Origin of the sequence: Modestobacter sp. VKM Ac-2983 (genome assembly GCF_026967885.1) — a bacterium.
Classification (GTDB): Bacteria; Actinomycetota; Actinomycetes; order Mycobacteriales; family Geodermatophilaceae; genus Modestobacter.
On the sequence record NZ_JAPVBK010000002.1, the window covers coordinates 741,195 to 852,562 of the forward strand.

Consider the following 111,368-nt stretch of genomic DNA (forward strand, 5'->3'; position numbering starts at 1 on the left):
CGTGTTCCTCACCGGCATGCACGTGCAGCGGGCCGGGGTGGAGGAGCTCACCGACCGGGCGCACCAGGCCGGTGCCCTGGTCGCGCTGGGCGGTCCGTCCGTCTCCGCCTGCCCGGAGCTCTACCCCGGCCCCGACCTGCTGCACGTCGGCGAGCTGGGTGACGCCACCGCGGCGCTGATCGCCCGGCTGGCGGACGACGTGAGCCGCCCGGCCGCCCAGGAGGCCTACCGGACCGTGGAGCGGCTGGAGCTGGCGGACTGCCCGCCACCGGCCTACCACCTCATCGACCTGGACGACTACCTGCTCGCCAGCGTGCAGTTCTCCAGTGGCTGCCCGTTCCGGTGCGAGTTCTGTGACATCCCGGCGCTGTACGGCCGCCGGCCACGGATGAAGACGGTCGGGCAGGTCACCGCGGAGCTCGACGCGATGCTCGCCGTGGGCGACCCGGGCACGGTGTACTTCGTCGACGACAACTTCATCGCCGACCCGCACGCCGCCCTCTCGTTGTTGCACGGGCTGGTGGACTGGCAGCGCAGGCGCGGCTACCCCTTGTCGTTCGCCTGCGAGGCGACGATGAACCTGGCCCAGCGCACCGACGTGCTCGAGCTGATGCGCGAGGCGTCCTTCGTCCAGGTCTTCGTGGGCGTGGAGTCACCGAGCACCTCGGCGCTGCAGCTGATCAAGAAGCAGCAGAACCTGCGCCGGCCCGTGCTGGACGCGATCGGCACCATCAACGACCACGGGTTGGAGGTGGTCGCCGGGATCATCCTGGGCCTGGACACCGACGACGCGGCGACCGTCCCCGACCTGCTGGCCTTCGTCGCGGCATCGCACGTGCCGATGCTGACGATCAACCTGCTGCACGCGCTGCCCCGCACCGCACTGTGGGACCGGCTGGTGGCCGAGGGGCGGCTGCTCGACGACCCGGGCGACCGGGAGTCCAACGTCGACTTCCTCCGGCCCTACGACGAGGTGGTGGCCGGCTGGCGGGACGTGGTCCTCGAGGTGTTCACCCCGGACGCCCTCTACGCCCGGTTCGCCCACCAGCTGGAGCGGACCTACCCGAACCGGCGGCCTCGCCCGCAGCGCCCGGTCACCCGGGCCGACCTGCGCCGCGGGCTGTCGGTGCTGACCCGGATCGGCTGGCACGTCGGCGTCCGCAGCGACTACCGCCGGGCCTTCTGGCGGATGGCGTTGCCGTTGCTGCGGCAGGGGAGAGTGGAGAAGGTCGTCCACTTCGCCACGGTCACCCACCACCTGGTGACCTTCGCCCGCGAGGTGGCCGCGGGCACGGCGGACAAGTGCTTCTACAACCCGGCTGGTGCACGTCCGCTCACCGGTGGTCTGCCGGTCGTGCCCGGCTGAGAGCGCTCAGGTCCCCCCGGCGCCGAGGGCGATGGTCAACTGCAGCACCGTCTGCGGGTCCTCGAGCCGGTCGCCGTACAGGTCGCGCAGCTGACCCATCCGGTACCGCACGGTCTGCGGGTGCACGAACAGCTCGGCGGCGACCTGCTCGCGCCGGCCGTGGTGCAGCAGCCAGGAGCGCAGGGTCTCCGCCAGCTTCTCCCGGGTGGCTGGGGTGAGCCCGTCCAGCGGTGCCAGCGCCGCGGCCCGCAGGTCGGCCAGGGCGTCCTCGTCGGCCCGCAGCACCAGCTCCGGCAGCCGCTGCTCGGTGTCCAGCGGCGCCGGCCCGGTGGCGCGCAGGCCGAGCCGCAGGGCGCGCAGCGCGCGGGCGTAGGAGCCGGCGACCGCGGACCAGGGCCGGGCCGGGCCGACCACCGCCGTCCGCCCCTCGAGAGCGCGCAGCAGGGCGGTCCGGGCGCCGTCGCCGGCGTCGGGCACCAGCAGCACGCTGAGCTCCAGGGCCGGGTCCAGGCCCGGCGGGTCGTCGTCCAGCTGGAGGGTGCGGGGGTCCAGCAGCGCGACGGCGCCGCGCGCCCGCACCTCCGGCAGCAGCACGGCCGTCAGCGTCCGCGGTGGCAGCCAGCCGGCCCGCTCCGCGGCCGGCGTGAGGTCGTGCATCGGTCGCCCGGCCAGCAGCAGGGCGCCCAGTCGCTCGCGGTGGTGCCGACGGACCCGGCCGGTGGTCTCCAGCTCGTCGGTGTGCCCGGCCACGCTGGCCGCCGACAGCTGGTCGATGTAGGCGAACACCAGCTCGGCGAAGCGGGCCAGCGACCCGACCGAGAGGCCGGCGCCCACCGCGGTGTCGCTCATGTGCCGCCAGGACACCCGGGCGCCGACCCGGTAGGCGGCCAGCAGGGCGTCCATCGACCGTCCGCTGCGCGCCTCGCCCCGGCCCAGTGAGTACGCGCCCTCCAGGGCCGGGCCGATCGGCCGGCTCGCATCGGCGCCCCCGGCGGTGGTGGCCAGCTCGAGGAAGCCGCCCAGGGCGAGCTGCACGGCGTTGGAGATGGCCCGGCCCATCTCCCCGGAGAACGCACCGGCGTAGCTGGGCACCTCGACCACGATGCTGGCCACGGTCTGCTCGGCGACAGCGGGGAGCTGAGCCCGCATCGCCGTGACCACCGGCGGCGGGAAGGTGACCTGGTCGCTCATCGTCCACACCTCCTCTTTGTTCGTGGAGAACAGAACCTACCGCCCGATTCACGTCATGAGCACAGTTCTTCGCCCCCCGTGCGGGTAAGACTCAGTGCATGACCGCCACCGTTCCGCGTCCGTCGCCGGTTCGCCCCGTGCTGACCACGCTGCGCGACCGGGTGCTCAAGGTGGCCGAGCTGGTCACCACCCCGCTGCTGCCCGCGGACTACCTGGACCTGGTCGACCCGCTGCGTTCCGGCGCCGCGCTGCGCGGCCGGATCGAGGCGGTGCACCGCGAGACCCGCGACGCCGCCAGCATCGTGATCCGCCCCGGCCGCGACTGGCTCCCGCACACCCCGGGCCAGTACGTCCGGATCGGCATCGACATCGACGGGGTGCGCCTGTGGCGCGCGTACTCGATCACCTCGGTGCTCGGCCGCGCCGACGGCCGGTTCACCGTCACCGTCAAGGCCATCCCGGACGGCAAGGTCAGCAACCACCTGGTGCACCGCGTCCAACCCGGCACCGTCGTACAGCTGGACCAGGCGACCGGTGACTTCGTGCTCCCGGAGCAGCGGCCGGCCAAGGCGCTGTTCGTGACGGCGGGCTCGGGCATCACGCCGGTCATGGGCATCCTGCGCAACCTGGGCGAGGACGCCGGGTGCGACGTGGTCCTGGTCCACTCCGCGCCCACCGTCGAGGACGTCATCTTCGGTGCCGAGCTCCGCGAGCTGGCGGCGGCCGGCCGGATCCGGCTGGTCGAGCACCACACCCAGGACGCCGGGCTGCTGGACGCCCCGGCGATCGCCGACCTGGTGCCCGACCTGGCCGAGCGGGCCACCTGGGCCTGCGGCCCGGTCGGGCTGCTCGAGGCGCTGGAAGAGCACTGGGCGGACCAGGGCATCGCCGACCGGCTCTACACCGAGCGCTTCCGGCCTCGGGTGCTGGTCACCGGCGAGGGCGGCACCGTCACCTTCGCGAAGTCCGAGCGCACGCTCGAGGTCGACGGCGCGACCCCGATCCTGGACGCCGCCGAGGAGGCCGGGCTGCTCATGCCCAGCGGCTGCCGGATGGGCATCTGCTACGGCTGCGTGCTGCCGCTCCGCGAGGGCGCCGTCCGTGACCTGCGCAACGGGGAGCTGACCACCGCCGCCCCCGGTGACGGCGTCCTGATCCAGACCTGCGTCAGCGCCGCCGCTGACGCCTGCGACATCGACCACTGAACCCGCCGCCCGAGCAGAGGAGCAGCACATGACCGTCCTGCAGAAGAAGCCCGACAACCCGATCGCCCACCTCTCCGAGGCCGACATCGAGGCCATCGGTCGCGAGCTCGACGCCATCCGGCAGACCGTGGTGGACAGCCGGGGTGAGGACGACGCCGCCTACATCCGCCGGGTCATCGACGTGCAGCGCAAGATGGAGCTGGCCAGCCGGGCCGTCCTGCTGTTCTCCAAGTTCCCGCCGGCCTGGGTGCTGGGCACCGCCGGGCTCTCGGTCGCCAAGATCCTGGAGAACATGGAGATCGGGCACAACATCCTGCACGGCCAGTGGGACTGGATGCGCGACCCGAAGATCCACTCCACGACCTGGGAGTGGGACATGGCCAGCCCGTCCGAGCAGTGGAAGCACTCGCACAACGTGCTGCACCACACCTACACGAACGTGATCGGCAAGGACAACGACCTCGGCTACGGCATCATGCGCGTCGACGAGGACCAGAAGTGGGTGCCGCTGTACCTGTTCCAGCCGGTGTGGAACTTCGTCAACGCCTGCTTCTTCGAGTACGGGATCGCCGCCTACGACCTGGAGCTGGGCAAGAACCTGGCCACCAAGGAGCGGCGCGCCGACCCGGGCTTCCGGGCCCGCGGCAAGCAGGTGCTGAAGAAGATCGGCAAGCAGATGACCAAGGACTACGTCGTCCACCCGGCTCTGTCGGGTCCGTCGTTCCTGCCCACCCTGGCGGCCAACTTCACCGCCAACGTGGTGCGCAACGTGTGGTCGCACTCGGTGATCATGTGCGGGCACTTCCCGGAGGGCGTGGAGACCTTCGAGAAGAAGTCGATCGACGGGGAGACCCGCGGTGAGTGGTACCTGCGGCAGATGCTCGGCTCGGCCAACATCTCCGGCAGCAAGGCCATGCACATCATGACCGGGAACCTGTCCCACCAGGTCGAGCACCACCTGTTCCCGGACCTGCCGAGCAACCGGTACGCCGAGATCGCCCCGCAGATCCGCGACCTCTTCGCCCGCTACGGGCTGCGCTACCACTCCGCCTCGCTGCCGCGGCAGGTCGGGTCGGCGTGGCACAAGGTCATCCGGCTCTCGCTGCCCAACGGCTGGCTGGCCCAGACCACCCCGGCCAACGCCCCGGCCCAGGTCGTCAAGCTCTACAAGATGACCACCGGTGGCCCGAAGGTGCGCCGGGCGCTGCAGGCCGCCGCCTGACCCACCGTCGCGCAGCACGACGGAGCCCGCCAGGCAGACAGCCTGGCGGGCTCCGTGCTGTCCCCGCGGCTCAGCCGGGGGCGACCTGCGGCTTGACGGCGAGCACCGGCCGGTCGGCGGTCAGCAGGATCCGCTGGGCGGTGCTGCCCATCAGCAGCTTGCCGACGGGGGAGCGGCGGCGCAGCCCGATCACGATCAGCGAGGCGTCGGCCTCCTCGGCGATGCGGAGCACCGAGTCGGCCAGGTCCCCGGTGTGCGGGGTCTGTCGCAGCGCCAGCGCGACGCCCTCGCCCTGGGCGCGGGCGGTCAGCGTCGCGACCAACTCCGGCGGCGCGACGTCGGCGCTGACCGGCGCACCGCCGCGGGGGCTGTTGAGCACCAGCAGGTCCTCGCCCCGGCGGCGGGCCTCGGCCAGGCCGGCGGCGAAGGCCGCCTCGCCCTCGGGGGTGGGGAGGAAACCGACGAGGACGGTCACACGAGCTCCTTGGTTGTGGTGGGGTCGCCCAGGCAGTCTGGCCGGCGGGTCAGCGCGTCAATGACCACCGGCAACAGTGCCACGCGGGATGACGGCCGGCAGCGCGCCGGGACATCCGCCCATGCCCGTCCGTGACTCATCCGTCCCTGATCGATACCGTCGCGGCATGGACTTCACCCTGGAGCAGCTGCGCGGGTTCGTCGCGGTCGCCGACGAGCTGCACTTCGGGCGGGCCGCTGCCCGGCTCGGGATGACCCAGCCGCCGCTCAGCCGGCAGGTCCAGAAGCTGGAGCGGGCCGTCGGGGCGCGACTGCTGGAGCGGGACAACCGCCGGGTCGAGCTCACCGCCGCCGGCCAGGTGTTCCTCGGTGAGGCCCGCCGGCTGCTGAGCCTGGCCGACGGGGCTCCGGAGCTGGCCCGTCGCGTGTCCGCCGGCTCGAGCGGGCTGCTGCGCATCGGTTTCACCGCCGCCTCCACCTACGGCCTGCTGGGCCGGCTGCTCAACGACCTGGCCCGCGAGCTCCCCGACGTGGACGTCGACCTGTCCGAGCTGGTCACCCGCGAGCAGGTTGCCGGGTTGCGCGCCGGGGAGCTGGACCTCGGCCTGGCCCGCCCGACCGCCGACCAGTCGGCCTTCGGCTCGCGGCTGCTGCACCGGGAGGCGCTGTGCGTCGCCGCGCCGCTGGGCTCGCCGTTGCTGGGGCTCGGCCGGCCGGTCGAGCCCGACGACCTGGCCGGCGAGCCGGTGGTCATGCACTCACCGACCCGGGCGCGGTACTTCTACGACCTGGTGGTGGGGGCTGTCCCGACCGCCTCGGAGAACACCGTGCACACGGTCGGCCAGGTGCTCACCATGCTCTGGCTGGTGGCCGCCGGCCGGGGCATCGCGTTCGTACCGGAGTCAGCCGCTCGGCTGCCCATCGACGGCGTCGGCCTCGTCCGGCTCCGCACGCCGGTGCCCGAGCCGGTGGAGCTGCACCTGCTGTGGTCCCGGGAGGCGACGAACCCGGCGCTGTGGACGGCGCTGGAGGCACTGAACGGGTGATGCCCTGACGGCATCGTCCGATGCTGAAGCGATCTTGGACAGGCATCGCCGGTCTCCTTAGCGTGGACGTGCACCACCGCCCCGGTGTCGACCTGGACCGGAGCGCGGACCCGCCGGACCCAAGGACGCACCCCGTGACGCTCATGCCCCCGGACGCCCTCGCCGCGACGCTGAGGGCCGGCCTCCTCTCCTTCCCGGTCACCCACTTCGACGCCGACCTGCAGTTCGACGAGCCGCGCTACCGCGAGCACCTGGCCTGGCAGTCGAGCTTCGACGTCGCCGGCCTCTTCGCCGCCGGTGGCACCGGGGAGGGCTTCTCGCTCACCCCCGCCGAGATCGACCGGGTGGTCCGGGTCGCCGTCGACGAGGTGGCCGACCGGGTGCCGGTGGTCGCCCCGGCGACCGGCGGCACCGCCGTCTCGATCGCCCAGGCCCAGGCCGCCCAGGCCGCCGGCGCCTCGGGGCTGCTGTTGTTCCCGCCCTACCTCACCGAGGCCAGCCAGGCCGGGCTCGTCGAGCACGTCAGCGCCGTCTGCCGCGCCACCGACCTCGGCGTCATCGTCTACAGCCGGGCCAACGCCGTCCTCACCGACAGCACGGTCGCCGAGCTCGCCGACCGCAACGCCAACCTGATCGGGCTGAAGGACGGCGTCGGCGACATCGAGCAGATGACCCGCACCTACGCCAAGGTCGGCGAGCGGCTCCTCTACGTGGGCGGCCTGCCCACCGCCGAGACGTTCGCGCTGCCGCTGCTGCAGCTGGGTGTCAGCACGTACTCCTCGGCGCTGTACAACTTCCTGCCGGAGTTCGCGCTGCGCTTCTACGCCGCCGTCCGGGCGCAGGACCGCACCGCCGTCTACGCGATGCTGTCGGACTTCGTGCTGCCCTACCTGGACATCCGCGACCGGTCCCGCGGGTACGCCGTCTCCATCGTCAAGGCCGGCCTGACCGCCGTCGGGCGGGACGGCGGGCGGGTACGCCCGCCGCTGACCGACCTGACCGAGGCCGAGCTCGCCGAGCTGACCACCCTGGTGCAGAAGGTCGCCTGACCGGCCCGCCCGACCACCCTCCGCGCACCCGTACCGAAGAGGAGCACCCGATGACCGACGTCGTCAGCATCGACCCGCGCACCGGACAGCCGGCCGAGGTCGTGGCCCAGGAGACGAGCCCGGCCGAGGTGGCCCGGCTCTGCGAGGCGGCGCTGGTCGCTGCGCCCGCGCTGGAGGGGCTCGGCCGCGCCGGCCGGGCCACGCTGCTGCGCGCGCTCGCCGACGCACTCGAGTCCCGGCGGGAGGACGTCGTGACCGTCGCCGACCGGGAGACCGGGCTGGGCACCGGCCGGCTGAACGGAGAGCTGACCCGCACCTGCTACCAGCTGCGGCTCTTCGCCGAGGTGCTGGAGGAGGGCAGCTACCTCGAGGCGACGATCGACCACGCCGGCGACACCCCGATGGGCCCGCGGCCGGACCTGCGCCGGATGCTGCTGCCGATCGGGCCGGTCGCCGTCTTCGGCGCGAGCAACTTCCCGCTGGCCTTCTCCGTCCCCGGCGGGGACACCGCCTCCGCCCTGGCGGCCGGGTGCCCGGCCGTGGTCAAGGCGCACGGCTCCCACCCGGCCACCTCCCAGCTGGTCTTCGACGTGCTCGTCGCCGCCGCCCGGGAGGCCGGCGCGCCGGAGGGGACCCTCGGACTGGTGCACGGCCTGCAGGCAGGTGCGGCGCTGGTCGCCCATCCGGCGATCCGCGCCGTCGGCTTCACCGGCTCCGTCACCGGTGGCCGGGCACTGCTGCAGATCATCGAGCAGCGCGCCGACCCGATCCCGTTCTTCGGCGAGCTGAGCAGCCTGAACCCGGTCGTGGTCACGCCGCAGGCCGCCGCCGAGCGCGGCGCCCAGCTGGGCGGTGAGCTGGTCGGCTCGTTCACCCTGGGCGCCGGCCAGTTCTGCACCAAGCCCGGCCTGGTGCTGGTGCCCGCCGGCCCCGAGGGTGACGGCGTCGTCGACGCGATGGCCGAGGCGGTGCGCGGCAGCACCGCTCAGGTGCTGCTCAACGAGGGCATCGCCGCGTCGTTCGCGACGCTCTCCGGTGGTCTCGCCGAGGCGCCCGGGGTCACCGCCGTCGCCCGCGGCACCGAGGGCGAGGGGGCCGGCTTCACGGCGGCGCCGCTGCTGCTGACCACCTCGGCGGCGCAGCTGCCCGAGCAGGTGACCGAGGAGGTCTTCGGCCCGGTCACCGTGGTCGCGCGGTACGACGGGGAGTCGGAGCTGTTCACCGCGCTGACCCGGATGCCGTCCTCGCTGACCGCCACGGTGCTGCGCGGTGCGGGGGAGACCGAGCTGCCCTTGGCGGTCTCCCAGCAGCTCCGCACCCGGGCCGGCCGGCTTGTCTACGACGCCTACCCGACCGGGGTCGCCGTCTCCTGGGCCCAGCACCACGGCGGGCCGTGGCCGTCGACCAACTCCCAGCACACCTCGGTCGGCACGTCGGCGATCCGACGGTTCCTGCGCCCGGTCACCTGGCAGGGTGCGCCGGCCGAGGTGCTGCCCGCTGAGCTGACCGAGGACGTCGCCGGCATCCCGCGCCGGGTGGACGGCGTCCTGCAGCTGCCGGCGTGAGCGCGCGCGTCGCCCTGGTCAGCTCCGAGCGCGGGCTGCGGGTCGACCCGGACCTGCCGATCGCGGCCCTGGCGCTGCGGTCGGCCGGGCTGGCCGTCGACCTGGTCCGCTGGGACGACGGGGCCGTGGACTGGGCCGGCTACGACCTGGCCGTCGTCCGCTCGTGCTGGGACTACGCCTGGCGGCGGGCGGAGTTCCTGGCCTGGGCCGCCGCCGTCCCGCGGCTGCGCAACCCGGCCCCGGTGCTGGCCTGGAACACCGACAAGGCGCACCTGCGTGACCTCGTCGCCGCCGGGCTGCCCGTCGTCCCGACCGTCTGGGACCCGACCGACGCCGCCGCGCTGCCGGACGCGGGGGAGTGGGTGGTGAAGCCGTCGATCTCGGCCGGCTCCCGGGACACCGCCCGGTGGACGGAACCGGCGGCGGTGCTCGGGCACGTCGCCGAGCTGACCGCCCTCGGCCGGATGGCGATGGTCCAGCCCTACCTGGCCAGCGTGGACGACGCCGGGGAGACCGCGATGCTGTTCCTCGGCGGGCGCTTCTCCCACGCCGTGCGCAAGGGCCCGCTGCTGCAGCGCGGCGAGGGGGTGCGCCAGGACCGCGACAGCCGCGGCGACCTGCGCGCGGTCGAGCCGACGCCGGACCAGTGTGCGGTCGCCCAGGCGGTGTTCGACGCGGTGCCGGCGCTCGTGCCCGGCGCCGCGCCGCCGCTGTACGCCCGGATCGACCTGGTCGCCGACGCGGCCGGCCGGCCGGTGGTGCTCGAGCTGGAGCTGACCGAGCCCAGCCTCTTCCTCCCGCAGGCCCCGGACGGCGCCGTCGCCCAGCTGGTCACCGCGGTGCAGGAGGCGCTGGGCAGCTGAGCCGGTTGGGCCGGCCGCGTCCTGGACACCGGAGCGGGGGTGACGACGCGGCTGCGGTTCGACGGCTGGATCCTCGCCGGCCGGCACCACCTCCGGCACCCGGCTGGTCCTGGGGTACTGGTCGTCCTCGCCGCTGGGGGCGTTCTCCGACGTCATGGTGCAACGGCCGGACGGGCACCGGGTGCTGCTCGCCCCGACCGCGGCGGTGGCCGGGTTCGTCGGGTCGACCTACACCTTCGACGAGGTGCAGCTGGCCGACGTCGCGGTGACCCGCCCGGACGATGCGACGTGGGCGGTGCAGGCCGGCCCGCTGGCGCTGTCGGTGCGCGTCGGCCGCCGTCCCGCGCTGGGCTGGGCGCTGCGCGCCGTGCCGGCGCCGCTGGCCCGCCACCCCGGGTGGGTGGGGCTGCTGGACCGGCCGGCCCGGTGCGGCCGCCGGTCACCTTCGGGTTCGGCTCGGTGCCGCCGAGGCCGTCGGTGGTGCGGGTGACGACGACGGTGCAGGTGCCCTGACCAGGCCCCCAGCCGTCCGGTCCCGGGGGAGCGGGACCGGACGGCGGGTGGTCAGCGGCGGCCGCCGCGCGCGGTGATCGACGCCAGGGCCGGGTCGACCTGCAGGTCCTCGTCCACCCGGATGACCACGTGCTCGTTGTCGTCGGGCACGCCGGCGGTGCGCCCGGCCGAGCCCGGGTAGTTGTTGTCGTTGCCGACGATGATGTGGTGGTCGTCGAGCACGGCGATCTGCTCGATGGTCACGAACGGGAACGTGGCGAACCCGCCGGCCGTGCCGGCCACGCCCTGCGGGTCGGGCATGGCCATCAGGTTCGCCAGCAGCCGCTTGTCGGCGTAGCCGTCCCGGTCCTTGTCGCGGGTGTCGATCAGGTAGACCGCCTTGAGCTGCGAGGCCGGGCCCTGCGCGTTGTCCCGCTCCAGGATGAGGAAGCGGTTCTGGTCCAGCGCGACCATGTCGCCGAGGGCGTCGCCCGCGACCTCGAACCGCACCTTGGCCTTCAGACCGGTGAACACGCCGCGCCGGGTGTCGAAGCCGTAGATCCGGCGGGTGGCCGGGTCGTCGCCGGCGACGGCCCCTTCGAGCATCGGGTAGAGGGTGTGGCCGTCGACGCCGAGGGCCATGCCCTCGAAGCCCTTGCTGCCGCCCAGCGTCGGGGCCGCGCCGCCCAGGTCCCACGCCTCCGGGGCGCGGACGCCGTCGGGCTGCACCGGTGCCGACAGCACCCGGCCCTGCGCGTCGACGTGCACCAGGCTGGGGCCGAACTCCTCACCGATCCAGAAGGTGCCGTCGGGCATCCGCTGGAACGACTCCGGGTCGAGGTCCGCACCGGTGAGCCGGCGGTCGCTGCGGGTCAGCGGGAACGGCAGCTTCCGGTCCGGGTCGGAGAGGCTGAACCCGCCCTCGAGGACCGTCGTCTGCTGGGTGGTGGTGTCGATGTGCACGCGGATGACGCGCAGCAGGAAGTCGCCGCTGTTGGCCTTGGTGCCGTAGCCGTTGTCCTCCAGGACCAGCCAGTCGTCGCCGTCCTCCAGCAGCCCGGAGAAGCCCTGGATCGGCTGGGCGGCGAACGGCGGGGTGACGCCGTTGGCCGGGTTGGCCAGCGCACCGGAGGGGACCTGCTCACCGAAGGTGGCCGACGGCAGGACCGAGCGGCCGACCAGCTCGGCCTGCTGGGTGCCGTTGCCCTGGGGCACGGTGGGGGCAGGGCCGGCGAGAGCCGGTACGGCGACGGCGGCGAGCAGGCCGGCGGCGGTGACGGTCACGGCGGCACGGCGGGATGGACGGCGCACGGGTGGCTCTCCCTGGGTCGGGCGGCGGAGCGGGGCCCGCTGACCGTGCCGTGGCGAGACGGACGGCACCCGGCGTCCCTGTGGCCGTTCTGTGAGGGCCGCGTGAACGGCTCAGCTGCCGACGACCACGGCCCACTCCCGCACGGTCCAGCCGGTCACCAGGCCCTGCACCACGTACGGGTCGGCGGCGACGAAGCGCTCCACCACCTCCCGCGGCGCGGTCCAGACCAGCAGTGCCCGGTCGTAGGGGTCGGGCAGTGCCCCGGCGAGCAGCACCTCACCGCGCTCGTGGGCGGCGCGGACCAGGCCGAGGTGGTCCTCGCGCAGCGCCGCGCGGCGCTCCAGGTAGTCGTCGGCCAGGGCGTACTCGAGCACCAGGTACATGCCGGCACCCTCACACACCGGTGCGGCCGGCGGCGGTTGCCGGCGCCACAGGCGGGGCACCACGGGCGGACGAGCCGCCCGGAGGAGGCAGCATGCGCGCGATGACGTACCGAGGCCCGTACAAGCTGCGGGTCGAGGAGAAGGACCGGCCCCGGGTCGAGCACCCCAACGACGCGATCGTCCGGGTGACGCTGGCCGCGATCTGCGGCTCTGACCTGCACCTCTACCACGGGCTGATGCCGGACACCCGGATCGGGCACACCTTCGGCCACGAGTTCATCGGGGTCGTCGACGAGGTGGGCCCGTCGGTCCAGCACCTGCAGGTCGGCGACCGGGTGATGGTGCCGTTCAACATCTTCTGCGGCTCCTGCTGGTTCTGCGCCCGCGGCCTGTACTCGAACTGCCACAACGTCAACCCCAACGCCACGGCGGTCGGCGGCATCTACGGCTACTCGCACACCACCGGCGGCTACGACGGCGGGCAGGCCGAGTACGTGCGGGTGCCCTTCGCCGACGTCGGGCCGGTGAGGATCCCCGACTGGATGCACGACGAGGACGCCGTGCTGCTCACCGACGCCGCCGCGACCGGCTACTTCGGCGCGCAGCTGGGCGAGATCACCGAGGGCGACACGGTCGTCGTCCTGGGCGCCGGCCCGGTCGGGCTGATCGCCGCGCAGTCCTCCTGGCTGATGGGCGCCGGGCGGGTGATCGTCGTCGACCACCTCGCCGAGCGGTTGGCGAAGGCCCGGGAGATGGCGTACGCGGAGACCCTCGACTACGACGAGCACGACGACGTGGTGGTGGAGCTGAAGAAGCAGACCGACTTCCTGGGCGCCGACGTCGTCATCGAGGCGGTCGGTGCGGAGGCCGACGGGAACTTCGCCCAGCAGCTCACCGGGCCGAAGCTGAAGCTGCAGGGCGGGTCGCCGACCGCGCTGAACTGGGCGATCGACGCCGCGCGCAAGGGCGGCACGGTCTCGGTGGTGGGCGCCTACGGCCCGGTGCCCAACGCGGTGAAGTTCGGCGACGCGATGAACAAGGGCCTCACCCTGCGGATGAACCAGACGCCGGTGAAGCGGCAGTGGCCGCGGATGTTCGAGCACGTCCGCAACGGTCACCTGACCCCGCGGCAGATGGTCACCCACCGGTTCCCGCTGGAGGACATCGCCGAGGCCTACCACGTCTTCTCCGCCAAGCTCGACGGCTGCATCAAGCCGCTCGTCGTGCCGGGCGCGAACTGAGGGAGGGACCACATGACCGAGCCCGACGTCCCCAGCGCCTACGTCCGCGACAAGCGCACCGCACCGCCGAGCCGGGAGGAGCTGCGGGCCCGGATCCCCGGGTGGGGAGCCGATCTCGACCCCGCCGACCGGCCGTCCCACCCGAAGTTGCAGTACCCGGCCGACACGGGTGCGCACTGGCACTTCCCCGACCGGCAGCCCGGGTCCGCGGGGCGGGAACGCTCGATCGAGCACGCCTTCGTCACCCCGGTGTTCGGCACCGCGCAGCCGCTGCACGGCCTGTCCGGGGCGATCCGGCGGCTGGCCTACGACCGGTTCGGCGAGGGGCGGCTGGCGCACTGGCTGCTGCTCATCGCCGGTGACCGGGTCGACGCCTGGGAGAGCCACCTGCGCTCCCTGGTCGCCGGCCACCCGGACCAGCCGGTCACCGAGACGGGGGTGCGCACCGAGCGGACGCACGGTGGCCTGCGCTCGCGGACCGGCCGCTCGGACCGGCGTCACCACGTGCTCGACCCGGTGCTGGTGGCCGGTCCCTGGGTCGCCGGCGCCGGGGCCGGCGCGTTCGCCGTGCGCCGGCTCGCGCGGCTGCTGCGCCGCTGATCAGCGGGCCGGCCGGGCCCTTCAGCGATCGGTTGCGACAGTGCAACCACCCTGTGAGGGTGGGGTCCGGAGCTGCCTGGGCCGCCCCTCGGGGTGGAGCACGGGCAGGACGCGCTGAGCAGTGGCGCGCGGACGTCGTCCGAGCCCGACCGTGGCGTCGGCACCCCACCCGGGGGCCGGTTGCCGCCGATCGGCCAGGACCGGACGACGAGCACCGCAGAGAGCTGACTCGATCGGGAGACGTGGCATGCAGATCGACCGCATCGCAGAACCGTGGGGCACCCGGACGCCGTACGGACCGGGGGAGGACTGGCCCACCCGGGTCGACACCCACCTGACCGACGGGGTGGCCGCCGAGGACGTGGACCGCTGGGTCCAGTCGGCGACGATCCTGCACTCCAACGGCGACGGCCTGGACATCGCGGTCAAGGACGGCGAGATCGTCGGCGTCCGGGGCCGCGCCGAGGACCGGGTCAACCACGGCCGGCTCGGGCCCAAGGACCTCTTCGGCTGGCAGGCGAACAAGTCGCCGGACCGGTTGACGAAGCCGCTGATCCGGCGCAACGGGAAGTTGGTGGAGACCGACTGGGACACCGCGATGAACGCGGTCGCCGGCCGGGCGAAGGAGCTGCTGGCCGAGCAGGGCCCCAGCGCGATCAGCTTCTACACCACCGGGCAGCTGTTCCTGGAGGAGTACTACACCCTCGGGCTGATCGCCCACGGCGGCATCGGCACCAACCACGTCGACGGCAACACCCGGCTGTGCACGGCGACCGCGGCCGCGGCGCTCAAGGAGTCCTTCGGCTGCGACGGGCAGCCCGGTTCCTACACCGACATCGACCACGCCGACGTGGTCGCCCTCTTCGGGCACAACATGGCCGAGACGCAGACCGTGCTGTGGACCAGGGTCCTGGACCGCCTGGCCGGCCCGAACCCGCCGCAGGTGATCTGCGTCGATCCCCGGGAGACCCCGGTCGCCCGGGCGGCGACGGTGCACCTGGCCCCGCGCCCGGGCACCAACGTGATGCTGATGAACGCCCTGCTGCACGAGGTGATCGCCAACGGCTGGGTCGACGAGGAGTACGTGCAGGCGCACGCCGTCGGGTTCGCCGAGCTGCAGAAGCGGGTGGCCGACTACCCGCCGGAGCTCGCCGCGCAGATCTGTGACGTCCCGGTCGAGCAGATCCGGGAGGCGGCCCGCATCGTCGGCACCGCCGAGCGGCTGATGTCCAGCGTCCTGCAGGGCTTCTACCAGTCGCACCAGGCCACCGCGGCCGCCGTCCAGGTCAACAACCTGCACATCATCCGCGGCATGCTCGGCAAGCCCGGCTGCGGGCTGCTGCAGATGAACGGCCAGCCCACCGCGCAGAACACCCGCGAGTGCGGCGCCGACGGCGACCTGCCGGCCTTCCGGAACTGGTCCAACGAGGAGCACGTGAAGGACCTCGCGAAGGTCTGGAACCTCGACCCGATGCAGATCCCGCACTACTCGCCGCCCACCCACGCGATGGAGATGTTCCGGTACGCCGAGGAGGGCTCCATCCGGTTCATGTGGGTTCAGGCCACCAACCCGGCGGTCTCCCTCCCCGAGCTGAGCCGGATCCGAGAGGTCCTCGCCCAGGAGCGCCTCTTCCTCGTGGTGCAGGACATCTTCCTGTCCGAGACGGCGCAGCTCGCCGACGTCGTGCTGCCGGCGGCCACCTGGGGGGAGAAGACCGGCACGTTCACCAACGTCGACCGCACCGTCCACATCTCGGACAAGGCGGTCGAGCCCCCGGGTGAGGCCCGACCCGACCTGGACATCTTCATCGACTTCGCCCACCGGATGGGGCTGGAGGACAAGGACGGGGCCCCGCTGGTCAAGTGGTCGACTCCCGAGGAGGCCTTCGAGGGCTGGAAGGAGTGCACCCGCGGGCGGCCCTGCGACTACACCGGCCTGAGCTACGAGAAGCTGCGCGGGGGCAGCGGCATCCAGTGGCCGTGCAACGACGAGCACCCGGACGGCACCGAGCACATCTACGTCGACGGTGAGTTCTGGTCCGACCCGGAGTACTGCGAGAGCTACGGCCGGGACCTGGTCACGGGGGCACCGGTGTCGCCGGTCGAGTACAAGGCGTTGAACCCCTCCGGCAAGGCGGTGCTGAAGGCGGCGGAGTACCTGCCGCCGCACGAGATCGTGAGCCAGGACTTCCCCTTCCAGCTGATCACCGGCCGCACGCTCTACCACTTCCACACCCGGACGAAGACCGCCCGGGCGCCGCAGCTGCAGAAGGCAGCACCGGAGGTGTGGGTGGAGCTGTCGGCCAGTGACGCCGCCGACCGCGGCTTCACCGAGGGCGACCTGCTGGAGATCACCACTCCCCGGGGCCGGGTGCAGGCCCGGTTGCGGATCAGCGGGATCCGTCCTGGCGTGGCCTTCCTGCCGTTCCACTACGGGTACTGGGACGAGCCGTCGGGCCACGAACCGGACGGGAGGCGGGGCCGGGCGGCCAACGAACTGACCCTCACCGACTGGGACCCGGCGTCCAAGCAGCCGATCTTCAAGACCGCCGCCGCCCGGGTGCAGCGCCTGGAGAAGAGCACCGGGCAGCCGTCGGCCGCGCCCACCACCACCGCGTCCCGGCCGGTCGCTGGGGACGTCCCGCCGACGGTGGGCGGTCCTGCCGCCTCGGCCACCGAAGAGCTCACGACCGTTTCCGGAGGCACGCGATGAAGCTCGGACTGGCCATCGAGGAACTGCACCGTTCGGAGAACCACCTGGCGCGGGCGCTGCTGGCCGCATCGGACCGGCACAAGACCGACCACGAGGTCTTCTACGTCGCACGCGACATCGCCCGGTGGTCGCAGGACCACGTGCAGGCGCTCGCCGCGATCGGCGCCGACTACGGGGTCGAACTCGACGCGGAACCCGAGGACGACCCGAGCATGCTGGCCAGCCTGCGGCAGAAGGCGGCCGAGGCCGTGGGGCGCCGGCCCGAGCCGGGGATGCTCATGCTCGCCGACCTGCGGCACATCCACCGCGAGGCGGCCGGCGTCTCGTTGGACTGGGAGCTGCTCGCCCAGGCTGCCCAGGGAGCCAAGCAGAAGGAGCTCCTGGAGCTCGCCGAGCGCTGTCACCCGGAGACCCTTCGGCAGATGCGCTGGGCGAACGGCAAGTTGAAGGCTTCCTCGACCCAGGTGCTGGTGAGCTGATGGCGCAGGGAGGTCCAGCGGCTCGGGTCGTCCTCCGTCCCCTGGCCACGCCCCTGCCGCTGGGCTTCCTGGCGTTGGCGCTGGCCACGACGGTGTTCAGCGCCGCCCAACTCGGCTGGGTCGCACCGGACCAAGCCAGGATCGCGGCGATCACCGCCCTGGCGGCGACCGTCCCGTTGCAGTTCCTGGCCGCGGTGTTCGGGTTCCTCACCCGGGACCCGGTCGCGGCGACCGGGATGGGGATCCTCAGCGGCACCTGGGCGGTGGCCGGGGTCACCACGCTCACCCTCCCGCCAGGCGGGACCAGCCCCGGGCTCGGTGTGCTGCTGGTGGTCGCCGGCATCGCGATGACGGTGCCGGCTGCGGCGGCGATCAGCAGCAAGGTGATGCCCGCGCTGGTGATGGTCGTCGCGGGCACCCGGTTCGTCACGACGGGGGTCTACGAGATGACCGCCTCCGCGGGCTGGAAGGCGGTGGCCGGCTGGGTCGGGATCGCGCTGGCCGTGGTCGCCTTCTACACCGCGCTGGCCCTGGAGCTCGAGGGCGCGCAGGAGGACACGGTGCTGCCGGTCGGGCGGCGAGGCCCGGGCCGGGCCGCGATGGACGGCGAGGGACCGCTCGAGCCGGACTCCCTGGCGGAGGAGGCCGGCGTCCGGCCGCAGCTGTGACGCCGCTGTGCGGTCAGGACGTCGGCGAGGCGGAGGCGGTCAGCAGCTGCTCGTAGTCGGCGGCCGAGAGGGGCTGCGACGTCAGCTCGCCCGAGGGCAGTGGTGCCTCCACCGGCTGCCCGGCCCGGGTGAGCAGCACCGCCTCGACCTCCGGGAGGCTGGTGGCGGTCAGCACGATCTGGGCGACCGCGCGGCGGCTCTCCTGACCCGCCGGTGCCTCGGCGGCCCCGCCCAGGTCGATGGTCACCGTCCCGTCGGACAGCTCGTCCACCGCCAGTGACGTCTCCGGCCGCAGCGCGGTGGACAGCCGGTCGGTCAGCTCGCCGGCCGTCGGGCCGGTCGCCAGGTCGTCGAGCAGCTGGTCGAGCTGGTCGATCAGCGCATCGGAGCGCAGCGAGCGGCCGCGGGGGACGAGGGCGCCGTCCTCGGCCACCAGGTAGACGCGCGGCTCGTCCAGGCGTGCGGCGGCGGAGGGGGCCCCGGTGGCGGTCGGGCTGGGGGACCCGAGGTCGTAGGGCACCTGGGAGGTGGGGATCGGCTCGGGTGCCCCGCCGGTCGGGACGCCGCAGCCGGCGAGCGCAGCGGACAGCACCAGCCCCCCGGTCCAGCGCCTCGCGCGCAGCGCGCTCACCGCGGTGCGCCGGGGAGGGAGAGGGTGAAGCGCGCCCCGCCGAACGGGCTCTCGGAGCACCAGGCGCCGCCGCCGTGCCCGGTCGCGGTCTCCTCCACGATCGCCAGCCCCAGGCCGGCACCGGGCAGCGACCCGCGGGCGGCCCGCGGGCCCCGGGCGAACCGCTCGAAGACCCGCTCCCGCTCGACGAGGGGGACGCCGGGACCGGCGTCGTCGACCATCACGACCACCGAGCCGTCCCGGCGCTCCACCCGGACCGCCGCGGCCCCGGTCGCGTGCCGGTCGGCGTTGTCGAGCAGGTTGGTCACCGCCCGCTCCAGCCGGTTCTTGTCGCCCTGCACGACCGTCTCCTCGTCGGGATCGGCGGAGAGCAGCACCTCCGGGCCGCTCCGGTGCGCCAGGACCTCGCGGACCAGCGCGGCCAGCGAGACGGGCTCGCCCACCGCCGTCACGGGATCGCCGTCCACCCGGGCCAGCTCCAGCAGGTCGTCGAGCATCCGGCGGAACCGGCCGAGCTCCCCCTGGATGAGCGCCAGCGCCTGCTGGCCGCGGGGCGAGAGCTCCTCACGGCGGGCGCCCAGCACCTCGACACTGGTGACCAGGCTGGTCAGCGGGCTGCGCAGCTCGTGGCTGACGTCGCCGACGAACCGGGTGTCCCGCTCGATCCGGGAGGCGAGCGCGTCGACCATGCTGTTGAAGCTCGCGACGATCGCCAGCAGGTCGGGGTCCTCGGTGGGCGGCAGCCGGATGTCCAGCTCGCCGCCGGCGATCCGGGTCGCGGCCCCGGCCACCTGCTCCAGCGGCTGGACGACGCGCCGGCTCGCCCAGGCCCCGAACAGCGCGCCGGCGAGGGTGGCGGTCAGCGCACCGGCGCCGAGCACCGCGGCCAGCGTGCGCAGCGCCGTCTGCAGCTCGACCAGCGGGGCGACCTCGTAGAACTCGACGCCCGCCGCGGCGACCGGGATGCCGATCACCAGGTGCGGGCCGGTCGGGCTGCTGACCCGGGCGGTGCCGGCCTGGCCGGAGGCCACCAGCTCCTGCAGCGCGCCCGGGACGTCGCGGGCGCCGACGTCCAACCGGGAGGAGTACCAGGCGCCGTCACTGCGCACCACGACGTCCGCGCCACCGGAGGGCACCAGGTCGTCGAGTTCGTCGCCGACCTCGCTGCCCGCCGTGGAGAGCCGGCTGGCCAGGACGTTCGCGTCGGTGAACGCCTGCCGGGTGGCGGCGCTCTCCCGCTGGTCCAGCAGGTAGCTCCGGGCAAGCCCGAAGGTGGTGGTCACCAGGACGGCGGAGACGAGCAGCGCGCCGACGGCGAAGGCGAGCACGATGCGCGCCCGCAGCCGTCTCGGCGCGAGCGCCAGCCTCACTGCGGGTCCAGCCGGTAACCCAGGCCCCGCACGGTCACCACCAGCGTCGGGGCGCCCGGGTCCCGCTCGACCTTGGTGCGCAGCCGGCGCACGTGCACGTCCACGAGCCGCTCGTCGCCGAAGAAGCCGTGCTCCCAGACGCGCTCCAGCAGCGCCTGCCGGCTGAGCACGCGACCGGGGGAGGCGGCGAGCTCGCACAGCAACCGGAACTCCGTGAGGGTCAGGTGCAGCTGGTCGGTGCCGCGGTGCACGGTGCCCCGGTCGGGTCGGAGCACCAGCGGCGCCGCCGGGTCGCCGTCGAGGACGAGTTCCTGCGGTCGCTCGTCGGCGCCGGAGCTCGCGCCGATCCGGCGACGCAGGGCGCGCAGCCGGGCGGTGATCTCCTTGACCTGGAACGGCTTGGTGACGTAGTCGTCGGCGCCGGCCTCGAGCGCGGCGACGATGTCGTGGGTGTCGGCCCGGGCGCTGACCACGACGATCGGCAGGTCGTTGGCGCGGCGGACCTCCCGGATGACGGCGTAGCCGTCCATGGCACCCAGCATCAGGTCGACGATCATCAGGTCGGGCGCGGCGATCGCCACCTGCCGGCAGGCGTCCTCACCGCTTGCGGCCTCGGCGACCTCGTAGCCCTCGTCCTCGAGGGCCCAGCGCAGGGGCATGCGGATGTGGTCGTCGTCCTCGACCAGCAGCAGACGCGGCGACACGCGACCCATGCTGCCATCGCCCCGCTGCGCCCTCCGCGCCGGTCGTCCAGCCGTCACAGGATCGCAAACCAACCAGCGAGGTATCGCAAGGTGCGGCACCCATCCTCGGAGGGGTCCACCCGACCACGCAGAGCCGCGGGGAGCACTGCCGATGACCGTCACCGCCGTCCACCGTCCACCGACGGGCACGGAGGCCGCCCGGGCCGCCCCCGTGACATCGGCGGTCCCGGCCCGGCCCGGCCGGGACGGGCAGGTGGTCGTGCACCTGTCCGACGAGCTGCTCGCGGACGGGCTGGCGGACCTGCGCTGGCTGCTGCACGACGCCCTGCTGTCCGGCGCGCGCCGGCTGGTGGTGGACCTCAGCGACGTCCGGCAGCTCTCCAGCACCGCGGTGGCCAGCTTCCTGTGGGCACACCGCACCTGCCGGGCCCGCGGCGGCGCCGTCGTCCTGCGCGGGGTGAACCGGCGCACCGAGGACCTCTTGCACCGCACCGGTCTGTGGCGGGTCATGCAGCTGGAGGACCCGGCTCACCCGACGGAGGGCTGACCGGCCCGCCGCAGCGCCGCGACACCGGCCGGTGGGCGACACTCCCGGCATGTCGAATCCCGACTCCCACCGCGGAGGGCTGCTGAGCCGGCTGGTCGGCATGGTCCGGGGCTCCCTGTGGCCCATCCCGGCGCTGGGCGTGGTGCTGGCCGTCGCCCTCGGCGTCCTGCTGCCGGAGCTGGACCAGGACTGGGCCACCCGCGAGCACCCGCTGACCTTCGCCTTCGGCGGCGGGGCGTCCGCGGCGCGCGACCTGCTGGCCGCGATCGCCGGCTCGCTGATCTCCGTCACGGGCGTGACCTTCTCGCTCACCGTCGTCGCGCTGCAGCTGAGCAGCAGCCAGTTCACGCCCCGGCTGCTCCAGACCTTCTCCACCGACCGCACGGTGCAGCTGACCCTGGCCCAGCTCGTGCTCACCTTCGTCTACGCGCTCACCGTGCTGCGGACGGTGCGCACCGAGAGCGCCACCGAGGACGAGAGCGCCTTCGTGCCGCGGCTGTCCATCACGGTGGCCTACCTGCTGGCGCTGGGCAGCGTGCTGGCGCTCGTCCTCTTCCTGGGCCACCTCTCCCGGCTGCTGCGGGTGGAGACGATGTTGCGCGACGTGCACGACGAGGCCACCCAGACGGTCGCGCGGGAGCTCGACGAGCCGGACGGTGAGGCCCGCGACACGGTGGGGCACCACGCCGCCGGGCCGCCGGTGCCGCTGGTGGCCCGGTCCAGCGGCTTCCTCGTCGGGGTGGACGAACGGGCGGCCGTCGCCGCCGCGCGCGAGGCCGGCGTGATCGTCACCCTGGCCGTGCGGATCGGTGACTCCGTCGTCGAGGGGACGCCGGTGGCGCACGCCCGGTCGCTCGCGCCCGGCGGCAGCCCGGACACCGAGACGCTGGAGGAGGCGCTGGACTCGAGCTTCCAGCTGCACTACGAGCGGACGCCCGACCGGGACCTCGCCTACGGGCTGCGCAAGGTCGTGGACATCTGCGTCCGCGCGCTGTCCCCGGGCACCAACGACCCGACGACGGCGGTGCACGCCCTCTCGCACGCCTCCGCGATGCTCGGGCGGTTCGCCGAGCGCCCCGTGGAACCCCGCACCTGCCAGGACGAGGAGCAGCGGGTCCGGCTGGTCGTGCCGCCGTGGGAGCTGCCGGAACTCCTGCAGCTGACGATCGAGGAGCCCCTGCAGTTCGCCGAGGGGCAGCCCACCGTGCTCCGCCGGCTGGCGGGGTTGCTGCGGGAGTTCGCCTGGCGCGCCCAGGGCCGCTCCGTCGACGACCTGGTGTGCCGCTACGTCGACGCGGTCGCCGATCAGGCGCTGGCCTCCACCGGGATCACCGAGTCCGAGACCCGGGCCTGGCGGCAGAAGGTCCGCCAGGCGCTGGCCGGGAGCTGGCCGGCCGAGGTCGGCTGATCGCCCGCCGACGCCGGTGCGTTTCCCGCCGGAGCGCGTTGGCTACCGGGAGCGGGATCAACCGGACGCAGCTGGTGCGTTCCTGCTGACCCGGTGCCAGGAGGGGAGCGGGCGAGCGGGCGAGCGGAACAGAGGAGAGCGCGTCGATGTGGTTTGACTCGTGGGCGGACCTGGGCCGGATCCTGGCGGTGGGGGCGGCGGCCTACGTCACCGTCGTCGTCGTGCTCCGGTTCTCCGGGAAGCGGACGCTCGCCAAGCTGAACGCCTACGACCTGGTCGTCACGGTGGCGCTCGGCTCGACTCTGGCCACGATCCTGATGAGCTCGGACGTCTCCTGGGCCGAGGGGGCGGTGGCACTGGTCCTGCTGGCCGGGCTCCAGGCGCTGGTCGCCTGGGTGTCGGCGCACCGGTCCGGGGCGCGCAACGTCGTGACGTCGCGGCCGACGCTGCTGTTCCGGGAGGGACAGCCGCTGCCGCAGGCCCTGAGAGAGCAGCGGATGACCCTCGGCGAGATCCGGCAGGCCGTGCGCGCCACCGGCTCCGGTGACCTGGCCGACATCGCCGCCGTGGTGCTGGAGAGCGACGGCACGCTCAGCGTCATCCCGCGCAGCAAGGTCGGGAACTGGTCAGCGTTCGAGGGCGTGGCCGGGGCGGAGCACGGGACCGCTGGCGACTGGGCGACCTGACCGCCGCGGCCGGCTGGGCGCCGCCGTCTTTGCGATCCTGTGACGCTTCGCGAACACGCAGGCGGGGCTCTATCGCCTGCCGGCCTGGTCACACAGGGTGTGCGCATGGTCTCCGTCTGGATCCAGTCCTTGCACAACCTCCACTGCCCCGAGTGCGACACCCGGCTGATCGAGCGCGCCGGCCGGTTCGAGGTGCCCGGACGCCCGCGCCCGGTGCTCGTCGGCGAGGTCGGCACGCTCTGCTGTCGGGGCGGGCACCCCCTGCCCAGCCGGCAGGACCTCTACGAACACCGCGAGCAGCGCGGCCACGCCCGGACGGCTGCCGTCCGGGAGGTCGCGCCCCCCACGTCCACCGACGTCCAGCTGGTGGCCGCCGGTGCGCCGCTGGCCGACGCGTGAGCCGGGGATGACCCTCTCGATCGCACCGCCGGGCGGGACCGCCACGGAGACCCCGCCCGGCGGTTCGCGGCGGGTCAGCTCAGGGAGCTGATCAGCTCGCGGCAGGCCTGCTCGCACCGCCGGCAGGCCTCCGCGCAGACCCGGCAGTGCTCGTGCATCTCGGCGTGCCCGCTGCACTCGTCCCCGCACGCCTTGCAGGCGGCCGCGCAGGCCTCGAGAACGGTCCGGACCACATCGGCGTCGGGCTGGGTGCGCCGCGACAGGACCCGCCCGGTGGTCTCGCAGACGTCGGCGCAGTCCAGGTTCTTCCGGATGCAGGCCCGCAGGTCGGCCACCATCTCCTCGGCCAGACAGGCGTCGGCGCACGCGGTGCAGGCCTGCGCGCACTCCAGGCACGCCTCGATGCAGGCGATCAGCTTCTCCCGGTCGATGCCCCCGAGGTCCTGCGGGTGGGTCTCCAGCATCTGGGCGGCCTTGCTCATCGGGACTCCTGCCGGTCGTCGGGGCAGCCGGGTGCCGCCCCTCGTCCTCCACGTCCTACCCGTCCGGCCGTCAGGGGCACGCGCGTCATGGAGTCGTCATCTCGGTGCGGGGCGGGACCTTGGTCCTGCACCGGTCACCGGACCGGCCGCCTAGATTCGCTGCATGTGGCGTGCGTCGGAGCGCGCCGGCACCGACGACCCAGCCGCGTCGCCAGAACGGCGGAGAGCACGAGGTGATGCGTGACCACGGACGCTGCGTCCGGCCCCATCCGGGTGTTCCTGCTCGACGACCACGAGATCGTCCGGCGCGGTGTCGCCGACGTGCTGGAGACCGACCCGGGCATCACGGTCGTCGGTGAGGCGAAGAACGCCGCCGAGGCGCTGGCCCGGGTGCCGGCGCTGCGACCGGACGTCGCCGTCCTGGACGTGCGGCTGCCCGACGGTGACGGTGTCTCGGTCTGCCGGGAACTGCGGTCCCGGCTGCCGGACCTGAAGGCCGTGATGCTGACCAGCTACAGCGACGACGAGGCGCTGTTCGAGGCCATCATGGCCGGGGCCTCGGGCTACCTGCTGAAGCAGATCCTGGGTCAGGACCTGGTCAGCGCCGTGCGCACGGTGGCCGGCGGTGGGTCGCTGCTCGACCCTGCCGCGGCGGCCGCGGTCATGCAGCGGATGCGCCGGGCCGCCGAGCCCAGCGGCCCGCTGGCCAAGCTGAGCGACCAGGAGCGCACGGTGCTGGAGCTGATCGGGGAGGGGCTGACCAACCGGCAGATCGGCGAGCGGATGTTCCTGGCCGAGAAGACGATCAAGAACTACGTGTCCCACCTGCTGGCCAAGCTGGGGCTGGAGCGGCGGACCCAGGCCGCGATCCTGGCCACCGAGCTCCGCCGCCCGGGCAGAGCGGCGTCCCACGGCTGACCCGAGGGTGCGCCCGGTGTCGTGACGGTCAGGGCAGCGGGGCGTGCCAGCGGAGGAGCGTGCCGCCCTCGGGCAGCGGCTGGACCACCGACTCCCCGCCCCGCCGCCGGGCCCGTTCGGCCAGGTTGCGCAGGCCGCTGCAGGCCACGGTCGGGTCGATGCCGCGGCCGTCGTCCCGGATCTCGACGACGACGGCGTCGGCGACGTCCAGGGTGACCGTGACGTGCCGGGCGCCGGCGTGCCGGGCGGCGTTGCTCACCCCTTCGCGGACGACCGCGGCCACGTCGACGGCCAGGTCGACGGTCACCAGGCTGTCGACCGCGCCGGACATCCGCACGGTGGACTCCAGGTGCTCGCCGGCGGTCTCGGTGACGATGTCCAGCACCTGCCGGCGCAGGCTCTCGGAGTGGTCGGCGCCGTCGGTGGTGTGCAGGTCGAAGATCGTGGTGCGGATGTCGCGGACGGTCTCGTCGAGCTGGTGGACCACCTGGCGCAGCCGTTGCCCGACCGCGTCGTCCTGCACGCGGGTGGCCGCGGCCTGCAGGCTGAGGCCGGCGGCGAACAGCCGCTGGATGACGTGGTCGTGCAGGTCGCGGGCGATCCGGTCGCGGTCCTCGTACACGTCCAGCCGCCGGGCGACCTGTTGACGGGCCGCCATGTCGAGGGCGAGCGCCACCTGGTCGGCGAACTCGCCGATCAACGGCCCGATGGTGGGGTCGAAGCCGGGGCGGCCGCCGCGGCGGGCGGCGATCACCACCGCGGCCTGGGCGTCGGTGCTCGGCAACGGCACACCGATCACGGGGCCCCAGGGGGCGGCGTCGGGACCGTCGAGCGGGACGCCGGCCAGGTCGACGGGGGTGAGCGTGCGCGGGCCGGCGGCCGGCTGCCGGGTGGGCGCCTCCCCGAGGTGCACGCGGCGCCCGATGACGTCGGTGAGCCCCCCGCCGGACTGCGCCCGCACCTCGTAGCTGCCGTCGACCGGGTCGGGGCCGGACATCAGCCAGGCGCCGTCGGCCGCGGTCAGGTCGGCGACCCGGTCGACGACCAGCTGCAGCGCCTGCTCCGGCGCCAGCCCACTCAGCAGCGTGGAGCGGATGTCGGCGACCGCGGTGAGCCAGCGCCGGCGGACCTCGCCCTCTGCGTAGAGCCGGGCGTTGTCGATCGCGATGCCGGCGGCTCCGGCGAGGGCCACCAGCACCGCCTGGTCCTCGTGGGTGAAGTGGCCGCCGCCGTGCTTCTCGGTCATGTAGAGGTTGCCGAACACCGTGCCGCGGACCAGCACGGGCACGCCGAGGAAGGTGCGCATCGGGGGGTGCCCGGGTGGGAAGCCGACCGAGGACGGGTGGTCGCCGAGGTCGACGATGCGCAGTGCGTGCGGGTCGGTGATCAGCTGGCCCAGCACGCCCTTCCCCTCGGGCAGGTGGCCCATCCGGGCGCGCGTCTCCTCGTCGATGCCGACGGTGATGAACTGGCCCAGACCGCCCTCCGGGCGCAGCACGCCGAGGGCGCCGTACTCGGCGTCGACCAGCCGGGCGGCCGCCTCGACGATCTGGCGGAGCGTGGTGTCGAGGTCCAGGCCGGCCGAGACGCTGAGGAAGGCGTCCAGGAGGTCCTGCACGCGAGCCTGGGTGCGGGCCACCGTGGACAGCCGGTCCTGCACCTCCTCGAGCAGTTCGGTGAGCCGCATCGCCGCCAGCGGGGAGGTGGCGTCGGTGCCGCGCGGTGCGCCGGGGGACCGCGGTGTCGTTCCGTGCTCGCTCATCCTCCTCAGCTTGGCAGCCCCGCCCCGGCCGAGGACAGGCCCGGCGTGCCCGCCGTCGTCGCCGGGCGGCGCCCGATCCACCGGCCGCGCACCAGCCGGACCTGGACCCCGACGTAGCAGTGCGCGCCCGAGGGGACCCACGGGCCGATCCCGAGCCCGTCGAGGCGGCGGACCTCGGCCGGGTCCGTGATCAGCCGGGACGGGCCCACCACGGTGACGTTCCAGCCGGTGCGCGCGCCGACGTCGACCTCGTCGACCTCGAACGCCACCACGGCGCCCCGACTCGCCGCGGCGACGGCGCTGCCCTGGTGGGTGGGGACGTAGATCTCCCGGTCGCCCCGGGTGAAGGTGACCGGCTGGACGGCGGGCAGCGCACCCTCGGTGAAGGCGATCCTGCCGATCGGCGCCGTGTCCAGCAGGCGCAGGCACTCGGCCTCGTCCAGGGCCTGCACGTCGCGGTCGTCGTCCAGGGTGTCCACCGGGCCTCCTCGGGGTCCGTGCTGAGGCCGGTCTGCGGGCCTGCCGTCCTCGCCCATCGTCCGGCGTCCAGCCGATCGCCGCCGGTGTCCTTGGTCCTCTCCTGGCCGCCGTCGGGCCCTCCGCCGGCCGCCGGCGGGCCCGCCGCACGGCGATGCTTGTGATCGGCACCACAAGGTGGCTAGCCTGTGGCGGACTTCGAACAGAGCGCTCGATCATCGAGCTGCGGTCAAAGGAGACCTCATGGGACGAAGGACCGCGACGACGCGTGCCGCCGCAGTGCTTGCGGCGATGACCCTCGGCTTGGCGGCCTGCGCCGAGTCCGAGGAGGGCGGTGGTGGTGGTGGCGGCGCCAGCGCCGACGAGACGGGCCCGATCAAGATCGGTGCGGTCCTCGACATCACCGGCGCCGGCGCGTCCCTCGGGGTGCCCGAGCGCCAGGCCCTCGAGCTGCTCGCCGGGCAGCTGGAGGAGGAGGGCGGCATCGACGGCCGCGAGGTCGAGCTGATCATCGAGGACAACCAGTCCACCGAGGACGGCGCCGCCAAGGCGATGAACAAGCTGGTCAACGAGGACGAGGTCGACATCGTCCTCGGCGCCAGCCGCACCGGCCCCAGCCTGGCGATGCGGCCGATCGCGGAGTCCACCGAGACGCCGATGATCTCGCTGGCCGCGAACCAGGCGATCGTCGACGGCTCGGAGTGGGTCTTCAAGACCGCCCAGAACGACCGGGTCGTCATCGAGCGCATGATCGACTACATGGCCGAGCAGGGCTGGAGCACCATCGGCCTGGCCCGGGACGCCTCCGGCTTCGGCGAGGGCGTGCAGGAGATGTTCGACGAGATCGGGGCGGAGCAGGGCATCTCCGTCGTCGCGACGGAGAAGTTCGCCCCGGACGCGACCGACTTCACCGCGCAGATGGTGAACCTGCGCGACGCCGGCGCCGACGTCAACGTGATCTGGGGGATCCCGCCGGCCGCCGGTCTGGCGCAGCGGGCCTACGACCAGCTGGGCATCGAGACCCCGGTCATGCAGAGCCACGGCATCGGCAACCAGGTCTTCCTGGACACCGCCGGGGAGGCTGCCGAGGGCATGGTGGCACCGCTGGGCCGTCTCGTCGTCGCCGAGCAGCTGCCCGAGGACGACCCGCAGAAGGAGATCATCACCTCCTTCATCGAGGACTACACCGCCGAGTACGGGGCCGGGCCCTCCACGTTCTCCGGGCACGCCTACGACGGCTGGCAGCTGGCCATCGACGCCCTACGTGAGGAGGGCACCGACCCGCAGGCCATCCGCGACCACCTGGAGAGCATCACCGACTTCACCGGCATCAGCGGGGTCTTCACGATGACCCCGGAGGACCACGCGGGGCTGTCGAAGGAGGCCCTCGCGCTGGTCACCGTGGAGAACGGTCAGTGGCAGCTGGTCCCGGACCAGGGCGACTGACGCCCGCCGTGAACGTCGTCGCCAGGTACTGCAGGGGGCTGTTGCCCCCGGTCCCGCCGGCGGACGCATGCGAGGTGGGTCGGTGACCGACCTGCTGCAGCTGCTGTTCGCCGGGCTCAGCCAGGGTGCGGTCTACGCACTCGTCGCCATCGGCTTCGTGGCGATCTTCACCGTCAGCGGGGTCATCAACCTGGCCCAGGGCGAGTTCGCCGCCCTGGCCGGGCTGGTGGCCATCTCCGCGGTGGGCAGCGGGCTCCCGCTGCTCGCCGCGGTGGTCCTCGCCGTGCTCTCGGTCGCCCTGGTGGCCGTGATCATGGAGCGGCTGGTCATCTTCCCGGTCAAGCGGATGACGACCCTGGTGTCGCTGATCCTCACCCTGGGCGTCTCGACCGGGCTCAAGGCCCTGATGCTGCTGGTCTACGGCCCGAACGCGGAGGGGCTGACGCCGCTGACCCCCGGTGGGTTCTCCCTCGGCGGGGTGAGCATCCGCTACCAGGAGCTGTGGATCCTGCTGATCGCCGGGGTGGTCTCGCTGGCGGTCTACTGGTTCTACGAGCGGACCGTGGCCGGCAAGTCGCTGCGCGCCTGCGCCGAGCAGCCGGTGGCTGCCCGGCTCGTCGGCATCTCGCTGACCAAGGCCTCGCTGCTCAGCTTCCTGATCGCCGGGACCGTCGGCGCGATCGCCGGCGTGCTGGCCAGCCCGATCTACTTCACGTCCTGGGAGTCCGGGCTCACCATCGGGCTCAAGGGCTTCGTCGCCGCCACCCTGGGCGGGCTGATCTCGGTGCGGGGCGCCGTGCTCGGCGGGCTCCTGCTGGGCGTGCTCGAGACGCTCACCGCCGGCTACATCAGCACCGGCCTGCGGGACGCTGTGGCCTTCCTGCTCCTCATCATCGTGCTCGTCGCCCGGCCCGCCGGGATCTTCGGGCGTACCGCGGAAGCGAGGGTCTGACCCGTGACCCGTCGACTGCCCCGCATCGGGGCCCACCGTCGCCGCAGCCGGCGCGGCGACGTCATCGGCATCGCCGTCGTCGCGCTGCTCATGCTGGCGCTCCCGCTGGTCGCCTCCTCCAGCGTCATCAACGTCGGGGTCTACGCGCTCATCTACGCCCTGGCCGCGCTCGGGCTCTCGCTTCTCATGGGGCTGGCCGGCCAGGTCAGCCTCGGGCAGGCCGGGTTCTTCGCGATCGGGGCCTACACCCAGGCGGTGCTGGTCACCCGGTACGAGTGGAGCGGGCTGCCGGCGTCGGTGCTGGCGGTGGCGGTGACGATGACGGCGGCGCTGCTGGTCGGGCTCCCGCTGCTGCGGCTGCGTGGCCACTACCTCGCCCTGGCCACCCTCGGCTTCGGGATCATCGTCACCGTGCTGGCCACCGAGTCCGACTTCCTGGGCGCCACCTCGGGCATCTTCGGCATCACCAAGCCGGAGTTGAACAACCGCACGTACAACTCACCGACCGAGTACTACCTGCTGCTGGTCCCGGTCGTGCTGCTCGGGCTGTGGCTGGCCCGCAACATCGTTGAGAGCCGGATCGGCCGCGCGCTCGGCGCCGTCAACGACTCCGAGGTCGCCGCCGAGTCCCTCGGCGTGGACACCTTCCGGCTGCGGGTGCAGGTCTTCGTGCTGTCGGCCGCCTACGCCAGCGTCGCCGGGACGGCGTTCGCCCACTGGCTCGGGGTGATCAACCCGAACGCGGCCAACTTCCCGCTGTCGGTGAAGTTCCTGCTGATGGCGGTGCTCGGCGGGGTGGGCAGCGTCTACGGCGCGGTCGTCGGGGCCTTCGCCGTCGAGGGGCTGGACGACGGGCTGCGCCGGCTGATCCCGGAGCTGCTGCCCGGCGCGGTCGGTGAGGTGCAGCTGATCGGCTTCGGCATCCTGCTGACCACGATCATGATCTTCCTGCCCGGTGGTCTGCACCAGCTGTGGACCGGGGCCCGACGACGGATGGCCGGCAGTGCGCCCGAGCCCGGCGACGCCGAGGAGGAGATCCACCTGGAGCCCGTGGCCGACGACGTCCCGCTGCTCGCGCGGGAGGGCCGGCCGGCCCCGGGCACGCCGTTGCTGGAGGTGCGCGGGCTGACCAAGCGCTTCGGTGGCGTCACCGCCGTCGACGACTTCGACCTGACGGTGGCGGCCGGGGAGATCGTGGCGCTGATCGGGCCCAACGGCGCCGGCAAGACCACCGCCTTCAACATGATCAGCGGCGCGGTCACCCCGACCGCGGGCGAGGTCACCATGGCCGGCACCCGGGTGGAGGGGCGCAAGCCGCACGTGTTCGCCCGGGCCGGCGCCACCCGCACGTTCCAGAACCTGCAGATCTTCGCCTCGGCGACGGTGCTGGGGAACGTGATGGTCGGCCGCCACCTGCGCAGCCGCTCCGGGATGCTCGGGGCCGCGCTGGTGCTGCCGGCCCGGCGCGAGGAGCGCGCCGTCGAGGAGTCCGCGCGCGAGTTGCTGGACCTCCTCGGGCTCGGGGAGGACGCCGACCGGCTCGCGGTCGACCTGCCCTTCGGCCGGCAGCGGCTGGTCGAGATCGCCCGGGCCCTGGCCCTGGACCCCGACCTGCTGCTGCTGGACGAGCCGATGGCCGGCCTCTCCGGGACCGAGCGGCGCGAGCTGGCCCGATTGCTGCGCCGGCTCCGGGCCGGCGGCATGGCGATCGTCCTGGTCGAGCACGACGTCGAGGCGGTGCTCGCCCTCGCCGACCGGGTCGCCGTGCTGGAGGACGGCGTCCGGATCGCGCTGGGCACACCGGACGAGGTGCGGCACGACCCGGCGGTGCTGGCGGCCTACCTGGGCGTCGAGCCGGAGGACGAGGCCGCGACCGCGGGCGCCGAGGCGGGCACCCCGTGAGCCGGCCGGTCACGGACGGACCGGCCCGCCCGGTCCCCGAGGAGGGACGGTCATGAGCCTGGAGGTCCGGGGACTGCACGCCGGGTACGGCCGGCTGGCCGTGCTGCACGGCATCGACCTGACCGCGGGGGAGGGCGAGCTGGTCGCCGTCATCGGCGCGAACGGTGCGGGCAAGTCGACGCTGCTGCGGGCGCTGTCCGGGCTGCTGCCGGTCACCTCCGGGACGGTGCACCTGGCCGGTACCGACGTCACCGGGTACGGGCCGGAGAAGCTGGCCCGCACCGGGCTGGCGCACGTGCCGGAGAACCGGCTGGTGTTCCCGTCGCTGAGCGTCGCCGACAACCTGGTGCTGGGTGGCTACACCCGGCGGCGGGGGCCGGCGGCCGCCCGGAAGGAGGCCCGCGACCGGGCGATGGCGCTGTTCCCGCGGCTGGAGCCGCGACTGGAGCAGGCGGCCGGCACGCTGTCCGGCGGCGAGCAGCAGATGCTGGCGATCGCCCGCGGGCTGATGGCCCAGCCGCGGGTGCTCGTGCTGGACGAGCCCAGCGTCGGGCTGGCACCGCGGCTGGTGGGGGAGATCTTCGCCGCCCTCGGCCAGCTGCGTGACGACGGGCTGACCCTGGTGGTCGTGGAGCAGAACGCCCGGGCCGCCTTCGCCGTCGCCGACCGGGTCTCGGTGATGGACCGCGGACGGGTCGTGCTGGAGGGCGACCCGGCCGCGCTGTCGACCGACCCGCGGGTGGCCGGCGGCTTCCTCGGCGGCGGCTTCGCCGCGGACGCCGATGCAACGACCGAGGCAGCACCTGCCACCGGCGCGACGCGGGCGGCCGACCGGCGGTGACCCCGGCGGAGATGGTGGCGCTGCTGCGCGTCCAGCGGCCGGAGCTGGACGGCGACCGGCGTCGGCTGGCCCGCTGCCACACGATCGCGGACCTGCGGACGACGGCTCGCCGCCGACTGCCGCGCGCGGTCTTCGACTACGTCGACGGCGCCGCCGAGGACGAGGTCACGATGCGCCGCAACCGGACCGCCTTCGACGAGTGGGAGCTGGTCCCCTCGGTGCTCTGCGACGTCGGGGAGGTCGAGCTCGGCACCGAGGTGCTCGGTGCCCGCTCGGCCCTGCCGCTGGTGCTGGGCCCGACCGGGTTCACCCGGATGGTCCACCCGGACGGCGAGCTGGCGGTGGCCCGGGCAGCCGCGGCCCGCGGCATCCCCTACACCGCCGCCACCATGGGCACGACGTCGCTGGAGGACATCGCCGAAGAGGGCATCGCCGACGAGGGGACCGCCGCCGCGGGCAGCGCGCCGCAGTGGTTCCAGCTCTACGTCTGGCGGGACCGCGGGCTGTGCAAGGAGCTGATCAGCCGGGCCCGGGGGGCGGGGTACCGCGCGCTGGTGCTGACCGTGGACACCCCGGTGCCCGGCGCGCGGGAGCGCGACCTGCGCAACGGGCTGACCATCCCGCCGGAGCTCGGGCTGCGCACGCTCGCCGACGGCGCGCGGCGGCCGCACTGGTGGTGGGGGCTGCTGCGCTCGGAGGCGGTCACCTTCGCCAACGTGCGGCACGTGGCCGGCGGGCCGCAGGCGGTGATGGAGTTCGTGGGCCGGCAGTTCGACCCGACCGTGACCTGGGACGACATCGGCTGGATGGTCGAGGCGTGGGGCGGGCCGTTCGTGGTCAAGGGCGTGCTGACCGCCGCCGACGCCCGGCGGGCCGCGGACGCCGGGGTGGACGCCGTCGTGGTGTCCAACCACGGGGGCCGTCAGCTGGACCACGTGGGGGCGACGCTCACCGCGCTGACCGAGGTGGTGGACGCCGTCGGCGACGACCTGGAGGTGCTGGTCGACTCCGGTTTCCGGCGGGGCACCGACATCGCCACGGCGCTGGCCCTGGGCGCCCGCGCGGTGCTGCTCGGACGGCCGCAGCTGTACGGGCTGGCCGTCGCGGGTCAGGCCGGCGTCGAGCGGGCGGTCGACCTGCTGGCCGCCGAGCTCCGCCGGGCGCTGCAGCTGCTCGGGGTCACCGACGTCGCGGAGCTCGACCGCTCGGTGCTGCGCCGCCGCTGAGCCGGGGCGCAGCACCGAGGGGAAGCTCAGCGGGCCTGGGCTGCCGCGTCCCGGGCCGATCGCGCGCCCGGGCCGATGCGCTGCTCCAGCAGCTCCTCGGGCAGCACCACCTGCACCGTCGTCCCGCGGCCGAGTTCCCGGCCCTGGGCGTCGGTGGCCGTGCAGGCGCAGGTCAGCCGGTTGCCGGACACCTCCGTGCAGCGGGCCGTGACCACGACGGTGTCGCCGACCCAGCTGGGCCCCAGGTGCTCGACCGCCACCGACCGGCCGATCCCGGCCTGACCGGGCTCGAGGTGCTGGAGCAGCAGCTTGCGGCCGGCCTCCTCGAAGTGCTTGGCCATGCTGTAGGTCGCGTAGACCGGGTGCACCGGGCCCAGTTCGTCGAAGTGCACGGTGAGCTCGGGGGTGACGACGACGTCCAGCGTCGCGGTCGCCCCCACGGGGATGTCCAGCAGCGGGACGTCGCGCACGGGGCCCTCCTCGGGCGGCGGGGCCGGCAGGGACCCGGGGGTCCCCGCCGGCCGGGTGGGCAGCGGTCGGCCGGTCAGAGCCGGGGGATGGCCGAGGCCGGGTCCTCGATCGCGTCGGCCACCGCCCGGATGAACCCCGATGCGGTGCCGCCGTCGCAGACCCGGTGGTCGAAGACGAACGACATCTGGGTGATCTTCCGGACGACGATCTCCCCGTCGACCACCCACGGCCGGTCGAGGATGCGGCCGAAGCCCAGGATCGCCACCTGCGGGTGGTTGATGATCGCCGCGCTCCCGTCGACCCGGAAGCCGCCGTAGTTGTTCAGCGTGAAGGTGCCGGCGTTCAGCTCCTCCGCACTCGCCTTCCCCTCGCGCGCCCGGGCGGTGAGCGCGCGGATCTCCCGGTCCAGCTGCTCGGTGGTCATCGTCTCCGCACCCAGCACCGCCGGGACGACGAGCCCGCGGTCGCTCTGCACGGCGAGGCCCAGGTTGACCCGGTCGTGCTCCACGATCTCCTGGCGCTCGGTGTCCAGGCGGGAGTTGAGCACCGGGTACTGGCGCAGGCCGGCGACGACGAACCGCGCGAGGTAGGCCAGCAGCCCCGGCCCGGGGTCGGTCGCGGTGCGCGCGCTCTCCCGCAGCTCGACCAGCGGGGTGGCGTCCACGTCGACCCAGACGGTGGCCTCGGGGATCTCCGACCGGCTGCGGGACAGCGCGGCGGAGACGGCCCGGCGGAACCCGTTGAGCGGGATCCGTCGCTCGCCGCCCGCGGGTGCGGCTGGTGCCGGGTCGGCGGCGGGAGCGGCCGGCGCAGCCGGTGCGACGGGGGCCGGCTCGGCGGAGGCCAGCTCGACGTGGGCCCGGGTGATCACCCCGCCGCCGTTGGCCGCGGCCAGCTCGTGCAGGTCCACCCCCTTCTCCCGCGCCAACTTGCGGACCAGCGGGGAGACGACCTGCGGCACCCCACGAGGACCGCCGGACCCCTCGGCAGCGACGGCAACGGGGTCCGGAGCCGGGTCCGGCGCCGGGGCGGCGGCCGCCGGTGCGGCGACGGGCTGCCCGGACGACCGGGGGCGGCGCCGTCGTCCCGAGCCGGTGCTGGCCGTCGTGCCGTAGCCGATCAGCACGTTGCCCGAGCCGGCCTGCTCCTCCTCCCGGTAGGCCGCTGCCTCGGGTGAGTCGGCGGCGTCCGGCTGGACCGGCGCGGCGACCGGCGACGGCGCGGACTCCGCCGCGGCCACGGTGATCAGCGGTCGGCCGGTCAGCACGGTCTCGCCCTCGGCGGCGTGCAGCGTGGCCACCCGCCCGGCGAACGGGGTGGGGACGTCGACCACCGACTTCGCCGTCTCGACCTCCACCACGATCTGGTCGACGGCGACGACGTCGCCCTCGGCCACCAGCCAGCGGACCACCTCGACGTCGGTGAGGCCCTCGCCCAGGTCGGGCAGCAGGAAGGTCTCCTCGCTCACGACAGGTCCCACTGCAGGTCGTCGACGGCGTCGAGCACCCGGTCGACCCCGGGCAGCTGGACGTGTTCGAGCTTGGGGGCGGGGAAGGGGATGTCGAAGCCGACGGCCCGGCGGACCGGGGCGGCGAGGGAGTGGAAGCACCGCTCGGTCACCCGGGCGACGATCTCGGAGGCGACGCTGGCGAAGCCGGGGGCCTCGGCGACCACCACGGCCCGCCCGGTGGAACGGACCGCGGCGCAGACCGTCTCGTCGTCGAACGGCACGATCGACCGCAGGTCGACCACCTGCAGGCTGCGGCCCTCCTGGGCGGCGACCTCGGCGGCCTCCAGGGCGACCGGGACGGACGGGCCGTAGGCGATCAGCGTGGCGTCGGTGCCCTCGCGGCGGATCATCGCCCGGCCGATGCCGGGCAGCTCGGCGCCGAGGTCGACCTCCTCCTTGGTCCAGTAGAGCTTCTTGGGCTCCATGAAGACGACCGGGTCCGGCGAGGCGATCGCCGCGCGCAGCAACCGGTGGGCGTCCGCGGCGTTGGCCGGGGTGACGACGTGCAGGCCGGGGGTGTGCGCGTAGTAGGCCTCGGAGGAGTCGCAGTGGTGCTCGACCCCGCCGATCCCGCCGGCGTAGGGGATCCGGATGACCATCGGCAAGGACACCTTGCCCCGGGTCCGGTTGCGCATCTTCGCCACGTGGCTGGTGATCTGCTCGAACGCCGGGTAGGCGAACGCGTCGAACTGCATCTCCACCACCGGCCGCATGCCGTTCATCGCCATCCCGACGGCCATGCCGACGATCCCGGACTCGGCCAGCGGAGTGTCGAAGCAGCGGGTGTCGCCGAACTCGGCGGTGAGCCCGTCGGTGATCCGGAAGACGCCGCCCAGCGCGCCGACGTCCTCCCCGAAGACGACCACCGAGTCGTCGGCGGCCATCGACTCCCGCAGGGCGCGGTTCAGCGCCTGCGCCATGGTGAGCTTCTCGTGCCCCGTCGTCGCAGTGCTGGTCATCGGTGCGCGTCCTCTCGGCTCAGCTCGTCGGCCACGACGGCCGCCTGCTCCACCAGCTGGGGTGTCGGGGTGGCGTACACGTGCGCGAACAGCTCGGCGGGCTCCGGGGTGGCGTCCCCGGCCAGCTCGGTGCGCATCCGGGCGGCGAGCCGGTCGGCGTCGGCGGTGACCGCGGCCAGCCGGGCGTCGTCGAGCAGGTCGTGCTGGCGCAGCCAGGTCTCCAGCCGGGCCAGCGGGTCACGCTCCGCCCAGCTCGCGACCTCGTCGTCCTGGCGGTAGCGCCGGGAGTCGTCGGCGTTGGTGTGCGGCTGCATCCGGTAGGTGTGTGCCTCGACGAGCTGGGGGCCCTCGCCGGCCCGGGCCCTGGCCATCGCGGTGCCGAGCACGGCGAGCAGCGCGGCCACGTCGTTGCCGTCGACCCGCTCACCCGGGACCCCGTAACCGATGCCCTTGTGCGCCAGCGACGGGGCGACCGACTGCCGGGCCAGCGGGACCGAGATGGCGTACTGGTTGTTCTGCACGAGGAACACCACCGGCGCCCGGAACACCGCGGCGAAGTTCAGCGCTTCGTGGAAGTCGCCCTCGCTGGTCGCGCCGTCGCCGCAGAGCGCGAGTGCGACGGTCGGCTCGCCGCGCAGCCGGGCGGCGTGGGCCACGCCCACCGCGTGCAGCAGCTGGGTGGCCAGCGGGGTCGCCTGGGGGGCGGTCTTGTGCTCGTGCGGGTCGTAGCCGGAGTGCCAGGCGCCCTGCAGCGGCAGGAACGCCTCGGCCACGTCGACGCCGCGCATCACCACCGCGGCGGTGTCCCGGTAGGTGGGGAAGAGCCAGTCGTCGTCGGTGAGGACCTGGGCGGCGGCCACCTGGCACGCCTCCTGCCCGTGCGAGGAGGGGTAGACCGCGAGCCGGCCCTGGCGGGCGAGGGCGGAGGCCTGGTCGTTGATCCGGCGGGCGGTGGTCAGCCCGGCGAAGGCGCGCAGCAGCGCGGCGTCGTCCGGCAGCTCGCGCGTCGCCTCCGCCACGGTCTGACCGGTCGGGTCGATCAGCTCGACGGGGTGAGGTGACGGCAGGAGGAGATCCAGGTCACGTGTCATGGTGGGATCGTCGTTGAGGCGTCATCTGCACGCCAGGACCTGGCCGGATGTGAGATCTTGTCGCGCCGGACCGGCCCCGATCGAGCCAGCTGTCCAGCGCACGACGGCGAAACGCACGGAGGAGAAGACACGTGGCCAGTGGCCTGGACGACATCGACCACCGCATCCTCGACGAGCTGACCGCCGACGGCCGGATGCCCATGCGGGCGCTGGCCGAGAAGCTGCACATCTCCCGCGCCAACGCCTACGCCCGGGTCGAGCGGCTGCGCACCTCCGGGGTGATCCGCGGCTTCTGCGCCGACGTGGACCCGGTCGCGGCCGGGCTGGGCACGTCGGCCTACGTCACGCTGAACACCCGGCAGGCCGACTGGCGGCACGTCCGGGAACGGCTGCGGGCCCTGCCGGGCATCGCGCACATCGGCCTGGTCGGGGGCGAGTTCGACGTCATCCTGCTGGTCCGGGCGCGGGACAACGCCGACCTGCGGCGGCTGGTGCTCGACGAGATCCAGGGCATGCCCGGGGTGCTGAGCACCCGCACGCTCCTGGTGTTCGAGGAGCCCCCGCCGCTGGCCTGCACCCGGGTCTGACGGACTGGCAGTCCAGCGGCGGTCGGTGGCGTTCCTGCCGCTGGCACTCCGGCGTCGGTGGGGTCATCGTGGGGACACGACGCCACACCGGGGCGCCGGTCCGGGAGACGGGGGAGCCCGATGGAGCTGTTCCTGTTCCTGGCCCTCGGGGTGCTGGTGTTCCGCACCCTGGGCCGGAGCTCCCGGCCGGAGTCCCCGCGGGACCGCCCCCGGACCGACACCTGGCTGGACGGCGTGGTCGACCCCGTCGTCCGACTGGCCGGTGACGTCGCGCGCGGGGTGCGCACCCTCACCCGGCTGGACGCCGCCAACCGGACACGGCGGGGCCGGTCGCCCTGGAGCTGACCGGCCCGCCCGTCCTCAGGCCAGCACCCCGAGCAGCAGCGTCACCGTGCCGAAGACCAGGCCCGAGGCGATCAGCGTGACCGTCGTGTACCCGAGGATGTCGCGCATCTTCAGCCCGGCGATCGCCAGCACCGGGAGCGCCCAGAACGGCTGGATCATGTTCGTCCACTGGTCGCCGTAGGCGATCGCCATGATCGCGATCGCCGGGTCGACACCCAGGCTCTGCGCGGCGTCGATCATGACCGGCCCCTGGACGGCGAACTGACCGCCGCCGGAGGGGACGAAGAAGTTGACGACGCCGGCGGAGAGGAAGGCGAGCAGCCCGAACGTCGCCGGGGAGGCGATGTCGACGACGGCGTCGGAGAAGACGGCGATCAGGCCCGTCGTCGACATGATCCCCATGATCCCGGCGTACAGCGGGAACTGGAGCAGGATCTCCCCGACGTTGGCGGCGGCGTTCTTCACCAGCGCGATGAGCTCGAACGGGTTGCGCACGAGCAGGAAGATCAGCGCCAGGAACGTCCAGTTGACGATGTCCAGGCTCGCGGTGCCGCCGTCGACGTAGTGGTGCACCAGGTAGGCGACCAGCGCCAGCCCGACCAGGGTGGTGACCAGCCGGCTGCCGTCGACCCGGTCGGCCGGGGTGACCACCTCGTCGTCCAGCGCCACGCCTTCGGCGTCGCGCACGTCGGCCGGCAGCTCGATCACCCGGTCACCGCCGCGGGGTGCGACCGCGGCCAGCGCGAGGCCGACGACCAGGATCGTGGCCACGGCCGCGGTGATGTTCCACCAGGTGAAGATGGTCTCGCTGATCGGGATGGTGCCGCCCAGCGCCTCGGCGAGGAAGGAGTCCTCGGTCGCGGCGGTGAGCGGGCCCGAGCCCGAGTAGCCCATGTGCCAGATGACGTAGCCGGAGTACCCGGCGGCCACCAGCAGCGGGAAGTGCAGCCGCTGGCCGCGCTCCCGACCCTGGACGGCCAGCTCCCGGGCCAGCAGCGCGCCGACGACCAGGCCCAGGCCCCAGGTGATCAGTGAGGCGAGGGCCGCGATCACGAAGACGTAGAGGTAGGCCTGCAGCGCCGTCCGGGGCACGGCGGCCAGCCGGGTGAGCAGCCGCCGCACCGGCCCGGTGTTGGCCAGGGTGTGCCCGAGCAGCAGGATCAGCGCCATCTGGGTCATGAACGCCAGCAGCCCGGACAACCCGTCGCCCCAGCCGTCCAGGACGTCGATCGGGCCGGCGTCGGTCAGCAGCAGCGCGAGCGCGGCGACGACGAAGGTCAGCACCACGGCGAAGACGAGCGCGCTGGGGATGTAGCGCTCGACGACGGCGTTGACCGGCCGCATCAGCGCGGAGAGACCGCTCGACCCTCCGGCCTCGCGCTCGGGCCGTGGGGTCGGCGTCCGGGGGGTCCTGGTCATCGGGGCTCGCTCTCGGGGAGGCCGGGTGGCGAGGCCACACCGGGATCGGCGGTCGGGGCACCGGCTGCACGGCGAGGGGTCCGACGACGGCAGCGGCGACCCAGGGATCCTGGCACCCGCAGGGGCCGCCGCGCGCGAGCGGTGAGACGGCAGACTGATCGGGTGCCGGTCGGTGAGCGAGCAGATGGTGGGGGGCCGGTGGGCCCGGGTGGCGTCGGTGCCCTGCGGGCCCGGTGGGCGGCCGGGGAGGCCTGTCACGGGATCTGGAGCCAGCTGCCCGGCGCGGTGACCGCGGAGCTGCTGGCCGGCACCGGCGCGGACTTCATCGTGCTGGACCTGCAGCACGGAGCGCTCGCCGAGGCAGAGCTGCCCGGGGTGACGGCGGCGGTGACCCTGGCCGGCGCGGTGCCGCTGGTGCGCACCCGCAGCGCGCACGTCACCGACGTCGGCCGGCCGCTGGACCTGGGCGCCCACGGCGTCCTGGTGCCGACCGTGTTCGGTGCCGACCACGTCCGGGAGGTCGTCGCCGCCTGCCGCTACGCGCCGCGGGGCAACCGGTCGGCCGGGCGACTGTCCGGCGGGGCGGACGAGCCGCTGGTGCTCGTGGTCCTGGAGACGGCCGAGGCGCTGGCGGAGCTGGATGCCGTCCTGGCCGTCGACGGCCTCGACGGCGTCTACGTCGGCCCGGTCGACCTGGCCGCCTCCCTGGGGCTGGCCGATGCCCCGGCACGGCTTCGGGAGGTGCTCTCCTCGGTCCTGACCCGCGCCCGGGCCGCGGGGGTGCCGGTGGGCGTGCACGCCTTCGACGGGGCCGGCGCCGCGTCCTACGCGGCGCAGGGGGCCACGATCGTCACCGCCGCCATGGACACCACCGTGCTGTCCACCGCCCTGGCCGAGCAGCTGCGGCTGGCCCGCGGCGCCTGAGGCCCGGTGCGCCCGACCTGCGGGGCGGGTCGGGCAGTGGTGGGGTGATCCCGTCATCGAGGACAGGAGCAGCGCGTGAACACCGACGTGTCAGAGGTCGTCGAGCAGATCTACCAGGACGTCCTGCGACGGAACCCGGGGGAGACCGAGTTCCACCAGGCGGTGCGGGAGGTGCTGGACTCGCTGGCGGTCGTCCTCGCCCGGCACCGCGAGTACACCGAGATGAAGACGATCGAGCGGATCTGCGAGCCGGAACGGCAGGTCATCTTCCGGGTGCCGTGGCAGGACGACCGGGGTGAGGTGTGGATCAACCGGGGGTTCCGGGTCGAGTTCAACTCGGCGCTGGGGCCCTACAAGGGCGGGCTGCGCTTCCACCCGTCGGTCAACCTGGGCATCGTCAAGTTCCTGGGCTTCGAGCAGGTCTTCAAGAACGCGCTGACCGGCATGCCGATCGGCGGTGGGAAGGGGGGCTCGGACTTCGACCCCAAGGGGCGGTCCGACGCCGAGGTGATGCGCTTCTGCCAGTCCTTCATGACCGAGCTCTACCGGCACCTGGGCGAGTACACCGACGTCCCGGCCGGTGACATCGGGGTCGGCGGGCGGGAGATCGGCTACCTGTTCGGCCAGTACAAGCGGATCACCAACCGGTACGAGTCCGGCGTCCTGACCGGGAAGGGCCTGGGCTGGGGCGGTGCGCAGGTGCGCACCGAGGCGACCGGCTACGGCGCGGCGTTCTTCGCCGCGGCGATGATGGACGTGCGCGGCGACTCCTTCGACGGCAAGCGGGTGACCGTCTCCGGCTCCGGCAACGTCGCCGTCTACGCCATCGAGAAGGTGCACCAGCTCGGCGGCACGGTGGTGGCCTGCTCGGACTCGTCCGGGTACGTGGTCGACGAACGCGGCATCGACCTCGAGGTGCTCAAGCAGGTCAAGGAGGTCGAGCGGGCGCGGATCAGCGGCTACGCCGACCGGGTCTCCTCGGCCCGCTTCGTCGAGGGCGGCAGCGTCTGGGACGTCCCGTGCGACGTCGCGGTCCCCAGCGCCACCCAGAACGAACTGGACGCCGACGCGGCCGCGGCCCTGGCCGGCCACGGGTGCGGCTACGTCGTCGAGGGGGCGAACATGCCCACCACGCCGGGCGCCGTCCGGGTGCTCCGCGACGCCGGGGTGGCGTTCGCGCCCGGCAAGGCGGCCAACGCCGGCGGGGTGGCCACCTCCGCGCTGGAGATGCAGCAGAACGCCTCCCGCGACCGCTGGACCTTCCAGCACAGCGAGCAGCGGCTGGAGGAGATCATGCGGGGCATCCACGCCCGCTGCCACGAGACGGCCGAGGAGTACGGCGCCCCCGGCGACCTGGTGCTGGGCGCGAACGTGGCCGGCTTCCTGCAGGTCGCCGACGCCGTGCACGCCCACGGCCTCGTCTGATCGACCGGCCTCGTCTGAGCGACGCCCCGCGGCCAGCCGGGCCGCGGGGCGCCGCTCGGCTCAGGAGGAGGAGCGGGATGCCGGGACCGCCCCGGCCGGCTCGGTGTCGTCGGCGGTCGCGTTGGCGGCGAAGGCCACGTCCGGCCGACCGCGCTCGAGCTGCTGGGGCCGGGTGCCGCGCGGCGGCGTGGGGAGCGCGCCCGGATGGGCCCGTCCCCATTCGGTCTCCACGTCGCTGAGCAGCGCCTCGAGGTAGGAGCGGAGCTGCACCCGGCAGGCCTGGCTGAAGGCCTTGAGGTAGGCGACCTGCTCCTGCAGCTCCTCGGACTCGGGCTGGCCACCGCTGACCACCGGGACGCCGTTGCCCCGGATGGCGGCGCCGGCCTCCTGCGCCGCCTGGATGATCGCGCCGGCCTTCTCCCGTGCGGCGGTGAGCTGCTCCTCGTACTGGGCGCGCGCCTCGCTGGTCATCTGCCGGCTGAAGTCCTCTGCCTCGGCGACGTACTCGTCGGCGGTCAGCTGGGCGGTGGCCAGGATGCCGACGGCCTGGTCGCTGGGGGAGGGGCGGGCCGCAACGGCGTCCACCTGCTCCTGCAGCCCTTGGACCTGCGCGCGGAGACGGGCGTTCTCCTCGGCGAGCTGGACGTTCTCCCGCGCGAGCCGGCCGTTCTCGTCGCTGAGCTGCGCGAGCCCGTCGGCCGCCCGGGCCAGGACGGCGTCGACCTCCCGGTCGGTGTAGCCGGGGTGCAGCATGCTCGCCGGGGTGAAGTGGACGGCGCGGAGGTCGTCGGCCGTGGGTGGCCCCGCCTCGTAGCCGGAGCCGGTGTCGCTGGTGGTCATTCGGTCACCTTCCCGTCGAGAGTCGGGCTCGGTCGGCTGGGGGCGAACACCTCGGTGCGGATGCGCGCCATGGGCACCCCGGAGTGGATCAGACGGGTCACGGTGTCCTCGATCATGGCCGGGTTGCCGGCGACGTACACGTCACGACTGTTCCAGGGGCCGTGCCGCAGGACGACGTCACCGATGTCCCCGTGCTCGGCCGGCGAGCCCTTCTCCTGGGAGACCGCCGGCGTCACCGTCAGCCACGGGTGCTCCTGCTCCAGCCGGCGCAGGTCGGCCCGGTCGTAGAACGCGTCCTCGGTCCGGGCGCCGACGAAGAGGTCGACCCGCCGAGCCGGTCCGTGCCGGGCGACCTGGTCGACCAGGGCCTTGAGCGGAGCGAGCCCGGTGCCGCCGGCGACGAGCAGCAGGTCGCGGTCGGACTCGGTGTCCAGGGTCAGGTGCCCGACCGGTGGCCCGAGCCGCATGACGTCGCCGACCTGGGTCAGCCGGACCAGCGCGGAGCTGACCGGGCCGCCGTCCCGGGCCTTGACGTGCAGCTCCAGGACGCCGTCGGGTCGAGGGGCGTTGGCGGGGGAGTACCACCGCCAGAGCCGCGGGCGCTGGTCGATCTCCAGGGAGACCGCCTGCCCCGGCAGGTGCTCCAGGGGCGCCCGCGGGCGCACCTGCAGGACGGCGACGTCCAGGGTGCGGCGCTCGTGCGCGACGACCTCGGCCTCCCACCAGGCCGGCTGCTCGGCGACCTCGTCCGCCGCGCCGACCATGACCTCGGCGATCAGCCCGTAGGCCTCGGTCCAGGAGGCGGCCAGCTCGTCGTCCCACTCGTCGTCGAAGTGCTCGAGGGTGGCGAGCAGACTGGCCCCGACCGCGGGGTAGTGGGCGGCGAGCGCACCGAACTTGCGGTGGTCCCGCCCGAGCTGCTGGAGGATCGGCACCAGGGCGTCCAGGTCGTCGACCCGGGACATCACCTCGCCCAGGGCGGCGAACAGCCGGTCCCGCTGCGTCGCCATGGAGACCGGGAACATCTCCCGGGTCTCCGGGTGGGTCAGGAACAGGTGGGAGTAGAACCACAGCGGGACCTGGTCTCCGTGGGCGGCCGCCTTGGCGAAGCTCGCCCGCATCGCGGGGATGTCCACTCGCTCGGTCCTCCTCCTGGTCGGCGTTCGGTGCGCCCCTCAGCGCCGGCGCTGGCTGCCGGTGCTCACCGCCGGTAGCCGAAGGGCCACGGACACGACGGCGAGTCTGGTCGCTCCGCGCGGGCGGTGCCAGTCGTGGATCACCAGGTGGACCGGGCGGTGGGCGACTCGGTGGAGCCCCACCGACCGGCACCGGAGCCGGGCCGTGGTCAGCGGTCTCCGGCCGGTCCGGCGGAGCCGGCGGGGTAGCTCAGCAGCGGGGGCTCGCCGGCGGCCCAGGCCTGCAGCACCGGGTCGACGAACCGCCAGGCCTCCTCGGCCTCTGCCGCGCTGACCGCGGTCCGGCTGCCGCCGGACAGCAGGTCGGTGAGCACCGCGCTGTAGGCGGTGCGCTCACCCGGTGCGCGCACCGCCACCCCGGCAGCACCCTGCCCGGCCCCCTCCAGCGGGATCTCCAGCCGGTCGTCGGCGACCCGCTCGACCCCCGGCGGGCACTCGGCGGGCGCGGGGGTGCGCAGGTGCAGCACCACCCGCTTGCGGTCGGTCGCCAACGCCTTGCCGGTGCGCAGCACGAACCGGGTGCCGGCCCAGCGGGGCGTGTCGACCACGAACTCCAGCTCGGCGAAGGTCTCGGTGCACCTCGCCGGGTCGACGCCGTCCTCCTCGACGTAGGCCCGGGTGGCCGGGCCGGCGGTGTAGTGCGCCCGTCGGGTGGCCGTCACCTCGGGCACCCGCACCGACCGGAGCAGGTCCAGCCGGGCCCGGTGCAGGTCCTCCTCGGCCGGCGTCCCGGGCAGCTCCATCGCCAGCACGGTCAGCACCTGGACCAGGTGGTTCTGCAGCACGTCGCGCACCGCGCCGGTCCGGTCGTAGAAGCCGGCCCGGCCGCCGACGTCCAGCGTCTCCTCCCAGACGACGTCCACCTGGGCGAGGTGCTCGCCGCTCCACCGCCCGGCCAGCGCACCGCCCGGCCGGCGGAGGTCGAGAAGCTCGGCCACGGCCGGCATGCCCAGGAAGTGGTCGACCCGGAAGGCCGCCTGCCCGTCGTCGCCGATCGCCCGCGCCAGCAGCGCGTTCAGCGCCTGCGCGTCGGCCAGGTCCCGGCCGAAGGGCTTCTCCACCGCGATCCGGCTGCCCCGCGGGAGCCCGGCTGCCCCCAGCGCGCGGACGGTCGCGGGGAACAGCACGGGCGGCAGTGCCAGGTAGGCGGCGACCGGGCCGCTGCCGGTGAAGGCGGAGACCGCGGCCGCCACGGAGCCCGGCTCGGTCAGGTCGACCCGGCGGTAGCAGGCGGCGTCCACCAGCGCCTGCCGGGCCGCTGCGGGCAGGTCGCCGGCGTGCTCCCGCAGCCGGGTGGCGACGTGCTCGGCGAACCGGGCGTCGTCCCAGTCCTCCTCGGCGGCGCCGACCAGCTGCAGGTCCGCCGGGAGCCGCCCCGCCGCGAGCACCCCGGCCAGGGCGGGGAGCAGGAAGCGGCCGGCGAGGTCGCCGGTGGCACCGAGCAGGAGGAGCCGGGTGATCACCGGCCCACGGAGTCGCGCCAGGAGTGCTCGGGGGCGAACCCGAGCACCCGGCGGGCCTTGTCGATCGACAGCAGGGTGTCGTGGGTTCCGAGGTCCCGGCGGTGCGGGACGTCGGGGAACTGGGCCGCCAGCAGCTCGGCGTTCGGCCGGGCGGAGACCGTGTCGGCGTTGGCGACGATGAAGACGTCGGCCCCGGGCTCGCCGTGCTCCAGGCCACGCCGCACCGCCTGGGCGCCGTCGCGGGCGTCGATGTAGCCCCACAGGTTCCAGCGCCGCAGGGCCGGGTCGGCGTCGTAGCCGGCGAACGCGGCGTAGTCCTCGGGGTACATCACGTTGCTGAACCGCAGACCGGTCATCGACAGGTCCGGGTGCCACCGGCACAGCTGCCGGGCCAGCTCCTCCTCCAGCGTCTTGACCAGCGAGTAGGTGGTCGTCGGCCGGGGCGCGTACTCCTCGTCGACCGGGACGTAGGGCGGGTCCTCGTCGAAGGGCAGGCCCAGCACCGTCTCGCTGGAGGCCCAGACGATCTTCCGGACGCCGGCCCGCAGCGCGGCGCTGTACACGTTGTACGAGGCGGTCACGTTGTTGGCGAAGGTGGCCGAGTCGGGCATCAGGCCCGGGGCCGGGACGGCGGCCAGGTGCACCAGTGCGTCGATCGGCGTGCGGTGCTCGTCGAACCCGGCCAGCGCCTCGATCGCCTGGCCGGCGTCGGTGAGGTCGACGACCGCGGACTCCACGTCGGCCCGGGGGCTGGGCGTCCGGTCCAGCGCCAGGACGTCCCAGCCGTGCTCGAGCAGGTGGGTGACCACCGCCCGGCCGAGCTTCCCGCTGCTGCCGGTGACCGCTGCCCGCGCCATGGTTCTCCTCTGTCCGTCGTCCGATGTGCCCGGGACAGCCTGGCCCGTGGCCGGCGTGCCCGCACACCGGGGGGCGGGACACTGGACGTCATGACCGAGCCCGAGACCGGTGCCGGCCGGCCCAAGCCGGTGCCCGACCTGATCGCCCCGGGGCTGGACGTGCTGTTCTGCGGGATCAACCCGTCGCTGCGCTCGGCCGAGACCGGCACCCACTTCGCCCGGCCGGGCAACCGGTTCTGGCCCGCGCTGCACCTGGCCGGCCTCACCCCGCGCCGGCTGACCCCGGCCGAGGGGCAGGAGCTGCTGCGCTGCGGGATCGGGGTGACCAACGTCGTCGACCGGCCGACCCGGACGGCGGCCGAACTCGACCCGGCGGAGCTGCGCGCCGGCGCTGCGCAGCTCGAGGCGCTGGTGGCCCGGTACCGGCCGCGGGTGCTCGCCGTCCTGGGGGTCACCGCCTGGCGGCTGGCGTTCGACCGGCCGCGGGCCACGCTGGGCCGCCAGCCCGAGCGGATCGGCGGGGTCACCACCTGGGTGGCGCCCAACCCCAGCGGGCTCAACGCCCACCACCAGCTGCCCGACCTGGCCCGGCTCTACCGGGAGCTGCGCGATGCGCCGTCGGAGGTCAGCGGCTGAGGTCGCCGAGCACCCCGCGGGCCTGCCGGTCCAGCACGATCTCCTCGTCGGCGGGGACGACCAGCGTGCGCACCGTGGCCCCGGCACCCGACAGGTCGCCCGGGCTGGGCGCCGCGGGGTCCAGGACGACGCCGAGGTGGGCCAGCCGGGCGGTGACCGCGGCCCGCACCGTCGCCGAGTGCTCGCCCACGCCGCCGGTGAACACCAGCGTGTCCAGGCCGCCGAGCACCGCGGTGTACCCGGCGACGGTCACCGCCACCGACCGGGCGAGGACGTCGAGGGCCAGCCGGCTGTCGGCGTCCCCGGCATCGGCCCGGGCGGTGATCTCCCGGACGTCGGTGGAGCCGGCGATCCCGACCAGCCCCGAGCGGTGGTCGACCAGGTCGCGGAGCTGCTCGACCGACCAGCCCCGGTCGGCCAGGAACAGCAGCGCGTCGGGGTCCAGGTCGCCGCTGCGGCTCGCCGACGGGATCCCGCCGGTCGGGGAGAAGCTCATCGTGGTGGCCACCGAGCGCCCCTCCGCCACCGCGGTGACGCTGCAGCCGCCGCCGAGGTGGGCGACGACGGCCCGGCCGAGGTCGGGCACCGTGTCCACCACGTGCTCGAGGTTGAGCCCGTGGAAGCCGTAGCGCCGCACCCCGAGTGCGTCGACCTCGGCCGGCAGCGGCAGCCGCCGGGCCTCCTCGGGCAGGCCGGCGTGGAAGGCGGTGTCGAAGCAGGCGACCTGCGGCAGGCCGGGCCACTGCGCCCGGGCGGCCTCCATCTCCGCGACGTCCCCGGGCAGGTGCAGCGGGGCGAAGGGCGCCAGCGCCCGCAGCGAGGCCAGCAGCTCGTCGTCCACCGGTGTCGGGCGGACGTGCTCCGGCCCGCCGTGCACCACCCGGTGGGCGACGGCGACGAGCTCGATGCCCTCGGCGGCCACCCGGTCGGCCAGCTCGGCGACCGCGGCGCGGGCGTCGTCGACCGGCCGGGTGACGTGCACGTCGAGCAGCCGCTGCCCGGCCGCGTCGTGCACGGCGGCCTTGAGCGATCGGGAGCCGGGGTTGATCGCCAGGACGGCGGCGGTCACCGGCGCCCCGCCCCCCACGTCCAGTCGCGGACCTCGGGCATGTCCTCCAGGTGCTCGCGGACGTACCCGTGGTGCCGGTCGAGCTGGTCGTGGCAGAACCGGACCAGCTCCGCGCCCCGCTCCGGTGCCCGCCGGGAACGGCGCAGCGCCTCGATCACCAGGTGGTACCGGCTCATCCGGTTGAGCACCACCATGTCGAAGGGGGTGGTCGTCGTCCCCTGCTCCTCGAAGCCGCGCACGTGGAAGCGGCCCGGGTCGGGCCGGCCGTGCAGCAGCTGGTGCACCGCGCGGGGGTAGCCGTGGAAGGCGACGACGACGTCGGTGTCGGCGGTGAACAGCTGGTCGAAGTGCTCCGCGGAGAAGCCGTGCGGGTGGTCGTCCGGGGGGAGCAGGCCCATCAGGTCGATCACGTTGACCACCCGGACCCGCAGCGCGGGCACCCACTCCCGCAGCAGCTCGGCGGCGGCCAGGGTCTCCATCGTCGGGACGTCGCCGGCCGCAGCGAGGACGACGTCGGGCTCCGCCTGCCCGTCGTCCTCGGTGCCGGCCCAGGCCCACACCGACGCCCCGGCCGCCGCGTGGGCGTGCGCCTGCTCCAGGGTCAGGTACTGCAGGTGCGGCTGCTTGTCGGCGATCAGCAGGTTGACGTGGTCGGTGCTCTGCAGGCAGTGCTCGGCGACCGAGAGCAGGGTGTTGGCGTCCGGCGGGAGCCAGACCCGCACCACCTGCGGGGACAGCGGGATCACCGTGTCCAGCAGGCCGGGGCCCTGGTGGCTGAACCCGTTGTGGTCGTTGCGCCAGCAGGTGCTGGTCAGCAGGATCGTGAGCGAGGAGACCGGCGCCCGCCAGGGCAGCGTGGCGGCGTGCTGCAGCCACTTCACGTGCTGGATCACCATCGAGGCGCTCACCATGGCGAAGGCCTCGTAGGTGGCGAAGAGGCCGTGCCGGCCGGAGAGCAGGTAGCCCTCCAGCCAGCCCTGGCACAGGTGCTCCGACAGCACCTCCATCACCCGGCCGTGCGGGGAGAGGTGGTCGTCGGTGGGCAGCACCTCGGCCTGCAGGCAGCGGTCGGTCACCTCGAACACCGACTGGAGCCGGTTGCTGGCGGTCTCGTCCGGACAGAACAGCCGGAAGGTCCCGCCGCCGTCCTCGGTCGTGGTGCGGGTGTAGACGTCGCGCAGCAGCTCACCGAGCGGGTGGGTGGTCTGCGCGAAGGTGGTCCCCGGCGCGGGGACGTCGACGGCGTAGGGCTCCAGCGGGGGCAGGTCCAGCGGGGTGCGCCGGCGCCCGCCGTTCGCGTGGGGCGTCGCGCCCATCCGCAGGTCGCCCTCGGGGGCCAGCGCCGCCAGCTCGGGCACGAGCGCGCCCTCGGCGGTGAAGAGGGTCTCGGGGGAGTAGGAGCGCAGCCACTCCTCCAGCTGGGCCAGGTGCGCCCCGTCGGTCTGCACGCCCGACAGCGGCACCTGGTGGGCGCGGAAGGTGCCCTCGACCTGCACGCCGTCGACCTGCGCCGGGCCGGTCCAGCCCTTGGGGGTGCGCAGCACGATCGCCGGCCAGCCCGGGCGCACGTCCTCCGCCCCGCCGCGGGCGGCGGCCTGGATCTCCCGGATCCGGTCGTGCGAGGTGCGCACGGCGGTCTCCAGGTCCCGGAACACCGCGCGCGGGTCGTCGCCGGTGACGAAGACCGGCGCCCAGCCCTGGCTGCTGAGGTAGCCGCCGATCTCCTCGTCCGACGACCGGCCCCACACCGTCGGGCTGTTGATCTTGTACCCGTTCAGGTGCAGCACGGGCAGGACGGCGCCGTCCCGGCGGGCGTCCAGGAAGGCGGGGAGCTTCCAGGAGCCCGACAGCGGGCCGGTCTCCGCCTCGCCGTCCCCGACCACGCAGGCCACCAGCAGGTCGGGGGAGTCGAAGGCGGCGCCGGCGGCGTGCACCAGCGCGTAGCCGAGCTCGCCGCCCTCGTGGATGCTGCCCGGGGTCTGCACGCTCACGTGGCTGGGGACCCCGCCGGGGGTGGAGAACTGCCGGAACAGCCGGTGCACCCCCTCGGCGTCGCCGCTCACCTGCGGGTAGACCTCGCTGTAGCTGCCCTCCAGGTACGTGGCGGCGACCAGTGCCGGGCCGCCGTGCCCCGGCCCGGCGACGTAGAGGCAGGGCGTGCCGGTGCGCCGGATCAGCCGGTTGAGCTGCACGTACAGCGCCGACAGGCCCGGGCTGGTGCCCCAGTGGCCGAGCAGCCGCGGCTTGACGTCGGAGTGCGCGAGCGGCCGGCGGAGCAGCGCGTTGTCCCGCAGGTAGATCTGGCCGACGGTGAGGTAGTTGGCCGCAGCCCACCACCGCAGGTCCAGGTCGAGCTCCTCGTCGGGGTAGTCCGCCGTCGTCGCCTGCTCGGTCATGGGCTCCACACTGTCGGTCGCGGGTGAACGCCGGGGGTCCGGCGCCGGTTGCGATCGTGTGCGGACCGGGCCACCGGGCGCACGGGTCGAAGGTCCCGTCAGCCCAGCAGGTCGGCCAGCTCCAGGACGCCGCCGGCCGCCTCGAACTCCGCCTTCGCCGCGGCGAGCACCGCCGGGTCGACCAGCGCGTCCAGCGCCGTGAGCGCCAGGCCCACCGCGCCGTCCAGCACCGCCCGGTCACCGGCCGGGGAGGCCGCGGCCTCGGCGAAGCCGGTGGTGTGCATCGAGATGTCCGGCCCCGCGATGGCGATCATCGGGTGGATCGAGGGGACCCGGACGCTGACGTTGCCCAGGTCGGTCGACCCGGCCAGCGACGCCGGGGTCACCCCGGGCGGGAGGGCCGTGCGGCCGCGGCGGGCCTGGTGACGGGTCCACCGGGCGGCGAGCTCCAGGTTGGCCCGGATCGGCAGGTAGGCCGGCAGCTCGTCCCAGACCAGCTCGTACCCGCAACCGGTCATCGCCGCCGCGCCGGCCATGACCGCCTCCATCCGGCGGCTCAGGTCGGCCAGCGTCTCCGGCGTCGCGGAGCGCACGTAGTACAGCGCCTCGGCGGTCTCCGGGACGACGTTGGGCCGCTGGCCGCCGTCGGTGATCACCCCGTGCACCCGGTCGGTGTCCGGGACGTGCTGGCGCAGCATCGCCACGCCGTTGTAGCCGGCGACCACGGCGTCCAGGGCGTTGCGGCCCATGAACGGCTGGGCCGAGGCGTGCGCGGCGATGCCGGTGTAGGTGACCCGCAGCTGGCGGCGGCCGAGGAAGGGCTGGACGGCGGCGTCATAGGAGAACGGGTGCAGCATGACCACGGCGTCGACGCCGTCGAAGGCACCGGCGCGGGCCATCAGCTCCTTGCCGCCACCGCCCTCCTCGGCCGGGGTGCCGAGCAGCAGCACGGTGCCCTCGACCCCGCCGTCGGCCAGCACGGCGGCCAGCCCGAGGAACGCCCCCACGGCGGACGCGCAGATGACGTTGTGGCCGCAGCCGTGGCCGATGCCGGGCAGCGCGTCGTACTCGGCCAGCACCGCCACCGTCGCACCGCCGCTGCCGATGCTGGCCCGCAGCGCCGTCTCCAGCCCGAAGACGCCGACCTCCGCCTCGATGCCGGAGCGCGCGAGCAGGTCGGCCACCGCCCGGGCGGACCGGTGCTCCTCGTACCCCTCCTCGGGATGGGCGTGCAGGTCGTGGCTGAGCGCCAGCAGGTCCGCCGACGCCGACTCGATCGCCTGCTCGGTGCGGGCCAGCAGCTCCTCGGGCGCACCGGCGTGCGGGGAGGAGAGCGGTTCGGCGGTGGCGGCCGCGCGGTCGGTGGCCGCCCGCAGCTCGTCCAGGTGGGCGGGGTCCGCCGGGCGGGGGAGCCGGGCGTCGACGGGGTCGGTCATGTCCCGTGTCTACCCGGTCGGGTGGCGCCGCGGAGACCGGCCGGGAACGATCTCGGTCGGCAAGTGGTTGAGCGCTTGACGGACGCCGGCCCCTCGTCGTCCGCGACATCCTCTGGAGGACCCCATGCACCTCGGCGTCGACAGCTTCGTCTCCGCAGTGACCGACCCGACCACCGAGCGCCTCGTCGGGCCGGAGGAGCGGATGGCGGACCTGCTCGAGGAGATCGAGCTCGCCGACCGGGTGGGGCTGTACTCCTTCGGCATCGGTGAGCACCACCGCAGCGAGTACTACGACTCGGCGCCGGCGATCATCCTCGCGGCGGCCGCGGCGCGGACCTCCCGGATCCGGCTGGGCAGCGCGGTGACCGTGCTCAGCGCCGCCGACCCGGTGCGGGTCTTCCAGCAGTTCGCCACCCTCGACCTGATCGCCAAGGGCCGGATCGACCTGGTCGTGGGGCGTGGTTCCTTCACTGAGGCGTTCCCGCTGTTCGGGCTCTCGCTGGGCGACTACGACACGCTGTTCAGCGAGAAGCTCGACCTGCTGCTGAAGATCCGCGACTCCGAGCAGGTCACCTGGTCCGGCCGGCACCGCCCGGCGCTGACCGGTCAGGGCGTCTACCCGCGGCCGCTGCAGGACCCGCTGCCGGTCTGGGTCGGCGTCGGCGGCAGCCCGGAGTCCTTCGCCCGGGCCGGGCTGCTGGGCCTGCCCCTCATGGTGGCGATCATCGGCGGCGAGCCCCGCCAGTTCGCCCCGCTCATCGACCTCTACCGCCGCGCCGGTGCGCAGGCCGGGCACGCGCCCGAGAAGCTCCAGGTGGGGCTGCACGTGTTCGGCTTCGTCGCCGACAGCACCCAGGCCGCGGCGGACACGATCTACCCGGGGTGGCACGAGATGTTCGCCAAGATCTCTCGCGAGCGAGGCTTCTCCCAGCCGTCCCGGGCCCAGTTCGACGCCACGAGCGGCCCGAACGGCGCGTTCTTCATGGGCGACCCGGACACCGTGGCCGAGAAGCTGGTCCGCATCTCCGGGCAGCTCGGCGGCGTCGACCGGATCTCGCTGCAGATGACCAACCCGCGGCTGGCGCACGCCGACCTCCTGCGCGGCATCGAGCTGCTGGGCACCGAGGTCGCCCCGAAGGTCGCCTGAGGCGCCTCTTGTGGCCCTCGACTCATGTGAGCCCTCGCTCTAGCGTCGTCGACGTGCACGCGTCGACGTCCTCGGCGACCCGGTCCGCCGGCCGTGCGCGCACGACACCACGGGGGCCAGGCGCCGCCGTCCCAGGAGGGGACGGCGGCCGACACCGAGGAGTGCGCATGAGGAACGTCCTGGACGAGTTGGCGGCGGCGGAGCGGGTGGTCACCCGGCGGGAGTCCGGCGGGACCGAACTGGTCTCCGCGCTGGTCCGGCGGAGCTACGAGTCGGCGGTGCCGGACGTCTGGAGTGCCGTGACCGATCGCGAGCGGCTGGCCCGCTGGTTCGCCCCGGTCAGCGGGGACCTCCGCCCCGGGGGAGCGTTCGCCGTCCAGGGGGACGCCGAGGGCGAGATCCAGGGCTGTGAGCCGCCGCGCCGGCTCACCCTCACCTGGGGCGGGCCGGTCAGCATCGTGGAGGTGCGACTGTCCGAGCGCGGCGGTGGCACCCTCCTGGAGCTCGAGCACACCGTGCCGGTCGAGTTCGTCGGCAGCGGGGCCGGGGCGCTCTACGTCGGGCCCGGCTGGGACGTCGCCGTCCTCGGGCTGGCCGGCTTCCTCCGCGGAGAGGTCGTCGACGACCCGGCCGCCTGGGAGAACACGCTGGAGGGGCAGCAGGCCGCCGCGCGGTCGATCGACGCCTGGGCCGACGCGGTACGCGACGGCGGCACCGCGACCGAGGAGGAGATCGACGCGGGGACCGCGGCCGCGCGAGCCCAGTTCACCCCGGACCTGGTCGGCGAGGTCTGACCGCCGGCGGGAGCCCACCCGAGCCGGACGACCCGCCGCCCCTCTGCGCCGGCGCAGAGAGGTCGGGAAAGGCGTCGCCGGCAGCCCGTGACCGCGGGCACACTTCCGGTTGGGCGCGGTCGGAACCCGACCCTGCCGTGCACCCGACCCGGGCCGACGGCGACCATGTGCGGGTGAGCGGAGGAGGAGTGTCGGGGGCGCCGCAGGCGCAGGACCCGGCCTCCGGGGCGTCACCGACCGGCCGCCGGAGCGCTCGCCGGCGGGTGCGGAACATCGTGCTGCGGGCCGTCCTGCTCGTCGCGGTCGGTGCCGGGATCGTCGTCTTCCGGGACCGGATCGCCGAGTGGTGGGACGGCCTGGTCGGCATCGCGTGGTCGTGGGTCGCCCTCGCCGCTCTGACCCAGTTGCTCTCCCTGCACTTCCTGGTCCTGCAGCAGCTCGTGCTGGTGCGCGCAGGCGGTGGCGACGTCCCGCTGCGGCACGCCACGACCACCATCTACGCGGGCAACACCATCGCCTCGACGGTGCCGGTGGCGGGAGCCCCGGCGAGCGCGGCGTACACCTACCGACGGCTCCACGCGCTCGGCAACAGCCCTGCGCTGGTGGGCTGGGCGCTGGCTGTCTCCGGGATCGCGGCCACGGCTACGTTGGCGGTCGTCCTGGCCGTGGGGTCTGCGGCGACCGGGTCGCTGTGGGGTGCACTCGGCGCCTTCTTCGCCACCGCGGCCGGGGTGGTGCCGGTGCTGGGCCTCGTGCTGGTGGTCCGGCACGAGCGGTCCCGCACCGTCGTCGTCCGGCTCGCCACCCGCGTCGTCACCGCGCTGGCCCGATGGATCCGGTCGCTGCGCGGACGGGACGTCGGGCGGCGGATCGACGAGCTGCTGACCTCACTGGGCGCCTTCCGGCTGTCCTTCGGTACCGCGACCGCCGCCGGCCTGTTCGCGTTGGCCAACTGGGTGCTGGACGTCGCTGCCCTGGCCCTGGCTCTGGTGGCCGTGGGCGCGCCGATCCCGTGGCAGGGCCTGCTGCTGGCCTGGGCCGCCGGCGCACTGGCCTCCTCGGCGCGGCTGACCCCCGGTGGCATCGGGGTCGTCGAGGCGGCGCTGGCCTCGGCGCTGATCGCCGTCGCCGGCCTGCCGGCCAGCGAGGCGGTGCCGGCCGTGCTGGTCTACCGGCTGGTCAGCCTGTGGCTGCCCGTCGGCATCGGGGCGCTCCTCCTCCTGGCGGACCCGGGCTCGACGGCGCGCGGAGGCCGGCGCCGGCACGCCGGCACCCCCGCGAGCTGACCGCCGCCACCACCACCGATGGCACGGTGCGCGGACGTCGTCCCGTTTCGCCCGGTCCCCGGCGGGCACACCGGCTGGCGTGCCTGACCTCCCCGAGCACTCCTCGTCCGGCCCGGCCACCTCACGCAGCGACCGGGCACCCGGCGTCCCACCCACCTTCGTCGACGGCACCCGACTGTGGGTCGACGCCCGCCTCCGCGCTCTGGTCCAGGCCCGGATCGAGGCCCGGCTGCTGCTCCGGCTCGGCGGGCCGGTCCCCGGCGGTCGGGTGCTGGAGCTGGGCACCGGCCGGCGCGGCACCGGCCTGCGGTCGGCGCTGGACACCTTCGACGCCGCCCACGCCGACGGGGTGGAGCTGTTCCCCGCCAGCGTGGCGGACTGCCGGGCCGCGGTGCGCGACCTCGGCGACCGGGTGCAGGTCAGCGAGGGCGATGCGACCCGGCTGAGCGCAGCCGACGCCTCCTACGACGCGGTGTTCGGCTGGCACGTGCTGCACCACACCGACGACTGGCGGGCGGTGGTGGCCGAGGCGGCGCGGGTGTTGCGCCCCGGCGGCCGGTTCTACTCCTGCGAGATGACCGCCCGGTTCATCGACAGCCGGGTCCTCCGCGCGGTTTCCTGGCACCCGGCCGACGGCGACCGCCCCACTCCGGCGGCCATGGCGGAGGCGTGCCGCGCCGCCGGGCTGACCGTGACCGCTCAGGAGAACCGACTGGCCGGCTGCTGGACGGCGCTCGTCGCCACCCGGTCGTGAGCGAGGGCCGCCCAGCGCAGGGAACGGCCGGCACGCTCGGCACGGCGCTCCAGTTGCTGCGCCGGCACGCCCCGGCCGCCTTCCTCGCCGCCGCGACCGCCGCCGCGGTCAACGCCGTCCCGGACGTGCTGCGGCACGTCCTGGTCTGGGACGACCCCCGGCTCTGGACCGCCCTGGCCGTCGACGTCGTCGGGTTCCTGACCGGTCTGGTCGCCCAGCTGTGGGTGACCGGGGCGGTCGCCGGCCTGCTCGACGGCGGGCGGCTCACCCCCTCCGGTGCGCTGCGGCGCGGCGTCGCGCTGGCGGTGCGGGCCGTGCGGCGCGCACCCGGCACGGTGCTGGCGGGGGTGGTCACCGGGGGAGCGGTGTCTGCGCTGCTGACCCTGCCGGCGTCCGTGGCGGCGCTGGGCTTCGACCGGGTGCTGGGGCCACTGGACTCACCCGACGTCGGGGCCTTCGCCGTCGCCACCGTGAGCGACTTCGTGGCCAGCACCGCCACGCTGCCGTACCTCGCGTTCGTGCTCGTCCTGGTGGCGACCGGTTGGCGGGCCGGGCAGCCGGGCACCAGCCGGGCATGACGTTGAACTGGGACGTGACCCGCAAGAGCATCGGGACGCTGTCGATCTGGCTGGGCACCGGCGCGCTGTTCGCCCCCCGGGCGATGACCCGGGTGCTGGGGGTCGACGAGCGCGCCAGCAGCACCGACGTCGCCCTTCCGCTGCTGGTCCGGTTGATCGCCGCCCGGAACATCGCGATGGGCGCGGCGCTGCTGGTCACCCCGGTGCCTCAGGCCCGGCGCACCACGGAGGTCACCCTGCTGCTCACCGCGCTGGACGGCGCGGCTGTGCTGGTCGGTCGGCGCGGCGGCGACGTGGCCGACCGGAGCGTGGGGCTGTCGATGACCGTCCTCGGGCTGGCCGCCGCCGGCGCCGCGCACTGGCACCGCCGCTGACCGGACCCGGTCAGTCGGCCGTCGGCCCGCCGGCGAGCAGGGCACGCACCGCGTCGACGCTGTCGGCCTCGGCCGGGGTCTTGTCCGGGCGGTAGCGCAGCACCCGGGCGAACCGCAGGGCCACGCCGCCGGGGTAGCGGGTGCTGCGCTGTGCGCCGTCCACCGCGATCTCCACCACGAGCTCGGGGCGCAGCAGCACGCCCCAGTCGGGGTGCTCGGCGGCGTGCTCCGGGAACGTCCGGGTCTGCCAGGCCAGCAGCTCGTCGGTCATCCCCTTGAACGTCTTGCCGACCATCACCGGCTCGCCGCCGTCGGGGTCGCGGGCGCCGAGGTGGATGTTGGAGAGCTGGTTGCCGCGACGGCCGTGGCCCCACTCCGCGCCGAGCACCACCAGGTCGAGGGTGTGCACCGGCTTGACCTTCTGCCAGGCCTTGCCGCGGCGGCCGGCGGCGTAGGGCGCATCCAGCGCCTTCACCACCACGCCCTCGTGGCCGGCGGTCAGCGCGTCGTCCAGCACGCCGGCGGCCTGCTCGAGAGTGGGCCGGCGCACCCCGGGCATCCGCAGCGCCGCATGCGCGTCGTCGGACAGCAGCCCGGCCAGCGCGTCCAGCCGTACCGCCAGCGGCTCGTCCAGCAGGTCCCGGCCATCCAGGTGGAGCACGTCGAAGAGGAACGGGCTGAGCAGCACGCCGGCGTCCGCGCTGTCGCTGCCGAAGCGGCTCATCGTGTCCTGGAAGGCGCGCGGCCGGCCGTCGTCGTCCAGCGCGAGGGTCTCCCCGTCGAGCACGGCGGTCTCGCACGGCAGCGCCCGGATCCGCTCCACCAGCTCCGGCACGCCGTCGGTCACCTCCCGCAGCGACCGGGTCCACACCCGGACGACGTCGCCGTCCCGGTGCACCTGGATGCGGGCGCCGTCGAGCTTGAACTCGAAGGTCACCTCCGCGCCGAGGTCGGCGAGAGCCGCGTCCAGCGAGGACCCGGGGCTGGCCAGCATCGGCCGCACCGGGCGGCCCACCTCCAGCCGCACCGCCGACAGCGCCGCCACCCCGCCGGTCAGCGCCAGCGCGGCGGTCTCCGGCAGCCGGCCGGACAGCATGAAGGCCCGGCGGACGACGGCGGCCGGCACCTCGGCCGCAGCGGCGACCGCGTCCAGCACGACGCCCTCCAGCGCACCCTTGCGGAGCTCGCCGGTGAGCAGCCGGACCAGGAAGTGGTGCTCCTCCGGGGTGGCCGCGGCCAGCAGCCCGCCGAGGACGGTGTCGCGCCGCGCCGCCGACCCGGCACCGGTCGTCCCGGCCAGCTCGGTCAGCGCCGCGTCGACCTCCGGGACGCTCAACGTCGGCGCGTCCGCGGCACCCCCGCCCAGCCGGGACAGGGTGCGCCAGCCGACCCCGAGCCGACCCTGGCGCGGCTCCCCGGCCAGCCATCCGGTGACCGGCACGACCTCCTCGGGGTCCGCCGCCCGCAGCAGCGAGGCGATGGCCGCCGCCTTGGCCGTGCGGGACCGGGTGGCCGTGACCGCGGTGGACGCGGCGAGGACGTCGGCGAGCAGCACCCGGTCATGTTCCCAGCCCGGCCGGCCGCAGGACTCCCGTTCCATGCTCGCGCAGGCCAGGATGCGCCCATGGACGTCGACGCACGGCTCCGCGACCTGGGCCTGGAGCTGCCCACCCCGATGGGGCCGGGCGGCAACTACCTGCCCGTCATGGCCGCCGGGGACCTGCTGTTCCTCTCCGGGATGGGCCCGGTCCGACCCGACGGCACGCTGATCACCGGCAAGGTCGGCGACGGCGGCCTGGACCTGGACACCGCCCGGGAGGCCGCCCGGCTCACCGGGCTGCAGCTGCTCGCCGCCCTGCGCGCGGAGCTCGGCGACCTCGGCCGGGTGCGGCAGGTGGTCAAGCTCTTCGGGATGGTGAACTGCCGCCCCGGCTTCAACCGCACGCCCGCCGTGATCGACGGCTGCTCGGACCTCTTCGTCGACGTGCTCGGCGACGCCGGCCGGGGCGCCCGGTCCGCGGTCGGCATGGCGGAGCTCCCGTTCGACATCGCCGTGGAGATCGAGGCCGTCGTCCGCATCACCCCGTGAGCCCGTTCCCCGCCGAGAACCCCACAGGAGACGACGTGCTGCTCGAGACGATGACCTACGAAGAGGTGCAGGCCGCGCTCGCGGACGGACGGTGCGACGTCATCGTGCCGTGCGGCGCGGTGGAACAGCACGGCCCGCACCTGCCGCTGGACGTGGACGCGGTGCACGCCGACCGGCTGGCGGTGGAGCTGGCCCAGCGGCTGGGGACGGCGCTGGTCGCCCCGACCATCCGGGTGGGCGTCTCGCCGCACCACATGGGCTTCGCCGGCACGATCAGCCTGCGCCCGGAGACCTTCGAGGCCGTCTACACCGACTACTGCCAGAGCCTCGCCGCGCACGGTTTCCGGTCGATCCTCTGCTTCTCCGCCCACGGTGGGAACTTCACGCCGCTGGCCGAGATGGCGGAGCGGCTGGACGCCGCGGTGGGGCCGGACTGCCGGGTGGTCGTCTGGTCCGACCTCCTCGGCCTGGTCGACATCTGGCGGTCCGCCGTCGCCGACGCCGGTGGGGATCCCGAGGGGGTCGGCGGTCACGCCGACGTCGCGGAGTCCTCCGTCTACGCCCTCCTCCGGCCCGGGCAGGTGCGCACCGAGCGACTGGTCCGCGGGTACACCGGCCCGGTCGACGACGCCTTCCTGCAGCGCATGTTCACCGGCGGCGTCCGGGCGATCTCCGACACCGGGATCATGGGCGACCCGCACGGGCTGTCCACCGCCATCGGGGAGCTGTGCGTGGAGCGGGTCGCCGACGCGCTCGCCGCCCACTTCACCCAGCAGCTGGAGGCGGTGCGGACCCTGCCCTGAGCGGGGGAGGATGCCGGGATGCCGCGCCTGCTGGTCGTCCACCACACGCCCTCGCCGGCCCTGCAGGCGGTGTTGACCGCCGTCCGCGAGGGCGTCGCGCTGGTCGAGGACGTCGAGCTGACCGTGCGGCCGGCCCTGTCGGCGGGCGCGGCGGACGTGCTCGCCGCCGACGGCGTCCTGCTCGGGACGCCGGCCAACATCGGCTACATGTCCGGTGCGCTCAAGCACTTCTTCGACACGGTCTTCTACCCGTGCCTGGACGCCACGGCCGGGCTGCCGTACGGGGTGTACGTGCACGGCAACGACGACACGGCCGGAGCCCTGACCAGCGTGCAGCGGATCACCGGGGCACTGGGCTGGCGACAGGTGGCGGCGCCGCTGAGCCTGACCGGGCCGCCGGGTGCCGAGGACCTGGAGGCGTGCCGGGAGCTGGCGGCGACGGTCGCGGTCGGGCTGTGACAGCGCGCGCACGATGACCCCCGCCGGGTCACCGCCGCGCGTGCCACCATGACGACGTGGCTTCCACCTCTGCCTCGGCCAGCGCGCTGCTGCACCACGTGCGCACCGGGCGGGCGCGGAGCCGCGCCGAACTCGTCGCGCTGACCGGCTCGTCCCGCAACACGGTCAGCGCCCGGGTCGACCAGCTGATCGCCGCGAACCTCCTCGAGGAGGGCGGCCGCGGCTGGAGCACCGGCGGGCGCCCGCCGACGCTGCTGCGCTTCAACAGCCAGGCCGGCTGCGTGCTCGCCGTCGACCTGGGCGTGACGAGCGTCGACGTCGCCGTCACCGACCTGTCCGCGGAGGTCCTGGCCACGGTGGGCCACCCCATCGACATCGCCGAGGGGCCCGGCCCCGTGCTGGCCGAGGTCGACCGGCTGGCCCAGCGGGTGCTGGCCGAGGCCGGCCTGACCCCGGCCGACGTCTGCGCCGTCGGCGTCGGCGTCCCCGGGCCGGTGGAGTTCTCGACCGGCCGGCCGGTCCACCCCCCGATCATGCCGGGCTGGCACGACCACCCGATCCCGAGCGCCTTTGGCCGGTACGACTGCCCGGTCTTCGCCGACAACGACGTGAACGTGATGGCGCTGGGCGAGATGGGCATCGCCGGTTCGACCGAGGACGTGCTGGTGATCAAGGTCGGCACCGGCATCGGCTGCGGCATCGTCGTCGACGGGCAGGTCTACCGGGGCGCCCAGGGCAGCGCCGGCGACATCGGGCACATCTCCGTCCCGCCCCCGCAGGGCCGGCCGGTGCTCTGCCGGTGCGGCAACGAGAACTGCCTCGAGGCGATCGCCGGTGGCGGCGCCCTGCTCCGCGACGCGCTGGCGGCGGGGCTGCCGGTGACGACGACGCGCGAGCTGGTGCAGCTGGCCGCCCAGGGTGACGGGCCGGCCCTGGAGCTGGTCCGCAACGCCGGCCGGACCATCGGCACCGTGCTGGCCAGCCTGGTGAACTTCTTCAACCCGCACCGGATCGTGATGACCGGGGGCGTGGCGCAGGCCGGGCCGCCGCTGCTGGCCGGGATCCGGGAGGCCGTCTACGGGCGCTCGCTGCCGCTGGCCGCCCGCGCGCTGGACATCTCGGTGAGCGCGGCCCCCGACCTGTCCGGGCGGCTGGGCGCCGCGCTGATGGCGATCGAGGGCTTCCTGGAGGAGGACTCGGTCTACCAGGTGGCGCAGGACGCCGGTTCCGCCGAGGCGCCCACCGCCCGCTGATCGCGGGCTCCACCTCTCCTCGGCCGCGGCCACCTGCCGGGCCCGGCCACCGGTCGGCTCCCGGCCCGGTGCGGGCTGTTCCGGTTGCGGTTCGGTAACGCCGCAGCGGTGTCTTGACCCAGATGTGATGCCAGACATAGTGTCCCGCCTGACGTACTTCTGTTCAGTGCTGAGCATAAGTCTGGAGTTGGTGGCATGTCCGGCGTCCTGCCCGCCCGGTGCGGAGAGCGCGCGTGAGCGCGTCCTCGTCGACGCCGCTGCTGGAGATGCACGGCATCGTCAAGCAGTTCCCCGGCGTCCGGGCCCTCGACGGCGTCGACCTCGACGTCCGGGCCGGTGAGGTGCACTGCCTGCTCGGCCAGAACGGCGCGGGCAAGTCCACCCTGATCAAGGTCCTCGCCGGCGCGCACCAGCCCGACGAGGGCCGGATCAGCTGGGACGGCGCCCCGGTCACCCTCGGCGACCCGCAGGCGGCGATGTCCCTGGGCATCGCCACCATCTACCAGGAGCTCGACCTGGTCGCCGGGCTGACCGTCGCGGACAACGTCTTTCTCGGCCGGGAGCGGTCCCACCTGGGGATCACCCGGCCGGCGCAGGCGAACCGGGCCGCCGGGGAGCTGCTGTCCCGGCTGGGGCACCCGGAGATCCGGCCCACCGCCGAGGTCGGCTCGCTGTCGGCGGCCGCCCAGCAGATGGTCAGCATGGCCCGGGCGCTGTCCCAGGACGCCCGGCTGATCGTGATGGACGAGCCCTCCGCGGTGCTCGACAGCGAGGAGGTCGAGCACCTCTTCCAGGTCATCCGCGACCTCACCGACTCCGGCGTCGCCGTCGTCTACATCTCCCACCGGCTGGAGGAGATCCGCGAGGTCGGTGACCGGATCACCGTGCTCAAGGACGGCCGGACGGTCGCCACCGGCCTGCCGGCGGGTGACACCTCCACCCGGGAGGTCATCACCCTGATGACCGGCCGGACGATCGAGTACGTCTTCCCGGAGCGCCGCGAGTTCGCCGGCCAGGCCGCCGAGCCGGTGCTGCAGGTCCGGGACCTCTCGCTGGTCGGCAAGTTCAGCGACGTCTCCTTCGACGTCCGGCCGGGCGAGGTGCTGGGCCTCGCGGGGCTCGTCGGTTCCGGCCGGTCGGAGATCCTCGAGACCGTCTACGGCGCCCGGCGCGCCTCCACCGGCACGGTCCAGGTCGCCGGGCGCAGGCTCCGGCCCGGCGACGTGGCCGCGGCCGTCGGCGCGGGCGTCGGGCTGGCACCCGAGGAGCGCAAGAGCCAGGGCCTGCTGCTGGGTGAGCCGATCTACCGCAACATCACGCTGGCCAGCCTGGCCCGGTTCGCCCGCGCGGGCCTGCTGTCCGGGGGAGCGGAGAAGCAGGCCGCCCGGGACCAGGCCGAGGCGCTGGACCTGCGGCCCGTGGACGTCGAGCGCGAGGTCCGCACCCTCTCCGGCGGCAACCAGCAGAAGGTCGTGCTGGCCCGCTGGCTGCTCCGCGACTGCACGGTGCTGCTGCTCGACGAGCCCACCCGCGGCGTCGACGTCGGCGCCCGCTCGGAGATCTACGCGCTGATCCGGGAGCTGGCCGACCGCGGGGTCGCCGTGGTCGTCGTCTCCAGCGAGATCCCGGAGGTGCTCGGCCTGGCCGACCAGGTGCTGGTGGTGGCCGACGGCGCCGTCATCGCCCGCGGCCCTGCCGACGAGCTCGACGAGCACCGGGTGCTCGACCTGGTCATGGAAGGAGCGGCCCCGACAGCGGGCGCCGCCCGCGAAGGAGACGTGGCATGAGCGAGACCACCACCGCGACACCGCCGGCGGACAGCAGGACCGGCTCCGCCGACGGCGACGGCAAGGGACCGGGTCTGCTGGCCGGCCCGCTGGGCCGCAACCTCGGCCTGGCCGTGGCCCTGCTGCTGCTCTGCGTGGTCGGCGCCATCACCGCGCCCGGCCGCTTCGTCGACGTGGACAACGTCCTGACGATCCTGCGGCTGGCCGCCGTCGTCGGCGTGGTCAGCGTCGGGATGACCTTCGTGATCATCGGCGGCGGCATCGACCTGTCGGTGGGTGCGCTGGTCGCGCTCTCCTCGGTCTGGGCGACCACGCTGGCCACCCAGGCGCTGGCGGCGGACTTCCACTGGATCGTCATGGTGTTCACCGCGATCGCGGTCGGCGCCGGAGCGGGGTTGATCAACGGGATCGTCATCGCCTACGGGAAACTCGTCGCCTTCATCGCCACCCTGGCGATGCTCGCGGCCGCCCGGGGGCTGGCGGAGATCATCGCGAACCGGCGGACCCAGATCGTGCAGGACCGGGGTTTCATCGAGTTCTTCGGCGGCGACGTCCTCGGCATCCCCACCCTCGTGATCATCTTCGCGCTGGTCGCCGGAGCCGGCTGGGTGCTGCTCAACCGCACCACCTTCGGCCGCCGCACCTTCGCCGTCGGCGGCAATGCCGAGGCCGCCCGGCTGGCCGGCATCCGGGTGCAGCGGCACACCGTGTGGCTGTACGTGCTGTCCGGGGTCACCTGCGGGATCGCTGCGGTGATGCTGATGGCCCGGACGACGACCGGCAGCTCCACCCACGGCACCCTGCTGGAGCTGGACGCGATCGCCGCCGTCGTCATCGGCGGGACGCTGCTGGTCGGCGGGCGCGGCACCATCGTCGGCACCGTGCTGGGCGTGCTGATCTTCACCACGCTCGGCAACGTCTTCACGCTGAACAACCTGTCCAGCTCGGCGCAGGCCGTCGCCCGCGGCGTGATCATCGTGCTCGCCGTGCTGCTGCAGCAGCGGCTGGCGGCCGGCGGTGCCCGGCCCCGCAAGAAGGCCCGCGGCGGCGGCGGCGCGGCGCGCCCGGGGAATCCGGCCGGGTCCCTGCCCGGCGGCTCGGCCGCCCCCGGCGGACCGGCCGGCGCCCGCCCCGGCGACTCCCACAGTCGCCCCCCGACCTGAACCCGCCGTCGCGGTCACCCGCGGCCCCCGACCTCCGGCCGGCCACCCCGGCCCGCCGGCGCACCACCCCGACTCCTGGCGGCGCAGCCAGGGCGGCGATCTGCGAGGAGAGAACATGTCTGCAACGAGGCAGCGTCCGTACGGTCGCCTGCTGACCACCGCCGTCTGTGTGGTCGGAGCCGGTGCCCTGGTGGCCGGCTGCACCAGCAACACCCCGGAGACCTCCGGGTCCGACGAGGGCGGTGGCGACGTCGTCGCCAGCTCCAACGACGAGACCGGTGAGACGGTGCGGATCGGCTTCTCCGCGCCGGCCGCCGACCACGGCTGGATGGCCGGCATCAGCAACGCCGCCCAGGCCGAGGCCGAACGGCACGAGGACGTCGAGCTGATCATCGCCGAGGGCACCAACGACCCCAGCACCCAGATCTCCCAGGTCGAGACCTTCATCAACGAGGGCGTCGACGCGATCGTGCTGCTCCCCTTCGACGGCGCCGCGCTCACCCCGGTGGCGCTGCGGGCGATGGAGGCCGGCATCCCGGTGATCAACGTCGACCGGGAGTTCTCCAGCCCGTTCGCCGCCCGGGCCACCATCCTCGGCGACAACTACGGCATGGGCGTCTCCGCCGGCACCTACATCTGCTCCCGGCTGGGCGACCAGCCCGACGCCGTCGTGGCCGAGATCGCCGGCATCGACTCGCTGCCGCTCACCCAGGAGCGCAGCCAGGGCTTCGCCGACGCACTGGCCGACTGCGGCCTGGACGTCGACAACCGGGTGGCCGCGGAGTTCACCGTCGAGTCCGGTGAGGAGGCGGCGGCCAACCTGCTGCAGGCCGCACCGCAGATCGACGCGCTGTGGAACCACGACGACGACCAGGGCGTCGGCGTGCTGGCCGCGATCAACAACGCCGGCCGCGACGAGTTCTTCATGGTCGGCGGGGCCGGCTCGGCCAACGCCATGCGGGACATCCAGTCCGGTGACTCGGTGCTGGAGGCGACCGTCATCTACCCGGCGACCCAGGCCGCCGACGGCATCGCGCTCGCCCGGCTGATCGCCCAGGGCAAGAGCATGTCCGACCTGGTGTCCCAGGAGGTGCCGCGGGAGATCGTGCTCAACGCGCCGGTGGTCACGGAAGAGAACGTCGACCAGTACATCGACGACGCGTTCGAGTCCTGACCCTCCCGACGGGGTGCCGCCGGTGACCACGACCGGTCACCGGCGGCACCGGTCCCACTCCTGGAGCATGTGATGACCCACCCTGCCCGGCCGGCGCTGCGCGTCGGCCTGATCGGCCACGCCTTCATGGGCGCGGCGCACTCCCACGCCTGGCGTACCGCGCCGCGCTTCTTCGACCTGCCCCTCACCCCGGAGCTGACCGTGCTGGCCGGCCGGAACCCGGAGGGCGTCGCCGCCGCGGCCGGCCGGCTCGGCTGGGCCGACACCGAGACCGACTGGCGTCGCCTGCTGGAGCGGGACGACGTCGACCTCGTCGACATCTGCACCCCCGGGCACACCCACGCCGAGATGGCGATCGCGGCGCTGGCGGCCGGCAAGCACGTCCTCTGCGAGAAGCCGCTGGCCAACTCCGTCGCCGAGGCCGAGGCCATGGCCGAGGCGGCCGAACGGGCCGCCGGCTCCGGCGTGCGGGCGATGGTCGGCTTCACCTACCGGCGGGTGCCGGCCATCACCCTCGCCCGGCAGCTGGTCGCCGAGGGGCGGCTGGGCCAGATCCGGCACGTCCGGGCGCAGTACCTGCAGGACTGGATCGCCGACCCCGCGTCGCCGATGTCCTGGCGGCTGGAGAAGGACAAGGCCGGGTCCGGCGCGCTGGGCGACATCGGCGCGCACATCGTCGACCTCACCCAGTTCATCACCGGTCAGACGCTCACCGGCGTCAGCGCGATGCTGGAGACCTTCGTCAGCAAGCGGCCGCTGCCGGCCAGCAGCGGGAAGCTCGGCGGGGTCGGTGGCGAGGGGATGGGGGAGGTGACCGTCGACGACGCCGCCGTCTTCCTGGGCCGCTTCACCGGGGGAGCGCTGGGCACCTTCGAGGCCACCCGCTTCGCCCTCGGCCGGAAGAACGCCATCCGGATCGAGGTGAACGGCTCGGCCGGCAGCCTGGCCTTCGACTTCGAGGACATGAACGTCCTGCAGTTCTTCGACGGCGGGGAACCGGCCACGACGGCCGGCTTCCGCCGGATCGTGGTCACCGAGCCCGAGCACCCCTACGTCGGTGCCTGGTGGCCGGCCGGCCACGGGCTGGGCTACGAGCACGGCTTCACCCACCAGGTCGTCGACCTGGTCACCGCGCTGGCCGCGGGTGAGCAACCGACGCCGTCGTTCGCCGACGGCCTGCAGGTGCAGCGGGTGCTGGACGCCGTGGAGCGCAGCGCCGCCGACAACTCCGCCTTCACCGAGATCTGAGGAGCGAACCGTGCCCCGTCCCGTCACGTTGTTCACCGGCCAGTGGGCCGACCTGCCGTTCGAGGAGGTGTGCCGGCTGGCCTCCGGGTGGGGCTACGACGGCCTGGAGATCGCCTGCTGGGGCGACCACCTCGACGTCGTCCGGGCCGCTGAGGACCCGGCCTACGTCAAGGAGCGGCTCGACCTGCTCGACCGGCACGGCCTGTCGGTGTTCGCCATCTCCAACCACCTCAACGGCCAGGCCGTCTGCGACGACCCGATCGACGAGCGGCACCGCGGCATGGTGAACGCGCGGGTGTGGGGGGACGGCGACCCCGAGGGGGTCCGGCAGCGGGCCGCGGAGGAGATGAAGGCGACCGCGCGGGCCGCCCGGGCGCTGGGCGTCGACGTCGTCGTCGGGTTCACCGGGTCGAAGATCTGGAAGACGGTCGCGATGTTCCCGCCGGTGCCCGAGTCGATGATCGAGGACGGCTACGCCGACTTCGCCGCCCGCTGGAACCCGGTCCTCGATGTGTTCGACGAGGTGGGCGTGAAGTTCGCGCACGAGGTGCACCCCTCGGAGATCGCCTACGACTACTGGACGACGGTGCGCGCTCTGGAGGCGATCGGGCACCGGGAGGCGTTCGGGCTGAACTGGGACCCCAGCCACTTCGTCTGGCAGGACCTGGACCCGGTCGGCTTCCTCTGGGACTTCAAGGACCGGATCTACCACGTCGACTGCAAGGACGCGAAGAAGCAGGTGGGCAACGGGCGCAACGGCCGGATGGGGTCGCACCTGCCCTGGGCGGACCCGCGGCGCGGCTGGGACTTCGTCTCCACCGGGCACGGCGACGTCCCGTGGGAGGCCTGCTTCCGGATGCTGAACACCATCGGCTACGCAGGCCCCATCTCGGTGGAGTGGGAGGACGCCGGGATGGACCGGCTGGTCGGCGCGCCCGAGGCGCTGGAGTTCGTCCGCCGACTGGCGTTCGACCCGCCGGACGCGGCCTTCGACGCCGCCTTCTCCAGCGGCAGCTGACCCGTCGGGCTGCGGGGCCACGGGGTCCCGCAGCCCGACGGCACACCGCTTGCCGATGGACGGTCAGAGCGTGATGCTCGCCACATGCTCAGCGCACCGGGTCCGACCTCGTCGGTCGAGGAGACGCCACAGTCCACCGGCAAGGTCGACAAGAAGCACTACGAGAAGGAGTTGGCCCGGCTGCAGGCCGAGCTGGTGAAGCAGCAGGAGCACATCCGCGCGCAGGGCCTGCGGGTCGTCGTCCTCTTCGAGGGTCGCGACGCGGCAGGCAAGGGCGGTGCGATCCAGCGGATCACCGAGCCCCTGAACCCCCGCCACGCGCACGTCGTCGCGCTCCCTGCGCCGACCGAGCGGGAGAAGGGGCAGTGGTACTTCCAGCGGTACGTGGCGCACCTGCCCGGCCCGGGGGAGATGGTGCTGTTCGACCGGTCCTGGTACAACCGCGCCGGCGTCGAGCGGGTCATGGGCTTCTGCACCGACGAGGAGTACGAGGAGTTCCTGCGCTCGTGCCCGGAGTTCGAGCGGATGCTGGTGCGCAGCGGGATCACGGTCGTGAAGTACTGGTTCTCCGTCAGCGACACCGAGCAGGAGGCCCGGTTCCAGAAGCGGCTGAAGGACCCGACGAAGCGCTGGAAGCTGAGCCCGATGGACCTCGAGGCGCGCAACCGCTGGGTCGACTTCTCCCGGGCCAAGGACGCCATGTTCGCCGCCACCGACATCCCCGAGGCGCCCTGGTGGGTCGTCGAGGCGGAGGTGAAGAAGCGCGCCCGGCTCAACGTGATTGCGCACCTGCTGACCCAGGTGCCGTACGAGGACCTGACCCCGTCGGCGCCGGAGCTGCCGCCCCGGCCGCCGGTGGAGGAGGACTACCTCCGGCCACCCAAGGAGAGCCAGCACATCGTGCCCGACGTCGTCCCCTGAGCCGCTCGGGGCGGCCGCGCCTTCGAACCGCACGCTCGGCCGAGCTGAGCTGTCGCCGCGTCGGCAATGTCCGCCCTGAAGGCGGCTTTAGCGACACCACGTACAGGACAGGTGGAGGGTTTCCTGCATCTGGCGCGCCAGGAGGTGACCGCGCCACCCAACTGATCGAGGTCAGCTGCGATCAACAGGGCGACCAGAACGCACCACGGCCTACGCACCACGGCCTACGGCCTCTAGGTCGTACTCGCGGACGGCAACAGCGCGGCGCGAGGCCAGGCGCTCTCCACGTAACTCGCAGAGATCTCGAGGGCAAGCGCCGCCTTTGCGCCGCCCGGCGGCGTCGCCCTGTGCGCAGCGTCGTTCCGGACATCGACCAAGTCCGCCTGTGCGTTGGAGATGTTCAGTGCACTGACGGTGCTTGCCTTTCCGACCAACGTCCCGAGTGTTTCCTTCTTGGCGGGCGGCACCCCGTGCAGTGGGAGCGCCTCGTACAACGCTATTTCGGCCGCCGTGCCCGCGTCGAGGACAGCGCGTCGGTCCTCGCCTGCTGTGAGCCGGCGTTGCGCGTCTCGGATCAGTCGCCAGGCCAGCGGTGGTCGGATCAGGTCCGCTGCTAGGTCCAGCACGCGCTGTAGCGTCGCTGCATCCACGGGCTCGCCGTGGTGGTCGAAGACCACCAGCGTTCGATCCCCGTAGTGCGGAACCCGCTTCTGCCCGTCGTGACTCCACATCCAGGGCTGAATTGCTGTGCCCGGCCGGACTGGCCCAACCGCGTCGAGGGCCTGGCGGAAGGCAATCTGCAACCAATCGGCGACCACGGAACGCCACTGGTGCACCGTCTGAAAGATCGCGTCTGCGACATCCTGCCGCCCGGACACTGCCAGATCGTCTGCGACCGAGACGACCAATGCGCAGCGCCGGACGGCTGCTGCGTCTCCTCCGGCCGGATCGCGCATGTTGCACTTGCCCCATGCGGGCGAGGTGTCGTGCATCCATGACCGGAGCTTCTCTGCTTCCTCGATGTACTCGAACGCAGGTGCGGTCAGCTCGCCGCCGAGCAGGCCGATGCCCTCTGCCGTCCGCGGCGGCCTAGGAAGCCGCAGCTCCACATGATGGCCAGCGATCTGCGTCTTCAAGGAGCTGCCCAGGGCGGACGTCCAAACGGCGATGTCCATCTCAACCATGCCCTCAACCGCCGCCACACGCTCAGTCTCTCTCGCATGGCACCCAAGGCGGGTGAAGCCGATGCCGCCCAGCTCGCAGATCGGTGTGTCGGCTGGGCCGATCAAGTTCAATGCGGAGGCACGGTCGGGGCCGCTCATGGATGGCGCCGCTCGCTCAGAAGGCGGCCTATGGGACACCCGTCCTCACTGATGACCCGTCGCCTTTCAGGGATTCGTGGGCCCGTCGTTCACTCGTTCGTTGAAACCTCCCCCGTCTCACTGGCCGGGAGTTGTCCGTACGCACTCGGGTGGACGATGGTGCGGACATGGAGGACCCACCAGACGGCGCGCACAACCCCTATGAGCACGCATCTGATCGGATGCGAGACCAGGACCGCGCCGGAGCCAGGGCCTATGCGACAGCGCCGTTAGGGCCATTCCTCCTCCGGCAACTGTTCTGGAGCCTTGCGGGCGGCGTGCTTGGCTACCTGCTCGGTGGCTGGGTCTGGGCGTTGATCATGTTCGTCGGCTGGGGCCTCGCAGCTCTGCCTGTCCGCTGGTGGCTGCGACGGAGGTACGCAAGGGGGCACACGGAGCGTCCTGCCCAACCGTAGGAACTTCGGCGGGTGCGTGTCCCTGAGTGGGCCGCTAAGAGGCACCCCGGACGTCGACGCGAGCAGCCGGAGAGGTCAACCGCCATGGCCACGGAGGGCGTCGGCTGTAGACGGCAGTTCGAGCCGGTGATGTGAGGCGAGGCCGCCCGCCCCCGCTGAGCTAGGTTCCCGGAGATGGCCCGTCGCCTCGTCTGCCTCATCGCCGCCCTGACGGTGACCGGATGCTCGGCGGCGCCGGAGCCTCGGAGCACGACGGCGGAACGGACGACGAGTGAGTCCCCGTCGCAGAGGCCCGCTCCCACCTTCAGCAGCAGTCCTCCAGAGCCGAGACCGGTCGTCTTGGCCTTCGCCGGGGACGTGCACACCGCCGGCCGGCTCACCGAACGCTTCCGGCAGCAGCCTGAGACCGCCCTCGCGTCGGTGGGGCCGCTGCTCGGGAGCGCCGATCTCACCGTCGTCAACCTCGAGACCGCGGTGACCGACCGCGGCACCGCTGAGGACAAGTCCTTCACCTTCCGTGCACCGCCGTCGGTCTTCGACGCCCTGCGGGTGGCCGGCGTGGACGTGGTCAGCATGGCCAACAACCACGGTGTGGACTTCGGGCCGGTCGGGCTCGTCGACACCCTGGACGCCGCTCGACAGCGGGGCTTCCCGGTGGTCGGGCTCGGCGTCGACGACACCGCCGCCTTCGCTCCCCATCTGGTCACGATCCGGGGCGAGCGCATCGCGGTGCTGGGCGCCGACCAGGTGCCCGACGAGACCGTGGCGCGGTACTCCGCAGGGCCGGGTCAGGGCGGGGTGGCGTCGGCCTTCGACACCGACCGGCTGCTGCAGGCGGTGTCATCAGCCCGGCAGCAGGCCGACACGGTGGTGGTCTACCTGCACTGGGGCCAGGAGGAGCAGAGCTGCCCCACGGCGATGCAGCAGGAGCTCGCCCAGCAGCTGTCCGACGCCGGTGCGGACGTCGTCGTGGGCGCGCACGCCCACCAGCTGCAGGGAGCCGGGTGGCTCGGACAGACGTACGTCGCCTACGGCCTCGGCAACTTCGTCTGGTGGCGCTCGCTCTCGGAGATCTCCGTCCAGACCGGGGTCCTGGACCTCACCGTCGACGACGGAGAGGTCCTCCAGGCGGACTTCGTACCGGCGCGGATCGACGACACGGGCATCCCGCGACCCCTCACGGGGCCGGACGTCGACCGCGCGGAGGCCGACTTCGCCGCCCTCCGCGCCTGCGCCGGGCTCACCGACGCACCCACCTGACCTCGGCGGTCGGCGGACTAGCCGACGTCCAGGACGTGCCGGGTGAGCCAGTCGTTGCGGAAGGCGCCGCGCGGGTCGAGCCGGTCGACCAGGGCGAGGAAGTCCGCGTGCCGGGGGTACCGCGGCGCGAGCGTGGCGGCGTCGGCCAGGAAGAGCTTGCCCCAGTGCGGGCGGGCACCCAGCGGCAGCAGCCGGGCCTCCAGCTCGACCAGCAGCTCCTCGACGTCGGCCTGGGCGGGCAGCCAGGTGAAGTGCAGGCCGAGGGTGTCCTCGCCGTAGGCGGTGCTCATCCACAGCTCGTCGGCGGCGATCGTGCGGATCTCGCAGATCTGCAGCAGCGGACGGATCCGGTCGCCCAGCGCGCGCAGCACCTCCAGCGCCTGCACACCCGCAGCGCGCGGCACCAGGTACTCGGACTGGATCTCGTTGCCGTTGCTCGGGGTGAAGCCCATCCGGAAGTGCGGCAGCCGGTCCGACCAGAGCCCAGGGCTGGCCAGCTGCGCGGTGGTGGGCGCAGGGTCGATGCCGGGCAGCGGGTGCAGCTCGGTGGTGGCCGCGACGGCGCCGAAAAGGTCACCGGCGGGGGAGCCGGCGGCGTCCGTGCGGGACTTCACCCAGACCATGTCGACGTCCGCGCCCAGCAGCGTGAACAGGCTGACGCTGTAGCCACCGGACAGCACCTCGTCCAGGTTGTCGTAGAGGGACGTCCAGGCCAGCCGCTCGAACACCCGCTGCTGCACGTCGAAGGTGGGCTCGACGTCCAGGGTCACCCGGGTGACCGCCCCGAGGGCGCCCAGCCCGACCACCATGCCGTCGAAGTCGGCGTCGCCGCGTGCACACCGGACCAGTTCCCCGCTGGAGGTCACCAGTTCCAACCCGGCGACCGCCGTCGCCAGGTTGCCGTTGCCGACACCGGAACCGTGGGTCGCCGTGGCCACCGCACCGGCGATCGAGATGTGCGGCAGCGAGGCCAGGTTGTGCAGCGCCAGGCCCTCCCGGTGCAGGACGGCGGCCAGCTCGCCGTACCGCAGGCCGGCATCGACGGTGACCGTGCGCCGGCCGCCGCTCACCTCGACCCGCTCGGAGGTCATCGCCTCCAGCGACACCAGCTCGGCGCTGTCGCCGATGGCGGTGAAGGAGTGCCGCGAGCCCAGCACCCGGACCTGCCGGGCGTTCGCGATCGTCTCCTGCAGCTGGGCCATCGACTCCGGCCGGTGCAGCTGCGTCGCGCGATAGGTGTGGTTGCCTGCCCAGTTCGTGGTCGCCAGTGCGACGGGTGCCTCGGTCACGCCCCAGTGTCCCGCACCCGGGCCGCTCCCGTCGGTGGGCCGTCCGCTCAGAGCAGCCGGTCGAGGTCGTCGGGCCCCGGCCCGGTGCCGCCGGAGTCGCGGACGGGAGAGGACTCGGGCACGTCGTCGTCGGGGGGCTCGTCAGCGACGGGCCCCTCCGCGTAGAGGGTGCTGGGGTCCTTGGGGTCCATCTCACGCACGGCGGAGGCCTACCCCGGTCCGCGGCGGGCAACCGCGGCGCCGGCTCACCAGAAGCCCTCACCGCCACCGAGGTAGACCGTGATGAACAGCCAGCCGAAGATCACCAGCAGGACCAGGACCTCCAGGGCGTACAGCTGCCAGCCGCCGTTGGCGAGCTGTTCCCGGAGGCCGGGATCGTCCGATTGCCCGGAGTCGGGCTCGTCGGCCATGGGTCTCCTCCCAGGACAGGAGCCCCCACCGCGGCGTGCGCGCGGACCTCGTCCACGCCGGACCGCCGGAGGGCTCGGGTCACCCCGGGCTCGGCTCACCCGGGTCGCCAAGCACCATGCCCAGCCCGGTCGCGGTCCAGACCTGGATCCCGAGGTCCGTGCCGGGGCGTCGGGGCGACCGCGCTCCCCGACCTCCCATTGACACCCCTCCACCGGCGTCCCTACGGTCGGCCCCGTTCCACCGGAGTGATCGAGGGCACGCCCCGCTCGCCGTTCATGGTGTCGACGGGGCGGGCCCGCACCACCGTGCGATGACGCCGGTGGACCCACGGACACCGGAGTCCCGCCATGCCTGGACACGCCACCCCGCCCTCCGCCGCTCGGTCGGCTGCAGCGACCCGACGGCGCCGACGGCGCCACTGGCCCCTGGTGGCCACGATCAGCACCGGGCTCCTCGTCGGCAGCGTGGCGGCGCCGGCCGCGGCGACCGAGGACCGGCCCGGGCGGGGCGGTGGCCCCGACCGCGGCTCCGCGAGCACGACCGTCGAGCCGTTCGGCGCCGCGCCCGACGGCACGCCGGTCGAACGCTGGACGCTGAAGAACGGCGACATGACCGTCCGGGTGCTCACCTACGGCGGCGTCATCCAGACCCTCGAGGTGCCCGACGCGCAGGGGGAGGTGGAGAACGTCGTCCTCGGGTTCCCCGACGTGGCCGGCTACGCCTCCGACGCCGACCCGTACTTCGGGTCGCTCATCGGCCGCTACGGCAACCGGATCGCCGGCGGGAGCTTCGAGCTGGAGGACGAGACCTACCAGCTCCCGCTCAACGACGGCCCGAACACGCTGCACGGCGGCCCGGAGGGCTTCGACGACCGGGTGTGGACGGCGACCCCGATCGGCAACCGGCACGTCGCCGCCCTGCGGCTGGAGCTGGTCAGTCCGGACGGCGACCAGGGCTTCCCCGGCGCCCTCACCACCGCGGTCACCTACGCGATCGACCGGCACAACCGCCTGGCGGTCCGCTACGAGGCGACCACCGACGCGCCGACCGTCGTCAACCTCACCCAGCACACCTACTGGAACCTCGCGGGTGAGGGCTCAGGGACCATCTACGACCACGAGCTGATGATCGACGCCGACGCCTACACACCGGTCGACGAGACCCTCATCCCGACCGGGGAGATCGCGCCGGTCGAGGGCACGCCGTTCGACTTCCGCGAGTCCACCCCGATCGGGGAGCGCATCCGGGTCGCCGACCAGCAGCTGCTCTACGGCCAGGGCTACGACCACAACTGGGTGCTGGACCGCGAGGACGACGGCGCGCGGGAGGGCTCGGACAGCGAGGACGCGCTGGAGAAGGCGGCCGTGCTGCACGACCCGGAGAGCGGTCGCACCCTGACGATCGCCACCACCGAGCCGGGGCTGCAGTTCTACTCCGGCAACTTCCTCGACGGCACGATCGTCGGTACCGGCGGCAGCGTCTACCGGCAGGGCGACGGGCTGGCGCTGGAGACCCAGCACTTCCCGGACTCCCCGAACCAGCCGGACTTCCCCTCGACGGTGCTGCAGCCGGGCGAGGAGTACCAGAGCACCACGGTCTTCCAGCTGACCAACTGAGGCAGTGCGGCCGGCTGCGGATGGCCTTCCCGTCCGCAGCCGGTCGCCTCAGGCGTCGTAGTCGACGGTGACCTCGTCGGTCAGCGGCAGCGACTGGCAGGTGAGCACGTACCCGGCGTCCACCTCGCCGGGGTCGAGTGCGTAGTTGCGGCGCATCTCCACCTCGCCGTCGGTCACCCGGGCCCGGCAGGTGCCGCACACCCCGCCCTTGCAGGCGAACGGCAGGTCACCGCGCACCTGCTGCGCCGAGTCGAGCACCGGCACCCCGCGCGGCAGGGTCAAGGTGGTGGTGCGGCCGTCCAGCACGATCGTCACCGAGCTGCTGGGGCCCTCCACGGTCTGGTCGTCGCCGCGGACCGGCTCCGGGGGCAGGTCGTCGACGTAGAACAGTTCCTGGTGCACCCGCTCGGCCGGCACGCCGAGCTCGGTGAGCAGCTCCCGGGCGTCGGTGACCATGCCGTGCGGTCCGCACAGCCACCAGTGGTCGACCTGTGGCGCGTCGGTGAAGGCGTCGACCAGGGTGCGCAGCCGGTCGCCGTCCAGCCGGCCGCTGGTCAGGTCGGCGTCCCGGGGTTCGCGGGACAGCACGTGCACCAGCTGCAACCGGGTGCCGTAGCGGTCCTTCAGGTCGGCCAGCTCGTCGGCGAACATCACCGTGTTGGTGCGGCGGTTGCCGTAGAAGACGGTGACCGTCGACTCGCCGTCGCGCAGCACGGTGGCGGCCAGGGAGAGCACAGGCGTGACCCCGGAGCCGGCGACGACGAAGACGTGGTCACCGGGCACCGAGAGGTCGGCGGTGAAGGTGCCCGACGGGGGGAGCACCTCGATCTCGTCGCCGGGCCGCACCTCGTTGACCAGGTAGGCGGAGAAGAAGCCGCCGGGCACCTCGCGGACCCCGACCCGGGGAGCCGCGCCGACCGGGGCGCAGATGGAGTACGAGCGCCGCTCGTCCCGGTCGCCGTCCACCCGGCGCAGGGTCAGTGCCTGGCCGGGGCGGAACGAGTAGTCCTCGGCCAGCTCCGGTGGGACGTCGAAGGTCACCGCCACGGCGTCGTCGGTGAGCCGCTCGACCTTCGCGACCCGCAGCGGGTGGAACTGCGGTCTGCGGCGGGTGCTCGCCGTCATCAGATCTCCTTGAGGTGCTCGAAGGGCTCGCGGCAGACTCGGCAACGGCGCATCGCCTTGCACGCGGTCCCGCTGAACTCGCTGATCTCCTCGGTGTCCGGCGACCCGCACTGCGGGCAGGTCGCCGTCCGGCGGGACGGGCCGAGCTGCAGGGGCACCGGCCCGGACGTGCGCGCCGGCGCGTCCCCCGGCGGTGCGATCCCGCCGGCGGCCAGCTTCCGACGTCCGTCCGCGCTGATCCAGTCGGTGCTCCAGGCGGGGGAGAGGACCGTCCGGACGTCGACGTCGGCGAACCCGGCCCGGTGCAGCGCGTGCACCAGGTCCGCGCGCATGACGCCCATCGCCGGGCAGCCCGAGTAGGTGGGGGTGATCTCCACGACCACCGTGCCGTCCTCGTCCCGGACGTCGCGCAGCACCCCGAGGTCGGCCAGCGTCAGCATCGGCAGCTCGGGGTCGGTGACCGTCTCCGCCACCGCCCGCGCGTCCGTCTCTGTCCCACCAAAATGGCCATTTTGGTGGGCGGCGAGGCCGGTCACCAGGTCGCGGCCGGGTGTTCGCGGGCGGTGGACTGCAGCTCGGTCAGCAGTGCGGTGAACTCCGCGCTGTGCTCACCGGCCCGGCCGCGGCTGGGCTGCGGGGCGGGCCACTCGGGCACGGTCAGGGTCGCCCGCTCCAGCACGAGGGTGAGCACGTCGCGCACCTCGTCGGCGAGCTCGGCCGGGTCGACGGCCACCCCGGCGGCGGTCAGCCGGGTCTCCACGTCGGTGGCGGTGAACAGGTCGGCGAGCAGCGGCCAGACGGCGTCGACCCCGGCCTGGGTGCGGCGGTGCGACTCCGGCGTCCCGTCGCCGAGCCGGAGCACCCAGCGGGCGGCGTGGTCGCGGTGGTAGGTCAGCTCGGGCACGCCCTTGGCCGCGATCGCGGCGAGCACCGGGTCGCGGGACTCCCGCAGCCGGGCGAGGAGCGCCAGCCGCCACGCCGAGGCGGCCAGCAGCCGGACGACGGTCTGCCCGAAGTCGCCGTTGGGCGCCTCGACGAGCGCGGAGTGGCGGTACTCGTCGGGGTCGCGGAAGTAGGCGAGTGCGTCCTCGTCCGGGATGCTCACCGTCGCCCGTTCGCGGCTGCGGCCGAGCACGCCGACCGACCCCGCCCGGGCGAGCAGCAGCCGGGCCTGGCCGAGCAGGTCCAGCCCGCAGTTGGCGAGGGCGACCTCCTCCTCCAGCTCGGGGGCGTTGGTGACCCACTGGGTGAGCCGCTGGCACAGCACCAGCGCGTCGTCGCCGAGCATCAGGCAGTAGGCGCCCAGGTCAGCCGGGTCGATGCCGTCGGGCACGGTGGTGTCGACCCCGGCCAGCGGCTCGTCGAAGCCGGTGCCGAACGCCCACTGCCCCTCGCCCCCGTGCGCATGGTCCAACGCCTCGTACACGGTCTCTTCGTGCGCCATGCGAAACCTCTCTTCCGGGCACGGAGTGCACGGCCATCGGCCTTCTCTCAGGGGCCCGCCCGCCGAGGAACGAGGCGGGTGGGGGGAGAGGAGGTCCTTCAGATGTGGGGGACGTTCTCGGGGATCTCGTAGAACGTCGGGTGCCGGTAGACCTTGTCGCCGCTGGGGGCGAACAGCGGGTCCTTCTCGTCCGGGCTGGAGGCGGTGATGTCGCTGGCCCGCACGACCCAGATGCTCACGCCCTCGTTCCGCCGGGTGTAGAGATCCCGGGCGGCGTGCACGGCCATCTCGTCGTCCGGGGCGTGCAGCGAGCCGACGTGCACGTGGTTCAGCCCGCGCTTGCCTCGGACGAACACCTCGTACAGCGGCCAGTCCCGCTTGCTCACCGCCGGCTGGTCGGTGACCGGCACGCCCGGCCCGGTGGGGACGGCGCCGTGGCCACCCTCGGCGGTGACGTCGCTTATCGACCCGCCGGCCGCTGCGTCGCTCATCAGGCGCTCACGGCCGCGTGCTTGTCGGCGTAGGCGGTGGCGGCCTCGATGACCCACGCGTTGTCGTCACGGGCGGCCCGGCGGCGGGCGATCCGCTCGTCGTTGCACGGCCCGTTGCCGGCCAGCACCTGCTTGAACTCCGACCAGTCGATGGCACCGAAGCGGTAGCGGCCGGTCTCCGGGTCCAGCGCAAGCTCGGGGTCGGGCAGCGTCACGCCCAGCACCTCGGCCTGCGGCACGCTCATGTCGACGAAGCGCTGGCGCAGCTCGTCGTTGGTGTGCCGCTTCACGCCCCACGCCATCGACTGGGCCGAGTTGGGGCTGTCGTCGTCCGGCGGGCCGAACATCATCAGCGAGGGCCACCACCAGCGGTCGACGGCGTCCTGGACCATCGCCCGCTGGGCGTCGGTGCCGCGCATCATCGTCATCAGCAGCTCGTAGCCCTGCCGCTGGTGGAAGGACTCCTCCTTGCAGACCCGGATCATCGCCCGGGCGTAGGGGCCATAGCTCGACCGGCACAGCGGCACCTGGTTGCAGATCGCCGCGCCGTCGACGAGCCAGCCGATGACGCCGACGTCGGCGTAGGTGAGCGTCGGGTAGTTGAAGATCGAGCTGTACTTCTGCTTGCGCTCGATGAGCTTGTCGGTGAGGTCGGCCCGGTCGGCGCCGAGGGTCTCGGCGGCCGAGTAGAGGTACAGCCCGTGGCCGGCCTCGTCCTGCACCTTGGCCAGCAGGATCGCCTTGCGCCGCAGGCTGGGGGCGGCGAGCAGCCAGTCGCCCTCGGGCTGCATCCCGATGATCTCCGAGTGCGCGTGCTGGGCGATCTGCCGGATCAGGCCCTTGCGGTAGCCCTCGGGCATCCAGTCTCGCGGCTCGATGCGGTGGTCGGCCGCGATCGTGGCGTCGAACTGCTGCTGCAGCGCGGTCTCGTCAGGAACAGGGCGGTCCAGCGTCGGCGCAGACATGTCGTCCCCTCGTCGGGCGATCATTTACTGACCATGTGGTCGGTATTCAGTGTCCCCCCTGACCCGGCGCGGCACAAGCCGTCCCCACCGGACGGCGCGGCGCGGGTTGACAGCCGACCGGGCAAGGAGTTGGTTACTGACCACCTGGACGGTATTTGGGTGCCCCGTGCGCCCGGCCGGCCGGCCGGCAACGACGCTCGGCGACCGCGGAGGACACAGCGCATGACCACAGCGACCGGGACCACGGGCACGAACGAGAGCTCCCGCCGGCTGGGCTCGGCGCCCGACCCCGGCCAGCTCGACCCGGCGGAGCGGATGGGCGTCGACGAGCTGCGCGCGCTCCAGCTCGAGCGCCTGCAGTGGACCCTGCAGCACGTCTACGCCAACGTCCCGCACTACCGGGCGGCGTTCGACGCCGCCGGCGTGCACCCCGACGACTGCCGGGAGCTGGCCGACCTGGCGCGCTTCCCGACCACGAGCAAGGCCGACCTGCGGGAGAACTACCCGTTCGGGATGTTCGCCGTCCCGCAGGAGCAGGTCCGCCGGGTGCACGCCTCCTCCGGTACCACCGGGCGGCCGACCGTCGTCGGCTACACCGAGGCCGACATCGACACCTGGGCCACCGTCATGGCCCGGTCCATCCGCGCGGCCGGCGGTCGCCCGGGGGACAAGCTGCACAACGCCTACGGCTACGGGCTGTTCACCGGTGGGCTCGGGGCGCACTACGGCGCGGAGAAGCTGGGCTGCACCGTCATCCCGGTCTCCGGCGGCATGACGCCCCGTCAGGTCCAGCTGATCCAGGACTTCCAGCCGCGCGTGATCATGGTGACGCCGTCCTACCTGCTCACGATCATCGACGAGTTCGAGAAGCAGGGCCTCGACCCGCGCGCCTGCTCGCTGCAGATCGGAATCTTCGGCGCCGAGCCGTGGACCGAGGAGATGCGCCGGGAGATGGAGGAGCGCCTGGACATCGAGGCGATCGACATCTACGGGCTGTCGGAGGTCATGGGCCCCGGCATCGCCCAGGAGTGCGTCGAGACCAAGGACGGCCTGCACATCTGGGAGGACCACTTCTACCCGGAGGTCATCGACCCGGACACCGGCGCGGTGCTCCCCGAGGGTGAGCAGGGTGAGCTGGTGTTCACCTCGCTGACCAAGCAGGCGATGCCGGTCGTCCGCTACCGCACCCGCGACCTCACCCGGCTGCTGCCGGGCACCGCCCGGCCGGGCATGCGCCGGATGGAGAAGGTGACCGGCCGGACCGACGACATGATCATCCTGCGCGGGGTCAACGTCTTCCCGACCCAGATCGAGGAGGTGGTGCTCCGGACGCCGGGGCTCTCGCCGCACTTCTCCCTGGAGCTGACCAGCCGCGGCCGGATGGACCACCTGACCGTGCACGTGGAGGCCCGGCCGGACTGCCCGGCCGACCGCCGCGACGCCGCGGGCCGAGAGGTGGGCGTGGCGGTGAAGGACACCATCGGGGTCACCGTCGACGTGTCGGTCGTCGACCCCGAGACGCTGGCCCGCTCGGTCGGCAAGCTGCAGCGCCTCACGGATCGCCGGGAGCGCTGATGACCGTGATCCCGACGCGGCGGGGGAGACCCGGCCACTCGCTGGACTCGCTGCTGGACACCGCCGTGGCCGTGTTCATCGAGCGCGGGTACGAGGCGACGAGCATGGACGAGCTGGCGGCCCGGCTCGGCGTCACCAAGTCGGCGATCTACCACCACGTGCCGAGCAAGGTGGAGCTGCTCCGGCTGGCCCTGGACCGCGCGCTCAACGCGCTGTTCGCCGTCCTGGACGAGCCGGGGGCGCTCGACGGCCCGGCCATCGACCGGTTGGAGCACGTCGTCCGCGGGTCGGTACGGGTGCTGACCACGCACCTGCCGTTCGTCACCCTGCTGCTGCGGGTGCGCGGGAACTCCGCTGTCGAGTCCGAGGCGCTGGAGCGGCGCCGTGAGTTCGACCGGATCGTCACCGACCTGGTCCGCGCGGCCGAGTCCGACGGCGACGTGCGGCCCGACGTCGACCCCGCGGTGACCAGCCGGCTGCTGTTCGGCACCGTCAACTCCCTCACCGAGTGGTACCGCCCCGGTCGCGGCCTGGACGCCGACGCCTTGGCCGACGCCCTCGTCACGACCACCTTCAGCGGCCTGCGCACCTCGCCGACACCCGTGCAGCCCGCACCCGTCCCCCCGGAGGCACTCCGATGACCGCACCGCTGCTGCCGAGCTACGTCGCCGGCCGCTGGTACACCGCCCCCGACGAGGGGACGCCGATCGCCGACGCCGCCACCGGCGAGACCGTCGTCCGGGTGTCCAGCACCGGGCTGGACGTGCCGGGGATGCTGGACCACGCCCGCTCGGTCGGCGGCCCCGCGCTGCGCGAGCTGACCTTCCACCAGCGCGCGGCGCTGCTCAAGCAGCTGGGCCTGCGGCTGATGGCGGAGAAGGACGCGTTCTACGCCCTCTCCCGGCGCACCGGCTGCACCGACCGGGACACCGCCGTGGACGTCGACGGCGGCTTCGGCACCCTGCTGTCCTACGCCAGCAAGGCCCGCCGGGAGCTGCCCGACGACACCGTGGTCCTGGACGGCGCCCCCGAGCCGCTGGGCCGGGGCGGCACCTTCCTCGGCCAGCACCTGTACACCCCGATGCGCGGCGTCGCGGTCCAGGTGAACGCCTTCAACTTCCCGGTCTGGGGCTTCCTGGAGAAGTTCGCCCCCGCCTTCATCGCCGGCGTCCCGACCGTGGTGAAGCCGGGCAGCCAGACCGCCTACCTGACCGAGGCCGTCGTCCGCTCGATCGTGGACAGCGGCCTGCTGCCGGAGGGGAGCGTGCAGCTGCTGGCCGGCAGCGCCGCCGGCGTCCTCGACGGGCTCGCCGGGCAGGACCTGGTCTTCTTCACCGGCTCGGCGTCCACCGCCCGCAAGCTGCGCAGCCACCCGGCGGTGGTGGCGAACTCCGTCCGGTTCAACGCCGAGGCCGACTCGCTCAACTGCGCGGTGCTCGGCCCCGACGCCACCTCGGACACCCCCGAGTTCGGCCTGTTCGTCGACCAGCTCGTCACCGAGATGACGGTCAAGGCGGGGCAGAAGTGCACCGCCATCCGCCGGGCGCTGGTGCCCCGCGAGCTGGTGGACGACGTCGTCGAGGCGACCCGCGCGAAGCTGGCCGACGTCGTGGTCGGTGCGCCGGGCGTCGAGGGCGTCACGATGGGCCCGCTGGCCAGCCTGGACCAGCGGCAGGAGGTGCTCCGCGCGGTCAAGGCACTGCGCGGGGTCGCCGACCTGGTCGCCGGTGACCCCGACGACTTCTCCGTCGTCGGCGCCGACCGGGACCGGGGCGCCTTCCTGCCCCCGATGCTGCTGCGCTGCGACGACCTGTCCGCCGGCGAGCCGCACGACGTCGAGGCATTCGGGCCGGTCAGCACGGTGCTGCCCTACGACGGCGTCGAGCAGGCGGTCGAACTGGCCGCCCGCGGGCAGGGGAGCCTCGTCGGCTCGGCGGTCACCCACGACCAGGGGTTCGCCCGCGCCTTCGTGCGGGGTGCGGCGCACTCGCACGGTCGCATCCTGGTGCTGGACCGGGACGACGCGAAGGAGAACACCGGGCACGGCTCACCGCTGCCGGTGCTGGTGCACGGTGGCCCGGGCCGGGCCGGCGGTGGGGAGGAGCTCGGCGGCATCCGCGGGGTGCTGCACCACATGCAGCGCACCGCCGTGCAGGGCTCGCCGGACATGCTCACCACGATCGGCGGGCGCTGGGTGACCGGCGCCCAGCGGCGCGAGGACGACGTCCACCCCTTCCGCAAGTCGCTGGCCGAGCTGCGGATCGGGGACTCGGTGACCGCCGGGCCCCGGGCGGTGACGCTGGCCGACATCGAGCACTTCGCCGAGTTCACCGGCGACACCTTCTACGCCCACATGGACGAGGCGGCGGCCGCGGCGAACCCGCTGTTCGGCGGGCGGGTCGCGCATGGCTACCTGATCGTCTCCTGGGCGGCGGGGCTGTTCGTCGACCCGGACCCGGGGCCGGTGCTGGCCAACTACGGGGTCGACAACCTGCGCCTCCTCACGCCGGTGAAGCCCGGCGCGCAGCTCACCGTGACGCTCACCTGCAAGCAGATCACCCCGCGTGGCGATGCCGACCATGGCGAGGTCCGTTGGGACGCCGTCATCGTCGACGGTGAGGGGCAGCCGGTGGCCACCTACGACGTGCTCACCATGGTGGCCAAGACCTGGCCGCCGGCGGCCGACCCGAGCTGAGCGGGCGCCCGGCGGCGGATCGGGGTCAGCCGGTGGCGGTCGTCCCGGCCGGCCGGCGGGCGACCTGGACGTGCGGCCGGGTCTGCCACAGCGCCCACTCGGCGCTGACGTCCCCGGCGGTGCGCAGCAGCCGGGGGAGGTGCTCGGTGAGCAGCTGGTCGGTCGAGGTCTCGGCGGCGTGCACCGTCACGTTCATCGCGGCGCGCACCGCGCCGGTGCCGTCCCGGACGGGCACGGCGACCGAGCGGACGCCGGGGGCGAGCTCCTCGTCGGCCAGCGCCCAGCCGCGGGCGCGCACCTCGGTCAGCTCGGCCTGCAGCTGGTCGGCGGAGCGGCCGATGTAGGCCGGGAGCCCGGCGCGGCTCGGCTGGGCCAGCGTGGCGTCCAGCTCGGCGGGGGAGAGGGCGGCGAGCAACACCTTGCCCTGCGAGGTCTGCACGGCGGGGAACCGCGTGCCGATCTCCACCCGCAGCGTGATCAGCTTCGGCACGGCCACCCGGGCCACGTAGACGATGTCCGAGCCGTCGAGCTGGGCCATCGAGGAGGACTCACCGGTCCGGGCGACCAGGGCCTCCAGGTGCGGGCGGGCGATCTCCCACAACCCGAGCGCCCCGACGTAGGCCATGCCGAGGGTGAGCACCTTCGGGGTCAGCCGGAAGGCGCCGTCGGCGGAGCGGACGAAGCCCAGCTCCTCCAGGGTGAGCAGCAGCCGGCGCGCGGTCGGCCGGGCCAGCCCGGCGGCGGCGGCGACGTCGCTGAGCGACATGACCGGATGGTCGGCGTCGAAGCAGGCCAGCACGTCCAGACCGCGTGCCAGCGCCTCCACGAAGTCGGGCCCCGTGCCCCGTCCTGCCACCGTGCGCCACCTCCCCGTCCCGTTGCTGCTGTGCGTCGCACCGCGCCGGCCTGGCGCGGTGCGACGGGTGCTCAGTGTGAGGTGTGCTGGTCGAGCGAGGGCTCGCCGAACACGTTGCCCCGGGCTCCGTGGGTGGAGTGGGACTTGTACTCGGTGTAGGTGTACGGGTTGTCCAGCACGTCGTCGTCCGGCAGGTCCGGGTTCATGCCGGCCGCCCACGCCTCCGGGCCGAGGGTCGACTGCAGGTGCTCGACCGTCGCGTCGACGGTCCGCCGCACCGCCGCCAGGTCGGCGCCGACCAGCTGGTGCTCGTGCTTCACCACCCGGCCGCCGACGAGCACGGTGTGCACGTCGCCGCGCTGGGCCTGGAAGGCCACGTGCCCGTAGGGGTTCAGGAGCGGGAAGGACACCGGCGACCGGTCGTTCTTGATCAGCACGACGTCGCCCTGCTTGCCCGGCTCGAGGCTGCCCAGGTCGTCCCGGCCCAGCGCCTGCGCGCCGCCGCGGGTGGCCCAGTCGACGACCTGCTCGGCCCGCAGGTGCACCTGGGTGACCGTCTGCCCCTGGGAGTGCGCCTCCAGGTGCTCCCGCGACCGGTCGGCGCCCAGCGTGCTGCGCATCGCGGAGAACAGGTCGCTGCTCCACCAGACGCTGGTGTCCATCGACAGCGAGACGGGGATGCCGTGCCGGCGGACCTGCCAGGTGGGCGGGTAGCCCTGCCCGGCGCTCTGCTCGGACTCCGTCGACACCGAGATCGAGCCGCCGGTCGCGGCGATCCGGTGGTAGGAGTCGGTGGTCAGCGTGGCGGCGTGCACGTACACCGTCTCCGGCGTCATGAAGCCGTTCTCGTGCATCAGCCGGATGCCGTCGTCGCCGGTGGCCCCCCAGACGCCGGCGTGCGTGGTGACCGGCAGGCCGAGTTCACGCGCCACCTCGAAGGCGGGCTTCTCCGGGAACGCCGGGTCGCCGGTGACGTCGAAGGCCAGCTGCAGGCCGAGCCTGCCCTCGTCCTGGCGGCGCTTGAGGAAGGCCTGGACGGCGGGGTCGGTGGCCCACTCCCAGGGGCCGGCCTGGATGTTGCCGTAGGCCAGCAGGAACCGGCCGGGGACGGCGAGCAGGGCGTCGGCGGCGGCCTCGGCGTGGTCGACGGTCTGCAGCCCGTGCGACCAGTCGACGGTGGTGGTGACGCCGGCCTCGACGGCGTCCCAGGCCGAGAGCAGGTTGCCGGCGTACACGTCCTCGGGACGGAACGCCTTGCCGTGCTCCAGGTAGTACCAGACGAAGTACTGGGTGAGGGTCCAGTCGGCGCCGTAGCCGCGCATCGCGGTCTGCCACATGTGCCGGTGGGTGTCGATCATGCCGGGCATCACCACGCCGCCCTGCGCGTCGATCTCCAGGGTCCCGGCCGGGACGTCGAGCTGCCGGCCGACAGCGGCGATCTTCCCGTCCACGACGAGGACGTCGGCGTCGGGCAGCACGGTGTGTGCCTCGTCCATGGTCAGCACGGTGCCGTTGCGCAGCACGACCGGGCGGTCGGTCGCCTGCCCCGCGACGTCGGTGTCGGGCTGGGACATCGTCTACCTCCAGGCCGTCACCGGACTGTCACGGACGAGTGTCCGTACAACGGTCAGCCTGGCGACGGCCCCACTGTCGTGGTGATCGCGACCACATGTCAAGGCGAACGACGGAGTCGCGTCTTCCGGTTGACAGGCGAACGGCGCGGTGGTGACACTCGGCGGCACTCCGGACGCCCGTCCGCTTGACGGCGATGCACCGCTCGAGGGGCCACACCCGATGACCGAACACCCACTGCCGCCCGGCTCCGCGCCGGGTCGGGGGCCGCTGTCCGGCCTCCTGGTGGCCGACTTCTCCCGCGTCCTGGCCGGGCCCTACGCCACCATGCTGCTGGCCGACATGGGCGCCGAGGTGGTCAAGGTGGAGAGCCCCGGCGGCGACGACACCCGCAGCTGGGCGCCGCCGGTGCGCGAGGGGGTGTCGACCTACTACCTGGGCGTGAACCGCAACAAGCGCTCCATCGCCCTGGACCTCAAGGACCCCGCCGACGCCGCCGTCGCGCAGGAGCTGGCCCGCCGCGCCGACATCGTCATCGAGAACTTCAAGACCGGCGGGCTCGGCCGCTTCGGCCTGGACTACGCCAGCGTCAGCGCGACCAACCCGCGCGTCGTCTACGCCTCGATCACCGGCTTCGGCAGCGGCCCGGCCGGTGCGCCGCTGCCCGGGTACGACCTGATCGTGCAGGCGATCTCCGGCCTGATGAGCCTCACCGGCGACCCCGAGGGCGAGCCGTTCCGGGCCGGCATCTCCGTCTTCGACGTGATGGCCGGGCTGCACGCCACCATCGGCGTGCTCTCGGCGCTGAACGTCCGGCACGAGACCGGTCGCGGCCAGCACGTCGAGGTCAACCTGCTGTCCTCCGCGCTGTCCGGGCTGGTCAACCACGCCAGCGCCGTCGTCGCCGGTGGCGTCGTCCCGTTCCGGATGGGCAACAGCCACCCGAGCCTGTTCCCCTACGAGCCGCTCCCGTGCGCCGACGGCGACCTGATCATCACCGCCGGCAACAACGGCCAGTTCCGCAGGCTGGTCGAGGTGCTCGGCGTGCCCGAGCTCGCCGACGACCCGCGGTTCGCCCGCAACGAGGACCGCACGGCCAACCGGGACCAGCTGCGCCCGCTGCTGGTCGAGCGGCTCAGCACCCGGTCCAAGCGGGACTGGTTCGACGACATCATCGCCGCGGGCGTGCCCTGCGGGCCGATCAACACCGTCGACCAGGGGGTGGCCTTCGCCGAGTCGATCGGCCTGGACCCGGTGGTGACCGTGGGGGAGGGCGAGGCCGGCGTCCCCTCGGTCCGCCACCCGATCACCTTCTCCGAGACGCCGGCCGACTACCGGCTGCCGCCGCCGGCCCTGGACGAGCACGGTGCCGAGCTGCGACGGTGGCTGGCCACCGAGGAGGACGCGTGACCACCCCCGAGTACCCGACCGCGCTGGGCGCCTCCAGCCGCGAGTCGATCACGCTGCTGGGCACCGACCTGGCCCGCGACGTCATGGGCACCGTCGGCTTCGGGGAGCTGGCCTTCTGGCTGGCCACCCAGCGGCGGCCGACGCCGGGGGAGACCCGGGTCTTCGAGGCGGTGCTGGCCGCGCTCGCCGACCACGGGTTCACCCCGACTGCGATCGTCACCCGGCTCACCTACCTGTCGGCACCGGACTCGGTGCAGGGGGCGCTCGCCGCCGGCCTGCTCGGCGGTGGCTCCCGGTTCCTCGGCGTCACCGAGGACTCCGGCCGCTTCCTGGACGACGTGCTGACCGGGGTGGACGGCGCGCTGCCGACCGACGACGCCGGCTGGGACGCCCTGGCCCTGGAGACGGTGACCGCCCAGCGGGCGGCGCGGCGCTTCGTGCCGGGACTCGGCCACCACGTGCACAAGGACGGCGACCCGCGCACCCCGCGGCTGTTCGAGATCGCGACCGAGGAGGGGCTGTTCGGCCCGCACCTGTCGCTGTTCGCCGCCATCGGCCGGGTGCACCCCCAGGTGCTCGGCAAGACGCTGCCGCTCAACGGCGCCGGGGTGTGCGGTGCCGCGCTGGCCGACCTCGGCCTGCCGCTGGAGCTGTTGCGCGGCTTCGCCCTGCTGGCCCGCACCGCCGGGCTGATCGGGCAGCTGGCCGAGGAGCTGCGGCACCCGGTCGCCAACGACGTCTTCCTGTCCGTGGACCTCAACAACCGGTCCGTCGCCCCCGACCCGTACGTCCCTGACCTCAACGGAGACAGTCATGGCTGAACTGGCCGCGGTCATCGCGTCCACCCACCACCCCTTCTACTACCGGGCGAGCACGGCCACCGGTGCTGACCGGCCGCCGTTCGCCGACGAGTGGGTGGCGAAGATCGAGGCGTTCCGCGAGACGCTCACCCGCGCCGAGCCCGACGTCCTGGTGATGGTCGGCAGCGACCACTTCCACCAGCTCTGGCTGGACAACATGCCGCAGTTCCTCATCGGGAAGGCACCGTTCTTCGACGCGAACTTCCACAACGAGGAGCGCGAGTTCGGGCTGCCGAAGATGACGCTGCGCGGTGAGGAGGACCTGGCCGCGCACCTGCTGCGCGACGGGCTGGACCGGGACTTCGACCTGGCGTTCAGCAACGAGCTGCGGATCGACCACAGCATCACCTGCCCGATCATCACGCTGCGCCCGCAGGCCGACCTGCCGATCGTGCCGGTCTACACCAACATCTTCGCCCCGCCGCTGCCGCAGCCGAAGCGCTTCGTCCAGCTGGGCCGGGCGATCCGGGAGATGGTGGAGTCCTGGGAGAGCGACAAGCGGGTGGCGGTGATCGGCACCGGGCACCTGTCCCTGGAACTCGGCGGGCCGCGCCAGTTCGGCGAGCACGGGCCGGACCCGGAGTTCGACCGCAAGGCCGTCGAGTGGATCGCCAGCGGGGACATCGAGGGCTGCCTGGCCGAGGTCTCCCTGGAGTCCCTGCACCACCCGGGCAACGCCACCCACGGGTTCATGGACTTCATGCTGATGATGGGCGTGGCCGGGGAGGGCGCGAAGGCCGACCACGTGGACACCCTGGACCTGTTCCACACCATGGAGGCGTACTTCACCTGGTACCCCAACGGGGTCCCGAGCACGGGCGGGGTGTCGGCATGAGCAAGTACCTGCTGGACAAGTTCCTCTACACCGTGGACCGGGACCCGGAGCTGACCGAGCGCTACCGGGAGGACCCGGCCGGCACGGTCACCTGGTGGGAGGCCGAGATGGCCAACACCGTCCTGAACTGCATCCCGGCGGAGAAGACCACCTGGCTGGCCTTCACCGACGGGGAGCGGCGGGCGCTGGCCGAGCACGACCACGTGGCCCTCTTCGAGATGGGCGCGCACCCGTTCCTGACGCTCACCCTGTTCATCGCGCTGTTCGAGCGCGACCACGGGCCGATGGAGTACCAGCGCGCCTACGGCAAGGCGATGGAGCACATCTCCATGCCCTACCCCGACATCGCGACCTGAGCCGGTGCGCGCCGCCGTCCTGACCCAGCCGGGCGAGCCACCGGCCCTCGCGGAGCACCCGGACCCGGTGCCCGGCGAGGGCCGGACCCTGGTCCGGGTGACCGCCGCCCCGGTCGTGCCGCTGGACCTGCTCTGCGCCTCCGGGACGTCGTACTTCGGCCGCCCGGCCGTGCCGTACGTGCCCGGCGTGCAGGGGGTGGGGGTCGTGGTGTCGTCGGCCGTGCTGGCGCCCGGCACCCGGGTCTGGTTCGCCACCTCCGCGGGCATGAGCCCGGGCGACGGCAGCCTGGGCGAGCTCTGCGCCGTGCCCGACGCCGACGTCGTCCCGCTCGCCGGGGACCTGCCCGACCCGGTCGTGGCAGCGCTGGGCCTGTCCGCGGTCGCCGGCTGGATGGCGTTGACCTGGCGCGGCCGGTTGCAGCCGGGGGAGCGGGTGCTGGTGCTCGGTGCCGGGGGTGCGGTCGGCCAGGCCGCGCTGGGGGCCGCCCGGGCGCTGGGGGCCGGGCGGGTGGTCGGGGTCTGCCGGTCGCCGTCCGCGGCGGACCGTGCCCGCCGGGCCGGCGCCGAGGACGTCGTCCTCACCGGGGACGGCGGCGACCTGGCTGCCCGGATCCGGCAGACGGTCGGCTCGGACGTCGACCTCGTCGTCGACCCGGTGTTCGGCGCCGTGGCCGCGGCGGCGTGCTCGGTGCTGGCGCCCGGTGGGCGGCTGGTCAACCTGGGTGGCGCGGCCGGGGACGCCGCCGAGTTCTCCTCCGCCGTGCTCCGCAGCCGGAGCATCGACGTGCTCGGCTACACCAACAACGCGCTCACCGGCGAGCAGCGGGCCGCCGCGCTGACCTCGGTGCTGCGGCACGCCGCGGCCGGGCAGCTCCGGGTGGAGCACGCCGTCCTCCCGCTGGCGCGGGTCGCGGAGGCCTGGGCGGCCACCGCGGCCGGGGGCGGGAGCCGGTCCGTCGTCGAGCTGTCGGTGCGCTGACCGGACACCGGCGGTGGTGACGGATGGGACGGGTGTGTCCGGAGAGTGACGCGACCACCGTCACCCCATGAAATGCGGGCGACGGATTGTCACGATTCGATGACGCCGTTAGGTTTGCCGGGTCCAGTCGGTCGCCACGTCCCCACCCGGGGAGCCCGACCGGACGCCGCCGAGTCGCCCTCCGGGGCGAGCCGGGGACCCACCGCACCACTGGGGTGAATCCCGCGCCCGGACGAGAAGTCCGGGCCGGGTAGGGCTGCTTCCCGCCCGAACCCGTCAGCTGACCTGGTAGGCGGCCATCGGAAGACACCTGTACGGAGCACTCCTGCCCATGCGCGCCCGCACCACCACCTCCAGCTCCACCAGCCGCCGACGTCCGCCGGCCGGCGTCCGTCGGCCCGGGCTCTACCTCGCCGTCGCGGCGGCCGGTGCCGTCCTGGTCAACGTGGTCGTGGGCGCCGGTCCGGCGGCCCAGGCCGACCCCGTGGCCTCGGAGCCGGTGAGCGTCGCCGCGCAGCTGGGGCTGGCCGCCGAGTCCGGCGCCGTCGACGGGACCGAGGACCTCCGGCCGCTCGAGGAGCTGGCAGCCAGCCGGGCCACCCGGGAGGCCGAGCAGACCGCCGCCCAGCAGGCCCAGGCCGCGGCCGACCAGGCCGTGCTCGACCAGCAGGCAGCGGAGGCGGAGGCAGCGCGCCTCGCCGCCGAGGCCGCGGCCGCCGCTGAGGCCGAGGCCGCTCGGGTCGCCGCCGAGGCCGCCGCTGCTGAGGCCGAGGCGCAGTCAGCCGCCCCAGCTCCGGCACGGGCCGGGACCGCGGCCAAGCCCTCCGCCGCGGCGCCCTCCAGCTCCGGCACCGCGGTGACCGCGACCGCGAAGATCAGCAACTCCGCCGGACCGATCAAGCCGCAGGCGCAGGCCGCCGCGAACGCCGTGGTCAGCAACGTGCCCGGCGCCGGCTCGATCACCCTGGGCGGGACGCGGCCCAGCGCTGCCGACCCGCACGGTCACCCGTCGGGGCTGGCGGTGGACTACATGGTCATGTCCAACGCCGCCCTCGGTGATGCGATCGTCGCGTACCACGTGGCCAACTGGGCCGAGCTCGGCGTCGACTACATCATCTGGGAGCAGCGGATGCTCTCCTCGCCCGGCGGCTCCTGGAAGCAGATGGAGGACCGGGGCAGCGTGACGGCGAACCACTTCGACCACCCGCACGTCAACTACCGCTAGACGGCGCTGGCCCGGCCGCCGGCAGCGCGCCACCATGGGGTGGTGCTGCGGTCGGTGCTCCGGGCCGCGCTGATCGGTGCCATCGTGCTGGTCGTGGTGGTCGGTCTGCTGTGGACGTTCCAACGCCGGCTGGTGTACCTGCCCGACGCCGGCCCGGTGCCGGCCGCCGCTGACGTCCTCCCCGGTGGCCGGGACGTCGAGTTGGCCACCGCCGACGGCCTGACCCTCGGCGCCTGGTTCGTGCCCGGCCCGACGGCTGACGCCCCGACCGTGCTCGTGGCCAACGGCAACGGCGGTCACCGCGGGGTGCGGGCCCCGCTGGCCCGGGCACTGTCGGACGCGGGGCTGGGGGTGTTGCTGTTCGACTACCGCGGGTACGGCGGCAACCCGGGCAGCCCGAGCGAGGCTGGTCTGGCGCTGGACGTCCGCGCGGCGCGCGACTGGCTGCTGACCGACGGCGGGGTCCCGGCCGAGCGGCTCCTGTACTACGGGGAGAGCCTGGGCGCCGGCGTCGTCACCGAGCTGGCCGTCGCGCACCCGCCGGCCGGGCTGGTGCTGCGCTCGCCGTTCGTCGACCTGGCCGCCGTAGGCAGCGAGCACTACCCGTTCCTGCCGGTCCGGCTGCTGCTGCGGGACCGCTACCCGGTGGCCGAGCTGGTCTCCCGGGTCGAGGTGCCCACCACCGTCGTCCTGGGCACCGCCGACTCGATCGTGCCGCCGGAGCAGAGCCGGGAGGTGGCCCGTGCCGCCGGGCAGCTGCACCGCACGGTCGAGGTGCCCGGCGCCGACCACAACGACGCCGTCCTGCTGGATGGCGACCAGCTGGTCGCCGCCGTCGTCGAACTGGCCCGCCTGACCACCGACCCCTGACCCAGCACCACCAAAATGGCCATTTTGGTGGTGCTGGGTCAGGTGCCGCAGAAGGTCTGGTAGGTGGCGCCGAAGTCGGCGGGGGCGGGGGTGGCGTACCGCTCCAGGCCCGGCCGCTCGGTGTAGGGGTGGGTCACGGCCTCCAGCAGGGGGCCCAGCGGTGCCAGGTCGCCCGCGGTCGCCGCGGTGAGCGCCTCCTCGACGAGGTGGTTCCGCGGGATGTAGAGCGGGTTGACCCGGTCCATGGCGTCGGCGTCCGGGGCCAGTGCGCGCCAGCGCTCCGACCACGCGTCGAACGAGGCCAGGTCCAGGAAGAGGTTGCGAACCGGGTCGACGTCGCCGCGGGCGGCGGCGCCGAGCAGCCGGAACGCGGACGTGTGGTCGACGTGGCCGGCCTGCAGCAGGGTCAGGAACTCCTCGACCAGCGGCGCGGCCACCGCGTCGTCCAGCCCGTCGGGCAGGCCCAGCTTGGCCCGCATCCCGGCCGACCAGGCCGCGTCGTACTGCGGCCGGAACTCGCCCAGCGCCGCCACCGCCAGCTCGATCGCGCGCTCCTGGTCCTCGGCGAACAGCGGGAGCAGCGCCTCGGCGAGCCGGGCGAGGTCCCACTCGGCGACGATCGGCTGGTTGCCGTAGGCGTAGCGCCCGCCGGTGTCGATCGAGCTGTACACCGTGGCCGGGTTGTGCGCCTCGAGGAAAGCGCACGGCCCGTAGTCGATCGTCTCGCCGGAGATGGTCACGTTGTCGGTGTTCATCACGCCGTGCACGAATCCGACCTGCATCCACCGGGCCACCAGCTCGGCCTGGGCAGTGACCACCGCGGCGAAGAGCGCGAGGTGCGGGTTCTCGGCCTGCGCGGCGTCCGGGTGGTGCCGGCTGATCGCGTGGTCGGCGAGCCGGCGCAGCAGCTCGGCGTCCCCGGTGGCCCGGGCGTACTGGAAGCTGCCCACCCGCAGATGGCTGCTCGCCACCCGGGCCAGGACGGCGCCGGGCAGCAGCGTCTCCCGGCGCACCGAACGCCCGGTGGCGACCACGGCCAGTGAGCGCGTGGTGGGGATGCCGAGGGCGTGCATCGCCTCGCTGATCACGTACTCGCGCAGCATCGGGCCGACCGCGGCCAGCCCGTCGCCGCCGCGGGCGAAGGGGGTGCGCCCGGAGCCCTTGAGGTGCAGGTCGCGCAGCCGGCCCGCCACGTCGGTCAGCTCCCCGAGCAGCAGCGCCCGGCCGTCGCCCAGCCGCGGGACGAAGCCGCCGAACTGGTGCCCGGCGTAGGCCTGAGCCACGGGGTTCGCCCCGGCCGGGACGGCGGTGCCGACCAGCAGGCGCAGCCCCTCGGCGGTCCGCAGCGCGGCCGGGTCGAGGCCGAGTTCGGCGGCCAGCGGCTCGTTGAGCGCGAGCAGCCGGGGATCCGGGGCGTCGTCGGCCTGCCAGGCGACGGCCAGCTCGGGCAGCTCCCGGGCGAAGCGGTGGTCCAGCCTGAGGGTCGGTGCCGGTGCGAGGCTCACCCGACCGAGGCTACGTCCGATCCCGGGAGCTGCCAGTCGCTGCAGCGTCGCCTCAGCGGTGCGGCGCCAGGTGCTCGACGGCCCAGGAGCGCAGCGTCGTCGGCGTCGTGGTCAGCACCGAGCGAGGGTCAGCCGGCACGAAGTCCTCCCGCAGGCCGCGGCCCATCCCGACGAACCCCTCGACCTGGGCCTCGGACAGCCCCGCCGCCCGGAGGCCGGCGCGCAGGTCGTCGTCGCTGATCTGCTCCGCCCGGACCCGCCGGCCGGTGGCCGAACCCACGATCCCGGCCACGGTCTCGAACGTGAGGTCCTCCGGCCCGTGCACGGCGAGCACCCGCCGGCCGGACCAGCCCGGGGACAGCAGGTTGGCCACCGCCACCGCCCCGATGTCCCGGGGGTCGACCCACGGCATCGGCCGGTCGATCGGCATGGTGGTGCGCAGCACGCCCTCCTGCAGCCCGTCGAGGTCGGACAGCAAATTGGTGAAGAAGTACCCGCAGCGCAGGTGGAGCACCGCGGCGCCGGTCTCCTCCAGCTGCTCCTCGGTGCGGGCGAGCCCGTCGATCTGCCCGACGCCGTGGCGCTTCTCGGCGCCGACGCTGCTCTGGAACACGACCCGGGACACCTGGTTCTCCCGCACCGCGCGGGCGACGACCGCGCCCATCCGGGTCGACGTGGCGACCGGGTCGTCGTCCGGCGTCGGCGGGTCGACCCAGTAGAGGGCGTCCGCGCCCTCGGTCGCCCGCAGCACGGTGTCCAGGTCGCCCTGGTCACCGACCACGAGGTCGACCAGCTCCCGCGTCTGCGGGTCGAGCTTCTCCGGGGAGCGCAGCAGCAGGGTGGGCCGCAGGCCGGCCTGCAGGAGCAGCCGGACCACGCGGGAGCCGACGTGCCCGGTCGGGGTGGTGACGACGATCCTCATCGACAGCCTCCGGTGGATGCGTGTGTGCTGTGGCGTACCCGGCCATGCCAGCACGGGGTGCCGACAGTTCTCCGGCGAGCGCGCGGCCCCGCCTCGTGCCCGGACACCCCGGCGTTCGGGGAGACTCCGCACGCCGTCACCTGGGCACGGCGGTCGAGACGAGGACGGTGCGACATGAGCGCGGACGGACGGCGGACAGCAGCCGGGGTGGTCGGGCTGGTCTTCCCGGCCCTGCTGCTGGCGGGGTGCACGGACGACGGCCAGGCCGAGGCCATCCGCTCCTACGACGTCGACCTGGTGGCCGGCGCCGACGGGTCGCTGGAGGTCGAGGAGACGATCGCCTACGACTTCGCCGATGAGGAGCGGCACGGCATCGAGCGGCTGATCCCCGAGCGGGCGCCCTTCGAGCAGACCCGCGACCGGCTGTACCCGATCAGCGACGTCGTCGTGGAGAGCCCCACGGGCGCGCCCACCGACACCGAGGTCACCAGCGAGGACGGCGTGTTGACCGTCCGGATCGGCGACGAGGACACCGAGGTCACCGGCGAGCACACCTACGTGCTCAGCTACCGGGTCGAGGGGGTCGCCGACCCGGGGGACGACGGCGACCGGCTGGCCTGGAACGCAGTCGGGACCGGCTGGGAGGTGCCGATCGAGCAGGTCGACGTCCGGCTGACCGGCCCGGAGGGCGTGGCGCCGGTCGCGGGGGACTGCGTGATCGGCACGGACGATGCCCTGTTCGCCTGCCCCATGGACGTCGAGGCCGTCGGTGCGGTGCGCGCGGAGGCCACCGGGCTCGACCCGGGGGAGGGCGTGACGCTGAGCGCCAGCTACCCGCCGGGCACCTTCGCCGGCGCGGAGCCGGTGCTCGAGGAGACGTTCAGCCCGGCGCAGGCCTTCCGCCTCAGCCCGGCGACCGCGGGGCTGGCCGTGGGCGGGCTGCTGCTCTTCGTCGTCCCGCCGCTGCTGCGGGCCCGGCGGAGCCGCCCGGCCGTATCCGGTCCGCGGGCGCCGCAGCTCACCCCGCCACACGACGCCCGCCCGGCCCAGCTGGGCACCGTGCTCGACGGTCGCGCCCAGCGGCACGAGGTCCTCGCCACCCTGCTGGACCTGGCCGTCCGCGGCCAGCTGCGGATCGAGGAGGTCGCCGTCGATCCCGCTGAGGACGAGTCGGACACCGACGTCCCCGCGGACTGGCGGCTGGTCCGCACGCCGGCCGACCAGCGGGGGCTGCGCCCCTACGAGCAGCTGCTGCTCGACGACGTCTTCGCCGACGGCGAGGCCGTGCTGCTGTCGGACCTGCAGTCGCGGTTCGCGGCCGTGGAGAGCCGGGCCTGCGCGGCGATGTACCGCGACGTGGTGGAGCAGGGCTGGTTCCGCGCCGACCCCGCCGCGGTCCGGCGCCGCTGGTACGGGATCGGCACCGGGGTGCTCGTCGCCGGCATCGTCGGGACCGTCGTCCTGGCCGTCACCACCACCTGGGCGCTGGCCGGCACCGGCGTCGTCCTCGCCGGGCTGGCCCTGCTCGGGCTGGCCGGGCGGATGCCGCAGCGCACCCCGGAGGGCGCCCAGGTGCACGAGCGGGCGGCCGCGTTCCGCGACCAGCTCGCCACCTCCGAGGGGCCGTGGTCCGCCGACGCGGACCAGATGGCCGACCTCGCCGGTGCGGCGCGCACCGACCTCCGGGTCCGGTACCTGCCGCACGCGGTGGCCCTGGGGGTGGCGGAGGAGTGGACCAGTGCGGTGCAGACGGCCGGCCCCGGCACCACCCCCGCCTGGTACGTGCCGGCGCACGGTGCCGGGCACGTCGGCATGTGGCCGGCGCTGCTGGCGTTCTCCGCCCCGGACAACCCGGCGCTCTCCCCGCCGGCGAGTGCGGGCGGCGGGGCCGGCTCGACCTACGTGGGCGGCGCGGCCGGGGGAGGGGGCGGCGGCAGCTGGTGACCCGGCGTCACACCGGCTCGACGACCGCGCCCTCCGCGGGGACGCCGAGCGGGATGACGACCGGCGGGCCCCCGTCCGGGGGCCAGGACCGGTGGTCGCGGAACGCCAGCGGCAGCCCGCGTGCGGTGAAGGGGTCGGCGGAGTCCATGACCTGGACGTGCACGTGCGGCTGGGTCGAGTTGCCGGAGTTGCCGCAGTCGGCAAGCTGCTGGCCGGCCGTCACCGGGTCGCCGGCGCGCACCCGGAGCGAACCGACGCGCAGGTGGGCCAGCACGACGTGGGCACCCTGGTCGGCGAGCTGGAGCACCACGTGGTTGCCGGCCAGCGCCCCGGCGCCGCCGCGGGCGCGGCCCGCCTGGGTCAGCGCGTAGGGCACCCGGGCGGCCGGCGACCGTCGCGCCACGCCGTCCGGCTCGCCGTCGTGCACCGACACCACCCGCCCGGACGCCGGGGCCAGCACCGGCTGACCGAACGCGAAGAACCGATCCACCGGCTCGGTGGCCAGCAGCGACCGCCAGCCCCGGGTGGTCGCCGTCCGCCGTCCGCGCACGGCGGTGAAGTCGATGGCGTAGGTGGTGGCGAACAGGTGCGTGCCGTGGCTCGGCACCCGCCGCGCCGGGCTGTTCTCCACCCGCCAGGTGCCCCGGAACGGCAACTGCAGCACGACCGCGCCGGGGTCGGCCATCAGAGGTCGCGGCGGACGAAGGACATCGCGGCCAGGGCCCAGACCATGACCACCCACAGCACCGCCCAGCCCAGGTAGGTGGCGGTCAGCGGCGCCGTGCTGAGGAACGGGAACGCGCCCGCGCCCTCGTCGGCCCCGCCGAACTGGACGAGCGCCGACGGGTCCTGGAAGGCGTTCATCGCCCCGCGCCAGAGCCCGTCGGTGGGCAGCAGGACCCGCGACACGCTCCCGACCCGGCCGACGGCGTCGTTGCCGAGGGCCTCGCCGATCGCGCCGACCACCCCGGCCACCCAGGTCGTGCAGAACAGGCCGACCGCCACCACGCCCGAGGCCATCGGCGAGATGACGGTCGCCAGCAGCACGGTGAGGGTCAGCAGCACGATGGTCTGGGCGGCGAGCAGGGCCAGCGCGGTCGCCGGGGCCGGCGGCCAGTAGTCGACGGTCACCCGGACGACGAGGACCTGCGCCAGCCCGGCCAGCACGACGAAGCCGCTGCCGAACGCCACCAGCCCCAACCACTTGCCCAGCAGGAACGCCGAGCGGCGGATCGGCCGGGCCAGCATCGACAGCGCGATGCCCGACTCCGTCTCCCCGGACAGCGTGGGCCCGGCGAGGAAGGCGGTGCCGAGCGCGGCGACGAGGCTGTAACCGAACATCACCAGGTTGAGCAGGATCGAGGCGGTCAGCCGGGCCTCGCCGCTGGTCAGCGACTCGGCCGCCAGCCGGGAGAAGCCCCAGCTGCTCAGCGCCAGCAGCCCGGCGGTGAGCGCGACGAGCGCGAACAGCACCCGCCGGCGGGAGGCCTCGCGCAGGGTGAGCGCGGCGATGGTCAGCACCGTGCGGGCCGTGCTCACGACGGGCCCGCCGCTCGGCTCGCGGCGCCGTCCCGCAGGATGCCGAGCAGGCGCTCCTCGAGGCTGATCCGCACCGGCTCGACCGCGTGCACCCGCACCCCGAGCGCGACCAGGTCACGCACCAGGTCGGGCACCGCCGTCCCGTCGTCGTCGGCGGACAGCGCGACGGTGGACCACTCGCCCTCCCGGTCGACCCGGCCGAGCGCGGCGAGCCGCTGCTGCGCGGCGGGCGAGAGGTCGGTCAGGTGCAGCCGGACCTCGCGCTGGCCGAGCAGCTCGGCAAGGGTGCCGGAGGCGGCGACCCGCCCGCGGTCCAGGACGACGACCCGGTCGCAGACCCGCTCCACCTCCCCGATCAGATGCGAGTTGAGCAGCACCGCGACCCCCCGGGACCGCAGCTCCAGCACGATGTCCCGCACGTCGGCGCGGCCCAGCGGGTCCAGGGCGCTGGTCGGCTCGTCCAGCACCACGAACTCCGGTCGGCCCACCAGCGCGACCGCCAGCCCCAGCCGCTGCTGCATGCCCTTGGAGAACCCACCCACCCGGTCGTCGCCCCGGCCGGACAGGCCGACCAGCGCGAGGCACTCCCGCTGCTCGGCGGCGGGCACCCCGGCACCGGAGAGCCGGGCGTGCAGCGCCAGCACCTCGGCCGCGGTCAGCCAGGGCTGGTAGCGGAAGAGCTCCGGCAGGTAGCCGACCCGGGCGCGGGCGGCGGGGTCGGCCGACCGCTGCCCGAGCAGCATCGCCTCGCCGGCGTCCGGGCGGACCAGCCCGAGCAGCATCTTGATCACGGTGGTCTTGCCCGCGCCGTTGGGCCCGAGCAGCCCGACGATCTCGCCCCGGCCGACCTGCAGGGACACGTCCTCGACGGCCAGGTGCTTGCGGTACTGCTTGCGCAGCCCGGTGCACCAGGCCGCCGGTGCCGGGGGCAGGCCGGCCACCAGGTCGGCGGCGGCCTGCACCCCGGCACCGCTGTCCACGGTGCTCATGCTCAGCCGAGGTCCCGGGCGACGGACAGCAGCTCGTCGGCGTCCAGCGAACCGGCCACCGCGGTCACCACGCCGTCGGAGACCCACACCACGGCCGCCATCGCACCGTCGTTGCCGGTCAGCACCGTGGCCTCGGCGCCGTCGACCTCCGCCGTCGAGCTGGTGGCCAGCTCGGCGGGGACGGGGATCGGCAGGGTCGAGCCGTCGGCGGTGAAGCTCCGCAGCTGCGCCGCGACGTCCTCGGGCAGGCCGGGCAGCGACAGCAGGTGGTCGCGCACCGTCTCGAACGGGACGCCCGAGGAGTACGCCGACGGCGCGACGGCGCGGCCCACGACGAGCGCGGGGAGCCCGCTCTCGGAGGACCAGACCTGGGCCACGCCCGGGCCGGCGACCAGCCGCACCGAGCTGCCGTCCAGCCCCGGCGGGGGCGGGGGCAGCGTCTCCCCGGCCGCGGCCGCGGCATGTGCCGCGCGGTCGGCCGAGTAGGTGAAGGTGGCGCTGAGCTGACCACCCACCGAGATCGTCGGCTCGCCGGCGACGCCGCGGGGCAGGTCGGCCACCTCGGGCACGTCCAGCCCGGACTCCTCGGCGGCGGTGGCCGCGTCGGGGACCTCGTGCACGGCCGGGTCGCCGGTGAGCTCCACGTCGCCGTACGCGCTCAGGTCGGGCAGCGCGACCAGGTCGCTGGTGGTGAGGCTGAGCGGGGCGATCTCCTCGGTGCGGAACACCTGCAGCCAGTCGTTGGCGGCCGCGGTCCCGGCGCCGGCCAGGACGACGCCGAACGCGAGGACGGCGGCGGCCGGTCGCCGGAACCCGCGGGACCGGCTCGGGCGGACCCGCTCGGGACGGGCAGCCGGCGCAGCAGTGGGCAGCGCGGCGGTCAGCCGCCGCCAGCCGGCGTCGACGTCGGAGGTGCCCTCGGTCGCCAGCGCGGCGCCGACGAGGTCGGCGTCCCGGCGGGTGGCGGCCAGCGTGGCCAGGCACTGCGGGCAGTCGGCGACGTGCGCCCGGTCGGGGTCGGGGACGCCGGCCGGCTCGTCGAGCAGGCGGCGCAGCGTGCCTTCAGTCGGATGACGCATGACGGGTCAGCTCCTTGCGCAGTGCGGATTCGGCGCGTCGGACGGTGGTGCCGACGCTGCCGGGGGACATGTCGAGCGCCGCGGCGACCTCGGCGTAGCTCAGGCCGCTGTGCCGGAGCACGAGGGCGACGGCCTGCGTGCGGGGCAGCTCGCCGAGCGCGGCCCGGACGCGGCTGCGGTCCTCGCGGGTGAGCACCGCCTCGGCCACGTCGGGGGTGGTGACGTCGGCGAGGCGGTGCACGGTCTCCTCCCGGGACGCGCGGCGGCGCCCGGAGCGGATCAGGTTCAGTGCGGTGTGCACGGCGGCGACGGACAGCCAGCCGGGCGCCTCGGCGGCCGGCACGGTGGACCGCCCGAAGGCCAGGAAGACCTCCTGGGCGACGTCCTCGGCCTCGTCCCGCGAGCCGAGCACCCGGGCGGCCACGGCCACGACCTGCGGGTAGTCGCGGCGGAACACCTCGCCGAGGTCGGCCCGCACGGCACCGTTCCCGGTACCCGCCACCGTCCCGCCCTTCCTCTCGACCCGGCCCGCCGTGCGCCCGGGCACCGGCAGCTGGAGCGCAGCCGGGGGTCCGTACCGAACGAGGTCCATGTCCTAACAGCACCGCGGCGGCCACGGATGTGACACCCGGCGGCCACGAGCATGCCGGGCTCAGCCGGCGACCCAGCGGATGGGCAGGCGCTTCACCCCTCGCTGGAAGCTGGACCGGAGCAGCGCAGGCGGCCCGTCGAGCTCCAGCACGCTCGTGCGGCGCAGCAGTTCGGCGAACAGCGACCGCATCTGCACCCGGGCCAGCTGGGCGCCCAGGCAGAAGTGCGGCCCGTGGCCGAAGGACAGCTGCGGGTTGGGCGCCCGGCGGACGTCGAAGCGGTCCGGCTCGGTGAAGACCCGCTCGTCCCGGTTGGCCGAGGTGAAGGAGACGACCACCTTGTCCCCGGCCCGCACGCGCGTGTCGCCGATCGTGACGTCGCGGGTCGCGGTCCGACGGAAGACCATCACCGGCGTCCACCAGCGCAGCATCTCCTCGACCGCGCCGGGCAGGAGGCCCGGGTCGGCCCGCAGCCGGGCCAGCTCCTCGGGGTGGGACAGCAGCGCGATGAGCCCGCCGGGCAGCCCGTTGCGCAGCGTCTCGTTGCCGGCCACCGCGAACAGCCAGAACATGTTCTCGAACTCGGCGTCACTGACCGGGGCATCGTCCCCGTCGGCCTGGGCCAGCAGGATCGACATGACGTCCCGGCCGGGCGCGCGGCGCTTCTCCTCGGCCAGCAGCCGCGCGTAGGCGTAGAGGTCGGGCATGCCGGCGCGGGTGCGCGGGTCCGGCAGCCGCCCCTCGGCATCCGGCAGCGGGCGCAGCGCCACCGCCTGCCGGGCCATGGCCGTGCCGCTGCTGGCGTCGAACGCCGCCGAGGAGGCGTAGTCCGGGTCCTGCCAGCCGATCACCCGGTTCGACCAGTCGAACATCAGCCAGCGGTCCTCGGCCGGGACGCCGAGCACGTCGGCCAGGGTGACCAGCGGCAGGTCGGCCGCGACGTCCTTGGCGAAGTCGCAGCGGCCCTCCCCGGCGCCGGCGATCATCCGGTCGACCAGTCCGGCCGCGGTCGCCTCGATCGAGGCGGTCAGCGCGGCCACCGCGCGCGGGGTGAACGACCGGGTCAGCAGCCGGCGCAGCCGGGAGTGGTCCGGCGGGTCCTGGTTGAGCATCATCTGGCGGACCCAGGGCAGGTCCCCGGCGTCGCGGACCTGGGTGGCGCCGAGCCAGGAGGAGAAGGTGGCCGGGTCCTTGAGCACGCGTTCGACCTCGGCGTGCCGAAGGACCAGCCAGCAGCCGGGACCGTCGGGTTCGTCGACCCAGGTGACCGGGCCGGCGGCGCGCAGCCGGGCCAGCTCCGCCAGCGGTGGGCCCGTCTCGTAGGTGGCCGGGTCCAGGAGGGCCGCGGTGTCCTGCGGCTGGGTCACAGGCCGTCCAGGAAGTGCTCCACGGTGGTCAGCAGCGCCACGGGCGTCTCGAACATCGCGTAGTGGCCGGCGTTGGGCAGCACCTCCAGCGAGGCGTTCGGGTACTGCTGCAGGAACGTCTGCTCCATGACCGCGGCGCTCAGCGCCGGGTCGTGCTCGCCCACCACCACCCGGACCGGGACCGGGTTGCCCTGCACCTCGGCGGAGAAGTCGGTGCCCGCCCAGGCGTCCAGGTAGGCGCCGAAGGCCGCCAGGTCGGACTGGTCGAGGGAGAACTGCACCATCCGCTCCAGCCAGGTGCGGCTCAGCCGGTTGCCGGTGGTGAGGTCGAGGATCGCGTAGCGGCTGCCCCGGTCGTCCGCGGCGCCGCGGAAGAGCTGCTCGGCCTGCTCGTCGAGCGGGACGCCGGTGGACGGGACCGGGCTCACGCCGAGCAGCCCGTCCACCCGGCCGCCGGCGTCGACGAGCACCCGCTGCATCGCGCTGCCGCCCATCGAGTGCCCGACCACGGCGAAGGAGGACCACCCCTGGCCGTCGACGGCGGCGAGGGCGTCGGCGGAGATCTCGGCCAGCGTGTGCTCCCCGGCCTCCCCGCGCCGGGCGCCGTAGCCCCGGTAGTCGAGGAACAGCCAGCTGTACCGGTCGCCGTCGAGCAGGTCGGGGAGGTGACTCCAGCCGGCCGCCGAGCCGAACCAGCCGTGCAGGGCCAGGACCTTCCGGGGGCCGGTGCCGATCACGAGGGGTGCGTTCGCCATCCCGGGAGTGTCGTGGGCCACACGGTGGAGAGGCAAGGCCCGTCAGTCGCGGCGCCGGAGCTCCAGCCACAGCCAGCCGGCCAGGGCGACCGGGACGGCCAGGAACGCGGTCATCGCCGGGACCGTGCCGAACGTCGCGCCGAGCCAGGCCAGCAGCAGCGGGGTGCCGAACCCGGCGTAGGCGAAGGCGTAGAAGGCGCTGTTCATCGCCCCGCGCGCGTGCGGGGGAGCCAGCCGGGCGGTGAGCGTCAGCCCGGCGGTGAGGCAGAGCCCGCCCGCGCCGCCGAGCAGCGCCGCCGCGGGCAGCAGCAGCGCCTCGGACTCGCTGACGATCGCCACGACGCCGAGGGCGTGCCCGACCGCGGCGAGCACCATCCCCAGCGGTGCGGCGCCCCGTTCCGCGCGCCGGCCCAGCCGGGCGGCGACCGCACTCGCGCCCAGCGCCAGCCCGGCGACCAGCCCGGCGTAGGCGACGCCGACCCCGTCGGGGACCACGAGCAGCGGCAGCAGGGTCGCGGCGATCGTCGGGAAGGCGAACACCCCGACGGCGGTCGGCGCGAGCACCGCCCAGAACGGGCGGCGGGCCTCGGGGGGCAGCCCCAGCGTCATCAGCGGGCCGCCGTGCCGGGCCTGCACGGTCTCCGGCACGGTGACGAGCGCGCCCAGCCCGACGACCAGGACGGCGACGTGCACCAGGTACGGCAGCGTCGTCGGGGCCGGGCCGTACTGGGCGAGCAGCCCGCTCATCGCCGGCGCGACCGCGAATCCCAGCGACGTCGACACCGCGCCCCGGGTGGCCGCCGACTGCTGGCCCTCCGGCCCGGCGAGCTCCTGCAGCCAGGCGTTGGCCACCGAGAACACCACGCCGGAGACGACGCCCTGCAGCAGCCGCCCGGCGTAGAGCAGCGGCAGGTGGTCGACGGCGGGCAGGAACAGCAGCGAGACCAGGCCGGCGAGGACGGCGAACGGCAGCACCAGGGCCCGCCGGCCGAACCGGTCGGAGGCCGGCCCGGACAGCGTCAGCGCAGCGATGAGGCCGATGGCGTAGCAGCCGAAGACCGCGGTGACGTCGGCATCGGAGAGGCCCAGGGTGCGCCGGTAGACGAGCAGCAGCGGCGTGGGGATGTTCGTGCCCAGCGCGACGGTGAACAGCCCGAAGGTGAGCGCGTCGAGCCTCCGCCGCGCAGGGTCGCGCTGGAGCGTGTCCGCCGGCATCCGCGGGACGCTACCGGGATCCGGCGAGTCGATTGACTTTCGATAGTCAGACATCGAGGATCGATCCATGAGACCCGACGAGCGCGCGGACGTGCTGGTCGTCGGCGCCGGCCTGGCCGGGCTGCACACCGCCACCCTGCTCGCCCGGCGCGGCCACGACGTGCTGCTCGCCGAGCGGCGCCCCGGCCTCACCGGCGCCATCCGCACGACCGGGATCTTCGTGCGCAAGACCCTCGACGACTTCCCGCTGCCGCCGGACCGGCTGGGGCCGCCGATCCGGCGGGTGGTGCTCTACCCGCCGTCGCTGCACCGGCCGGTGACGCTGGACAGCGCCCGCGACGAGTACCGGGTGGGCGACATGGCCGGGCTCTACCTGGCCGCGGCCCGCGCCGCGACCGACGCCGGCGTGCGGCTGGCCCTGGCCACCCGGTACCGCGGTCGGGCAGCGGGCCACGCGCTGCTGACCGGCCCGGACGGCCCGGTGCGGGTGCGCGCCCGGTTCGTGGTCGGTGCCGACGGCGCCCGCTCCGGGGTTGCGCGGGACCTGGGGTTGGACCGCAACCGGCACCTGCTGGTCGGGGGCGAGGAGGTGTTCGCCGTGCCCGGCAGTGCGGACCCGCCGGCCTTCCACTGCGTGCTCGACCCCTCCCTGGCGCCCGGCTACCTGGCCTGGGTGGTCAACGACGGGCAGCACGCCCACGTGGGCGTGGCCGGCTACCCCGATCGCTTCCCCGACGGCCTGCGCCGGGCGGTGCGGCGGTTCGGCGCGCGTGCACCCGGGCTGTCCGGCGTGGTCCGGCCCGACGACGTCGAGCTGCGCGGGGGGCCCATCCCGGTCGGGGGCCTGCTGCGCCGGATCGGCTGCCCGGACGGGCTGCTCGTCGGTGACGCCGCGGGCGCGGTCTCCCCGCTCACCGCCGGCGGGCTCGACCCGTGCCTGCGACTGTCCGAGCACGCCGCCGACGTGCTGGACGAGGCCCTGCGCGCCGGGCGGGCCGGGGCGCTGGACCGGTACGACGGCGCTGCGCTGCGCCGGAGCTTCCGCGGGCGGCTCCTGCTGCGCCGCGGGCTGGCCCAGGTGCGCACCCCGGCCATGGCGGCCGCGGCGTTCACCGCGCTGCACACCCCGCCCGGCCGGGCGCTGGCCCGGCACGTCCTCTTCGGCGACCGGTCCTTCCCGGCCCCCGGCTGACCCGCCCGGTGCTCAGACGGCGGTGCTCAGACGGCGGCGTTCAGACGGCGGTGCTCAGACGGCGACGGCGGTGACGAACACGCAGACGCCTTCGCCGTCCGCGGGGTGCGCCCGCAGCCCGATGAGCCGGAGCAGTGCCAGCTCCGCGCGGTGGACCAGGCGGCGGAGCCCGTGGTACTCCATCGAGCCGGCGGTCCGGACCTCCAGCTCGTCGAACCCGGCTTGCCGGACGTGCTCGATCAGCATCCAGTCGGGGAGCAGCGTGATGTGCCCGGGCTGGTAATAGTGCCCGGGTCCGAAGAACACCGGGGCGCCCCGCAGCACCGTCTTCAGCAGCGAGTGCGGGTGGGTGACGTTCGGGGTGCTGACCAGCAGCCGGTCCCCGGGCCGCAGCATCGACCGGATCGACCGCAACACCTGCCGCGGGTTCTCCACGTGCTCCAGCGTCTCGACGCAGACGACGATGTCGAAGGGACCCCGGGTCTCCTCGGTCAGCTCCGGGTGGTCCAGGTCCAGCCGGGTGATCCAGTCGTGCGGCGGCTCGAGGTCGGTCGGCACCACGTCGAAGCCGGCGTCCTTCAGCCGCAGCGCCAGCGCACCGCACCCGGCGCCGACCTCCAGCACCCGACCGCCCTGCGGGAGGGCGGCCTGCACCAGGGTCACCGCGTACTCGTGGACCCCCGGTGCGGCGTGCACGGAGTGGCCGGCGTAGGACCGCACGCTCGCGGTCCGCTGGACGGTCTCGCGCTCGACCCGGGTCACCGGGACAGGGTGACAGGACACCGCCCGGACGGCGATCCGGAGATCGACCCGCGTCCGCGGCGGGGTCCCAGCTGCCGCGCCGCCGCCCGCGGGAGGTGCGGGCGATACGTTGGGCCCATGTCGAACAGGTCGTCGCGCGATGTGCCCGGGAGCACCGTCCGCGAGCTGGGCCTGCCTGCCCGGGCGGTGTCCGCGCTGAACCGGGCGGGGGTCGACAGCATGGCAGACCTCGCGGCGCTCACCCGGTCGGAGCTGGCCGGGATCGCCGGGCTGGGTCCCGGGTCGATCGCCGCCATCCGCGCCGTCGTCCCCGAACCGTCCACCGGCTCCGGCCGCGCCGCGCAGGACCAGGTCCCGCCCCCGCCCGAGCCGGTGGAAGAGGAGTCGCCGGACGCGCCGGCGATCCCGTCGTTCGACTCGCTGCGGGACCCGCGGCGGCGGACGGCGTTGGACCTGCTCATTCCCGAACAGCCAGTTGCCCCGGCGCCCGCACCGCCTCCCGCTGCCGCCCCCGCGTCGTCCCCTGCACCCCCGTCTGCGCCGACCCGGCACGCGCCCCCGGCCGAGTACGGCGACCTGCTGCGCTGGGGTGCCCACCTGGCCGCTGCCGCGGCGGTCGTCCCGCTGCGGGTGGCCCGGTGGTCCGTCCGCGCATCCGTGCGCCGACTGCTGGGCGACTGACCGGCACCCGACGCCGTCCGGCGGGAGCGCCGCGGCTCAGAACTGGAAGACGATGCGGGCGGGGACGTGCCCGGAGAGCACGTCGGCCATCGCCTCGTTGACGTCGTCGAGCTTGCGGTCGGCAATGACGACCCTCGTGCGGCCGGCGGCGTGCAGGGCGAACACGTCGGCCAGGTCGTTGCGGGTGCCGACGATCGAGCCGATGACGGACTTGCCGGTGAGCACGGTGTCGAAGATCGGCAGCTGCATGGTCCCGTCGGCCGGCAACGCCACACAGACCAGCCGACCACCGCGGCGCAGCGAGCGGTAGGCCTGGTCGAACGAGGCCGGTGCGGCGGCGAGCGCGATCGAGACATCGGCGCCACCGAGGGCCTGGATCGCGGCGACGGGGTCGGTCGTGGCGGCGTTGACCACCTCGTCGGCGCCGAGCTCGCGGGCCATCTGCAGCTTGTCGTCCTGGACGTCGACGGCGACGACGAAACCGCCGGCGATCCGGGCGTACTGCAGCGCCAGGTGCCCGAGTCCACCGATGCCGAAGACGGCGACGGTCTCGGCCGGGGCGACCCGGGCCACCTTGACCGCCTTGTAGGTGGTGACCCCGGCGCAGGTCAGCGGGGCGGCGTCGAGGCTGGAGACACCCTCGGGGACGGGGGTGGCGAAGTCGGCAGCGACGACGGCGTACTCGGCCAGCGCCCCGTCGACGGAGTAGCCGGAGTTCTGCTGGGACTCGCACAGGGTCTCCCAGCCGCCGATGCAGTGCCGGCAGTGCCCGCAGGCGGAGCCCAGCCAGGCGATCGCGACGCGATCACCGATGGCCCGGGAGGTCACGCCCTCGCCGAGCTCCTCGACGACGCCGATGCCCTCGTGTCCGGGGATGAACGGGGGAGTGGGCTTGACCGGCCAGTCCCCGCGCGCGGCGTGGATGTCGGTGTGGCAGAGCCCGCTGGCCTCCATCCGGACCAGGACCTGCCCCGGCCCCGGCTGCGGGACGGGCACATCCTGCACCTGGAGGGGGGCACCGAGCTCGGTGACGACGGCGGCCTTCATGGCGTTCTCCGTTTCGACGGTGGGGCGCTGTGGCGTCGACGATCACGGCCCGCAGCGCCGCCGGGCAGGGGCCAACGTCCCGGAGCGGCAGGACGAGCGCCTCGGGCGCCGGGCGCCCGGCGCGGCGACCGTGGAGGGCGCGGCAGCCGCCGCTCCGGGGCACGCACCGCACTGCACCGGGACCGCACCGCACGCCGAACGGAGCACCTCGTGGACACCGTCGCCTCCGTCGCCGTCGTCATCGCACTCTGGGTCCTCACCGGCCTCGCCGCCGTGGTGCTGCTGCTCGCCCGGCAGGGGTACCGCGCCGGGGGGTGGTACCTGATGGGCGCCGTCCTGGGCCCGCTGTTCATCCCGATCGCCGCCGAACGCGCCCGGCGGGACGTCGCGGTGCTGGAGCGCGGTGCGGGCGGGCGCCCGGACGGCGACCCGGATCGGCTGACCGTCGTCGTCGGGGTGGATGGCTCGGCGGAATCCGACCAGGCGGTCCGGGCGGCCGGGCGGCTGTTCGCCGCCGGCGGGGCGGCGTTCGTCCTGGTGAACGTGCTGGACCCGGACGAGGGCGAGTTCCCCGACGACGCCCGGCGCCGGGCCGCGCACGACCTGCTCGTGGACCGGGCGGGCTGGCTGCCCGGGGGGACCGTGCTGGAGATCGGCTGCGGGCAGCCCGCCCGGGTGCTGCAGGAGATCGCCGCCGCCGAGGCCGCCGACGTCCTCGTGCTCGGCCGTCGCGGGCGCGGCTTCTCCCGCCGGCTGATGGGCAGCGTCGCCGCGCGGCTGGCGCACGAGGCCGCCGTCCCGGTGGTGGTCGCGCCCGACGCGGCCGTCCGGGAGGGGGAGGGGCGAGCCGCCGGTCGGACGGAGCGGCCGGCCCGCCGCTCCTGACCGGCCGCGGGTCAGGCCCGGGGGGCGGGGGACCGGCCTGCCACCAGGCCGGCCAGCTCCTCGGCGATCTCCTCGGCCCACGCCTGCACGGCCGCCCAGTCCCGGAAGTCGCCGACCGGGGCGCGCATGGCCCTGACCATCGCCCGCTCGCCGATCCCCAGGAGGTGCGGGTCCAGGCGCCCCGGGAACACCCGGTGCCCCCGGGCGCCGACGGACGACCGGATCGGGTCGGCGTCGTGCGGCTCGTCCGGCGGGAAGGGCGGTGCGCCGATGGGCCCGCTGCTCAGCAGCCAGACCGGCCGGCCCCGCAGCGCCGTGGCGTGCGCGGCGGCGTAGTGCCGGGCGGACTCCAGCCACCGGCCGGCGTAGACCCCGCTGCCCAGCACCACCGCGTCGTAGCCGGAGGGGTCGGGGTCGCGTTCCACCGGGACGGCGACCGCGGCCAGCCCGCAGCGACGACCGGCCGCGGACTCCTGCAGGTCACGGGCGACCGCGCTGGCGATCTCGGCGGTGGAGCCGTGCCGGCTGGCGGCCGTAACCAGCATCCGCGGTGCGGGTGTGCTCATCGTCGTCCCTCTCGGAGTCGCGCGCTGACGGGTGTGCTCCGGTCAGCGTCGGGGCACCCGGAGGCTGTGCGCCGGGGTCCCCGGTCCCGCCTGCCCGGGACCTTCGGCCCCAGCGCGGGCAGGCCGCCCGGGGTCACCGTGGTGCGGCGCTGCCCGGGGGGCCGGGGGTGTCGGTGAGCACGCGCGCGGCCACGATGCCGGGGACGGTGCGGGCGAGCGTCGCCACGGCGGAGTCCACGGCCTCGCGATCCCCGGCGTCGACGGTGACCCCGCCGGCCCGGTGGACGGTGGCGACGCCGTCGGAGACCTGGACGTCCCAGCCGCCGGGCTCCTGGGTGTAGCCCTCCACCAGGCGCAGCACGTCGGCCCGGATCTCGGCGTCGGGGCGGACCAGGGTGCGCAGCAGGTCCCGGCGGCTGACGATGCCGGCCAGCCGCTCCCCGTCCAGCACGGGCGCGCTGCGCAGCCGGGCGTCCACGAACAGCCGGGCGACGTCGGCCACGTCGGCGGCCACCGGCACCGTGCGGACCGACGTGGTCATCACGCCGCGGACGAGCAGGGCCGGTGGCGCATCGGGCACCGGCGTCCGGCGCAGGTGCAGCCGGGGATCGGCGGGCAGCCGGTCCCGCAGCACGTCGGCCTCGGCGACGATCCCGATCAGCACGCCGTCCTCGTCGACCACCGGCAGGGCGGCGAACCCCTGCTCGGCCATGACCTCGGCGGCGTACTTGGCCGAGGTGTCCGGCCCCACGGTGACCACCTCGCGCGTCATCACGTCCCTGACCTGCACGGCCCCTCCTCGTCCTCGGCGGTGCCCCCGACGGTAGAGCCGCGGCCGGGGTCGCGGCAGGGTCCGGTGCGGGTGCCGGTCGGGATCTCGTCCCCGCAGCCGGGGACGTTTCCCGTCCCCGTGACCACCGGCACCGGGAGCCGGGTCGCCGGCCTTGCTGCAACAGGTGAAGCCTGCTTCACTGGTCCCCGTCGTGGAGGGGAGTACCCCAACGCCAGCTCGTCGTCAGCACGGCCCTCGTGGCCCGGCGGGGTGGGGCTCTCGGGCTGGTGTCCGGGAGCGGGGGGAGACCTCCGGTCGCAACCTGACCGGAAGGTGCCCTGTGGACGTCCCCCTCTGGATCTGGCTCGCCGTGCTGGCGGTCATCCTCGTCATGCTCGCCGTCGACCTCTTCGCCCACCGGCACGCGCACGTGATCGGCGTGCGGGAGGCCGCCGGCTGGTCGGCCGTCTGGGTCGCGCTCGGCGTCGCGTTCGGCGCCGCCGTCTGGTGGCAGGCGGGGAGTGAGTACGGCCAGCAGTACTTCGCCGGCTACCTGATCGAGAAGTCGCTCGCCGTGGACAACGTGTTCGTCTGGGCGATCGTGCTGACGTACTTCGCCGTGCCCCGGGAGTACCAGCACCGGGTGCTCTTCCTCGGCGTCCTCGGTGCCCTGGTCTTCCGTGGCATCTTCATCGCCGCCGGGTCGGTGCTCATCGCCAGCTTCAGCTGGGTGCTGTACCTGTTCGCCGCGTTCCTGCTCGTCACCGGTGTGCGGATGGCCCGGCAGCGCAACGAGCACCTGGACCCGGAGCGGTCCCGGGCGCTTCGCGCCTTCCGCCGGTTCGTGCCGATGAC

109 protein-coding genes and 1 riboswitch (2 of these 110 cut by a window edge) are annotated in these 111,368 nt (G+C 74.1%); of the genes, 61 read left to right on the forward strand and 48 right to left on the reverse strand.

From position 1 onward, the window contains the following. A protein-coding gene (locus O2W18_RS09915) for a B12-binding domain-containing radical SAM protein (RefSeq protein ID WP_269187367.1) crosses the window boundary here: on the forward strand, positions 1–1,366 show its 3' portion. Its footprint begins 299 nt before the window's first position; the window shows 1,366 of its 1,665 coding nt (coding positions 300–1,665); its start codon lies off the left edge, out of view; its stop codon occupies positions 1,364–1,366. A gap of 6 nt (positions 1,367–1,372) precedes the next feature. Here the strand turns inward: O2W18_RS09915 and O2W18_RS09920 are convergent, their stop codons facing one another. Next, complete coding sequence (locus O2W18_RS09920; RefSeq protein WP_269187368.1) at positions 1,373–2,557, reverse strand: PucR family transcriptional regulator; 1,185 nt, start codon at positions 2,555–2,557, stop codon at positions 1,373–1,375. A 98-nt stretch (positions 2,558–2,655) separates the two neighbouring features. Here O2W18_RS09920 and O2W18_RS09925 point away from each other — a divergent pair, with 98 nt between their 5' ends. Both O2W18_RS09925 and O2W18_RS09930 read left to right on the forward strand, forming a co-directional pair. Then, positions 2,656–3,762, forward strand: coding sequence for a ferredoxin reductase (locus O2W18_RS09925; RefSeq protein ID WP_269187369.1), 1,107 nt, complete (start codon positions 2,656–2,658; stop codon positions 3,760–3,762). Positions 3,763–3,790: 28 nt separating this feature from the next. Further along, complete coding sequence (locus O2W18_RS09930) at positions 3,791–4,984, forward strand: fatty acid desaturase family protein (protein ID WP_269187370.1); 1,194 nt, start codon at positions 3,791–3,793, stop codon at positions 4,982–4,984. A 70-nt stretch (positions 4,985–5,054) separates the two neighbouring features. Here the strand turns inward: O2W18_RS09930 and O2W18_RS09935 are convergent, their stop codons facing one another. Then, on the reverse strand, positions 5,055–5,459 hold the full coding sequence (locus tag O2W18_RS09935; RefSeq protein WP_269187371.1) for a universal stress protein: 405 nt from the start codon (positions 5,457–5,459) through the stop codon (positions 5,055–5,057). A gap of 166 nt (positions 5,460–5,625) precedes the next feature. On the opposite strand from O2W18_RS09935, the gene O2W18_RS09940 reads away from it, so the two are divergent. From O2W18_RS09940 to O2W18_RS09960, 5 genes are all read left to right on the forward strand, one after another. After that, positions 5,626–6,504 (forward strand): LysR substrate-binding domain-containing protein, encoded by an 879-nt coding sequence (locus tag O2W18_RS09940; protein WP_269187372.1) that lies wholly within the window; start codon positions 5,626–5,628, stop codon positions 6,502–6,504. Between the two features lie 143 nt (positions 6,505–6,647). After that, a complete protein-coding gene (gene kdgD, locus O2W18_RS09945) occupies positions 6,648–7,553 on the forward strand; it encodes a 5-dehydro-4-deoxyglucarate dehydratase (protein WP_269187712.1) in 906 nt (301 codons plus the stop codon). A gap of 50 nt (positions 7,554–7,603) precedes the next feature. Then, entirely contained in the window at positions 7,604–9,118 is a 1,515-nt protein-coding gene (locus O2W18_RS09950; protein WP_269187373.1) for an aldehyde dehydrogenase (NADP(+)), read from the forward strand. Next, positions 9,115–9,981, forward strand: a complete 867-nt coding sequence (locus O2W18_RS09955) for an ATP-grasp domain-containing protein (protein ID WP_269187374.1) — start codon at positions 9,115–9,117, stop codon at positions 9,979–9,981. Before O2W18_RS09950 ends, O2W18_RS09955 begins: the two co-directional genes overlap by 4 nt. Positions 9,982–10,135: 154 nt before the next feature. After that, a complete protein-coding gene (locus O2W18_RS09960; RefSeq protein ID WP_269187375.1) occupies positions 10,136–10,471 on the forward strand; it encodes a hypothetical protein in 336 nt (111 codons plus the stop codon). Positions 10,472–10,545: 74 nt separating this feature from the next. Here O2W18_RS09960 and O2W18_RS09965 read toward each other — a convergent pair whose 3' ends face one another. Beyond that, positions 10,546–11,757 carry an esterase-like activity of phytase family protein gene (locus O2W18_RS09965; protein WP_269187376.1) on the reverse strand — a complete coding sequence of 404 codons (1,212 nt, stop codon included), beginning with the start codon at positions 11,755–11,757 and terminating at the stop codon, positions 10,546–10,548. A 138-nt stretch (positions 11,758–11,895) separates the two neighbouring features. Continuing rightward, on the reverse strand, positions 11,896–12,168 hold the full coding sequence (locus tag O2W18_RS09970; protein ID WP_269187377.1) for a YciI-like protein: 273 nt from the start codon (positions 12,166–12,168) through the stop codon (positions 11,896–11,898). Between the two features lie 92 nt (positions 12,169–12,260). On the opposite strand from O2W18_RS09970, the gene O2W18_RS09975 reads away from it, so the two are divergent. The 5 genes from O2W18_RS09975 to O2W18_RS09995 all read left to right on the forward strand — a co-directional run bounded on the left by O2W18_RS09975 (position 12,261) and on the right by O2W18_RS09995 (position 17,869). Continuing rightward, positions 12,261–13,409 carry a zinc-dependent alcohol dehydrogenase gene (locus O2W18_RS09975; RefSeq protein ID WP_269187378.1) on the forward strand — a complete coding sequence of 383 codons (1,149 nt, stop codon included), beginning with the start codon at positions 12,261–12,263 and terminating at the stop codon, positions 13,407–13,409. Positions 13,410–13,421: 12 nt separating this feature from the next. Further along, positions 13,422–14,009 carry a hypothetical protein gene (locus tag O2W18_RS09980; RefSeq protein ID WP_269187379.1) on the forward strand — a complete coding sequence of 196 codons (588 nt, stop codon included), beginning with the start codon at positions 13,422–13,424 and terminating at the stop codon, positions 14,007–14,009. Between the two features lie 247 nt (positions 14,010–14,256). Continuing rightward, entirely contained in the window at positions 14,257–16,722 is a 2,466-nt protein-coding gene (locus O2W18_RS09985; protein WP_269187380.1) for a molybdopterin oxidoreductase family protein, read from the forward strand. Continuing rightward, complete coding sequence (locus O2W18_RS09990) at positions 16,719–17,201, forward strand: hypothetical protein (protein ID WP_269187381.1); 483 nt, start codon at positions 16,719–16,721, stop codon at positions 17,199–17,201. Before O2W18_RS09985 ends, O2W18_RS09990 begins: the two co-directional genes overlap by 4 nt. Next, a complete protein-coding gene (locus O2W18_RS09995) occupies positions 17,201–17,869 on the forward strand; it encodes a GPR1/FUN34/YaaH family transporter (RefSeq protein WP_269187382.1) in 669 nt (222 codons plus the stop codon). Before O2W18_RS09990 ends, O2W18_RS09995 begins: the two co-directional genes overlap by 1 nt. Before the next feature lie 13 nt (positions 17,870–17,882). Here the strand turns inward: O2W18_RS09995 and O2W18_RS10000 are convergent, their stop codons facing one another. The 3 genes from O2W18_RS10000 to O2W18_RS10010 are packed head-to-tail and all read right to left on the reverse strand — an operon-like array spanning position 17,883 to position 20,583. Then, positions 17,883–18,500: a GerMN domain-containing protein gene (locus O2W18_RS10000; protein ID WP_269187383.1), complete on the reverse strand. Its 618-nt coding sequence runs from the start codon at positions 18,498–18,500 to the stop codon at positions 17,883–17,885. Beyond that, the gene (locus O2W18_RS10005; RefSeq protein ID WP_269187384.1) at positions 18,497–19,870 is read right to left on the reverse strand and encodes a sensor histidine kinase; all 1,374 of its coding nucleotides are present in this window, start codon (positions 19,868–19,870) and stop codon (positions 18,497–18,499) included. The genes O2W18_RS10000 and O2W18_RS10005 overlap by 4 nt, the downstream gene beginning before the upstream one ends. Next, the gene (locus tag O2W18_RS10010; protein WP_269187385.1) at positions 19,867–20,583 is read right to left on the reverse strand and encodes a response regulator transcription factor; all 717 of its coding nucleotides are present in this window, start codon (positions 20,581–20,583) and stop codon (positions 19,867–19,869) included. Before O2W18_RS10010 ends, O2W18_RS10005 begins: the two co-directional genes overlap by 4 nt. Before the next feature lie 142 nt (positions 20,584–20,725). Here O2W18_RS10010 and O2W18_RS10015 point away from each other — a divergent pair, with 142 nt between their 5' ends. The 4 genes from O2W18_RS10015 (at position 20,726) to O2W18_RS10030 (ending at position 23,614) form a co-directional block, all read left to right on the forward strand. Beyond that, positions 20,726–21,121: an STAS domain-containing protein gene (locus tag O2W18_RS10015; RefSeq protein ID WP_269187386.1), complete on the forward strand. Its 396-nt coding sequence runs from the start codon at positions 20,726–20,728 to the stop codon at positions 21,119–21,121. A gap of 49 nt (positions 21,122–21,170) precedes the next feature. Beyond that, the gene (locus O2W18_RS10020) at positions 21,171–22,529 is read left to right on the forward strand and encodes a DUF2254 domain-containing protein (RefSeq protein ID WP_269187387.1); all 1,359 of its coding nucleotides are present in this window, start codon (positions 21,171–21,173) and stop codon (positions 22,527–22,529) included. Positions 22,530–22,675: 146 nt separating this feature from the next. Beyond that, positions 22,676–23,215, forward strand: coding sequence for a DUF421 domain-containing protein (locus tag O2W18_RS10025; protein WP_269187388.1), 540 nt, complete (start codon positions 22,676–22,678; stop codon positions 23,213–23,215). Between the two features lie 105 nt (positions 23,216–23,320). Then, positions 23,321–23,614, forward strand: coding sequence for a hypothetical protein (locus tag O2W18_RS10030; protein ID WP_269173134.1), 294 nt, complete (start codon positions 23,321–23,323; stop codon positions 23,612–23,614). A 74-nt stretch (positions 23,615–23,688) separates the two neighbouring features. On the opposite strand, the gene O2W18_RS10035 is transcribed toward O2W18_RS10030, so the two are convergent. After that, positions 23,689–24,096: a four-helix bundle copper-binding protein gene (locus tag O2W18_RS10035; protein WP_269187389.1), complete on the reverse strand. Its 408-nt coding sequence runs from the start codon at positions 24,094–24,096 to the stop codon at positions 23,689–23,691. A gap of 240 nt (positions 24,097–24,336) precedes the next feature. Here O2W18_RS10035 and O2W18_RS10040 point away from each other — a divergent pair, with 240 nt between their 5' ends. Further along, entirely contained in the window at positions 24,337–25,014 is a 678-nt protein-coding gene (locus O2W18_RS10040; RefSeq protein WP_269187390.1) for a response regulator, read from the forward strand. A gap of 28 nt (positions 25,015–25,042) precedes the next feature. Here O2W18_RS10040 and O2W18_RS10045 read toward each other — a convergent pair whose 3' ends face one another. Both O2W18_RS10045 and O2W18_RS10050 read right to left on the reverse strand, forming a co-directional pair. Next, positions 25,043–26,776, reverse strand: a complete 1,734-nt coding sequence (locus O2W18_RS10045) for a sensor histidine kinase (protein ID WP_269187391.1) — start codon at positions 26,774–26,776, stop codon at positions 25,043–25,045. Positions 26,777–26,781: 5 nt separating this feature from the next. After that, entirely contained in the window at positions 26,782–27,255 is a 474-nt protein-coding gene (locus O2W18_RS10050) for a pyridoxamine 5'-phosphate oxidase family protein (RefSeq protein ID WP_269187392.1), read from the reverse strand. 289 nt (positions 27,256–27,544) lie between these two features. Here O2W18_RS10050 and O2W18_RS10055 point away from each other — a divergent pair, with 289 nt between their 5' ends. The 5 genes from O2W18_RS10055 to O2W18_RS10075 all read left to right on the forward strand — a co-directional run bounded on the left by O2W18_RS10055 (position 27,545) and on the right by O2W18_RS10075 (position 33,620). Next, positions 27,545–28,699, forward strand: a complete 1,155-nt coding sequence (locus tag O2W18_RS10055; RefSeq protein ID WP_269187393.1) for an ABC transporter substrate-binding protein — start codon at positions 27,545–27,547, stop codon at positions 28,697–28,699. 82 nt (positions 28,700–28,781) lie between these two features. After that, positions 28,782–29,651, forward strand: a complete 870-nt coding sequence (locus tag O2W18_RS10060; RefSeq protein WP_269187394.1) for a branched-chain amino acid ABC transporter permease — start codon at positions 28,782–28,784, stop codon at positions 29,649–29,651. A 3-nt stretch (positions 29,652–29,654) separates the two neighbouring features. Further along, positions 29,655–31,553, forward strand: a complete 1,899-nt coding sequence (locus tag O2W18_RS10065) for a branched-chain amino acid ABC transporter ATP-binding protein/permease (RefSeq protein WP_269187395.1) — start codon at positions 29,655–29,657, stop codon at positions 31,551–31,553. Positions 31,554–31,605: 52 nt separating this feature from the next. After that, a complete protein-coding gene (locus O2W18_RS10070) occupies positions 31,606–32,394 on the forward strand; it encodes an ABC transporter ATP-binding protein (RefSeq protein WP_269187396.1) in 789 nt (262 codons plus the stop codon). After that, entirely contained in the window at positions 32,391–33,620 is a 1,230-nt protein-coding gene (locus O2W18_RS10075; protein WP_269187397.1) for an alpha-hydroxy acid oxidase, read from the forward strand. The genes O2W18_RS10070 and O2W18_RS10075 overlap by 4 nt, the downstream gene beginning before the upstream one ends. A 26-nt stretch (positions 33,621–33,646) precedes the next feature. Here the strand turns inward: O2W18_RS10075 and O2W18_RS10080 are convergent, their stop codons facing one another. The 4 genes from O2W18_RS10080 to pdhA all read right to left on the reverse strand — a co-directional run bounded on the left by O2W18_RS10080 (position 33,647) and on the right by pdhA (position 37,651). Next, entirely contained in the window at positions 33,647–34,090 is a 444-nt protein-coding gene (locus tag O2W18_RS10080; RefSeq protein WP_269187398.1) for a thioesterase family protein, read from the reverse strand. Between the two features lie 74 nt (positions 34,091–34,164). Next, positions 34,165–35,559: a dihydrolipoamide acetyltransferase family protein gene (locus tag O2W18_RS10085; RefSeq protein ID WP_269187399.1), complete on the reverse strand. Its 1,395-nt coding sequence runs from the start codon at positions 35,557–35,559 to the stop codon at positions 34,165–34,167. Continuing rightward, positions 35,556–36,560 (reverse strand): alpha-ketoacid dehydrogenase subunit beta, encoded by a 1,005-nt coding sequence (locus O2W18_RS10090; RefSeq protein ID WP_269173122.1) that lies wholly within the window; start codon positions 36,558–36,560, stop codon positions 35,556–35,558. The genes O2W18_RS10085 and O2W18_RS10090 overlap by 4 nt, the downstream gene beginning before the upstream one ends. Next, a complete protein-coding gene (pdhA, locus tag O2W18_RS10095) occupies positions 36,557–37,651 on the reverse strand; it encodes a pyruvate dehydrogenase (acetyl-transferring) E1 component subunit alpha (RefSeq protein ID WP_269187400.1) in 1,095 nt (364 codons plus the stop codon). Before pdhA ends, O2W18_RS10090 begins: the two co-directional genes overlap by 4 nt. Before the next feature lie 131 nt (positions 37,652–37,782). Between pdhA and O2W18_RS10100 the strand changes: the two genes are divergently transcribed. Together O2W18_RS10100 and O2W18_RS10105 are read left to right on the forward strand one after the other, a co-directional pair. Next, positions 37,783–38,238 (forward strand): Lrp/AsnC family transcriptional regulator, encoded by a 456-nt coding sequence (locus O2W18_RS10100; RefSeq protein ID WP_269187401.1) that lies wholly within the window; start codon positions 37,783–37,785, stop codon positions 38,236–38,238. 120 nt (positions 38,239–38,358) lie between these two features. Then, positions 38,359–38,583, forward strand: coding sequence for a hypothetical protein (locus tag O2W18_RS10105; protein ID WP_269187402.1), 225 nt, complete (start codon positions 38,359–38,361; stop codon positions 38,581–38,583). Positions 38,584–38,598: 15 nt separating this feature from the next. Here O2W18_RS10105 and O2W18_RS10110 read toward each other — a convergent pair whose 3' ends face one another. Further along, the gene (locus O2W18_RS10110; protein WP_269187403.1) at positions 38,599–40,002 is read right to left on the reverse strand and encodes a short-chain fatty acid transporter; all 1,404 of its coding nucleotides are present in this window, start codon (positions 40,000–40,002) and stop codon (positions 38,599–38,601) included. Between the two features lie 198 nt (positions 40,003–40,200). Here O2W18_RS10110 and O2W18_RS10115 point away from each other — a divergent pair, with 198 nt between their 5' ends. After that, positions 40,201–40,926 (forward strand): HpcH/HpaI aldolase family protein, encoded by a 726-nt coding sequence (locus O2W18_RS10115; protein WP_269187404.1) that lies wholly within the window; start codon positions 40,201–40,203, stop codon positions 40,924–40,926. A 75-nt stretch (positions 40,927–41,001) separates the two neighbouring features. Then, positions 41,002–42,351, forward strand: coding sequence for an NADP-specific glutamate dehydrogenase (gene gdhA, locus O2W18_RS10120; RefSeq protein WP_269187405.1), 1,350 nt, complete (start codon positions 41,002–41,004; stop codon positions 42,349–42,351). 60 nt (positions 42,352–42,411) lie between these two features. On the opposite strand, the gene O2W18_RS10125 is transcribed toward gdhA, so the two are convergent. From O2W18_RS10125 to O2W18_RS10140, 4 genes are all read right to left on the reverse strand, one after another. Further along, positions 42,412–43,191, reverse strand: coding sequence for a DivIVA domain-containing protein (locus O2W18_RS10125; protein WP_269187406.1), 780 nt, complete (start codon positions 43,189–43,191; stop codon positions 42,412–42,414). Then, positions 43,188–44,327 (reverse strand): globin domain-containing protein, encoded by a 1,140-nt coding sequence (locus O2W18_RS10130; protein ID WP_269187407.1) that lies wholly within the window; start codon positions 44,325–44,327, stop codon positions 43,188–43,190. The genes O2W18_RS10125 and O2W18_RS10130 overlap by 4 nt, the downstream gene beginning before the upstream one ends. A gap of 209 nt (positions 44,328–44,536) precedes the next feature. Continuing rightward, the gene (locus O2W18_RS10135) at positions 44,537–45,850 is read right to left on the reverse strand and encodes a glucose-6-phosphate dehydrogenase (RefSeq protein ID WP_269187408.1); all 1,314 of its coding nucleotides are present in this window, start codon (positions 45,848–45,850) and stop codon (positions 44,537–44,539) included. Beyond that, positions 45,847–46,707 (reverse strand): NAD-dependent epimerase/dehydratase family protein, encoded by an 861-nt coding sequence (locus O2W18_RS10140; RefSeq protein WP_269187409.1) that lies wholly within the window; start codon positions 46,705–46,707, stop codon positions 45,847–45,849. Before O2W18_RS10140 ends, O2W18_RS10135 begins: the two co-directional genes overlap by 4 nt. A 90-nt stretch (positions 46,708–46,797) precedes the next feature. Here O2W18_RS10140 and mug point away from each other — a divergent pair, with 90 nt between their 5' ends. After that, entirely contained in the window at positions 46,798–47,343 is a 546-nt protein-coding gene (gene mug / locus O2W18_RS10145) for a G/U mismatch-specific DNA glycosylase (RefSeq protein ID WP_269173111.1), read from the forward strand. On the opposite strand, the gene O2W18_RS10150 is transcribed toward mug, so the two are convergent. The 3 genes from O2W18_RS10150 to O2W18_RS10165 all read right to left on the reverse strand — a co-directional run bounded on the left by O2W18_RS10150 (position 47,333) and on the right by O2W18_RS10165 (position 52,244). Then, a complete protein-coding gene (locus tag O2W18_RS10150) occupies positions 47,333–48,412 on the reverse strand; it encodes an acetate/propionate family kinase (RefSeq protein ID WP_442929132.1) in 1,080 nt (359 codons plus the stop codon). The genes mug and O2W18_RS10150 overlap by 11 nt on opposite strands. Next, positions 48,409–50,808: a phosphoketolase family protein gene (locus tag O2W18_RS10160; RefSeq protein WP_269187410.1), complete on the reverse strand. Its 2,400-nt coding sequence runs from the start codon at positions 50,806–50,808 to the stop codon at positions 48,409–48,411. Before O2W18_RS10160 ends, O2W18_RS10150 begins: the two co-directional genes overlap by 4 nt. Positions 50,809–50,906: 98 nt before the next feature. Further along, positions 50,907–52,244: a M20 family metallopeptidase gene (locus tag O2W18_RS10165; RefSeq protein WP_269187411.1), complete on the reverse strand. Its 1,338-nt coding sequence runs from the start codon at positions 52,242–52,244 to the stop codon at positions 50,907–50,909. A 124-nt stretch (positions 52,245–52,368) separates the two neighbouring features. Between O2W18_RS10165 and O2W18_RS10170 the strand changes: the two genes are divergently transcribed. The 6 genes from O2W18_RS10170 to O2W18_RS10195 all read left to right on the forward strand — a co-directional run bounded on the left by O2W18_RS10170 (position 52,369) and on the right by O2W18_RS10195 (position 57,177). Beyond that, the gene (locus tag O2W18_RS10170) at positions 52,369–53,391 is read left to right on the forward strand and encodes an Atu2307/SP_0267 family LLM class monooxygenase (RefSeq protein ID WP_269173108.1); all 1,023 of its coding nucleotides are present in this window, start codon (positions 52,369–52,371) and stop codon (positions 53,389–53,391) included. Between the two features lie 167 nt (positions 53,392–53,558). Continuing rightward, positions 53,559–54,185, forward strand: a complete 627-nt coding sequence (locus O2W18_RS10175) for an SRPBCC family protein (protein ID WP_269187412.1) — start codon at positions 53,559–53,561, stop codon at positions 54,183–54,185. A gap of 173 nt (positions 54,186–54,358) precedes the next feature. After that, complete coding sequence (locus O2W18_RS10180) at positions 54,359–55,471, forward strand: lysylphosphatidylglycerol synthase transmembrane domain-containing protein (RefSeq protein ID WP_269187413.1); 1,113 nt, start codon at positions 54,359–54,361, stop codon at positions 55,469–55,471. Positions 55,472–55,550: 79 nt separating this feature from the next. Further along, positions 55,551–56,225, forward strand: coding sequence for a class I SAM-dependent methyltransferase (locus O2W18_RS10185; RefSeq protein ID WP_269187414.1), 675 nt, complete (start codon positions 55,551–55,553; stop codon positions 56,223–56,225). Continuing rightward, entirely contained in the window at positions 56,222–56,803 is a 582-nt protein-coding gene (locus tag O2W18_RS10190; RefSeq protein WP_269187415.1) for a hypothetical protein, read from the forward strand. The genes O2W18_RS10185 and O2W18_RS10190 overlap by 4 nt, the downstream gene beginning before the upstream one ends. Further along, on the forward strand, positions 56,800–57,177 hold the full coding sequence (locus tag O2W18_RS10195; RefSeq protein ID WP_269173103.1) for a DUF4267 domain-containing protein: 378 nt from the start codon (positions 56,800–56,802) through the stop codon (positions 57,175–57,177). The genes O2W18_RS10190 and O2W18_RS10195 overlap by 4 nt, the downstream gene beginning before the upstream one ends. 10 nt (positions 57,178–57,187) lie before the next feature. Here O2W18_RS10195 and O2W18_RS10200 read toward each other — a convergent pair whose 3' ends face one another. Beyond that, on the reverse strand, positions 57,188–58,777 hold the full coding sequence (locus tag O2W18_RS10200) for an ATP-dependent DNA ligase (RefSeq protein WP_269187416.1): 1,590 nt from the start codon (positions 58,775–58,777) through the stop codon (positions 57,188–57,190). Positions 58,778–58,801: 24 nt separating this feature from the next. Between O2W18_RS10200 and O2W18_RS10205 the strand changes: the two genes are divergently transcribed. From O2W18_RS10205 to ppk2, 10 genes are all read left to right on the forward strand, one after another. After that, positions 58,802–59,266, forward strand: coding sequence for a RidA family protein (locus O2W18_RS10205; RefSeq protein WP_269187417.1), 465 nt, complete (start codon positions 58,802–58,804; stop codon positions 59,264–59,266). Next, positions 59,263–60,069, forward strand: a complete 807-nt coding sequence (locus tag O2W18_RS10210; protein ID WP_269187418.1) for a creatininase family protein — start codon at positions 59,263–59,265, stop codon at positions 60,067–60,069. The genes O2W18_RS10205 and O2W18_RS10210 overlap by 4 nt, the downstream gene beginning before the upstream one ends. Before the next feature lie 18 nt (positions 60,070–60,087). Continuing rightward, positions 60,088–60,528, forward strand: a complete 441-nt coding sequence (locus O2W18_RS10215) for a flavodoxin family protein (protein WP_269173099.1) — start codon at positions 60,088–60,090, stop codon at positions 60,526–60,528. 56 nt (positions 60,529–60,584) lie between these two features. Continuing rightward, a complete protein-coding gene (locus O2W18_RS10220; RefSeq protein WP_269173098.1) occupies positions 60,585–61,781 on the forward strand; it encodes an ROK family protein in 1,197 nt (398 codons plus the stop codon). Positions 61,782–62,014: 233 nt separating this feature from the next. Next, positions 62,015–63,568, forward strand: a complete 1,554-nt coding sequence (locus O2W18_RS10225; protein WP_269187419.1) for a sugar ABC transporter ATP-binding protein — start codon at positions 62,015–62,017, stop codon at positions 63,566–63,568. Continuing rightward, entirely contained in the window at positions 63,565–64,731 is a 1,167-nt protein-coding gene (locus O2W18_RS10230; protein ID WP_269187420.1) for an ABC transporter permease, read from the forward strand. The genes O2W18_RS10225 and O2W18_RS10230 overlap by 4 nt, the downstream gene beginning before the upstream one ends. 115 nt (positions 64,732–64,846) lie before the next feature. Next, the gene (locus O2W18_RS10235; RefSeq protein WP_269187421.1) at positions 64,847–65,905 is read left to right on the forward strand and encodes a substrate-binding domain-containing protein; all 1,059 of its coding nucleotides are present in this window, start codon (positions 64,847–64,849) and stop codon (positions 65,903–65,905) included. Between the two features lie 72 nt (positions 65,906–65,977). Continuing rightward, positions 65,978–67,153, forward strand: coding sequence for a Gfo/Idh/MocA family protein (locus tag O2W18_RS10240; protein WP_269187422.1), 1,176 nt, complete (start codon positions 65,978–65,980; stop codon positions 67,151–67,153). Between the two features lie 10 nt (positions 67,154–67,163). Further along, positions 67,164–68,171, forward strand: coding sequence for a sugar phosphate isomerase/epimerase family protein (locus tag O2W18_RS10245; RefSeq protein WP_269187423.1), 1,008 nt, complete (start codon positions 67,164–67,166; stop codon positions 68,169–68,171). A gap of 84 nt (positions 68,172–68,255) precedes the next feature. Beyond that, a complete protein-coding gene (gene ppk2 / locus O2W18_RS10250; protein ID WP_269187424.1) occupies positions 68,256–69,092 on the forward strand; it encodes a polyphosphate kinase 2 in 837 nt (278 codons plus the stop codon). 233 nt (positions 69,093–69,325) lie between these two features. Here the strand turns inward: ppk2 and O2W18_RS10255 are convergent, their stop codons facing one another. After that, on the reverse strand, positions 69,326–70,414 hold the full coding sequence (locus O2W18_RS10255; RefSeq protein WP_269187425.1) for a hypothetical protein: 1,089 nt from the start codon (positions 70,412–70,414) through the stop codon (positions 69,326–69,328). 794 nt (positions 70,415–71,208) lie between these two features. Between O2W18_RS10255 and O2W18_RS10260 the strand changes: the two genes are divergently transcribed. Beyond that, positions 71,209–72,129, forward strand: coding sequence for a CapA family protein (locus O2W18_RS10260; protein WP_269187426.1), 921 nt, complete (start codon positions 71,209–71,211; stop codon positions 72,127–72,129). 17 nt (positions 72,130–72,146) lie between these two features. Here O2W18_RS10260 and O2W18_RS10265 read toward each other — a convergent pair whose 3' ends face one another. From O2W18_RS10265 to O2W18_RS10275, 3 genes are read right to left on the reverse strand one after another with little or no spacing between them, the layout of a single operon-like run. Next, positions 72,147–73,418, reverse strand: coding sequence for a D-arabinono-1,4-lactone oxidase (locus O2W18_RS10265; RefSeq protein ID WP_269187427.1), 1,272 nt, complete (start codon positions 73,416–73,418; stop codon positions 72,147–72,149). Positions 73,419–73,465: 47 nt separating this feature from the next. Beyond that, the gene (locus O2W18_RS10270) at positions 73,466–73,618 is read right to left on the reverse strand and encodes a hypothetical protein (RefSeq protein WP_164699637.1); all 153 of its coding nucleotides are present in this window, start codon (positions 73,616–73,618) and stop codon (positions 73,466–73,468) included. Between the two features lie 45 nt (positions 73,619–73,663). Further along, positions 73,664–73,828 carry a hypothetical protein gene (locus O2W18_RS10275; RefSeq protein WP_269187428.1) on the reverse strand — a complete coding sequence of 55 codons (165 nt, stop codon included), beginning with the start codon at positions 73,826–73,828 and terminating at the stop codon, positions 73,664–73,666. Between the two features lie 429 nt (positions 73,829–74,257). On the opposite strand from O2W18_RS10275, the gene O2W18_RS10280 reads away from it, so the two are divergent. After that, entirely contained in the window at positions 74,258–75,445 is a 1,188-nt protein-coding gene (locus tag O2W18_RS10280; RefSeq protein ID WP_269187429.1) for an aldose epimerase family protein, read from the forward strand. A 48-nt stretch (positions 75,446–75,493) separates the two neighbouring features. Here O2W18_RS10280 and paaE read toward each other — a convergent pair whose 3' ends face one another. From paaE to paaA, 5 genes are all read right to left on the reverse strand, one after another. Continuing rightward, positions 75,494–76,570: a 1,2-phenylacetyl-CoA epoxidase subunit PaaE gene (gene paaE / locus O2W18_RS10285; protein ID WP_269187430.1), complete on the reverse strand. Its 1,077-nt coding sequence runs from the start codon at positions 76,568–76,570 to the stop codon at positions 75,494–75,496. After that, a complete protein-coding gene (gene paaD / locus O2W18_RS10290) occupies positions 76,570–77,106 on the reverse strand; it encodes a 1,2-phenylacetyl-CoA epoxidase subunit PaaD (protein WP_269187431.1) in 537 nt (178 codons plus the stop codon). The genes paaE and paaD overlap by 1 nt, the downstream gene beginning before the upstream one ends. Then, a complete protein-coding gene (gene paaC / locus O2W18_RS10295; protein ID WP_269187432.1) occupies positions 77,103–78,014 on the reverse strand; it encodes a 1,2-phenylacetyl-CoA epoxidase subunit PaaC in 912 nt (303 codons plus the stop codon). The genes paaD and paaC overlap by 4 nt, the downstream gene beginning before the upstream one ends. A gap of 98 nt (positions 78,015–78,112) precedes the next feature. Next, positions 78,113–78,505 (reverse strand): 1,2-phenylacetyl-CoA epoxidase subunit PaaB, encoded by a 393-nt coding sequence (gene paaB / locus O2W18_RS10300; RefSeq protein WP_442929133.1) that lies wholly within the window; start codon positions 78,503–78,505, stop codon positions 78,113–78,115. After that, a complete protein-coding gene (gene paaA / locus O2W18_RS10305) occupies positions 78,505–79,494 on the reverse strand; it encodes a 1,2-phenylacetyl-CoA epoxidase subunit PaaA (protein ID WP_269187433.1) in 990 nt (329 codons plus the stop codon). The genes paaB and paaA overlap by 1 nt, the downstream gene beginning before the upstream one ends. 198 nt (positions 79,495–79,692) lie before the next feature. Between paaA and paaK the strand changes: the two genes are divergently transcribed. The 3 genes from paaK to paaZ are packed head-to-tail and all read left to right on the forward strand — an operon-like array spanning position 79,693 to position 83,740. Next, positions 79,693–81,045, forward strand: a complete 1,353-nt coding sequence (paaK, locus tag O2W18_RS10310; RefSeq protein ID WP_269187434.1) for a phenylacetate--CoA ligase PaaK — start codon at positions 79,693–79,695, stop codon at positions 81,043–81,045. Beyond that, entirely contained in the window at positions 81,045–81,686 is a 642-nt protein-coding gene (locus tag O2W18_RS10315; RefSeq protein WP_269187435.1) for a TetR/AcrR family transcriptional regulator, read from the forward strand. The genes paaK and O2W18_RS10315 overlap by 1 nt, the downstream gene beginning before the upstream one ends. After that, entirely contained in the window at positions 81,683–83,740 is a 2,058-nt protein-coding gene (gene paaZ / locus O2W18_RS10320; RefSeq protein ID WP_269187436.1) for a phenylacetic acid degradation bifunctional protein PaaZ, read from the forward strand. The genes O2W18_RS10315 and paaZ overlap by 4 nt, the downstream gene beginning before the upstream one ends. A 25-nt stretch (positions 83,741–83,765) precedes the next feature. Here paaZ and O2W18_RS10325 read toward each other — a convergent pair whose 3' ends face one another. After that, complete coding sequence (locus O2W18_RS10325) at positions 83,766–84,596, reverse strand: IclR family transcriptional regulator domain-containing protein (RefSeq protein WP_269187437.1); 831 nt, start codon at positions 84,594–84,596, stop codon at positions 83,766–83,768. Positions 84,597–84,667: 71 nt separating this feature from the next. Beyond that, positions 84,668–86,170, reverse strand: coding sequence for an amidohydrolase family protein (locus O2W18_RS10330; protein ID WP_269187438.1), 1,503 nt, complete (start codon positions 86,168–86,170; stop codon positions 84,668–84,670). Between the two features lie 220 nt (positions 86,171–86,390). On the opposite strand from O2W18_RS10330, the gene O2W18_RS10335 reads away from it, so the two are divergent. The 7 genes from O2W18_RS10335 (at position 86,391) to O2W18_RS10365 (ending at position 92,703) form a co-directional block, all read left to right on the forward strand. Next, on the forward strand, positions 86,391–87,578 hold the full coding sequence (locus tag O2W18_RS10335; RefSeq protein ID WP_269187439.1) for a CaiB/BaiF CoA transferase family protein: 1,188 nt from the start codon (positions 86,391–86,393) through the stop codon (positions 87,576–87,578). Continuing rightward, a complete protein-coding gene (locus tag O2W18_RS10340) occupies positions 87,575–88,399 on the forward strand; it encodes a citryl-CoA lyase (protein ID WP_269187440.1) in 825 nt (274 codons plus the stop codon). Before O2W18_RS10335 ends, O2W18_RS10340 begins: the two co-directional genes overlap by 4 nt. Continuing rightward, the gene (locus tag O2W18_RS10345) at positions 88,392–89,273 is read left to right on the forward strand and encodes an extradiol ring-cleavage dioxygenase (RefSeq protein ID WP_269187441.1); all 882 of its coding nucleotides are present in this window, start codon (positions 88,392–88,394) and stop codon (positions 89,271–89,273) included. Before O2W18_RS10340 ends, O2W18_RS10345 begins: the two co-directional genes overlap by 8 nt. After that, a complete protein-coding gene (locus tag O2W18_RS10350) occupies positions 89,270–89,629 on the forward strand; it encodes a hypothetical protein (RefSeq protein ID WP_269187442.1) in 360 nt (119 codons plus the stop codon). Before O2W18_RS10345 ends, O2W18_RS10350 begins: the two co-directional genes overlap by 4 nt. Positions 89,630–89,633: 4 nt before the next feature. After that, on the forward strand, positions 89,634–90,608 hold the full coding sequence (locus O2W18_RS10355; protein ID WP_269187443.1) for a quinone oxidoreductase family protein: 975 nt from the start codon (positions 89,634–89,636) through the stop codon (positions 90,606–90,608). 157 nt (positions 90,609–90,765) lie between these two features. Further along, positions 90,766–90,918: riboswitch (cyclic di-AMP (ydaO/yuaA leader) on the forward strand. A gap of 21 nt (positions 90,919–90,939) precedes the next feature. Continuing rightward, entirely contained in the window at positions 90,940–91,833 is an 894-nt protein-coding gene (locus tag O2W18_RS10360; protein ID WP_269187444.1) for a hypothetical protein, read from the forward strand. 42 nt (positions 91,834–91,875) lie between these two features. Next, on the forward strand, positions 91,876–92,703 hold the full coding sequence (locus tag O2W18_RS10365; RefSeq protein WP_269187445.1) for an alpha/beta hydrolase: 828 nt from the start codon (positions 91,876–91,878) through the stop codon (positions 92,701–92,703). 38 nt (positions 92,704–92,741) lie between these two features. Here the strand turns inward: O2W18_RS10365 and O2W18_RS10370 are convergent, their stop codons facing one another. Together O2W18_RS10370 and O2W18_RS10375 are read right to left on the reverse strand one after the other, a co-directional pair. Next, complete coding sequence (locus O2W18_RS10370; RefSeq protein ID WP_269187446.1) at positions 92,742–94,208, reverse strand: protein adenylyltransferase SelO; 1,467 nt, start codon at positions 94,206–94,208, stop codon at positions 92,742–92,744. A gap of 52 nt (positions 94,209–94,260) precedes the next feature. Then, complete coding sequence (locus O2W18_RS10375; protein ID WP_269187447.1) at positions 94,261–95,130, reverse strand: NmrA family NAD(P)-binding protein; 870 nt, start codon at positions 95,128–95,130, stop codon at positions 94,261–94,263. Positions 95,131–95,304: 174 nt separating this feature from the next. Between O2W18_RS10375 and O2W18_RS10380 the strand changes: the two genes are divergently transcribed. Then, entirely contained in the window at positions 95,305–97,074 is a 1,770-nt protein-coding gene (locus O2W18_RS10380) for a DUF2207 domain-containing protein (protein ID WP_269187448.1), read from the forward strand. A 7-nt stretch (positions 97,075–97,081) separates the two neighbouring features. Here the strand turns inward: O2W18_RS10380 and O2W18_RS10385 are convergent, their stop codons facing one another. From O2W18_RS10385 to O2W18_RS10420, 8 genes are read right to left on the reverse strand one after another with little or no spacing between them, the layout of a single operon-like run. Continuing rightward, positions 97,082–97,759: a M23 family metallopeptidase gene (locus tag O2W18_RS10385; RefSeq protein WP_269187449.1), complete on the reverse strand. Its 678-nt coding sequence runs from the start codon at positions 97,757–97,759 to the stop codon at positions 97,082–97,084. Next, entirely contained in the window at positions 97,759–98,613 is an 855-nt protein-coding gene (locus O2W18_RS10390) for an ABC transporter permease subunit (RefSeq protein WP_269187450.1), read from the reverse strand. The genes O2W18_RS10385 and O2W18_RS10390 overlap by 1 nt, the downstream gene beginning before the upstream one ends. Then, entirely contained in the window at positions 98,610–99,602 is a 993-nt protein-coding gene (locus O2W18_RS10395) for an ABC transporter ATP-binding protein (protein WP_269187451.1), read from the reverse strand. Before O2W18_RS10395 ends, O2W18_RS10390 begins: the two co-directional genes overlap by 4 nt. 2 nt (positions 99,603–99,604) lie before the next feature. Then, positions 99,605–100,681, reverse strand: coding sequence for a hypothetical protein (locus O2W18_RS10400; protein WP_269187452.1), 1,077 nt, complete (start codon positions 100,679–100,681; stop codon positions 99,605–99,607). Continuing rightward, positions 100,665–101,273, reverse strand: coding sequence for a sigma-70 family RNA polymerase sigma factor (locus O2W18_RS10405; RefSeq protein WP_269187453.1), 609 nt, complete (start codon positions 101,271–101,273; stop codon positions 100,665–100,667). The genes O2W18_RS10400 and O2W18_RS10405 overlap by 17 nt, the downstream gene beginning before the upstream one ends. A 60-nt stretch (positions 101,274–101,333) precedes the next feature. Continuing rightward, positions 101,334–102,638, reverse strand: coding sequence for a cytochrome P450 (locus O2W18_RS10410; protein WP_269187454.1), 1,305 nt, complete (start codon positions 102,636–102,638; stop codon positions 101,334–101,336). Further along, positions 102,635–103,393 carry an alpha/beta fold hydrolase gene (locus O2W18_RS10415; RefSeq protein ID WP_269187455.1) on the reverse strand — a complete coding sequence of 253 codons (759 nt, stop codon included), beginning with the start codon at positions 103,391–103,393 and terminating at the stop codon, positions 102,635–102,637. Before O2W18_RS10415 ends, O2W18_RS10410 begins: the two co-directional genes overlap by 4 nt. 42 nt (positions 103,394–103,435) lie before the next feature. Beyond that, positions 103,436–104,608, reverse strand: a complete 1,173-nt coding sequence (locus O2W18_RS10420; protein WP_269187456.1) for an MFS transporter — start codon at positions 104,606–104,608, stop codon at positions 103,436–103,438. A gap of 67 nt (positions 104,609–104,675) precedes the next feature. Here O2W18_RS10420 and O2W18_RS10425 point away from each other — a divergent pair, with 67 nt between their 5' ends. Next, complete coding sequence (locus O2W18_RS10425) at positions 104,676–105,800, forward strand: NAD(P)/FAD-dependent oxidoreductase (RefSeq protein ID WP_269187457.1); 1,125 nt, start codon at positions 104,676–104,678, stop codon at positions 105,798–105,800. A 54-nt stretch (positions 105,801–105,854) separates the two neighbouring features. Here O2W18_RS10425 and O2W18_RS10430 read toward each other — a convergent pair whose 3' ends face one another. Continuing rightward, positions 105,855–106,562, reverse strand: a complete 708-nt coding sequence (locus tag O2W18_RS10430; RefSeq protein WP_269187458.1) for a class I SAM-dependent methyltransferase — start codon at positions 106,560–106,562, stop codon at positions 105,855–105,857. A gap of 117 nt (positions 106,563–106,679) precedes the next feature. Here O2W18_RS10430 and O2W18_RS10435 point away from each other — a divergent pair, with 117 nt between their 5' ends. Then, complete coding sequence (locus tag O2W18_RS10435) at positions 106,680–107,243, forward strand: DNA-directed RNA polymerase subunit alpha C-terminal domain-containing protein (RefSeq protein ID WP_269187459.1); 564 nt, start codon at positions 106,680–106,682, stop codon at positions 107,241–107,243. A 36-nt stretch (positions 107,244–107,279) separates the two neighbouring features. Here O2W18_RS10435 and adhP read toward each other — a convergent pair whose 3' ends face one another. Continuing rightward, a complete protein-coding gene (gene adhP / locus O2W18_RS10440; RefSeq protein ID WP_269187460.1) occupies positions 107,280–108,290 on the reverse strand; it encodes an alcohol dehydrogenase AdhP in 1,011 nt (336 codons plus the stop codon). A 210-nt stretch (positions 108,291–108,500) separates the two neighbouring features. Here adhP and O2W18_RS10445 point away from each other — a divergent pair, with 210 nt between their 5' ends. After that, a complete protein-coding gene (locus O2W18_RS10445) occupies positions 108,501–109,175 on the forward strand; it encodes a universal stress protein (protein WP_269187461.1) in 675 nt (224 codons plus the stop codon). 11 nt (positions 109,176–109,186) lie between these two features. Here the strand turns inward: O2W18_RS10445 and O2W18_RS10450 are convergent, their stop codons facing one another. Next, positions 109,187–109,741, reverse strand: a complete 555-nt coding sequence (locus O2W18_RS10450; RefSeq protein ID WP_269187462.1) for a flavodoxin domain-containing protein — start codon at positions 109,739–109,741, stop codon at positions 109,187–109,189. Positions 109,742–109,874: 133 nt separating this feature from the next. After that, positions 109,875–110,531: a CBS domain-containing protein gene (locus O2W18_RS10455; RefSeq protein WP_269187463.1), complete on the reverse strand. Its 657-nt coding sequence runs from the start codon at positions 110,529–110,531 to the stop codon at positions 109,875–109,877. Between the two features lie 322 nt (positions 110,532–110,853). Here O2W18_RS10455 and O2W18_RS10460 point away from each other — a divergent pair, with 322 nt between their 5' ends. Further along, positions 110,854–111,368: the 5' end (the start) of a TerC family protein gene (locus O2W18_RS10460; RefSeq protein ID WP_269187464.1), read on the forward strand. Its footprint extends 535 nt past the window's final position; only the first 515 of its 1,050 coding nucleotides appear in the window; it begins with the start codon at positions 110,854–110,856; the stop codon falls past the right edge of the window.

What these genes read in the sequence shown, in the direction of transcription:
- O2W18_RS09920 (WP_269187368.1), bottom strand. Translation starts at nt 2,557, where the DNA reads ATGAGCGACCAGGTCACCTTCCCGCCGCCGGTGGTCACGGCGATGCGG.
- O2W18_RS09925 (WP_269187369.1), top strand. Translation starts at nt 2,656, where the DNA reads ATGACCGCCACCGTTCCGCGTCCGTCGCCGGTTCGCCCCGTGCTGACC.
- O2W18_RS09930 (WP_269187370.1), top strand. Translation starts at nt 3,791, where the DNA reads ATGACCGTCCTGCAGAAGAAGCCCGACAACCCGATCGCCCACCTCTCC.
- O2W18_RS09940 (WP_269187372.1), top strand. Translation starts at nt 5,626, where the DNA reads ATGGACTTCACCCTGGAGCAGCTGCGCGGGTTCGTCGCGGTCGCCGAC.
- kdgD (WP_269187712.1), top strand. Translation starts at nt 6,648, where the DNA reads ATGCCCCCGGACGCCCTCGCCGCGACGCTGAGGGCCGGCCTCCTCTCC.
- O2W18_RS09950 (WP_269187373.1), top strand. Translation starts at nt 7,604, where the DNA reads ATGACCGACGTCGTCAGCATCGACCCGCGCACCGGACAGCCGGCCGAG.
- O2W18_RS09960 (WP_269187375.1), top strand. Translation starts at nt 10,136, where the DNA reads ATGGTGCAACGGCCGGACGGGCACCGGGTGCTGCTCGCCCCGACCGCG.
- O2W18_RS09970 (WP_269187377.1), bottom strand. Translation starts at nt 12,168, where the DNA reads ATGTACCTGGTGCTCGAGTACGCCCTGGCCGACGACTACCTGGAGCGC.
- O2W18_RS09975 (WP_269187378.1), top strand. Translation starts at nt 12,261, where the DNA reads ATGCGCGCGATGACGTACCGAGGCCCGTACAAGCTGCGGGTCGAGGAG.
- O2W18_RS09980 (WP_269187379.1), top strand. Translation starts at nt 13,422, where the DNA reads ATGACCGAGCCCGACGTCCCCAGCGCCTACGTCCGCGACAAGCGCACC.
- O2W18_RS09985 (WP_269187380.1), top strand. Translation starts at nt 14,257, where the DNA reads ATGCAGATCGACCGCATCGCAGAACCGTGGGGCACCCGGACGCCGTAC.
- O2W18_RS09990 (WP_269187381.1), top strand. Translation starts at nt 16,719, where the DNA reads ATGAAGCTCGGACTGGCCATCGAGGAACTGCACCGTTCGGAGAACCAC.
- O2W18_RS09995 (WP_269187382.1), top strand. Translation starts at nt 17,201, where the DNA reads ATGGCGCAGGGAGGTCCAGCGGCTCGGGTCGTCCTCCGTCCCCTGGCC.
- O2W18_RS10010 (WP_269187385.1), bottom strand. Translation starts at nt 20,583, where the DNA reads ATGGGTCGCGTGTCGCCGCGTCTGCTGCTGGTCGAGGACGACGACCAC.
- O2W18_RS10015 (WP_269187386.1), top strand. Translation starts at nt 20,726, where the DNA reads ATGACCGTCACCGCCGTCCACCGTCCACCGACGGGCACGGAGGCCGCC.
- O2W18_RS10020 (WP_269187387.1), top strand. Translation starts at nt 21,171, where the DNA reads ATGTCGAATCCCGACTCCCACCGCGGAGGGCTGCTGAGCCGGCTGGTC.
- O2W18_RS10025 (WP_269187388.1), top strand. Translation starts at nt 22,676, where the DNA reads ATGTGGTTTGACTCGTGGGCGGACCTGGGCCGGATCCTGGCGGTGGGG.
- O2W18_RS10030 (WP_269173134.1), top strand. Translation starts at nt 23,321, where the DNA reads ATGGTCTCCGTCTGGATCCAGTCCTTGCACAACCTCCACTGCCCCGAG.
- O2W18_RS10035 (WP_269187389.1), bottom strand. Translation starts at nt 24,096, where the DNA reads ATGAGCAAGGCCGCCCAGATGCTGGAGACCCACCCGCAGGACCTCGGG.
- O2W18_RS10045 (WP_269187391.1), bottom strand. Translation starts at nt 26,776, where the DNA reads ATGAGCGAGCACGGAACGACACCGCGGTCCCCCGGCGCACCGCGCGGC.
- O2W18_RS10055 (WP_269187393.1), top strand. Translation starts at nt 27,545, where the DNA reads ATGACCCTCGGCTTGGCGGCCTGCGCCGAGTCCGAGGAGGGCGGTGGT.
- O2W18_RS10070 (WP_269187396.1), top strand. Translation starts at nt 31,606, where the DNA reads ATGAGCCTGGAGGTCCGGGGACTGCACGCCGGGTACGGCCGGCTGGCC.
- O2W18_RS10090 (WP_269173122.1), bottom strand. Translation starts at nt 36,560, where the DNA reads ATGACCAGCACTGCGACGACGGGGCACGAGAAGCTCACCATGGCGCAG.
- pdhA (WP_269187400.1), bottom strand. Translation starts at nt 37,651, where the DNA reads ATGACACGTGACCTGGATCTCCTCCTGCCGTCACCTCACCCCGTCGAG.
- O2W18_RS10105 (WP_269187402.1), top strand. Translation starts at nt 38,359, where the DNA reads ATGGAGCTGTTCCTGTTCCTGGCCCTCGGGGTGCTGGTGTTCCGCACC.
- O2W18_RS10110 (WP_269187403.1), bottom strand. Translation starts at nt 40,002, where the DNA reads ATGACCAGGACCCCCCGGACGCCGACCCCACGGCCCGAGCGCGAGGCC.
- O2W18_RS10125 (WP_269187406.1), bottom strand. Translation starts at nt 43,191, where the DNA reads ATGACCACCAGCGACACCGGCTCCGGCTACGAGGCGGGGCCACCCACG.
- O2W18_RS10140 (WP_269187409.1), bottom strand. Translation starts at nt 46,707, where the DNA reads ATGGCGCGGGCAGCGGTCACCGGCAGCAGCGGGAAGCTCGGCCGGGCG.
- mug (WP_269173111.1), top strand. Translation starts at nt 46,798, where the DNA reads ATGACCGAGCCCGAGACCGGTGCCGGCCGGCCCAAGCCGGTGCCCGAC.
- O2W18_RS10160 (WP_269187410.1), bottom strand. Translation starts at nt 50,808, where the DNA reads ATGACCGAGCAGGCGACGACGGCGGACTACCCCGACGAGGAGCTCGAC.
- O2W18_RS10165 (WP_269187411.1), bottom strand. Translation starts at nt 52,244, where the DNA reads ATGACCGACCCCGTCGACGCCCGGCTCCCCCGCCCGGCGGACCCCGCC.
- O2W18_RS10170 (WP_269173108.1), top strand. Translation starts at nt 52,369, where the DNA reads ATGCACCTCGGCGTCGACAGCTTCGTCTCCGCAGTGACCGACCCGACC.
- O2W18_RS10175 (WP_269187412.1), top strand. Translation starts at nt 53,559, where the DNA reads ATGAGGAACGTCCTGGACGAGTTGGCGGCGGCGGAGCGGGTGGTCACC.
- O2W18_RS10195 (WP_269173103.1), top strand. Translation starts at nt 56,800, where the DNA reads ATGACGTTGAACTGGGACGTGACCCGCAAGAGCATCGGGACGCTGTCG.
- O2W18_RS10200 (WP_269187416.1), bottom strand. Translation starts at nt 58,777, where the DNA reads ATGGAACGGGAGTCCTGCGGCCGGCCGGGCTGGGAACATGACCGGGTG.
- O2W18_RS10205 (WP_269187417.1), top strand. Translation starts at nt 58,802, where the DNA reads ATGGACGTCGACGCACGGCTCCGCGACCTGGGCCTGGAGCTGCCCACC.
- O2W18_RS10215 (WP_269173099.1), top strand. Translation starts at nt 60,088, where the DNA reads ATGCCGCGCCTGCTGGTCGTCCACCACACGCCCTCGCCGGCCCTGCAG.
- O2W18_RS10230 (WP_269187420.1), top strand. Translation starts at nt 63,565, where the DNA reads ATGAGCGAGACCACCACCGCGACACCGCCGGCGGACAGCAGGACCGGC.
- O2W18_RS10235 (WP_269187421.1), top strand. Translation starts at nt 64,847, where the DNA reads ATGTCTGCAACGAGGCAGCGTCCGTACGGTCGCCTGCTGACCACCGCC.
- O2W18_RS10240 (WP_269187422.1), top strand. Translation starts at nt 65,978, where the DNA reads ATGACCCACCCTGCCCGGCCGGCGCTGCGCGTCGGCCTGATCGGCCAC.
- ppk2 (WP_269187424.1), top strand. Translation starts at nt 68,256, where the DNA reads ATGCTCAGCGCACCGGGTCCGACCTCGTCGGTCGAGGAGACGCCACAG.
- O2W18_RS10255 (WP_269187425.1), bottom strand. Translation starts at nt 70,414, where the DNA reads ATGAGCGGCCCCGACCGTGCCTCCGCATTGAACTTGATCGGCCCAGCC.
- O2W18_RS10275 (WP_269187428.1), bottom strand. Translation starts at nt 73,828, where the DNA reads ATGGCCGACGAGCCCGACTCCGGGCAATCGGACGATCCCGGCCTCCGG.
- paaE (WP_269187430.1), bottom strand. Translation starts at nt 76,570, where the DNA reads ATGACGGCGAGCACCCGCCGCAGACCGCAGTTCCACCCGCTGCGGGTC.
- paaC (WP_269187432.1), bottom strand. Translation starts at nt 78,014, where the DNA reads ATGGCGCACGAAGAGACCGTGTACGAGGCGTTGGACCATGCGCACGGG.
- paaB (WP_442929133.1), bottom strand. Translation starts at nt 78,505, where the DNA reads ATGAGCGACGCAGCGGCCGGCGGGTCGATAAGCGACGTCACCGCCGAG.
- paaA (WP_269187433.1), bottom strand. Translation starts at nt 79,494, where the DNA reads ATGATCGCCCGACGAGGGGACGACATGTCTGCGCCGACGCTGGACCGC.
- paaK (WP_269187434.1), top strand. Translation starts at nt 79,693, where the DNA reads ATGACCACAGCGACCGGGACCACGGGCACGAACGAGAGCTCCCGCCGG.
- O2W18_RS10315 (WP_269187435.1), top strand. Translation starts at nt 81,045, where the DNA reads ATGACCGTGATCCCGACGCGGCGGGGGAGACCCGGCCACTCGCTGGAC.
- paaZ (WP_269187436.1), top strand. Translation starts at nt 81,683, where the DNA reads ATGACCGCACCGCTGCTGCCGAGCTACGTCGCCGGCCGCTGGTACACC.
- O2W18_RS10330 (WP_269187438.1), bottom strand. Translation starts at nt 86,170, where the DNA reads ATGTCCCAGCCCGACACCGACGTCGCGGGGCAGGCGACCGACCGCCCG.
- O2W18_RS10335 (WP_269187439.1), top strand. Translation starts at nt 86,391, where the DNA reads ATGACCGAACACCCACTGCCGCCCGGCTCCGCGCCGGGTCGGGGGCCG.
- O2W18_RS10345 (WP_269187441.1), top strand. Translation starts at nt 88,392, where the DNA reads ATGGCTGAACTGGCCGCGGTCATCGCGTCCACCCACCACCCCTTCTAC.
- O2W18_RS10350 (WP_269187442.1), top strand. Translation starts at nt 89,270, where the DNA reads ATGAGCAAGTACCTGCTGGACAAGTTCCTCTACACCGTGGACCGGGAC.
- O2W18_RS10360 (WP_269187444.1), top strand. Translation starts at nt 90,940, where the DNA reads ATGCGCGCCCGCACCACCACCTCCAGCTCCACCAGCCGCCGACGTCCG.
- O2W18_RS10375 (WP_269187447.1), bottom strand. Translation starts at nt 95,130, where the DNA reads ATGAGGATCGTCGTCACCACCCCGACCGGGCACGTCGGCTCCCGCGTG.
- O2W18_RS10380 (WP_269187448.1), top strand. Translation starts at nt 95,305, where the DNA reads ATGAGCGCGGACGGACGGCGGACAGCAGCCGGGGTGGTCGGGCTGGTC.
- O2W18_RS10385 (WP_269187449.1), bottom strand. Translation starts at nt 97,759, where the DNA reads ATGGCCGACCCCGGCGCGGTCGTGCTGCAGTTGCCGTTCCGGGGCACC.
- O2W18_RS10395 (WP_269187451.1), bottom strand. Translation starts at nt 99,602, where the DNA reads ATGAGCACCGTGGACAGCGGTGCCGGGGTGCAGGCCGCCGCCGACCTG.
- O2W18_RS10400 (WP_269187452.1), bottom strand. Translation starts at nt 100,681, where the DNA reads ATGCGTCATCCGACTGAAGGCACGCTGCGCCGCCTGCTCGACGAGCCG.
- O2W18_RS10405 (WP_269187453.1), bottom strand. Translation starts at nt 101,273, where the DNA reads ATGGACCTCGTTCGGTACGGACCCCCGGCTGCGCTCCAGCTGCCGGTG.
- O2W18_RS10415 (WP_269187455.1), bottom strand. Translation starts at nt 103,393, where the DNA reads ATGGCGAACGCACCCCTCGTGATCGGCACCGGCCCCCGGAAGGTCCTG.
- O2W18_RS10420 (WP_269187456.1), bottom strand. Translation starts at nt 104,608, where the DNA reads ATGCCGGCGGACACGCTCCAGCGCGACCCTGCGCGGCGGAGGCTCGAC.
- O2W18_RS10425 (WP_269187457.1), top strand. Translation starts at nt 104,676, where the DNA reads ATGAGACCCGACGAGCGCGCGGACGTGCTGGTCGTCGGCGCCGGCCTG.
- O2W18_RS10435 (WP_269187459.1), top strand. Translation starts at nt 106,680, where the DNA reads ATGTCGAACAGGTCGTCGCGCGATGTGCCCGGGAGCACCGTCCGCGAG.
- adhP (WP_269187460.1), bottom strand. Translation starts at nt 108,290, where the DNA reads ATGAAGGCCGCCGTCGTCACCGAGCTCGGTGCCCCCCTCCAGGTGCAG.
- O2W18_RS10450 (WP_269187462.1), bottom strand. Translation starts at nt 109,741, where the DNA reads ATGAGCACACCCGCACCGCGGATGCTGGTTACGGCCGCCAGCCGGCAC.